General features: G+C 41.9%; 126 protein-coding genes, 1 pseudogene and 2 riboswitches (2 of these 129 running past the window's edge). Of the genes and pseudogenes, 111 read left to right on the forward strand and 16 right to left on the reverse strand.

The genetic code is table 11. The features are described from left to right. From NQ508_RS05510 to tsf, 21 genes are all read left to right on the forward strand, one after another. Positions 1-353, forward strand: partial view of a GNAT family N-acetyltransferase gene (locus NQ508_RS05510; protein ID WP_006426044.1) — the 3' portion only. Its footprint begins 265 nt before the window's first position; 353 of the gene's 618 nt are visible here — the last part of the coding sequence; its start codon lies off the left edge, out of view; its stop codon occupies positions 351-353. Between the two features lie 21 nt (positions 354-374). Beyond that, a riboswitch (molybdenum cofactor riboswitch) is annotated at positions 375-530 on the forward strand. 107 nt (positions 531-637) lie between these two features. After that, complete coding sequence (gene mobB, locus NQ508_RS05515; protein ID WP_006426043.1) at positions 638-1,759, forward strand: molybdopterin-guanine dinucleotide biosynthesis protein B; 1,122 nt, start codon at positions 638-640, stop codon at positions 1,757-1,759. 101 nt (positions 1,760-1,860) lie between these two features. Continuing rightward, positions 1,861-2,886, forward strand: coding sequence for a molybdopterin-binding protein (locus NQ508_RS05520; protein ID WP_006426042.1), 1,026 nt, complete (start codon positions 1,861-1,863; stop codon positions 2,884-2,886). A gap of 2 nt (positions 2,887-2,888) precedes the next feature. Beyond that, entirely contained in the window at positions 2,889-4,115 is a 1,227-nt protein-coding gene (locus tag NQ508_RS05525; protein WP_049940491.1) for a molybdopterin molybdotransferase MoeA, read from the forward strand. 16 nt (positions 4,116-4,131) lie between these two features. Beyond that, a complete protein-coding gene (gene moaC / locus NQ508_RS05530) occupies positions 4,132-4,623 on the forward strand; it encodes a cyclic pyranopterin monophosphate synthase MoaC (protein WP_006426040.1) in 492 nt (163 codons plus the stop codon). After that, the gene (moaA, locus tag NQ508_RS05535) at positions 4,620-5,585 is read left to right on the forward strand and encodes a GTP 3',8-cyclase MoaA (RefSeq protein ID WP_006426039.1); all 966 of its coding nucleotides are present in this window, start codon (positions 4,620-4,622) and stop codon (positions 5,583-5,585) included. The genes moaC and moaA overlap by 4 nt, the downstream gene beginning before the upstream one ends. Positions 5,586-5,593: 8 nt before the next feature. Then, a complete protein-coding gene (locus tag NQ508_RS05540) occupies positions 5,594-6,562 on the forward strand; it encodes an MOSC domain-containing protein (RefSeq protein WP_006426038.1) in 969 nt (322 codons plus the stop codon). 60 nt (positions 6,563-6,622) lie between these two features. Then, on the forward strand, positions 6,623-7,513 hold the full coding sequence (gene modA, locus NQ508_RS05545; RefSeq protein ID WP_006426037.1) for a molybdate ABC transporter substrate-binding protein: 891 nt from the start codon (positions 6,623-6,625) through the stop codon (positions 7,511-7,513). Between the two features lie 95 nt (positions 7,514-7,608). Next, positions 7,609-8,313, forward strand: coding sequence for a molybdate ABC transporter permease subunit (modB, locus tag NQ508_RS05550; RefSeq protein ID WP_006426036.1), 705 nt, complete (start codon positions 7,609-7,611; stop codon positions 8,311-8,313). A gap of 12 nt (positions 8,314-8,325) precedes the next feature. Next, positions 8,326-9,375, forward strand: a complete 1,050-nt coding sequence (locus tag NQ508_RS05555; protein WP_006426035.1) for a sulfate/molybdate ABC transporter ATP-binding protein — start codon at positions 8,326-8,328, stop codon at positions 9,373-9,375. 73 nt (positions 9,376-9,448) lie between these two features. Further along, on the forward strand, positions 9,449-10,285 hold the full coding sequence (locus tag NQ508_RS05560) for a deoxyribonuclease IV (protein ID WP_044919254.1): 837 nt from the start codon (positions 9,449-9,451) through the stop codon (positions 10,283-10,285). Between the two features lie 12 nt (positions 10,286-10,297). Next, entirely contained in the window at positions 10,298-10,996 is a 699-nt protein-coding gene (tsaA, locus tag NQ508_RS05565) for a tRNA (N6-threonylcarbamoyladenosine(37)-N6)-methyltransferase TrmO (RefSeq protein WP_044919252.1), read from the forward strand. 22 nt (positions 10,997-11,018) lie between these two features. Continuing rightward, on the forward strand, positions 11,019-11,963 hold the full coding sequence (locus tag NQ508_RS05570) for a tRNA dihydrouridine synthase (RefSeq protein ID WP_044919249.1): 945 nt from the start codon (positions 11,019-11,021) through the stop codon (positions 11,961-11,963). A gap of 135 nt (positions 11,964-12,098) precedes the next feature. Then, a complete protein-coding gene (locus tag NQ508_RS05575; protein ID WP_022415423.1) occupies positions 12,099-12,653 on the forward strand; it encodes an XRE family transcriptional regulator in 555 nt (184 codons plus the stop codon). A 14-nt stretch (positions 12,654-12,667) separates the two neighbouring features. Next, complete coding sequence (locus NQ508_RS05580) at positions 12,668-13,159, forward strand: prolyl-tRNA synthetase associated domain-containing protein (protein WP_006426025.1); 492 nt, start codon at positions 12,668-12,670, stop codon at positions 13,157-13,159. 93 nt (positions 13,160-13,252) lie between these two features. Next, positions 13,253-14,230 (forward strand): CPBP family intramembrane glutamic endopeptidase, encoded by a 978-nt coding sequence (locus NQ508_RS05585; RefSeq protein ID WP_022415424.1) that lies wholly within the window; start codon positions 13,253-13,255, stop codon positions 14,228-14,230. A 126-nt stretch (positions 14,231-14,356) separates the two neighbouring features. Further along, the gene (gene gltB / locus NQ508_RS05590; RefSeq protein WP_006426022.1) at positions 14,357-18,892 is read left to right on the forward strand and encodes a glutamate synthase large subunit; all 4,536 of its coding nucleotides are present in this window, start codon (positions 14,357-14,359) and stop codon (positions 18,890-18,892) included. Between the two features lie 12 nt (positions 18,893-18,904). Further along, on the forward strand, positions 18,905-20,431 hold the full coding sequence (locus NQ508_RS05595; RefSeq protein ID WP_044919245.1) for a glutamate synthase subunit beta: 1,527 nt from the start codon (positions 18,905-18,907) through the stop codon (positions 20,429-20,431). Between the two features lie 246 nt (positions 20,432-20,677). Continuing rightward, positions 20,678-21,850, forward strand: coding sequence for a coiled-coil domain-containing protein (locus NQ508_RS05600; RefSeq protein ID WP_044919243.1), 1,173 nt, complete (start codon positions 20,678-20,680; stop codon positions 21,848-21,850). 244 nt (positions 21,851-22,094) lie between these two features. After that, complete coding sequence (gene rpsB, locus NQ508_RS05605; protein WP_022415428.1) at positions 22,095-22,832, forward strand: 30S ribosomal protein S2; 738 nt, start codon at positions 22,095-22,097, stop codon at positions 22,830-22,832. Positions 22,833-22,865: 33 nt separating this feature from the next. Beyond that, the gene (gene tsf / locus NQ508_RS05610; protein WP_006426018.1) at positions 22,866-23,786 is read left to right on the forward strand and encodes a translation elongation factor Ts; all 921 of its coding nucleotides are present in this window, start codon (positions 22,866-22,868) and stop codon (positions 23,784-23,786) included. Between the two features lie 74 nt (positions 23,787-23,860). On the opposite strand, the gene NQ508_RS14380 is transcribed toward tsf, so the two are convergent. Beyond that, positions 23,861-24,025, reverse strand: coding sequence for a group II intron maturase-specific domain-containing protein (locus NQ508_RS14380; protein WP_154253351.1), 165 nt, complete (start codon positions 24,023-24,025; stop codon positions 23,861-23,863). A 92-nt stretch (positions 24,026-24,117) separates the two neighbouring features. Between NQ508_RS14380 and NQ508_RS05615 the strand changes: the two genes are divergently transcribed. Then, the gene (locus tag NQ508_RS05615; protein WP_015554185.1) at positions 24,118-24,588 is read left to right on the forward strand and encodes a GNAT family N-acetyltransferase; all 471 of its coding nucleotides are present in this window, start codon (positions 24,118-24,120) and stop codon (positions 24,586-24,588) included. A 49-nt stretch (positions 24,589-24,637) separates the two neighbouring features. After that, positions 24,638-24,889 carry a hypothetical protein gene (locus tag NQ508_RS05620; protein ID WP_005335687.1) on the forward strand — a complete coding sequence of 84 codons (252 nt, stop codon included), beginning with the start codon at positions 24,638-24,640 and terminating at the stop codon, positions 24,887-24,889. Between the two features lie 50 nt (positions 24,890-24,939). Here the strand turns inward: NQ508_RS05620 and NQ508_RS05625 are convergent, their stop codons facing one another. After that, positions 24,940-25,248 (reverse strand): hypothetical protein, encoded by a 309-nt coding sequence (locus NQ508_RS05625; RefSeq protein ID WP_006426016.1) that lies wholly within the window; start codon positions 25,246-25,248, stop codon positions 24,940-24,942. Positions 25,249-25,361: 113 nt separating this feature from the next. Between NQ508_RS05625 and NQ508_RS05630 the strand changes: the two genes are divergently transcribed. Further along, positions 25,362-25,577: a helix-turn-helix domain-containing protein gene (locus NQ508_RS05630; protein WP_005335690.1), complete on the forward strand. Its 216-nt coding sequence runs from the start codon at positions 25,362-25,364 to the stop codon at positions 25,575-25,577. A 192-nt stretch (positions 25,578-25,769) separates the two neighbouring features. On the opposite strand, the gene NQ508_RS05635 is transcribed toward NQ508_RS05630, so the two are convergent. After that, the gene (locus NQ508_RS05635) at positions 25,770-26,453 is read right to left on the reverse strand and encodes a helix-turn-helix domain-containing protein (protein WP_015554186.1); all 684 of its coding nucleotides are present in this window, start codon (positions 26,451-26,453) and stop codon (positions 25,770-25,772) included. Positions 26,454-26,702: 249 nt separating this feature from the next. Here NQ508_RS05635 and NQ508_RS05640 point away from each other — a divergent pair, with 249 nt between their 5' ends. The 5 genes from NQ508_RS05640 to NQ508_RS05660 all read left to right on the forward strand — a co-directional run bounded on the left by NQ508_RS05640 (position 26,703) and on the right by NQ508_RS05660 (position 32,082). Beyond that, a complete protein-coding gene (locus NQ508_RS05640; protein WP_004614003.1) occupies positions 26,703-27,032 on the forward strand; it encodes a hypothetical protein in 330 nt (109 codons plus the stop codon). Between the two features lie 86 nt (positions 27,033-27,118). After that, the gene (locus NQ508_RS05645; RefSeq protein ID WP_044919239.1) at positions 27,119-28,201 is read left to right on the forward strand and encodes a replication initiation factor domain-containing protein; all 1,083 of its coding nucleotides are present in this window, start codon (positions 27,119-27,121) and stop codon (positions 28,199-28,201) included. A gap of 4 nt (positions 28,202-28,205) precedes the next feature. Continuing rightward, the gene (locus tag NQ508_RS14245; protein ID WP_080543107.1) at positions 28,206-28,385 is read left to right on the forward strand and encodes a helix-turn-helix domain-containing protein; all 180 of its coding nucleotides are present in this window, start codon (positions 28,206-28,208) and stop codon (positions 28,383-28,385) included. A 105-nt stretch (positions 28,386-28,490) separates the two neighbouring features. Continuing rightward, on the forward strand, positions 28,491-29,729 hold the full coding sequence (locus tag NQ508_RS05655) for a tyrosine-type recombinase/integrase (RefSeq protein ID WP_005330087.1): 1,239 nt from the start codon (positions 28,491-28,493) through the stop codon (positions 29,727-29,729). Between the two features lie 841 nt (positions 29,730-30,570). Then, complete coding sequence (locus NQ508_RS05660) at positions 30,571-32,082, forward strand: CoA-transferase (protein ID WP_006426013.1); 1,512 nt, start codon at positions 30,571-30,573, stop codon at positions 32,080-32,082. Between the two features lie 323 nt (positions 32,083-32,405). On the opposite strand, the gene NQ508_RS05665 is transcribed toward NQ508_RS05660, so the two are convergent. The 3 genes from NQ508_RS05665 to thiW form a co-directional block, all read right to left on the reverse strand. After that, entirely contained in the window at positions 32,406-33,647 is a 1,242-nt protein-coding gene (locus NQ508_RS05665; RefSeq protein ID WP_006426866.1) for an IS256 family transposase, read from the reverse strand. A 314-nt stretch (positions 33,648-33,961) separates the two neighbouring features. Next, positions 33,962-35,272: a phosphomethylpyrimidine synthase ThiC gene (gene thiC, locus NQ508_RS05670; protein ID WP_022415567.1), complete on the reverse strand. Its 1,311-nt coding sequence runs from the start codon at positions 35,270-35,272 to the stop codon at positions 33,962-33,964. Between the two features lie 209 nt (positions 35,273-35,481). Then, positions 35,482-36,009, reverse strand: coding sequence for an energy coupling factor transporter S component ThiW (gene thiW, locus NQ508_RS05675; protein WP_022415568.1), 528 nt, complete (start codon positions 36,007-36,009; stop codon positions 35,482-35,484). Between the two features lie 99 nt (positions 36,010-36,108). Beyond that, positions 36,109-36,218, reverse strand: a riboswitch (TPP riboswitch). A 336-nt stretch (positions 36,219-36,554) separates the two neighbouring features. Between thiW and NQ508_RS05680 the strand changes: the two genes are divergently transcribed. The 15 genes from NQ508_RS05680 to rseP all read left to right on the forward strand — a co-directional run bounded on the left by NQ508_RS05680 (position 36,555) and on the right by rseP (position 51,503). Then, positions 36,555-37,187: a DUF1810 domain-containing protein gene (locus NQ508_RS05680; protein WP_006426861.1), complete on the forward strand. Its 633-nt coding sequence runs from the start codon at positions 36,555-36,557 to the stop codon at positions 37,185-37,187. Positions 37,188-37,282: 95 nt separating this feature from the next. Further along, complete coding sequence (gene lepB / locus NQ508_RS05685) at positions 37,283-37,861, forward strand: signal peptidase I (protein WP_006426860.1); 579 nt, start codon at positions 37,283-37,285, stop codon at positions 37,859-37,861. Positions 37,862-38,010: 149 nt separating this feature from the next. Then, a complete protein-coding gene (locus NQ508_RS05690; protein ID WP_044919647.1) occupies positions 38,011-39,357 on the forward strand; it encodes an MATE family efflux transporter in 1,347 nt (448 codons plus the stop codon). A gap of 69 nt (positions 39,358-39,426) precedes the next feature. Beyond that, positions 39,427-41,505 (forward strand): molybdopterin-containing oxidoreductase family protein, encoded by a 2,079-nt coding sequence (locus NQ508_RS05695; RefSeq protein WP_006426858.1) that lies wholly within the window; start codon positions 39,427-39,429, stop codon positions 41,503-41,505. Continuing rightward, entirely contained in the window at positions 41,502-41,924 is a 423-nt protein-coding gene (locus NQ508_RS05700; RefSeq protein WP_006426857.1) for a 4Fe-4S dicluster domain-containing protein, read from the forward strand. The genes NQ508_RS05695 and NQ508_RS05700 overlap by 4 nt, the downstream gene beginning before the upstream one ends. 89 nt (positions 41,925-42,013) lie before the next feature. Then, positions 42,014-42,826 carry an FAD binding domain-containing protein gene (locus NQ508_RS05705; RefSeq protein WP_006426856.1) on the forward strand — a complete coding sequence of 271 codons (813 nt, stop codon included), beginning with the start codon at positions 42,014-42,016 and terminating at the stop codon, positions 42,824-42,826. A gap of 3 nt (positions 42,827-42,829) precedes the next feature. Continuing rightward, positions 42,830-43,297, forward strand: a complete 468-nt coding sequence (locus tag NQ508_RS05710) for a (2Fe-2S)-binding protein (RefSeq protein WP_006426855.1) — start codon at positions 42,830-42,832, stop codon at positions 43,295-43,297. Next, positions 43,294-45,582, forward strand: a complete 2,289-nt coding sequence (locus tag NQ508_RS05715; protein ID WP_006426854.1) for a xanthine dehydrogenase family protein molybdopterin-binding subunit — start codon at positions 43,294-43,296, stop codon at positions 45,580-45,582. The genes NQ508_RS05710 and NQ508_RS05715 overlap by 4 nt, the downstream gene beginning before the upstream one ends. Positions 45,583-45,681: 99 nt before the next feature. Next, positions 45,682-46,260, forward strand: coding sequence for a xanthine phosphoribosyltransferase (locus NQ508_RS05720; protein ID WP_006426853.1), 579 nt, complete (start codon positions 45,682-45,684; stop codon positions 46,258-46,260). 129 nt (positions 46,261-46,389) lie between these two features. After that, on the forward strand, positions 46,390-47,085 hold the full coding sequence (pyrH, locus tag NQ508_RS05725) for a UMP kinase (RefSeq protein ID WP_006426852.1): 696 nt from the start codon (positions 46,390-46,392) through the stop codon (positions 47,083-47,085). 34 nt (positions 47,086-47,119) lie between these two features. Continuing rightward, the gene (gene frr, locus NQ508_RS05730; protein WP_006426851.1) at positions 47,120-47,671 is read left to right on the forward strand and encodes a ribosome recycling factor; all 552 of its coding nucleotides are present in this window, start codon (positions 47,120-47,122) and stop codon (positions 47,669-47,671) included. Between the two features lie 112 nt (positions 47,672-47,783). Then, the gene (locus tag NQ508_RS05735) at positions 47,784-48,506 is read left to right on the forward strand and encodes an isoprenyl transferase (RefSeq protein ID WP_006426850.1); all 723 of its coding nucleotides are present in this window, start codon (positions 47,784-47,786) and stop codon (positions 48,504-48,506) included. Beyond that, positions 48,499-49,305, forward strand: coding sequence for a phosphatidate cytidylyltransferase (locus NQ508_RS05740; RefSeq protein ID WP_006426849.1), 807 nt, complete (start codon positions 48,499-48,501; stop codon positions 49,303-49,305). The genes NQ508_RS05735 and NQ508_RS05740 overlap by 8 nt, the downstream gene beginning before the upstream one ends. 9 nt (positions 49,306-49,314) lie before the next feature. Then, positions 49,315-50,457 carry a 1-deoxy-D-xylulose-5-phosphate reductoisomerase gene (locus tag NQ508_RS05745; protein ID WP_006426848.1) on the forward strand — a complete coding sequence of 381 codons (1,143 nt, stop codon included), beginning with the start codon at positions 49,315-49,317 and terminating at the stop codon, positions 50,455-50,457. A gap of 8 nt (positions 50,458-50,465) precedes the next feature. Next, positions 50,466-51,503, forward strand: a complete 1,038-nt coding sequence (gene rseP, locus NQ508_RS05750) for an RIP metalloprotease RseP (protein WP_044919644.1) — start codon at positions 50,466-50,468, stop codon at positions 51,501-51,503. Between the two features lie 101 nt (positions 51,504-51,604). Here the strand turns inward: rseP and NQ508_RS05755 are convergent, their stop codons facing one another. The 7 genes and pseudogenes from NQ508_RS05755 to NQ508_RS05785 all read right to left on the reverse strand — a co-directional run bounded on the left by NQ508_RS05755 (position 51,605) and on the right by NQ508_RS05785 (position 56,312). Further along, complete coding sequence (locus NQ508_RS05755) at positions 51,605-51,817, reverse strand: holin (RefSeq protein WP_006426846.1); 213 nt, start codon at positions 51,815-51,817, stop codon at positions 51,605-51,607. Between the two features lie 59 nt (positions 51,818-51,876). Next, positions 51,877-52,269, reverse strand: a pseudogene (locus NQ508_RS05760) (peptidoglycan-binding domain-containing protein); the annotation flags it as partial. 59 nt (positions 52,270-52,328) lie between these two features. Continuing rightward, on the reverse strand, positions 52,329-53,810 hold the full coding sequence (locus NQ508_RS05765) for a recombinase family protein (RefSeq protein ID WP_006426844.1): 1,482 nt from the start codon (positions 53,808-53,810) through the stop codon (positions 52,329-52,331). 189 nt (positions 53,811-53,999) lie between these two features. Beyond that, entirely contained in the window at positions 54,000-54,410 is a 411-nt protein-coding gene (locus NQ508_RS05770; RefSeq protein ID WP_330370982.1) for a hypothetical protein, read from the reverse strand. 73 nt (positions 54,411-54,483) lie between these two features. Next, positions 54,484-55,533 (reverse strand): type I restriction endonuclease, encoded by a 1,050-nt coding sequence (locus tag NQ508_RS05775; RefSeq protein ID WP_006426842.1) that lies wholly within the window; start codon positions 55,531-55,533, stop codon positions 54,484-54,486. A gap of 22 nt (positions 55,534-55,555) precedes the next feature. Further along, a complete protein-coding gene (locus tag NQ508_RS05780) occupies positions 55,556-55,954 on the reverse strand; it encodes a hypothetical protein (protein WP_207635648.1) in 399 nt (132 codons plus the stop codon). Next, positions 55,935-56,312, reverse strand: a complete 378-nt coding sequence (locus NQ508_RS05785) for a helix-turn-helix domain-containing protein (RefSeq protein WP_006426840.1) — start codon at positions 56,310-56,312, stop codon at positions 55,935-55,937. The genes NQ508_RS05780 and NQ508_RS05785 overlap by 20 nt, the downstream gene beginning before the upstream one ends. A 221-nt stretch (positions 56,313-56,533) precedes the next feature. On the opposite strand from NQ508_RS05785, the gene NQ508_RS05790 reads away from it, so the two are divergent. Continuing rightward, the gene (locus tag NQ508_RS05790; RefSeq protein ID WP_044919642.1) at positions 56,534-56,755 is read left to right on the forward strand and encodes a helix-turn-helix domain-containing protein; all 222 of its coding nucleotides are present in this window, start codon (positions 56,534-56,536) and stop codon (positions 56,753-56,755) included. Positions 56,756-56,870: 115 nt separating this feature from the next. Here NQ508_RS05790 and NQ508_RS05795 read toward each other — a convergent pair whose 3' ends face one another. After that, positions 56,871-57,479, reverse strand: a complete 609-nt coding sequence (locus NQ508_RS05795; protein WP_259829043.1) for a hypothetical protein — start codon at positions 57,477-57,479, stop codon at positions 56,871-56,873. Between the two features lie 95 nt (positions 57,480-57,574). On the opposite strand from NQ508_RS05795, the gene NQ508_RS05800 reads away from it, so the two are divergent. The 51 genes from NQ508_RS05800 (at position 57,575) to NQ508_RS06050 (ending at position 93,335) form a co-directional block, all read left to right on the forward strand. Continuing rightward, a complete protein-coding gene (locus NQ508_RS05800; RefSeq protein ID WP_155115957.1) occupies positions 57,575-57,718 on the forward strand; it encodes a hypothetical protein in 144 nt (47 codons plus the stop codon). A gap of 21 nt (positions 57,719-57,739) precedes the next feature. Continuing rightward, on the forward strand, positions 57,740-57,868 hold the full coding sequence (locus tag NQ508_RS05805) for a hypothetical protein (RefSeq protein ID WP_006426836.1): 129 nt from the start codon (positions 57,740-57,742) through the stop codon (positions 57,866-57,868). A 117-nt stretch (positions 57,869-57,985) separates the two neighbouring features. Beyond that, entirely contained in the window at positions 57,986-58,198 is a 213-nt protein-coding gene (locus NQ508_RS05810) for a hypothetical protein (protein ID WP_242654659.1), read from the forward strand. Then, positions 58,195-58,566, forward strand: coding sequence for a DUF3846 domain-containing protein (locus tag NQ508_RS05815; protein WP_006426834.1), 372 nt, complete (start codon positions 58,195-58,197; stop codon positions 58,564-58,566). The genes NQ508_RS05810 and NQ508_RS05815 overlap by 4 nt, the downstream gene beginning before the upstream one ends. Positions 58,567-58,568: 2 nt before the next feature. After that, positions 58,569-59,876, forward strand: a complete 1,308-nt coding sequence (locus tag NQ508_RS05820; RefSeq protein ID WP_006426832.1) for an AAA family ATPase — start codon at positions 58,569-58,571, stop codon at positions 59,874-59,876. Next, positions 59,876-61,015, forward strand: coding sequence for an ATP-binding protein (locus tag NQ508_RS05825; RefSeq protein ID WP_006426831.1), 1,140 nt, complete (start codon positions 59,876-59,878; stop codon positions 61,013-61,015). Before NQ508_RS05820 ends, NQ508_RS05825 begins: the two co-directional genes overlap by 1 nt. A 17-nt stretch (positions 61,016-61,032) precedes the next feature. Then, the gene (locus NQ508_RS05830) at positions 61,033-61,476 is read left to right on the forward strand and encodes a hypothetical protein (RefSeq protein WP_006426830.1); all 444 of its coding nucleotides are present in this window, start codon (positions 61,033-61,035) and stop codon (positions 61,474-61,476) included. Further along, positions 61,477-63,063, forward strand: coding sequence for a DEAD/DEAH box helicase (locus NQ508_RS05835; protein WP_006426829.1), 1,587 nt, complete (start codon positions 61,477-61,479; stop codon positions 63,061-63,063). Between the two features lie 2 nt (positions 63,064-63,065). Then, a complete protein-coding gene (locus NQ508_RS05840; RefSeq protein ID WP_006426828.1) occupies positions 63,066-65,318 on the forward strand; it encodes an AAA family ATPase in 2,253 nt (750 codons plus the stop codon). 275 nt (positions 65,319-65,593) lie between these two features. Then, entirely contained in the window at positions 65,594-65,806 is a 213-nt protein-coding gene (locus tag NQ508_RS05845; RefSeq protein WP_006426827.1) for a hypothetical protein, read from the forward strand. Further along, positions 65,772-66,197 (forward strand): RusA family crossover junction endodeoxyribonuclease, encoded by a 426-nt coding sequence (locus tag NQ508_RS05850; RefSeq protein WP_006426826.1) that lies wholly within the window; start codon positions 65,772-65,774, stop codon positions 66,195-66,197. Before NQ508_RS05845 ends, NQ508_RS05850 begins: the two co-directional genes overlap by 35 nt. Beyond that, positions 66,197-66,427, forward strand: a complete 231-nt coding sequence (locus tag NQ508_RS05855; RefSeq protein ID WP_006426825.1) for a hypothetical protein — start codon at positions 66,197-66,199, stop codon at positions 66,425-66,427. The genes NQ508_RS05850 and NQ508_RS05855 overlap by 1 nt, the downstream gene beginning before the upstream one ends. Before the next feature lie 3 nt (positions 66,428-66,430). Next, positions 66,431-66,757 (forward strand): hypothetical protein, encoded by a 327-nt coding sequence (locus NQ508_RS05860; RefSeq protein WP_006426824.1) that lies wholly within the window; start codon positions 66,431-66,433, stop codon positions 66,755-66,757. Continuing rightward, positions 66,754-67,110, forward strand: a complete 357-nt coding sequence (locus NQ508_RS05865) for a hypothetical protein (RefSeq protein WP_006426823.1) — start codon at positions 66,754-66,756, stop codon at positions 67,108-67,110. The genes NQ508_RS05860 and NQ508_RS05865 overlap by 4 nt, the downstream gene beginning before the upstream one ends. Continuing rightward, complete coding sequence (locus NQ508_RS05870; RefSeq protein ID WP_006426822.1) at positions 67,111-67,296, forward strand: hypothetical protein; 186 nt, start codon at positions 67,111-67,113, stop codon at positions 67,294-67,296. After that, positions 67,289-67,543, forward strand: coding sequence for a hypothetical protein (locus NQ508_RS05875; protein WP_006426821.1), 255 nt, complete (start codon positions 67,289-67,291; stop codon positions 67,541-67,543). The genes NQ508_RS05870 and NQ508_RS05875 overlap by 8 nt, the downstream gene beginning before the upstream one ends. Continuing rightward, positions 67,521-67,937 carry a sigma factor-like helix-turn-helix DNA-binding protein gene (locus NQ508_RS05880; RefSeq protein ID WP_006426820.1) on the forward strand — a complete coding sequence of 139 codons (417 nt, stop codon included), beginning with the start codon at positions 67,521-67,523 and terminating at the stop codon, positions 67,935-67,937. The genes NQ508_RS05875 and NQ508_RS05880 overlap by 23 nt, the downstream gene beginning before the upstream one ends. A gap of 195 nt (positions 67,938-68,132) precedes the next feature. Beyond that, positions 68,133-68,690 carry a hypothetical protein gene (locus NQ508_RS05885; RefSeq protein ID WP_006426819.1) on the forward strand — a complete coding sequence of 186 codons (558 nt, stop codon included), beginning with the start codon at positions 68,133-68,135 and terminating at the stop codon, positions 68,688-68,690. A gap of 14 nt (positions 68,691-68,704) precedes the next feature. Next, on the forward strand, positions 68,705-69,133 hold the full coding sequence (locus NQ508_RS05890; RefSeq protein WP_006426818.1) for a hypothetical protein: 429 nt from the start codon (positions 68,705-68,707) through the stop codon (positions 69,131-69,133). Between the two features lie 93 nt (positions 69,134-69,226). After that, positions 69,227-69,997, forward strand: a complete 771-nt coding sequence (gene terS / locus NQ508_RS05895) for a phage terminase small subunit (RefSeq protein ID WP_044919639.1) — start codon at positions 69,227-69,229, stop codon at positions 69,995-69,997. Further along, positions 69,915-71,318 (forward strand): PBSX family phage terminase large subunit, encoded by a 1,404-nt coding sequence (locus tag NQ508_RS05900; RefSeq protein WP_242654657.1) that lies wholly within the window; start codon positions 69,915-69,917, stop codon positions 71,316-71,318. The genes terS and NQ508_RS05900 overlap by 83 nt, the downstream gene beginning before the upstream one ends. Then, entirely contained in the window at positions 71,305-72,714 is a 1,410-nt protein-coding gene (locus NQ508_RS05905; protein ID WP_006426815.1) for a phage portal protein, read from the forward strand. Before NQ508_RS05900 ends, NQ508_RS05905 begins: the two co-directional genes overlap by 14 nt. A gap of 1 nt (position 72,715) precedes the next feature. Beyond that, a complete protein-coding gene (locus tag NQ508_RS05910) occupies positions 72,716-73,480 on the forward strand; it encodes a phage minor capsid protein (protein WP_006426814.1) in 765 nt (254 codons plus the stop codon). 61 nt (positions 73,481-73,541) lie between these two features. Further along, a complete protein-coding gene (locus NQ508_RS05915; RefSeq protein ID WP_006426813.1) occupies positions 73,542-73,727 on the forward strand; it encodes a hypothetical protein in 186 nt (61 codons plus the stop codon). Between the two features lie 118 nt (positions 73,728-73,845). Next, positions 73,846-74,043, forward strand: a complete 198-nt coding sequence (locus tag NQ508_RS05920; RefSeq protein ID WP_044919634.1) for a hypothetical protein — start codon at positions 73,846-73,848, stop codon at positions 74,041-74,043. A gap of 3 nt (positions 74,044-74,046) precedes the next feature. Beyond that, positions 74,047-74,715 carry an AP2 domain-containing protein gene (locus NQ508_RS05925; protein ID WP_006426811.1) on the forward strand — a complete coding sequence of 223 codons (669 nt, stop codon included), beginning with the start codon at positions 74,047-74,049 and terminating at the stop codon, positions 74,713-74,715. Positions 74,716-74,874: 159 nt separating this feature from the next. Next, positions 74,875-75,693: a structural protein gene (locus tag NQ508_RS05930; RefSeq protein WP_049940506.1), complete on the forward strand. Its 819-nt coding sequence runs from the start codon at positions 74,875-74,877 to the stop codon at positions 75,691-75,693. Positions 75,694-75,700: 7 nt separating this feature from the next. After that, positions 75,701-75,961, forward strand: coding sequence for a hypothetical protein (locus NQ508_RS05935; protein WP_006426809.1), 261 nt, complete (start codon positions 75,701-75,703; stop codon positions 75,959-75,961). Positions 75,962-76,017: 56 nt separating this feature from the next. Beyond that, a complete protein-coding gene (locus NQ508_RS05940; protein ID WP_006426808.1) occupies positions 76,018-76,308 on the forward strand; it encodes a ribosomal-processing cysteine protease Prp in 291 nt (96 codons plus the stop codon). Between the two features lie 88 nt (positions 76,309-76,396). After that, on the forward strand, positions 76,397-77,005 hold the full coding sequence (locus NQ508_RS05945; RefSeq protein WP_155115956.1) for a hypothetical protein: 609 nt from the start codon (positions 76,397-76,399) through the stop codon (positions 77,003-77,005). Between the two features lie 12 nt (positions 77,006-77,017). Then, a complete protein-coding gene (locus tag NQ508_RS05950; protein WP_006426806.1) occupies positions 77,018-77,998 on the forward strand; it encodes a phage major capsid protein in 981 nt (326 codons plus the stop codon). A 13-nt stretch (positions 77,999-78,011) separates the two neighbouring features. Continuing rightward, positions 78,012-78,416, forward strand: coding sequence for a head-tail connector protein (locus tag NQ508_RS05955; RefSeq protein ID WP_006426805.1), 405 nt, complete (start codon positions 78,012-78,014; stop codon positions 78,414-78,416). Further along, positions 78,385-78,789: a DUF6751 family protein gene (locus tag NQ508_RS05960; protein WP_006426804.1), complete on the forward strand. Its 405-nt coding sequence runs from the start codon at positions 78,385-78,387 to the stop codon at positions 78,787-78,789. Before NQ508_RS05955 ends, NQ508_RS05960 begins: the two co-directional genes overlap by 32 nt. Next, positions 78,790-79,173 carry a hypothetical protein gene (locus NQ508_RS05965; RefSeq protein WP_006426803.1) on the forward strand — a complete coding sequence of 128 codons (384 nt, stop codon included), beginning with the start codon at positions 78,790-78,792 and terminating at the stop codon, positions 79,171-79,173. Beyond that, a complete protein-coding gene (locus tag NQ508_RS05970) occupies positions 79,160-79,579 on the forward strand; it encodes a hypothetical protein (RefSeq protein WP_044919631.1) in 420 nt (139 codons plus the stop codon). Before NQ508_RS05965 ends, NQ508_RS05970 begins: the two co-directional genes overlap by 14 nt. Before the next feature lie 12 nt (positions 79,580-79,591). Then, positions 79,592-80,101, forward strand: coding sequence for a hypothetical protein (locus tag NQ508_RS05975; RefSeq protein WP_006426801.1), 510 nt, complete (start codon positions 79,592-79,594; stop codon positions 80,099-80,101). A gap of 18 nt (positions 80,102-80,119) precedes the next feature. Beyond that, the gene (locus NQ508_RS05980; RefSeq protein WP_006426800.1) at positions 80,120-80,545 is read left to right on the forward strand and encodes a DUF6673 family protein; all 426 of its coding nucleotides are present in this window, start codon (positions 80,120-80,122) and stop codon (positions 80,543-80,545) included. Between the two features lie 6 nt (positions 80,546-80,551). Beyond that, entirely contained in the window at positions 80,552-81,121 is a 570-nt protein-coding gene (locus NQ508_RS05985) for a bacteriophage Gp15 family protein (protein ID WP_006426798.1), read from the forward strand. 198 nt (positions 81,122-81,319) lie between these two features. Beyond that, positions 81,320-84,151: a phage tail tape measure protein gene (locus NQ508_RS05990; RefSeq protein WP_044919629.1), complete on the forward strand. Its 2,832-nt coding sequence runs from the start codon at positions 81,320-81,322 to the stop codon at positions 84,149-84,151. Next, entirely contained in the window at positions 84,148-84,933 is a 786-nt protein-coding gene (locus NQ508_RS05995; RefSeq protein ID WP_006426796.1) for a hypothetical protein, read from the forward strand. Before NQ508_RS05990 ends, NQ508_RS05995 begins: the two co-directional genes overlap by 4 nt. Continuing rightward, the gene (locus NQ508_RS06000) at positions 84,927-85,928 is read left to right on the forward strand and encodes a Gp37-like protein (RefSeq protein ID WP_006426795.1); all 1,002 of its coding nucleotides are present in this window, start codon (positions 84,927-84,929) and stop codon (positions 85,926-85,928) included. Before NQ508_RS05995 ends, NQ508_RS06000 begins: the two co-directional genes overlap by 7 nt. After that, complete coding sequence (locus tag NQ508_RS06005) at positions 85,915-86,877, forward strand: hypothetical protein (RefSeq protein WP_207635647.1); 963 nt, start codon at positions 85,915-85,917, stop codon at positions 86,875-86,877. Before NQ508_RS06000 ends, NQ508_RS06005 begins: the two co-directional genes overlap by 14 nt. A gap of 65 nt (positions 86,878-86,942) precedes the next feature. Next, complete coding sequence (locus tag NQ508_RS06010) at positions 86,943-87,317, forward strand: hypothetical protein (protein WP_006426793.1); 375 nt, start codon at positions 86,943-86,945, stop codon at positions 87,315-87,317. Further along, positions 87,292-87,594 (forward strand): hypothetical protein, encoded by a 303-nt coding sequence (locus tag NQ508_RS06015; RefSeq protein ID WP_006426792.1) that lies wholly within the window; start codon positions 87,292-87,294, stop codon positions 87,592-87,594. Before NQ508_RS06010 ends, NQ508_RS06015 begins: the two co-directional genes overlap by 26 nt. After that, positions 87,591-89,237: a hypothetical protein gene (locus NQ508_RS06020; protein WP_006426791.1), complete on the forward strand. Its 1,647-nt coding sequence runs from the start codon at positions 87,591-87,593 to the stop codon at positions 89,235-89,237. The genes NQ508_RS06015 and NQ508_RS06020 overlap by 4 nt, the downstream gene beginning before the upstream one ends. Then, the gene (locus NQ508_RS06025) at positions 89,238-90,101 is read left to right on the forward strand and encodes an SGNH/GDSL hydrolase family protein (protein WP_006426790.1); all 864 of its coding nucleotides are present in this window, start codon (positions 89,238-89,240) and stop codon (positions 90,099-90,101) included. Positions 90,102-90,157: 56 nt separating this feature from the next. Continuing rightward, the gene (locus tag NQ508_RS06030; protein WP_006426789.1) at positions 90,158-90,313 is read left to right on the forward strand and encodes a DUF433 domain-containing protein; all 156 of its coding nucleotides are present in this window, start codon (positions 90,158-90,160) and stop codon (positions 90,311-90,313) included. Positions 90,314-90,497: 184 nt separating this feature from the next. Then, the gene (locus tag NQ508_RS06035; protein WP_006426787.1) at positions 90,498-90,998 is read left to right on the forward strand and encodes a hypothetical protein; all 501 of its coding nucleotides are present in this window, start codon (positions 90,498-90,500) and stop codon (positions 90,996-90,998) included. Between the two features lie 126 nt (positions 90,999-91,124). Further along, positions 91,125-91,604, forward strand: coding sequence for a phage holin family protein (locus NQ508_RS06040; protein ID WP_330370980.1), 480 nt, complete (start codon positions 91,125-91,127; stop codon positions 91,602-91,604). Between the two features lie 32 nt (positions 91,605-91,636). After that, positions 91,637-92,278, forward strand: a complete 642-nt coding sequence (locus tag NQ508_RS06045) for a Thoeris anti-defense Tad2 family protein (RefSeq protein WP_006426785.1) — start codon at positions 91,637-91,639, stop codon at positions 92,276-92,278. A 34-nt stretch (positions 92,279-92,312) separates the two neighbouring features. Beyond that, complete coding sequence (locus NQ508_RS06050; protein WP_006426784.1) at positions 92,313-93,335, forward strand: N-acetylmuramoyl-L-alanine amidase; 1,023 nt, start codon at positions 92,313-92,315, stop codon at positions 93,333-93,335. A 136-nt stretch (positions 93,336-93,471) separates the two neighbouring features. On the opposite strand, the gene NQ508_RS06055 is transcribed toward NQ508_RS06050, so the two are convergent. Continuing rightward, positions 93,472-94,368, reverse strand: a complete 897-nt coding sequence (locus tag NQ508_RS06055) for a carboxypeptidase-like regulatory domain-containing protein (RefSeq protein ID WP_006426783.1) — start codon at positions 94,366-94,368, stop codon at positions 93,472-93,474. A 146-nt stretch (positions 94,369-94,514) separates the two neighbouring features. Here NQ508_RS06055 and NQ508_RS06060 point away from each other — a divergent pair, with 146 nt between their 5' ends. The 9 genes from NQ508_RS06060 to NQ508_RS06100 all read left to right on the forward strand — a co-directional run bounded on the left by NQ508_RS06060 (position 94,515) and on the right by NQ508_RS06100 (position 106,713). Further along, positions 94,515-95,774: a transglutaminase domain-containing protein gene (locus tag NQ508_RS06060; protein WP_044919740.1), complete on the forward strand. Its 1,260-nt coding sequence runs from the start codon at positions 94,515-94,517 to the stop codon at positions 95,772-95,774. A 261-nt stretch (positions 95,775-96,035) separates the two neighbouring features. Beyond that, positions 96,036-97,106: a carbamoyl phosphate synthase small subunit gene (locus tag NQ508_RS06065; RefSeq protein WP_044919737.1), complete on the forward strand. Its 1,071-nt coding sequence runs from the start codon at positions 96,036-96,038 to the stop codon at positions 97,104-97,106. Next, positions 97,106-100,306 carry a carbamoyl-phosphate synthase large subunit gene (gene carB, locus NQ508_RS06070; protein WP_006426780.1) on the forward strand — a complete coding sequence of 1,067 codons (3,201 nt, stop codon included), beginning with the start codon at positions 97,106-97,108 and terminating at the stop codon, positions 100,304-100,306. Before NQ508_RS06065 ends, carB begins: the two co-directional genes overlap by 1 nt. A 572-nt stretch (positions 100,307-100,878) precedes the next feature. After that, positions 100,879-101,535, forward strand: a complete 657-nt coding sequence (locus NQ508_RS06075; protein WP_006426778.1) for a cell wall hydrolase — start codon at positions 100,879-100,881, stop codon at positions 101,533-101,535. 230 nt (positions 101,536-101,765) lie between these two features. Then, positions 101,766-102,440: a response regulator transcription factor gene (locus NQ508_RS06080; protein WP_044919626.1), complete on the forward strand. Its 675-nt coding sequence runs from the start codon at positions 101,766-101,768 to the stop codon at positions 102,438-102,440. Further along, positions 102,437-103,453 (forward strand): sensor histidine kinase, encoded by a 1,017-nt coding sequence (locus tag NQ508_RS06085; protein WP_006426776.1) that lies wholly within the window; start codon positions 102,437-102,439, stop codon positions 103,451-103,453. Before NQ508_RS06080 ends, NQ508_RS06085 begins: the two co-directional genes overlap by 4 nt. 142 nt (positions 103,454-103,595) lie before the next feature. After that, positions 103,596-104,363 (forward strand): ABC transporter ATP-binding protein, encoded by a 768-nt coding sequence (locus NQ508_RS06090; protein ID WP_028086259.1) that lies wholly within the window; start codon positions 103,596-103,598, stop codon positions 104,361-104,363. Further along, on the forward strand, positions 104,356-106,284 hold the full coding sequence (locus tag NQ508_RS06095) for an ABC transporter permease (RefSeq protein WP_006426774.1): 1,929 nt from the start codon (positions 104,356-104,358) through the stop codon (positions 106,282-106,284). Before NQ508_RS06090 ends, NQ508_RS06095 begins: the two co-directional genes overlap by 8 nt. 84 nt (positions 106,285-106,368) lie before the next feature. Beyond that, positions 106,369-106,713, forward strand: a complete 345-nt coding sequence (locus NQ508_RS06100) for a cupin domain-containing protein (protein WP_022416046.1) — start codon at positions 106,369-106,371, stop codon at positions 106,711-106,713. Positions 106,714-106,840: 127 nt separating this feature from the next. Here the strand turns inward: NQ508_RS06100 and NQ508_RS06105 are convergent, their stop codons facing one another. After that, positions 106,841-107,929 carry a pyridoxal phosphate-dependent aminotransferase gene (locus NQ508_RS06105; protein WP_022416047.1) on the reverse strand — a complete coding sequence of 363 codons (1,089 nt, stop codon included), beginning with the start codon at positions 107,927-107,929 and terminating at the stop codon, positions 106,841-106,843. 128 nt (positions 107,930-108,057) lie between these two features. On the opposite strand from NQ508_RS06105, the gene NQ508_RS06110 reads away from it, so the two are divergent. The 6 genes from NQ508_RS06110 to NQ508_RS06135 form a co-directional block, all read left to right on the forward strand. Continuing rightward, positions 108,058-111,354 (forward strand): DUF5717 family protein, encoded by a 3,297-nt coding sequence (locus tag NQ508_RS06110; protein ID WP_044919623.1) that lies wholly within the window; start codon positions 108,058-108,060, stop codon positions 111,352-111,354. A 21-nt stretch (positions 111,355-111,375) separates the two neighbouring features. Continuing rightward, the gene (locus tag NQ508_RS06115) at positions 111,376-112,659 is read left to right on the forward strand and encodes a DUF5716 family protein (protein WP_022416049.1); all 1,284 of its coding nucleotides are present in this window, start codon (positions 111,376-111,378) and stop codon (positions 112,657-112,659) included. Continuing rightward, positions 112,634-113,413, forward strand: coding sequence for a hypothetical protein (locus NQ508_RS06120; protein ID WP_006426769.1), 780 nt, complete (start codon positions 112,634-112,636; stop codon positions 113,411-113,413). The genes NQ508_RS06115 and NQ508_RS06120 overlap by 26 nt, the downstream gene beginning before the upstream one ends. A gap of 107 nt (positions 113,414-113,520) precedes the next feature. Beyond that, positions 113,521-114,378, forward strand: coding sequence for an amino acid ABC transporter substrate-binding protein (locus tag NQ508_RS06125; RefSeq protein WP_006426768.1), 858 nt, complete (start codon positions 113,521-113,523; stop codon positions 114,376-114,378). A 70-nt stretch (positions 114,379-114,448) separates the two neighbouring features. Further along, positions 114,449-115,099, forward strand: a complete 651-nt coding sequence (locus NQ508_RS06130; protein ID WP_006426767.1) for an amino acid ABC transporter permease — start codon at positions 114,449-114,451, stop codon at positions 115,097-115,099. A 12-nt stretch (positions 115,100-115,111) separates the two neighbouring features. Further along, positions 115,112-115,343 carry the 5' end (the start) of an amino acid ABC transporter ATP-binding protein gene (locus NQ508_RS06135; RefSeq protein ID WP_006426766.1) on the forward strand. Its footprint extends 452 nt past the window's final position, so only the first 232 of its 684 coding nucleotides appear in the window; its start codon is at positions 115,112-115,114; the stop codon falls past the right edge of the window.

Consider the following 115,343-nt stretch of genomic DNA (forward strand, 5'->3'; position numbering starts at 1 on the left):
AGACGTCTATCTACGTGGATCAGAATAAAAAAGGAATGGGTATCGGGACAAAATTATACGACATGCTGGAGAAGATATTAAAGCGGCAGAATGTGTTAAATATGAATGCGTGTATTGCATGTACCGAGCATGAAGATGAATACCTGACGAATGCAAGTATCCATTACCATGAACATTTGGGATATCGTATGGTCGGCTGGTTCACAAATTGTGGATATAAATTCCACAGATGGTACAATCTGGCATGGATGGAAAAAGAGATTGGAGAACACGTGGCAGATCAGCCGCCGGTGATCGCGTTCACGGATATAGTAGAAGATATTTCTTTACAGAACGGAGAACTCCGTTTATAATATGCATGTTAAAATAATTGAAAATACAAGGTTCTCCGAAGCCTTCATGCCTAAGATCCATAAAAATTGTGATGATGGGATGTTGGCCAGGAATGACAGGTCTGTCAGTTCCTCAGGGTAGATAGGGAAACGTATCTGCCTCCCGCGTATTTGGAAAGGAGAGCAGCACCTTTGCTTACCAAAGCACATAGGAGAAGCTGTCAAAGCATTCGTAAAAAATGTCACAGACAGATTCTCTTATATTTCGCCTGCTCTTTTTTCGGAAGGAGCAGGTTTTTTAATATATGAAAACAGAATCAGATAAGAAAAAATCCGGAATCAGTGCCATAATCCTTTGTGGCGGGAAAAGTACCCGGATGGGGAAGGATAAAGCAGGACTTCTGATTGGAAAGAAGACATTTTTACAACAGATCGAAGAACATGTAAGTGGTGCGGATGAGGTGCTGCTTTCGGTAAAAGACCGGCGGGATTATCCGAAGATAGAGGCAAGACATATCGAAGATCTGGAACAGGACAAAGGACCGTTGATGGGTCTGTGCTCGGCGCTGAAAGAATGCAGCCATGAACGGGTCTGGGTGATATCCTGTGATATGCCGCTGGTTGACTGGGATGTGGCGCAGGAACTGGAAGACTATCTGATAGATGGGATTGATGCAGTGATCCCGGTAGACAAGACCGGGAAAAAATATGTGCTCTGTGCATGGTACAGGAAATCTGTATGGAAGATATTGGAAGAACAGTTAAAGACCGGGGATTATAAAGTGCAGCATGTACTGGAAAATCTGAGGGTATGTTATGTGGCAGTTCAGGGAATTACAGACGGAGCGGGAAAATTTTATAATATAAATACACCAGAAGAATATCGGAAAATAATACCAGAGAAAATAAAAGAAAAAGCACAGCAGACCCCGGTTGTATCGTTTGTGGCCTATTCCGGCACCGGTAAGACGACATTTCTGGAAAAACTGATTCCGAAGCTGAAAGCATATGGGCTTAAGATTGCGATCGTAAAGCATGACGGACACCGGTTTGATATCGATCACGAAGGAAAAGACAGTGACCGCTTTACCAAAGCCGGAGCAGACGTGACCGGTCTGATCTCCTCGGAGAAAGCGGTGCTGATGGACAACAGAACAGTTGATCCGGAAGAATTCCTGAAAAAGATAGATGGTGTGGATCTGATTCTGACAGAGGGATTCAAGCACGGACCGTGGCCGAAGATCATGCTGCACCGGAAAGAAAACGGGAAACCGATGCCGTTACGACCGGAAGAATGTCTGGCAGTGATCAGTGATGTGGATGTGGAGGACTGTGAAAATGTGTTCCCGTTGGACGATGTTGGGAAAACGGCGGTTTTTTTACTTCAGTATATACAGCAGAATATGCAACATATAGAAAATCTATAGTAGAGTATGAAACGGAATGTGCCTGGATGACAGGTACAAGATGATAGATACATTGATAAGAATTGAAACGAGAAACGATAAAGAAACGAGGCGGAAAAAGTATGAAACTGATCAGAACAGAAGATGCAGTGGGACATGTGTTATGTCATGATATGACGCAGATCATTCCGGGAGTGATCAAAGATGCGAGATTCCGGAAGGGACATATTGTCACAGAAGAAGATATTCCGGTGCTTCTTTCCATAGGGAAAGAACATCTGTATGTCTGGGAGAAGACAGAAGGCATGCTTCATGAGGATGAAGGTGCGGAACGTCTGCGCAGGATCACGCAGAATGAAAATATGTATCCGTCAGTTGTAAAAGAAGGCAAAATTGAACTGCTTGCGGATGTCGACGGATTATTCCAGGTGGATGTCGAACGATTATATGATGTGAACAGTGTGGATGAGATCATGATCGCAACCAGACACACGAACACAGCGGTAAAAAAAGGCGACAAGCTCGCAGGAATGCGGGTGATTCCGCTGATCATAGATGAAAAGAGACTGGAAGAAGCAGAAAAAAAGGCGGGTCCGGAACCGTTATTGAAGGTAACACCGTGGAAATTAAAGACGGCAGGTGTGATCACAACCGGAAGTGAAGTCTATAAAGGACTAATCAAAGACCAGTTTACTCCTATAGTGGAAAAGAAGCTGGAGACATTTGGAATCCAGATGACAAAGCATGTATTATGCAGTGATGATACGAAAATGATCACGGACGCAATTGCAGAAATGAAGGAAGCGGGAGTGGATCTGATTATCTGTACGGGCGGGATGAGTGTAGATCCGGATGATAAGACACCGGGTGCAATCAAGGCTTCCGGAGCGGAAATCGTCACATATGGGGCAACGACACTGCCGGGTGCGATGTTGTGTCTGGCTTACTTTGAAGACGATACACCAATCGTGGGACTGCCGGGCTGTGTGATGTATGCAAAAGCAACCGTATTCGATCTGATCCTGCCGAGAATGGCAGCAGGGATTAAGATTGAGCGGAGAGATATTATCCGGATGGGACACGGAGGACTCTGTCTTGGTTGTAAAGAGTGCCATTATCCGGTCTGTCCATTCGGAAAGGAGGCGTAAAGGTGGAACCATCCCGAGTGACACTTGAAGAGGCACAGGAATTATTTCAAATCTGTATGCCGGGAATAAAAAAAGAAGAAAAACCGGCAGCAGACTGTCTGGGACAGATTCTGGCAGAGCCGGTATATGCGGCAGTAACCCAGCCGCCGTTTCCAAGGTCAGCGATGGATGGATTTGCACTGAGAAGCCGGGACGTCTGCGGGGCAGATCTTGAGCATCCGGTTACCTTGGAAGTTGCCGGGTGTGTGTATGCGGGACAAAAGACAGAGCTTATACTGGAACCACATCAGGCAGTCCGGATCATGACCGGAGCAATGATACCGGAAGGAGCAGACTGTGTAGTAAAACAGGAAGATACGGATTATGTAAGAATAGCAGATCCGGATCCGGACAGGAAAACAATCAAAATTTATAATAATGTGGGACCGGGAGAAAATTACTGCCCGAAAGGAGAAGATTTTTCTGCCGGGGAATTGCTGGCAGAAGCCGGACTTTTGGTGAATTCTTATCTGCTGGCTGCAGTTACGTCTGCGGGAGTACGGGACATTACTGTATATAGAAGACTTAGGGCTGCAGTGATTACAACCGGTGATGAGCTGCAGAATGCAGATACATCATTAGAACCCGGGAAAATCTATGATGCAAATGGAATCTGGCTGTGTGCGAGATTAAGAGAGATGGGCTGTGAGATACTACAGTATGAAACCGCGGGAGATGACAGGGACAAGATCACAGACAAGATCAGTGAGGTATTAAAAGAAGCAGATCTGATCCTGACAACCGGAGGGGTATCAGTAGGAGACAAGGATCTCGTTCCGGATGTCATAGAAAGCCTGAACGGCAGGGTACTATTTCACGGGATACGGGTAAAACCCGGAATGCCGACAATGCTTTCGGTAGTAGAGGACATCCCTGTTCTGTCGCTTTCCGGTAATCCATTTGCAGTGGCGGCATTATTTGAATTATTAGCCGGCGGATATCTGGCGGACAGGGCAGAAGAGGTATATACACAGAAGAAAGAGACAAAAGTGCTGAGACAGACATTTGTAAAGACCGGGAAGCCAAAACGGATCGTAAAAGGAAAATGTGATGAGGAAGGCGTGTTCCTTCCGCAGATTCAGAGAAACGGACAGCTTAAGAATGGGATTGGCAGCAATTGTCTGGTGGTATTCCCGGAGGGAGAACGGACCTATCCGGAAGGAGAAAAAGTTCAGGTGATCTGGATATGATAAGGAAGGAGTAATCATGGGAGAATTTACGCATTTCAATGAACAGGGGCATGCAGTGATGGTCGATGTCAGTGAAAAAGCAGACACGATGCGTGAGGCAACGGCAATGGGAAGAATCCGCATGTCGAAGGAATGTTTTGAAAAAGTAAAGACGGGTGGAATGAAAAAGGGAGATGTCCTGGGAACTGCAAGGATTGCAGGAATCATGGGGGCGAAGAGAACATCAGAGCTGATCCCGTTGTGCCATATCCTGAACCTGAGCAAGGTTACAGTGGAATTTGAATATATAGAGGAAACCTGTGAGATTGAAGCACGGTGTACGACGAAGACGGTCGGGAAGACCGGTGTAGAGATGGAAGCACTTACCGGAGTTCAGGTGGCACTGCTTACGATTTATGATATGTGTAAGGCGGTCGACAAAGGCATGTGCATGACCGGTATCCGTTTATTGAAAAAAACAGGTGGAAAAAGCGGCATATGGGAAGCTGACCGGGAGACGGAGCTATGATTGATGCGGCAGGAAGAGTGATTGATTATATGCGGATCTCCATTACGGACCGCTGTAATTTAAGATGCAGATATTGTATGCCGGACGGAATCACGCAGGTGTCCATGGCGGAGATCCTGACGTATGAAGAGATCCGGAAAGTGTGCATACTTGCAGCAGAGCTTGGCATTCAGAAGATCAAGATCACAGGCGGGGAACCGCTGGTGCGGAAAGGATGCGCCGATCTGATTGGAATGATAAAAAATATTTTGGGAATCACACAGGTCACGATGACGACGAATGGCGTTCTGTTACAAGACAATCTGGAAGCGTTAAAGAAGGCCGGACTGGACGGGATCAATATCAGTCTGGATACGCTTGATCGTGAAAAATATCAAGAGATTACCGGAACCGACGCCTGTGAAACGGTACGGCAGGCAGTAGCGGCCGCCGCAGAAAGTGGGATACGGACAAAGGTGAATACGGTGTTGCAGTCTGACGGTGACAAAACGGAATGGAAGGCATTGATCACACTGGCTGAAAGCCTGCCGGTTGATGTAAGATTTATAGAACTCATGCCGATCGGTTATGGAAAGGAGAATACAGGTGTGTCGAATCTGGAACTTCTGGATGAGATACGGAAGGTATATCCAGATATCCGAAAGGACAGTAAGATACACGGCAATGGACCTGCGGTATATTATCAGATTCCAGGATTCACTGGCGGTATCGGATTTATCAGTGCGATGCACGGTAAGTTCTGTAAGAACTGCAACCGCATCCGGCTGACTTCGACCGGAGACCTGAAGCCGTGTTTGTGTTATGGGGATACCTATCCATTGAAAGATTTACTGCGGAATGGAACAGAGGAAGAGATAAGAAAACAGATAAAACGAGCCATTGAACAGAAACCGGCAGCGCACTGCTTTGAAGAGCCGGGAGCGATTACGGAAGCACATCAGATGGCACAGATTGGAGGATAAAAGACAGGATGAATCAGAAGAAAGGCGTGATCAGAGGAATCTGTATCAGTCCCAGAAGAGGAACTGCCAAGTATCCGGTAGAAACGGCAAAGATCGTGCCGGACTGGGGCATTGAAGAAGATGCACATGGCGGAAAATGGCACAGACAGATCAGTCTTCTTGCACTGGAGAAGATTGAAGCATTCCGGGAAAAGGGAGCGGATGTAGATTTTGGGGCATTTGGAGAAAATCTGATCGTAGAGGGATTTGATTTAAGAAATGTTCCGGTTGATTCCGAAATACGGATCGGAGATGCAGTCAGGCTGAAAGTCACACAGATTGGAAAGGAATGCCACAGCCACTGTGCGATCTATCAGCGGATGGGAGACTGTATTATGCCAAGAGAAGGCATTTTCGCAGAAGTACTGACAGGTGGAATGATCCGTGTGGGTGACTGTGTGGAAGTCGTAATGCCGCAGGAAGACCGCCCATACAGTGTAGCCGTGATCACGCTGAGTGACAAAGCATTTGCCGGAGAACGAGATGACCTAAGCGGTCCGGCAATAGAAAAGATATTAAAAGACAGTGAAGAAAAAGATCATATCAGATTTGACATAAAAGAGACCATTCTTCTGCCGGATGGTGAAGAAGGATTAAAGAAACAGCTGATCCGTCTGGCGGATCAGAGACAGGTTGACCTGATCCTGACAACAGGCGGGACAGGATTTGCCCAAAGAGACATGACGCCGGAGGCCACGATCGCTGTCTGCGACCGGATGGCAAACGGAATTGCAGATGCGATCCGTAATTATTCGATGACGATCACAGACCGTGCAATGTTCAGCCGGGCAGTGTCGGGACTGCGGAAGAAGACACTCATTATCAATCTTCCGGGGAGCCCGAAAGCAGTGACGGAAGCACTGGAGTATATTCTTCCGAAACTTCCTCATGGACTGGATGTCCTGAGAGGAAATGTACAGGAATGTGGCAGAAAATAATCCTATTACAGATACAGTAACTGGTAAATTTATCAGACAAGAGAAAAGGAGAAACGTATTATGAAGAACCAGATGGCAAAAAGGATTGCATCTGTCCTCCTGGCAGGAGTGATGCTAGTTTCACTGGCAGCATGCGGAGAAAATAAAAAGACAGAAGAAAAGAAGACAGATGACAGCAAAAAGAGCAGCAAGAAAGAGACAGAGATCCAGGTATTCATCGCAGCAAGCCTGAACACGGTTATGACAGAGCTTGCAAAAGAGTACAACGAAGATCATCCGGAAGTGAAGATCACATTTAATGCAGACAGCTCCGGAACATTGCTGACACAGATCGAAGAGGGATATGAGTGTGACCTGTTCTTCTCTGCAGCACAGAAGCAGATGGATCAGCTTGAAGCAGACGGATTGGTAGTAGACGGCACAAGAGCAAATGTCCTGAATAACCAGGTGGTAGTTATCTCCTTAAAAGACAGCGGCACAAAGGTAACAGGTCTTGAGAACTTAAAAGATGCCAAGAGTATCGCACTTGCAGGCGGAAGTGTTCCGGTTGGAAAATATACAAGACAGGCACTGGTAAATCTTGGAACATTAAAGGCTGACGGTGAAGTAGATGCCATTACAACAGATCAAGTATCACAGGCACTTGGTGGAGTGGAGATTAGTGAGGAAGATAACGTAAGTAAAGTACTTACAGCAGTAGCAGAAGGATCCTGTGAAGTTGGAACAACATACTATTCAGATACTTATGGATACGAAGACAAACTGAATATCCTTCAGGTTGTAAGCTATGATCTGACAGGCGATGTTATCTACCCAATCTGTCAGGTACAGAATGACGAAGCAGATAAGACACAGACTGCAGCCGCAAAAGACTTCTACAAATTCGTATTATCTGACAAGACTAAGAAAGTCTTCGATGCATACTATTTCGACACAGACGTAGAAAGATAAGAAGCTTCATAGTATGAAAGAAAATATGCAGGCAGTTGTGGCTGCATGTTTTCTGTTTTTCGAAGTATGTAATAGATGAAACAGGAGGAAGTTACATGGATGCAGTGGTAGAAATATTGAAAGGACTGGATTACAGTCCACTATATGTGTCGTTAAAGACGGGAATTGTTGCAACGATATTCTCATTCTTTCTTGGCCTGTTTGCCGCAAGAAGAGTAATCAAGGCAGGACCGAAAGTGAAAGCAATTGCAGATGGGATCCTGACACTGCCGATGGTACTGCCGCCGACGGCAGCAGGATTCTTCCTGCTTCTTCTGTTCAGCAGAAGACGTCCGTTTGGTATCCTGCTGTACGAACAATTTGGCATCAAAGTTGTACAGACCTGGGCTGGCTGTATCATAGCAGCGACCGTGATCGCATTTCCGCTGATGTACAGAAATGCAAGAGCGGCATTCGAACAGATCGATGTGAATCTGATCCATGCGGCAAGAACACTTGGTATGCCGGAATATAAGATCTTCTGGAAGGTTGCAGTCCCATCCGCAGGACCGGGACTGGTAGCGGGTACGATCCTGACATTTGCAAGAGCGCTTGGAGAATATGGTGCAACATCCATGCTTGCGGGCAATATTCCGGGAAAGACGGGAACCATTTCCCAGAGGATCGCAATGGTTATCCAGGACGGCAATTATCTGACGGCGGGCATCTGGGTTGTGATCATTATGCTGGTTGCATTCGTGCTGATCGTCCTTATGAATCTGGTGACCGGTCAGAATACGAAGAATATCCGGAGATGGTAGGAGGAACGACAGATGGCGATGGAAGTAAAGATACATAAAAAACTTGGAGAGTACGAGCTGGATGTACACTGGAAATCCACGAAGAAAAGAATCGGAATCCTCGGTGCTTCCGGAAGCGGAAAGAGTCTGACTCTGAAAAGCATTGCAGGAATTGAGCACCCGGACCAGGGGCATATCCAGATCGGCGATCATGTCCTGTATGATTCTGATTCCAGAATCTGCTTAAAACCACAGAAGAGAAATGTCGGATATATGTTCCAGAACTATGCATTGTTCCCAACGATGACCGTGGAGCAGAATGTCGGAGCCGGACTTGCCGGTAACAAAAAGAAGAAGCAGGAACAGGTACAGAAGATGATCCGTCATTTCCGTCTGGAGGGACTGGAAAAAAGACTTCCGAGAGAGCTTTCCGGCGGGCAGCAGCAGAGAGTTGCGCTGGCGAGGATCATGGCATACGAACCATCCGTTATTCTTCTCGATGAACCATTTTCGGCACTGGATGTCTTCTTAAAAGACCGTCTGCAGCAGGAGATGATGGAACTCTTAAGCGATTATGACGGAACGGTGATCCTGGTGTCCCACAGCAGGGATGAGATCTACCGGTTCAGCGAGGAACTTCTGGTCATTGATGACGGGAAACAGATCTGTTACGGTGACACAAAGGCAATCTTTGACTGCCCAGAACAGGTGGAAGCAGCAAGGCTTACCGGATGTAAGAACATTGTTCAGGTAAAAAGGTTGGATGAACACAGTATCGAGATCCCGGACTGGGGCACAAGGCTTCATCTGGAACAGGAGATCGATGCAGAGATTACACATATCGGGCTTCGTGCACACGAATTCATCCCGGTGTGGGGCGAAAGAGAAGATAACTGCATTCCGGTTAAAGAAAAAGGAAAGGCAGAATTTCCATTTGAATGGAAATATTTCTTAAAAGGTGAGACAGAAGAAAGTGATGATATCTGCTGGTATGTACAGAAAAATCTATGGGACGAACTTACAGAAAAGGGCATTCCGGATTATCTGAAACTGCCGGAAAAAGAGATTCTTTTGCTGAAATAAAAATCATGATATAATGAGCGTTAGCGGACTGGCGTATGCTGGTTCTCTGACGCCTATTTGGGGGAGGAAAATAATGTATACAATCGGGACACATATGTCCATTGCGGGAGGAATTGCGAAGACTGCGGAAAATGTAGTAAAGATGAATGCCAATACGATGCAGATATTCAGCAGAAACCCGCGTGGATCCAGTTATAAAACTTATGCACAAGAAGAAGTAGAGAAATTCCAGCAGATCCGTAAAAGCCATGCATTCGGTCCGGTTCTTGCACATGCGCCGTATACGATGAATCTGGCGAGTGCGACGGAAAAGACATATGAATTTGCCTGTACGGTGATCCGGGAAGATATCAGACGTATGGACGAACTGAAGATTGAAAACCTGGTATTCCATCCGGGCAGTCATACCGGGATCGGAGAAGAAGCCGGGATTACCAATATTATCCGTGGACTTGATCAGGCGATTACAGGAACGGAGAATATTAAGGTTCTGTTGGAAACAATGAGTGGAAAAGGGACAGAGATCGGATACCGTTTTGAACAGTTAAAGCAGATCCGAGACGGCGTACAGCACCCGGAGCGGATTGGAATCTGCCTGGATACTTGTCACGTGTTCGCGGCGGGATATGATATTGTCCATGATCTGGACGGGGTACTGGATGAATTTGACCGGATATTGGGACTTGAATTATTAAGAACGATTCATCTGAATGATAGTCTGATGCCTTTCGGTTCCAGGAAAGACCGGCATGCAGTGATCGGAGAAGGTGAGATTGGGCTGGAGGCACTTCTGAATGTGCTGCGCCATCCGAAGCTTAAAGATCTGCCATTCTATCTGGAGACGCCGCTTGATGATGCCGGGCACAAAGAAGAGATTGCCAGATTGAAAGAATATCTGGGTGAGGAATAAGGAGCGGAGCAGTTGAAAAAGTTAGAATATATAGCAAGAATCCATACCGACTTTCCAACGAAATTTGGAATTCCAAGGCAGTCGGGACTTGTAAGTACAAAAGGAACAATTGTATTCGAGCCAGAATACCGCAAAGAAGAGGCACTAAAAGGACTGGAAGAATATTCGCATCTGTGGCTGATCTGGGAATTTTCAGAGGTGGTCAGGGAGAACTGGAGTCCGACGGTACGTCCGCCGAGACTTGGCGGGAATAAGCGGTGCGGTGTATTCGCAACCAGGTCGCCGTTCCGGCCGAATCCGATCGGATTGTCCTGTGTCAGGCTGCTTGGGATCGAGAAACGTCCGGAAAAAGGTATGGTTGTTGAAGTCGAAGGAGCAGATTTGATGGATGGAACGCCGATACTGGATATCAAGCCATATCTGCCGTATGTGGACTGTATGCCGGATGCCAGAGGCGGATTCGCCGACCGGGTGAAGGGTTATGCACTGGAGGTAGAGATACCGGAGAAACTTCTGTTAAAACTTCCAAATGAACAGCAGGGATGCGTGCGGGAGATCCTCGCAGAAGATCCGAGACCGTCTTATCAGAATGATCCGGACAGAGTATATGGAATGGAGTATGCCGGGTATGAGATTAAGTTCCGGGTAAAAGACTACAGGCTGACGGTCTGTGAAATTGAGCGGGCCGCCGCGGACAGAACAATAAAATGATAATGATCAGGAGGATACAAAGGTGAAGTATTATCTTGCGCCATTAGAAGGAATTACAACTTATATATACAGGAGAGCATATCATACACATTACCGTCCGATGGAGAAATATTTCACTCCTTTTCTGGTTCCGCATACCAAAAAGGATTTTAATACGAGAGAGAAGAATGATATTCTGCCGGCACACAATCCGGGGATGAACCTGGTTCCGCAGATCCTGACAAATGACGCAAAGGGATTTCTGGATACGGTAGAAAAGTTAAAAGGGTATGGATATGATGAGGTGAACCTGAATCTTGGCTGTCCGTCCAAGACGGTAGTATCGAAAGGACGCGGCTCGGGATTTCTGATCCACACAGAAGAACTGAACTGGTTTCTGGATGAGATTTATGCAAAAGCAGATGTGAAGATATCCATAAAGACAAGAATCGGAAAATTTGATGCAGATGAGTGGGGAGAACTTTTGAGGATTTATAACCAGTATCCGTTGGAAGAGCTGATCGTACATCCGAGAGTACAGCAGCAGTTTTATAAAGGACATCCGGATCTGGATGCATTTGCGGATGCAGTGAAGGAATGTAAGCACACGTTGTGTTATAACGGTGATATTTTTACAACAGAGGATATGGAAAAATTAAAGAAGCGGTTTCCAGAGGCCTCCTGTATCATGCTGGGGCGCGGAATTTTGAGAAATCCGGAACTGATTGAAATCATGGAATCCGGAGAAAAAAAGATCGATGCGAAGAAATTAAGAGCGTTCCATGATCAGATCTATCAGGATTACCAGGAGGTAAGCTGTGGGGATAAGAATGTGCTGTTCAAGATGAAAGAACTCTGGTGTTATCTTGGGACATTGTTCCCGGATAAGGAAAAACAGCTGAAAAAGATCCGGAAAGCAGAGAAACTGGATCGCTATGAAGCAGTTGTAGAAGAACTTTTAAGTCACAATTATATTGACTTAAAGTAAATAGATGCTGAAATAAAAGAGATTGCAGACAAAATCAGGAATAAAGTTCTGCAGTCTCTTTACTTTAAAAAAAATATGCAATATAATAGATAAAAATTCTATATACAGGAATTTTGCAAAAGGGAGGGACATGAATTGGATCGTTTGAATGAATTGATCGCAGAGAATCTGAAAGATATCCGAAAAGGAAAAGGACTGAGTCTGGAACAGGTGTCATCCCTTACCACAATCAGCAAAAGTATGTTAAGTCAGCTGGAAAGAGGAGAAGTGAATCCTACGATATCGACGGTGTATAAGCTGGCACTGGGATTGAAAGTACCGGTAACGGCATTTACCGCAGATAAACCGCAGCCGTTTTTCGGAACTGGCAAGAAAGAAGTAGATCCTTTGGCGGGTGATGATGGAAGATATCGTCTTTATCCGATTTTCAGCTTCCGGGAAGGACAGGATTTTGAGATATTTGACCTGGAATTTGACGAGGGAGGCATGATGCAGGCGAACCGCCAGATGAATGGTACGAGAGAATTCATTACCGTGTATTCCGGAGAATTGACACTGATCTTTAAAGATCATGAATATGTGCTGAAAGCCGGAGATGCGGCTTCGTATAATGCTTTTGATGATTATGTGTATAAAAATACTGGAAAGGGAATGGTGACTGCCAATATTGTAGTACACTATTCGAATTAGAAAGGAGTAACAGCATGGAAGACCAGAAACAGCGAGTATATGATGCGTTAAACAAGATGGGAATTAAGTACGAGGTGGTAGAACACGAGCCCGTGCATACAATGGAGGATATGGACCGGCTGGGACTCCCGGAAAAAGGAACATTGTGTAAGAACTTATTCTTAAGAGATTCAAAGGGAAAGAGACATTTCCTGATCACAGCTGATGAGAAGACAAAGGTAGATCTGAAGGCACTGGGAAGACAGCTTGGGGCAGGAACATTAAGCTTTGCTTCCGAAGAACGTCTGGAAAAATATCTTGGTGTAAAACAGGGAAGCGTTACACCTTTTGCCCTGATGAACGATACGGAACATGCGGTGGAATTCTTTATCGATAAAAACTTAAGCAGATGTAAAAGTATGGGAATTCATCCACTGGAAAATACAGCAACAGTATTCATATCCTTTAAGGATCTGGATAAATTCTTATGGAATCTGGATGTTGATGTAGTTAAGATTAAATTGTAAAAAGTTTATAGTTTTTTTATTGCATGTTTCCTCACGCAGAAGTAGAATAGAACAGTATATGATACGAAGCAACAGATGAAAGTGAGGATAATTATGGAAGAATGGCAGAACGGACACGACCAGCCAGGATACCATTATCACCAGGAGCAGGATAAAAAGCGAAAGCCAATTGAGACACCGGGAAAGCGTTTCTGGAAGATGTGGGGTCCACTCCTGATCAAATGGGGAATTGGAATCGGTGTAGGCATGGTAGTCATGGCGGCCATGATGGTGGCATATATGAAGACGCATTATCAGACGCAGGCGGCATTAGAAGCATTGATGTCTGATCAGAATAAGCTGATGGGCTTTTATGAGAAGATGTTGAATAAATATATTGATTATACAACATGGGTGGAAGGTCTGTCAGCGCTTGTTACGATTCCTGTGATGGCAATTTTGTATCACGGTGACAGAAAGAAAGAGAAAAAAGCAGGTATCATACCGGATAAAAAAGCACCTTTGTGGAAATATCCGGCGGCGCTTATTATGGCACTTGCCATGAGCCTGGGACTGAATAACCTGATCATCATCGGGAATCTGTCTGCGGTAGATGCAAGCTACAAGACAACGATGAATGCCATGTATTCGGCGCCGCTTGCTATACAGATCTTATGTCTGGCAGTACTGGTTCCGATTTGTGAAGAATACGTATTCAGAGGACTGTTCTTCAGAAGAATGGAAAAGGAAAGTTCGTTTGTATATGCGATGGTTTATTCATCAGTTGTATTTGGTGTATTACATGTGAATCTGGTACAGATGCTTTATGGATTTTTACTGGGACTGATGTTGGCATATGTATATGAAAAATACGGTTCGCTGAAGGCACCGGCAGCAGCACATATGGCGATGAACCTGTTGTCTGTACTGGCTACCAGATACGGACTCTATAATTGGATGTTGAAAGATAACATGCGGATCGGTGTGATTACGGTTGTATGTGCAATGATCGCATCAACAATGTTTGTTCTGATCCAGCGGATTGAAGAAAAACCGGAGTTAAAGACTGAAAATGAAAATCTGACAATGTAAATTGTCAGATTTTTTTGTACGAAACATAAAGAAGACTAATAATCTGACAATTTGGGGAAATTTTCCTCTTTACAATAGTAAAGCCTTGTGATATAGTAGGAAAAAACAAAAGAAAGGAACAGGTGTATGAAAGAAGGAAATGTAGTCCAGCATCATGGACTGTATCGTTCCGAATTCGAACATGATAATTGTGGAATCGGTGCGATCGTTAATATCAAAGGACAGAAAAGTCACGATACAGTGGCAAACGCATTGAAAATCGTTGAAAATCTTGAACATAGAGCTGGCAAGGATGCCGAAGGTAAGACAGGTGATGGAGTTGGAATCTTATTACAAGTTTCTCACAGATTCTTCTCTAAAGTCTGTAAACCTCTCGGCATCTTTTTAGGTTCTGAAAGAGATTACGGAGTGGGAATGTTCTTCTTCCCGCAGGACGAATTAAAAAAGAATCAGGCAAAGAAGATTTTTGAAGTCATCGTCAAAAACGAAGGAATGAATTTCCTTGGATGGAGAGAAGTTCCGGTAAAGGCAGATGTACTTGGAAGCAGAGCAGTTGAATGTATGCCGTGCATTATGCAGGGATTTATTGAAAGGCCAAAGAAAGTAGAACAGGGTATTGATTTTGACCGTAAGCTTTACATTGTAAGACGTGTATTTGAGCAGAGTGCAGATGATACATATGTGGCATCCCTTTCCAGCCGTACTATCGCTTATAAAGGAATGTTCCTGGTAGATCAGCTTCGTCTGTTCTTCCCGGATCTGCAGGATCCTGATTATGACTCTGCGATCGCACTGGTTCATTCCAGATTCAGTACGAACACGAATCCAAGCTGGGAGAGAGCACATCCGAACCGTTTCATTGTACATAACGGTGAGATCAATACCATCCGTGGCAACACGGACAAGATGCGTGCCAGAGAAGAGAATATGGAATCTGAGTGTATGAAAGGAAAACTTCACGAAGTACTTCCGGCAGTTAATACCAGCGGTTCCGATTCAGCAATGCTTGACAATGCAATTGAGTTCATGGTTATGAGTGGCATGGATCTTCCGCTTGCAGTAATGATCGCAATTCCGGAACCATGGGCGAACAACAGAAACCTTTCCCAGAAAAAGAAAGATTTCTATCAGTATTATGCAACCATGATGGAACCATGGGACGGACCTGCGTCCATTCTGTTCAGTGACGGTGACTGCATGGGAGCCGTACTTGACAGAAACGGGTTGCGCCCATCCAGATATTATATTACGGATGACGATACACTGATCCTTTCCTCAGAGGTTGGTGTTTTAGATATTCCACCGGAGAAAATTGTAGTAAAAGAAAGATTGCATCCTGGCAAGATGCTTCTGGTTGATATCAAAAAAGGAAAAGTCATTGATGACGAAGAACTGAAAGAGACTTACGCAAGCAGACAGCCATATGGTGAATGGCTGGACAACAATCTGATCGAGTTAAAAGATCTGAAGATCCCGAATCAGAAAGTTCCTTCTTATACGGCAGAAGAATGCAGAAGACTTCAGAAAGCATTTGGATATTCTTATGAAGAAGTAAAGACATCCATCCTGAATATGGCGAAGAATGGTGCGGAAGGAACGGCTGCTATGGGTATCGATGCACCGCTTGCGGTATTATCAGATATGCATCAGAATCTGTTCGGATATTTCAAACAGCGTTTTGCACAGGTAACCAACCCTCCGATCGATGCCATCCGTGAGAAGGTCGTTACATCCACAACGGTTTATATTGGCGAAGATGGTAACCTTTTGGAAGAAAAAGCAGAGAACTGTAAGATGTTGAAGGTCAACAACCCGATCCTTACAGAGACAGACCTTCTGAAGATTAAAAATATGAAAGAAGACGGATTCAAGGTTGCAGAGATCCCGACAATCTATTATAAGAATTCAAGCCTTGAAAAAGCAATTGATTATCTGTTCATCGAAGTTGACAGAGCTATCCGCGAAGGGGCTAACATCCTGATCCTTTCAGATAGAGGAGTGGATGAATATCATGTGGCAATGCCGTCACTTCTGGTACTTTCCGGATTGCAGCAGCATCTGGTACGTACGAAGAAACGTACGTCTGTGGGAATTGTTCTGGAGACGGGAGAACCAAGAGAAGTACATCATTTTGCGACACTGATCGGTTATGGTGCATGTGCGATCAACCCGTATCTTGCACATGAATCCATCAAACAGCTTATTGATACCGATATGCTTCAGAAAGACTATTATGCGGCAGTTGATGATTATAACAATGCAGTGCTGGGAGGAATTATAAAGATTGCATCCAAGATGGGTATTTCTACAATCCAGTCTTATCAGGGAGCTAAGATTTTTGAGGCAATCGGACTGAAACAGGAATTCATTGACAAGTATTTTACGGACACGGTCAGTCGTATCGGCGGCATCGGAATCGAAGAAATTGCGGCGGATTATATCGCACGCCATTCTCAGGCATTTGACCCGCTTGGACTGGAAGTTGATATGACACTGAACAGCGTCGGACAGCATAAGTTAAAGAGTGGTGGAGAGAGACATCTCTATAATCCACAGACGATCCATATGCTTCAGGAATCTACAAGACGTGGTGATTATGATATGTTCAAACAGTATACGGATATGGTTAATGCAGAGGGAGAACATATTAATATACGTGGACAGCTGGAATTTAATTATCCGAAGAAAGGCATTCCGATTGAAGAAGTAGAAAGTGTAGATGAGATCGTAAAACGCTTCAAGACAGGGGCCATGTCTTACGGTTCTATTTCCAAAGAAGCACATGAGACACTGGCAATCGCGATGAACCAGTTACATGGTAAATCCAACAGTGGTGAAGGGGGAGAAGAAATTGAACGACTGGATACCAACCGCTGTTCCGCAATCAAGCAGGTCGCTTCCGGACGATTCGGTGTAACTTCCAGATATCTGGTAAGTGCACAGGAAATCCAGATCAAGATGGCACAGGGAGCGAAACCAGGAGAAGGCGGACATCTGCCGGGAGGAAAGGTATATCCATGGATTGCCAAGACCCGTCATTCTACACCGGGAGTCAGTCTGATTTCGCCACCGCCACATCATGATATCTATTCCATCGAGGACCTTGCACAGCTCATTTATGACTGCAAGAATGCGAATAAAGATGCAAGGATTACGGTGAAACTGGTATCAGAAGCCGGCGTTGGTACTGTAGCAGCCGGTGTTGCCAAAGCAGGAGCCGGACTGATACTGATCTCCGGATATGACGGAGGAACCGGTGCGGCACCAAGAAGTTCGATTCACAATGCCGGACTTCCATGGGAGCTTGGACTTGCCGAGACACATCAGACGCTGATCCAGAATGGTTTGAGAGAAAGAGTCCGCATCGAGACAGACGGTAAGCTGATGAGCGGCCGTGACGTGGCGATCGCAGCCATCCTTGGAGCAGAAGAATTCGGATTTGCTACCGCACCGCTGGTAACAATGGGATGTGTAATGATGCGTGTATGTAATCTGGATACCTGCCCGGTCGGAGTTGCAACACAGAATCCGGAACTTAGAAAGCGTTTCCGCGGAAAACCGGAATATGTTGTGAACTTCATGCGCTTTATCGCACAGGAACTTCGTGAATATATGGCAAAATTCGGTGTCCGTACACTGGATGAACTGGTAGGAAGAACAGATCTTCTGAAGGTGAAGGATGTGCCAACATCAGAACGTGCATCCACACTGAATCTGGAGCAGATTCTGGATAATCCTTATGAAGGCACAAAGACACCGATGACCTTCAATCCGAAGAAAGTCTTTGACTTTGAACTTGAAAAGACACTGGATGAAAAAGTTCTGGTAAAAGAACTTCTTCCTGCTGTAGAAAAGAAACAGAAGAGAAGCATTGAAATAGATGTAACAAATACAAACCGTACATTCGGAACGATCTTTGGTTCAGAGATTACAAGAAGATATCCGGAAGGTCTGGATGAAGACAGTTATGTAGTACATTGTAAAGGTGCCGGCGGACAGTCATTTGGTGCATTCATTCCAAAGGGACTGACACTGGAACTTACAGGTGACAGTAATGACTACTTCGGTAAAGGATTGTCAGGTGGTAAACTTGTCGTATATCCGCCGAAAGGAATCCGTTATAAAGCCGAAGAGAATATCATCATCGGTAACGTTGCACTCTACGGTGCGACAAGTGGTAAGGTATTCATCAACGGTGTGGCAGGAGAACGATTTGCAGTGCGTAACTCCGGCGCAACAGCTGTTGTGGAAGGTGTCGGAGATCACGGATGTGAATATATGACAGGCGGGCGTGTAGCTGTTCTTGGTGGAACAGGTAAAAACTTCGCAGCCGGCATGAGCGGCGGTGTCGCTTATGTACTGGATATGGAAAATGATCTCTATACAAGAGTCAATAAAGAGATGGTCCATATCGAACATGTGACAACCAAGATGGATGTCGGAGAATTAAAGAGCATGATCGAAGAACATGTTGCCAATACCAATTCCGAACTTGGTAAGAAGATCCTGGATAACTTTACAGAATACCTTCCAAAATTCAAGAAGATCATTCCAATCGATTATGAGCGGATGCTGACAACGATTCTTCAGATGGAAGAACAGGGCATGAGCAGTGAACAGGCAAAGACAGAAGCATTTTATGCGATCAAAGAAGGAAGATAGGGGGGAAGAACAGTGGGAAAAGCAACAGGATTTATGGATTATGACAGACAGGATAAGCCGGCTGAAGATCCAAAAGAACGAATTAAGCATTTTAAAGAGTTTCATACACCTCTGTCAAAAGAAGAACAGGAACTGCAGGGAGCCAGATGTATGGCGTGCGGCGTACCGTTCTGCCAGTCCGGTCAGATGCTGATGGGAATGGCAAGTGGCTGCCCGCTTCATAACCTTGTACCGGAGTGGAATGATCTGATCTTTCACGAGAACTGGGAAGAGGCATATTACAGACTGAAAAAGACGAATAACTTTCCGGAATTTACATCCAGAGTCTGCCCGGCACTTTGTGAGGCGGCATGTACATGTGGACTGAACGGAGAGGCAGTTTCAAGTAAGGCGAATGAATACAGCATTATTGAAAATGCATATAAAAAAGGTTACGCAACGGCAAAACCGGTGAAAGTAAGAACCGGAAAGAAGGTAGCGATTGTAGGATCGGGGCCATCCGGACTTGCGGCGGCCGATATGCTGAACAGAAGAGGTCACAGTGTGACGGTCTTTGAAAGAGAGGATAAGATCGGTGGACTTCTCCGTTACGGCATCCCGAATATGAAACTGGAAAAGCAGTTCATTGACCGGAAGATTGCGATTATGGAAGAAGAAGGAATCCGGTTCGTGATCGGATGTAATATCGGAAAAGATAAGAAAGCGGCTACATTATTAAAAGAATTTGATCGTGTGGTTCTTTGCTGCGGTGCATCCAACCCAAGAGATATAAAAGTTCCGGGAAGAGAAGCCGAAGGAATCTATTTTGCAGTGGATTTCCTGAAATCAACCACAAAAGCACTCTGGAAAAATGCAAAACAGAATGCAGACGGAACCTATGATCTAAACCTGAAAGACGGTACATACATTTCCGCAAAAGGGAAAAATGTTATGGTCATCGGTGGCGGAGACACCGGAAATGACTGCGTGGGAACATCCATGAGACACGGAGCCAAGAGTGTGCTGCAGCTTGAGATGATGCCGAAAGCTCCGGATGAACGTACCGAGATGAACCCTTGGCCGGAATGGCCGAGAGTCTGCAAGACGGACTACGGACAGCAGGAAGCTGCCGCTGTCTTCGGACATGACCCGAGAGTCTACCAGACAACAGTAAAAGAATTCAAAAAAGACAAAAATGGAAAAGTCTGCAAGGCAGTTCTGGTAAAATTAGAGCCTAAGAAAAATGAAAAGACAGGACGTATGATGATGACGGAAGTAGCCGGAAGTGAATATACAGTAGATGTAGATCTTGTATTAATCGCAGCCGGATTCCTTGGAAGTCAGGACTATGTCACGAAAGCATTTGGTGTGGAAGTAAATGAACGTACGAATGTGAAAACCGCGCCGGGAAAATATGACACGAATGTGAAAAATGTATTTACGGCAGGAGATATGCACAGAGGACAATCGCTGGTTGTATGGGCAATCCGTGAGGGCCGTGAAGCGGCAAGAGAAGTGGATATCAGTCTGATGGGATATACGAATATGTATGTGCAGTAAACGATTATGTGTCTGAACAGAACTGGAAAATAAGATAAAGATGAAAAATTCTTGAATAATCTGCGAGTACAATTTATAATAAGAAGAAACAGGCCGGAATCATATGTTCCGGCCTGCTAAATGTTACAAAAATATTAAAAAATGTTGCAATTTGTATTTGTGTGCGCTATAATAGGGAACAGATGTGAGAGATTGTTCTCATGACGAGGGGAAAATAATTAAAACAAATAAGAAAGAAGAGTGAGTATGAATAAACACGGAATCAGATTGATCACAGCAGTGGTGACAAGTTCAATGATTGTAACACCGGTTCTGGCAGCACCGTCTGTCGATGATTTGAAGAAGGAAAAAGCATCAAAACAGAATGAAGTCAGTTCGTTACAGTCACAGCTTACAACATTGATGGGAAAGGTTAATACACTGGAAAGTGAATTGATCCAGACAGGTGAGGATATTACAAAAGCACAGAGTGATCTGGTAGTTGCGCAGAAGAAAGAAAAAGAACAGTATGCAGCAATGAAGAAGCGTATTAAATATATGTACGAAGCCGGTAATGATTCAGCGTTTGAAACATTGGTCACATCGGATGATTTTACAGATCTCTTGAGCAAAGCAGAGTATGTTCAGAATGTACATAGTTATGACAGAAAACAGTTACAGGAATATGTAGAGACAAAGCAGCAGATTTCAGATTTGAAGGACAGTCTTGAAAAAGATCAGAAAGAACTGGAAAGCAAGCAGGCTGAATATGAGAAGCAGGGTGATAACCTGAATAACCTCATTACTTCCAAATCAGCAGAAGTTGCAAATCTTGATTCAGAGATTCAGGCAGCAGCAGAAGCGGCAGCAAAGGAAGCAGCGGAGAGAGCGGCAAAAGAAGCAGCAGAAAAGGCTGCAAAAGAGGCTGCAAAGAAGCAGCAGGCATCTGCAGCTAATAACAGTACTTCATCTAACAGACATAATTCTACAACAAGCAACAATACAACGAGCAACAAAAATAACACAAGTAATACAACGAGACCATCAGGTAATAATACAAGCAGTAGTACAACAAAGCCGTCAGGTAATAATACAAGCAGCAATACAACAAGCGGATCGAATGCAAATGGTGGCACGATCGTAAGCAGAGCATACAGCCAGCTTGGAAAACCTTATGTATGGAGTGCATGCGGACCGAGCAGTTTTGACTGTTCAGGATTCGTAAGCTACTGTCTGACAGGAAGCTATACACGTCTTGGTACAACTCTTACATTTATGGGATGGACAAGGGTAAGCAACCCACAGCCTGGTGATGTTGTAACAACAGCAACACATTGTGGTATTTATATCGGAAATGGTCAGATGATTCATGCTCCGCACACAGGAGATGTTGTAAAAGTCGGACCGGTACAGTCTGGTATGATCTATGTGCGTAGATAATGAAAAGTAAATAAAATAAAAACCGGAATCAGGTAACTGGTTTCGGTTTTTTATTTTTTATGCTAAAGTTTGCAGAAAAATAAAAGGAAAATCCTTGCAAACAGACAACCTTTATGGTAATATTAAAAAGTCGCAAAAAATCACGCATAGGCTTGTCCCGATGGTGCCAAAGCCTGGTAACAGGACGGTTTCGGGGACGTATAACAACATATGCGGAAGTAAAAAACCAATGGAGGAAAGAAACATGAGCGTTATTTCAATGAAGCAACTTTTAGAAGCAGGTGTTCACTTTGGACATCAGACAAGAAGATGGAACCCTAAGATGGCTCCTTATATCTACACAGAGAGAAATGGTATCTACATCATTGACCTTCAGAAATCTGTAGGTAAAGTAGATGAAGCTTACCAGGCAGTAGCTGATATCGCTGCAGAAGGCGGATCAATCCTTTTTGTAGGTACTAAGAAACAGGCTCAGGATGCTATCAAAGTAGAAGCTGAACGTTGCGGAATGTACTATGTAAATGAAAGATGGCTTGGAGGAATGCTTACAAACTTCAAGACAATCAAGAGCAGAATCGCTCGTCTGAAAAACATCGAGAGAATGTCAGAAGACGGAACATTTGATGTACTGCCTAAGAAAGAAGTTATCCAGTTAAAGAAAGAATGGGATAAACTTGAGAAGAACCTTGGCGGAATCAAAGACATGAAGACACTTCCAGACGCTATTTTCGTAGTAGATCCTAAAAAGGAAAGAATCTGTGTTCAGGAAGCACACACACTTGGAATTCCACTTATCGGTATCGCTGATACTAACTGTGATCCAGAAGAACTTGATTATGTAATTCCTGGAAACGACGATGCTATCCGTGCTGTAAAACTGATCGTTTCTAAGATGGCTGACGCTGTAGTAGAAGCTAACCAGGGTGTTGCAGGCGAAGAAGAGTATGTTGAAGAAGCTGAAGAAGCAGCAGTAGAAGAATAAGATTCTTAAAAAACATAATTGGAGGATAAGATCATGGCAGTTACAGCTAAGATGGTAAAAGAATTAAGAGAGATGACTGGTGCAGGAATGATGGACTGCAAGAAAGCTCTTAATGAAACAGATGGTGATATGGATGCAGCTATCGAGTTCTTAAGAAAGAACGGAGAAGCTAAGGCTGTTAAAAAAGCCGGACGTATCGCAGCAGAAGGTATTGTTATGGCTGATGTTAAAGAAGACAAGACAGCAGCTATCGTAGAAGTTAACTCAGAGACAGACTTCGTTGCTAAGAATGCTGAATTCCAGGGATTCGTTAAAGCTGTTGTTAATCAGGCAATCGCTTCTGAATCAACAGATATGGAAGGATTCATGGCTGAGGCTTGGAACGAAGATGCTTCTAAGACAGTTCAGGATGCATTAAATGAAAAAATCTCTGTAATTGGAGAAAAACTGAGCATCAGAAGATTTGAGAAAATCGTTACAGACGGCTGTGTAGTAGATTACATCCATGGAGGCGGACGTATCGGTGTTCTCGTAGAGGCTGATACAGATGTTGTTAACGACGAGATCAAAGCTTGTCTGAAGAACGTAGCTATGCAGGTTGCAGCTATGTCTCCAAAATATACTTCACGTGATGAAGTTGATGCTTCTTTCTTAGAGCATGAAAAAGAGATTCTTCTTGCTCAGGCTAAACAGGAGAATCCTAACAAACCAGATAACATCATCGAGAAGATGATTATCGGACGTCTCAACAAAGAGATGAAAGAGATCTGTCTGTTAGACCAGGTATACGTTCAGGACAGCGACCTTACAGTAGCTAAATACGTAGAGAAGGTAGCAAAAGAGAACGGAGCTAACATGACAGTTAAGAGATTCGTTCGTTTCGAGACAGGTGAAGGTCTTGAGAAGAAGAACGAAGACTTCGCAGCTGAAGTTGCAGCTCAGATGGGAAACTAATTTATCAATCGCAAGACTGGTAAAAAGCAAATTAAATAGCGTATTTAAGCGGTTTCTGCCTATTTTGACAAGTGTTATGAACTACTGTAAAATCTCACAAAATATCGTGCTATTTTGGGTACAGATTGGGTAGGGTATTGGGTAAAGAAATTTACCCAACCTCTTAACGAGGAATTTACTTGTTGTTTAAAAATAGAAAGGGAACGCTGTGAGTGTTGAGGGTGTATTGCATTTTGCAATATGCCCTCAAATTTTTTAAAAAAATAATGTTAAAGATTGGGGAATATGCTAGAATAAGAGAAATAAACAAATTAGAATTTGAGGTGGAGATATGTATGAAATACGAAAAATACATAGCAATGAAGTAATGGAAGCCCTTGCTTTAGCATTAGAAGTGTTTTTACAATTTGAAGCACCGGACTATAAACCGGAGGGAATTGAAACATTCAAGCGAGATATAGTTGAAAATGATGAATTTATTTCAAAATGTCAACAAGGTATCTGCCCTATATATGCGGCGTTTGACAAGGGTAAAATGATTGGAATTATCGGTATGTATTCAAACAGGAAGCATATCAACTTAGCATTCACAAAGAAAGAATATCATCGTCAAGGTGTAGCTACTTCAATTTTTCAGTATCTTTTAGCAGATATTTTGAAAGATGCTCCAAAGTTGCACGAGATTACTTTAAATTCGTCACCATACGGTAAGCCATTTTATCTTCATATCGGATTTAAGCCACAATCAGACGAGCAAGAAATAGACGGGATTAGGTTTACCCCTATGAAGTACACAATCTGATAAACTTCAGTTTGTAAAATTGAAAAATGTGAATTTGGAGGATAATAGGATGTTAGAATTTAGATATGATACTCAACTTTTGATTGAAGGCGAAAATCTTGATGAAGATAAAATAAATGAATATTTCACAAATAATTTTAAAGGAGATTGCTTATTGGCGGTTGGAGATGAAGAATTGATTAAAATTCATTTTCATACAAATGAGCCATGGAAAGTGTTAGAATATTGTTCTCAAATCGGAGAAATCTATGATATTGTTATTGAAGATATGGATAGACAGGCGAGAGGGTTAAAGGGGTAAATTCCATATTATTGCAGACAGTTTTTTTATTGACTGTCTGCTTTTTCTTTTTAATTATAATTGATAGTGGTACTATAAAATGGTTCATATCCATTGCGAAAAGACCATTTAGAGTGATACAGATTGATTGTAAGAATAGTAGGAGTTCCGTTGATTTGATTATGTTCTGCTTCGATTTCCGCTATTACTTCATCTGTATTCCAGTATTGATATACAATAACTTGTAGTTCGGTATCACGATTAGCCCCATTGCTGAATGACATACTGTTAAATACAAGATAATCGGGCAAGCTAATGTAATAGAGAATGCCTGCAAGCAAGACTAGAATAATAGTGGCAAATAACAATTTCTTTTTCATTTTGATATACCTCTGTTTCTGTATAGTTATAGGGATAAGTATATAGTACCTCACTATATAGTGAATTACTACATAAAGATTTATTGAATATACTTTTATGTAGAGGTGAGGCAATGAAGTATGGACATTTGGAACTTCACATAGAGGAACTGCTGAAAGAAAAAGGAATTAGTAAGAATACCATTTGTAAGGAATTGGATATACCGAGGTCTAATTTTAATCGTTATTGCAGAAATGAATTTCAGAGATTAGACGCACAACTAATCTGTAAACTGTGCAGTTACTTGGAGTGTGGAATAGAAGAACTGATAGAGTATGTGAAAGAATGAGAGCCTGTCGGATTGAAGAAAATTCGTGCAGGCTTTTGTTGTGTCAAGAAAAAGAGAAAATGTAGTGAGGTCAAGGAACAAGGCGTAGCCGATACGCCGTAGGGCAGTCCTTGACGGAACGGACACAGCCAACAGCACCATGATACAGCAGAGGACTTGAAAGGTCGGAAACCTTGCAAGTCCTCTTGTCTGTTACTGGGCGTTATGCTTTAAGTAAAGTGCTTCTTTCTCCAGTTCCTTTTCAAATGCTTTTATGTGACCGTCTTGTATTCCGTTGTCGATATGAAAGCAGTCGTCAGTCTGTGAGTAGGAGAGCATGGTAACTTTCGGTTCATAGGTTGCTGTATCAATTCCATAATAGTAAATCGTGGCGGTTGTTAATACCATGTGAATGCTTTCAAAATCTCTTGTAAAAATTGTATGCCTGTCGGAATAAAAGAAATCAGACGGGCATTCATAGAATTGGGAACTATCCTCTTTCAAAAATAGTGGCAGTATGTGCATTGCATTTCCAGCACGATTGACAAGGACATAAAAGCGTGGAATGAGGGCGGCATATTGTGTCATCATGGCGATATATATATCATCTAAATCATCAAGAAGATACTCAGAGCAGGAGTTGTTATAAAAGACATATTGCAGGGCGTTATCGTTTTGACTTGTATGTTCCATAGGCACATTTTGTCCGTAAAGCCAACGCAAATCTACATCTAAGGAGTCGGCGATCAGTTCCATTTTATCGGCTTTGGGGTTGTATTGTCCCGAAAGATAGGAACTAAACGCCCCTTTGCTGATACCTGTATCTTTGACTATATCTACTTGTTTTTTATTTTTTGCTTTCATGGCAAATTTAATCCGTTCTGCGATTGTATTCATCTGAAAACCCTCTCTTTCCATATCTCGTTATAACTTTTCATATCTTATCGTCTAAGGACACTATACCACAAGTTCAGAAAAAAGAAAATAAAAAGTTTATAAAAAACTAAACTTCCTATTGCAAAACAAATATGTCTGTGCTAATATACAATTAAGTTCAGAAATAACTGAACCACAAACGACGTCGTAATAAGAAATTGAAAATATGAGAAACTGACCTATCGGTTCAACGGGGAGAAAGGAACGTGTATGCAGATTACATTGACAAAAGAACAGGTAAAAGAAGCATTTGGAGAACTTCGTTTCATGGGTGCGGATAACTGTTACCGCTATGATAAAGACAGTAAGAAGAAAACAGAGGAAGTGGAAGCCTTAAAACTTCATCTTGGAAGTATGAAGCTTGGGAACAGCGTGGATATTCGCTTGGAAGCAACGGAACTTCCGAAGATTGAGCCTTATGCTGTGGTGGAACTGGGAGAACCAGTTTATGCCCCTTATGTGCAGAGAGGAAACTTTCCTGTATTAGTGGAGAAGATTACCTGTAAGGGTATCCGCCCTGTTCCAAATAAAAATATGTAGGCGGTCAAAGTTCCTGTCCTCGTTCTGACGTACCAAACGGCAGGTTGAGGGCAGGGCAATGGCAACGCCATTGCAGATAAGGAGGTTTGATAAATTTGGAAGAAAGAAGCGGAAGTTTTCTTCCAGAACTCCCCTACACTAACAGGGGAGTAATACGGCAGAAAGAAGAATTAAGTGCCTTGATAGATTGGTGTCAGATAACCATTAAGGAAGTTCCGTTAGAAGCAGTCATAGAAGATGTGTTGAGAATACCTTTGGAACTTATGACGGTAACAGGCTATGAAAAAGGGATTGCAGGACATGAGGTTGTGGCAATCTTCGATAATATCAAGGTGCTAAAGCCGACAGGAAATGCACAGTATCAAGGCTTTCAGATCTTAATGAGTGGGAAAGGCTGTCGTAACTATGAGAATTTTTTACAACTCAATGAGGAAACATGGTTTGATTTCTTAAACAGAGTTTGTCAGTATCACATCAATTTTCCTCGGATTGATTTAGCGATAGATGATAGAAAACCGTATTTGAGTATTCCCGATTTGATTATACGGACAAAAGAGGGATTGCTTTCCACAAAACTAAGGGATATAGATTTTCACGATTCGGGAGAACTGAAAGAGGAAGTGTTTCAGAGTAAAGGTGGCAGTCTTTATCTCGGCAGTTCAGCCAGTAATTTGAGATTGGTATTTTATGAAAAGGGATATGAACAGAATAAAAAGTATGGAACAGAATTAGATGAAAATTGGAATAGATATGAGTTGAGATTTCGGCAGGAAATGGCAGTTAGCGTAGTACAGGAATTATTGAGATATAGAGATGTGGCAGGACTGGCAATGGAAGTATTGAACAGCAAAATACGATTTTTAGAAAAGCCGACAGACAGCATGACAACACGAAAAAGGCTTTACCCAACCTATCAAGCGTGGGCGGAACTGATGAAAGATATAGGTAAGGTTAAACTTACCATGCAACCACAGAAGAAAAGTTTACAAAAGGTGTGGGAATGGTTAGAAAAGTATGTTGCTCCGTCTTTGAAACTGTTTGCAGAGGTTGGAAAGATAGAGAAAAGGGATTATATCGGTAATCTTGTAGCAAATGGAGAAATGAATATCACACAGAAACAGTTGTATGATGATTACATAAAAGCAAGAAGATTAGAGGAAAGGGGATAATCGTATAGAAAAAGCATTATTAAATTTAAAGGAAGTAAGTGAGTATCTTGGACTTGGAGAAACAAAGACAAGAGAACTCTTGAAAAGTAGAAACTGTCCGTTTTCCATGAAGATTGGGTATCGGTGGTATGCGAACAGAAGATTATTAGACACATGGCTAGAGCAACAAGCAAAAAGTTATTGAAGTTCTGATTGAAAAGGAGGCGAACTTATAGTAGTATATGGTTAAAATCACAGAAGTTCCCTTTTTATTTATCAAAATATTTGATTGATAGAAAGGGTAGAGATTATGGGTAAAGATTTAAAAGGAAAAGAATTAGGAACAGGTTTACGTCAAAGAAAGGACGGTAGATACGAAGCAAGAGCAAAGATAAACGGAATAGACATTAACTTGTATGATGTTGATTTGAAGAAATTAAAAATATTGTTTGAAAAGGCAAAAGAAGAAGCAAGAAATAATATTGATATGAAACGTCAGAAAATAACGCTGAATGAATGGTTTGAGGAATGGTTTGCAAATTATAAAATTCCTAATATCAAGGAAACAAGCGTGTTTCCTATGCGTAGCAAATATTATAATACATTTGGAAAAGCAATAGGGAATATGAAAGTGACAGATATACGGAACTTGGATATTCAACGTGTCATTAACGATATGAATAAGCAGGGGAGAGCGTCTTCCAGTATGCGAGATGCTTTAGGCAGAGTTCGGGAGTGTTTGGAGTCTGCAAAGAATAATCGTATTATAGACATCAATCCATGTTTTGAAATCAATGTACCTTGGGAAAATAAAACAGCAGAAAGACGTTTCTTATCAATGGCAGAGCAAACAAGGTTTTTGCAGGAAGTAGAGCATAACTGGTATAAAGAGATGTTTTACATTATGTTTCTGACGGGTATGCGAATTGGGGAAGTCGGTGGTCTGAAATGGGAAGATATAGACTGGAATAAGAAATGTATTAACATTCAAAGGTCTTTATCCTGTCAATATGAAAATGGAGTAAAGACTATGCGACTAACAAAGCCTAAAACACATAATTCATACAGAAGTATTCCGTTTATGGCAGAAACAGAAGAAATTCTGTTATCTCAAAAAGAAAAACAGAACAGGCAGAAAAAAGCCTATGGAAATCGTTGGCGTTCAAGTGGAGAATTTGATAACTTGGTGTTTACCACTTCTTTAGGAAGTCCAGTTATTCGGAATGTAGCAGAAAAAGAAATTAAGAAAGTAGTAAAAGCAATCAATTTTCAAGAAGCAATAGAAGCGGTAAAGGAAAACAGAGAGCCGATAGAATTTAAAGACCTTTATCCTCATGCAATCCGACATACATTTTGTAGCAGGTGCTTTGAAAAAGGAATGGACGCTAAAGTAGTGCAAATGCTAATGGGACATCAGCATTACAGTACAACGATTGACATATATACTCATGTGACAGAAACAAAATTTGAAGAAGAAATAGCAAAGTTTGGTAGCGTGAGTGAAAAACAGAAAGTTCAGAAAAATAAAAACTCTACCCAGTGTGCATAAAAGAGTACCCAACATAGCAAAATAAGAGAAATTTGCTTTCAACGGGAATGAAAAGTTTCTACCCAAAGGGAAATTGGGTAAAATGGAAGAGCAGAATTGAGGAAAGCGTAGAAAGCCTTATAAAATGGGCATTTGAGAAAACAGTAAATAAAAGTTGGCAAAACAGATGAACGCATAATCTTACAGTTCGCATAAGAATTTGAACCGTAATTTTATCATGTAAATCAATGAAAAACCTTGAATTTCCTATGAAAATGGGATGATTCAAGGTTTTTTTGCGTGTTGGGAAATATAAATTTAAAAATTATTTTTTGATAATTATGGAAATATTTACCGATTGAAAGCAAGTAAGAAGAAATATATAATAATAAATATTATATTCATAATAGATTAGAATTTGAAAATGATTAGTAAATTAATTTGAATGCTATGTAAAGAAGAGTGATATGAAAGCAATAAATACATATTCTAGAATACAAGAAAATATGGCTACTGAGTTTGAAAATATTTTGTCACAAAGGTCAAAAAAGTTAAATGTGAAGGTACAAGAGTTTATTGCGATAAAAACTCTTGTCGATTTATTGCGGAATATGGAGACAGAGATAAAATATTTTGAAAATTTTTTTACTTCTTTTCATTATAAATGATGAATTAATGGGAGCGGAATTAAAGAAGAAAGTTGTGAGAAATGGTCTAAAATTATTGCAACTAATATGTGGTAAAGCCTGTGCTGGTAGCAGCATCGGTTAAAAATATAGAAATGCTAGACTTTAGCAGAGTAATAAGATAAAATAGAATTAATTATTTTTTGTCAGTACAAAGGTTAAAGGAGTTAGAAAAAATGTATGAAATCATGAGTGCAGATGAAGCCATCCGTCTGATCAGGGATGGAGACTGTATCTGTGTCAATTCATTTGTAGGAATAGAGAACCCGACAGAACTTCATGAAGCAATCTACCGGAGATATCAGAAGATGCAGTCTCCTACACATCTGACGATTGTATCCAGTGCGGGATTCGGTGTCTGGGATGAAGAACATAATGCAGAAGGATATATTAGAGAAGGTGCAGTAGACAAACTGATCTGTGGACATTTCGGAGCCATGATGAGCACAAAGAAACTGGTGCTGGAGGACCGTTTTGAAGCGTATAATCTTCCCCTTGGATGTATTTCTCATGCAATCCGTGCACAGGCCGGAGGTCTGCCGGGAGCCCTTTCGAAAGTCGGACTGGATATATTCGTAGATCCAAGAAGAGAAGGACCTGGTATTAACCGCATATCCATCGATGATTCACTGGTAAAACATGTAGAAGTAGACGGGGACGAATTCCTGTATTACAAGCTTCCGAAGATTACGATCGCACTGATTAAAGGAACAGCAGCAGACAGAAAGGGAAATATCACATTCGATGATATGTTTATGTCCGGCGATGCTCTTTCCATCTGTCAGGCGGTAAAAGCAAACAGGGGAAAAGTTATCGTACAGGTAGACCGTCTGGTTGATACACCGTCGCGTCCACGTAACGCCATTATTCCGGGATGTCTTGTAGATGCAATCGTTGTGGCAGAGCCGGAAAAGAGAAACGAAGCGTATACGGCGCTTACGGGAAGCTTTGAGATTCCTTACAAGGACTGGTATACATGGAGTGAAAAGATCGAGAATGTATCGACCAAACCAAAAAAGAACAGTGTGACGGGAAATATCATTGGTAAGAGAGCTGCACAGGAACTTCGGGTGGATGATATCGTGAATATCGGAATCGGTATCCCAGAGATGGTATCCCGGTATGCGAGAAAGAGCGGCATGCTGGATATGGTAACCCTTACGGTAGAGTCAGGTGGTATTGGCGGATTTCCGGTATCGGGAGAAGCATTTGGAGCTATGATTGGTGCAGCGTCAGTCTATGATATGGCAAACCAGTTCGACTTATATGATAACGGAGGACTGGACATCTGCTTTATGGGAGCTCTGGAAGTTGACAAATATGGCAACATCAATGCACACAGAGGACCTGGTGCATTTGCCGGAATCGGCGGATTTGCAAATATTACGGCAAAGACACCGACGGTTGTGTTCTGTATGACATTTGATGCCAAAGGTCTGGAGGTTACGCAGAAAAAAGGAGTGGTGACGATTCAGAAAGAAGGAGAAATTGCTAAGTTCGTAGAGAAGGTCAACAGTGTAAGCTTCTCTGCAAAGCGAGCGATAGAAAATGGACAAAAGGTGTTATATGTGACAGAACGCTGCGTGTTCAGACTGACACCGAAGGGATTGAAACTGATCGAGGTGTATCCGGGAGTAGATATGCAGAAAGATATTCTGGACAGGCTGACGTTTGAGGTGGAGATTTAAATTGGGATTTATTTAATTCAGGAAGGCACGACGACCCGGACCTGCATAAAAAGTAGGAAGCCGTTCCTGTTCAGGTTCCGTCGGCGGGAAATACTGAAGCGTCAAAATTATGCTAAAAAGAGAGTGTAAAATATTTTGTGTAAATCTCTTAGATTAATGAAAAAATCATAATGATTTACATTAAGTTAAAAAAAATGAATTAGGCTTGAATGGCATGATTGCTGTTTAAGCCTTATTTACTATTTAGCATGAATAAGCAGACATGTCAAGAACGCCCGCTGAAAACGGGCGTTTTTGACCCTTACTCATAGTTGCTTTTTATTCTATTCGAGATCTTCTGGTTGGATTCTGTCTCCAAAATATATGCAGAGCTGATCCAAGGTCTGTCCCCAATCCCATGTTTTTCCAGTCCATTTCTTTGTGATGTCGGTCATGGCAAGATACAGAATCTTAAAAAGCGAATCATCTGTCGGAAAGATGGTTTTTGATTTCGTCACTTTTCTTAATTGACGATTGAAATTCTCTATGGAATTCGTGGTATAAATTAGTTTCCTAATCTCTCCAGGGTATTTGAAATATGTAGAAAGTTGCGGCCAATTATTACGCCAGGACGCTATTGAAGATGGATATTTTCCACCCCAATTTTCTTCCAGCATATCTAACGCTTCTAATGCAAGCTGCTCTGTATCTGCCTTATAAACCAGTTTCAGGTCTTTCATGAAGGCTCTGATATCTTTGTAGGAAATAAACTTAGTGGAATAACGAATCTGATGTACAATACATCTTTGGATTTCCGCTAATGGGAAAACTGCATGAATTGCATCCACAAAACCAGTCAGTCCATCAACAGATACAATCATGATGTCTTCCACACCTCTATTTTTGATTTCATTCAGTACACCAAGCCAGTATTTTGCACTTTCATTACCGCCAATCCACATACCTAAAACTTCTTTTTGACCAGAAAGTCTGATACCTATAGCTACATATACAGCTTTCTTTACCGTTCTATTATCTTCTCGTACATAAAAATGAATGGCATCCATGAAAACGATGGCATATTTCTTCTCCAAAGGGCGATTCTGCCATTCTTTGGCAATTGGAAGAATGCGATCTGTCATGTGAGAAATCATCTCTGCAGATGCATCCACCCCATAGACATTAGAAAGGTGTGTTGATATGTCTCTGGTAGTCATTCCCTTTGCATACATGGACAGAACTTGATCTTCAATGTTAGAAATATCTGTTTGATGTTTTTTTACAATCTGTGGTTCAAATTCACCTCTGCGATCACGGGGAATATCAAGATCAATATCGCCCATCGAAGATGTAACCGTTTTATGGCTGTAACCGTTCCGGCTATCATCTGTCTCCTTATTTTGATAATCATACTTCGAATAGCCAAGTTTCTGATCCATTTCTGCTTCTAGCATTCCTTGCAGGGTATCTCCCAAAAGATCCTTCAACATTTCTTGAACATCTTGAGCATCGGTTGGTTGATAGTGTTCCAATAAGCCGTTAATAAACTCTCTTCTTTCTGGTGTCATTTTTCTTCTTCTTGCCATAAAAATATCCTCCTGAATTAATATTTATTTTAACATCAATCCAAGAGGATACATATCACGTATTTAGTTTACACAGAATTATTTACACACTCGCTAAAAACGGGCTTCCGAAATTTGCAACTCTCCATTCGGCTCAAACAGGCAAATTTCGAAAACCCAACGCATAATTTTGACGCTTAACTATTTTCAACACCTTCTTCACATTTATTAACATTCACAGCCAGTCACGACTTGAAGGAAACAATAGATAAGGATTATTGTTTCCTTCAAGGACTGAGAGGCCGCTTCCCCGTTAATAAATTAAATCCCAAGAATTACAGAATATCAATATATTCTCCGGCCAAAGCTTTATTCATACTTCTGACTGCACAGAATTTTCCGCACATACTGCAGGTATCACTATGATCATCTTCCGGGCTTCGGCTGTCACGGATGGCTTTGGCTGTTTCAGGGTCTAATGCACAGGCATACTGTGCGTCCCAGTCAAGTTTCTGACGTGCTTCAGCCATTTTATCATCAATATCACGTGCTCCGGGAACACCTTTGGCGATGTCGGCAGCATGGGCAGCAATCTTGGAAGCAATGATCCCCTGTTTTACGTCATCTACATTAGGAAGCGCCAGATGTTCTGCAGGTGTTACATAACATAAGAATGCAGCACCATTCATAGCAGCAACTGCACCACCGATAGCGGATGTGATGTGATCGTAACCTGGAGCAATATCCGTAACAAGAGGGCCAAGTACATAGAACGGAGCACCCATGCAGATACTCTGCTGTACTTTCATGTTGGCAGCAACCTGATCAAGCGGTACATGTCCCGGTCCTTCTACCATTACCTGTACATTGTGGTCCCATGCACGTTTTGTAAGTTCTCCAAGACGCACCAGTTCTTCAATCTGGCATACATCGGTAGCATCGGCCAGACATCCGGGGCGGCATGCATCACCAAGGGAGATAGTAACATCATATTCTTCGCAGATATCGAGAATCTCATCATAGTGTTCGTAGAAAGGATTTTCTTCTCCGGTCATACACATCCATGCAAATACAAGACTTCCGCCACGGCTTACAATATTCATTTTACGTTTGTGTTTTTTTATCTGTTCAATCGTTTTACGTGTAATTCCGCAGTGAAGTGTGACAAAGTCCACGCCATCTTCTGCGTGAAGACGGACAACGTCGATGAAGTCCTGCGCAGTCAGAGTTGCAAGATCTCTCTGATAGTGGATGACACTGTCGTATACAGGAACAGTACCGATCATAGCAGGACATTCATGTGTCAGTTTCTGGCGGAATGGCTGTGTGTTACCGTGGCTCGATAAATCCATGATGGCTTCAGCACCAAGATTTACAGCGCTCATAACTTTTTCCATTTCAATATTGTAATCCTTACAGTCGCGGGATACACCAAGGTTTACATTGATCTTGGTACGGAGCATGCTTCCGACACCCTCCGGATCAAGGCTGGTGTGATTCTTGTTGGCACAGATTGCAACCTTACCTTCTGCAACAAGTTTCATAAGTGCTTCTGTTGTCATGTTTTCTTTTTTTGCTACAATCTCAATTTCAGGAGTGACAATTCCTTTTCTTGCAGCATCCATCTGTGTTGTGTAATTTCTCATGTGTTTGCCTCCGTTAAAAAAATTAAATATAAGGTTATAATGCGTCAGCAAAAACACACAGATTTCGATGCAGGGAAACATTTCTCTACACAGATCTGAGGTTCATAAAAGAACTATGAAATTACTGACGCCTATATCAGATGGGAAAATCTGATACTTGTGTATGCGGTACAAGGTGGTGTCCCCAATGTACCGTTTCTAAACAACTCTTAACGAGTCGTTTTTATCATAGCCATTACGCCGCTTTTATTCAGCGCTGTAATCAGCAGAAATGCAAGAATGCTTCCTGCAATAGTAGAAATCAGAAATGGAACTACATAGACGAAGATCCCGGCAGGAGTGATTCCCATAATATATACTGCAACAGGATAAGCAGCCAGGCCGCCAAGAATTCCTGTGCCGAGTGCCTCTGCAAGACAAGTCAGGCTGAGCTTGTGGCAAATGGAGTATACAAGTCCACAGCAAAGTGCTCCAACCATACTTCCGGGAAAAGCCATCATGCTGCCAAGACCAAGCAGATTTCGTAACAGGCTGGCACAAAATGCAATTCCTACACTGTACCAGGGCCCTAACGTGACTGCTGCCAGGATATTAATAATATGCTGTACAGGTGCACATTTACTGCCTGCAACCGGAAAGCTTAAGAAACTTCCGACGATGGCAAGAGCCGTAAATACACCGGCAAGAGCCAGTCGTCTTGTCCGTGAAGAGTCTGATGATAAAGTTGTGTGTGTCATAAATAAACATTCCTTTCATAAAAAAATACCCTTCATTCATAAAGCGGATGGAGGGTACAAAAAGTAAAAAAGAAGAGATGCGGGGGCATCTCTGTCAAATCAATACATGGTATGAATCCCTCCGTTGGCATTATCCAAATCAGGTAAAGGGTCGAAACGGAATTACGCTTCCTCTCAGCCGGTTTTCTCCAGCTCCCCCCTGTTTATAAAAAACTTTGTTCAATCGTTATTATAGTCTGGCATATCGGAAAATGCAAGAAAATTTTTCTGCCGGTAAGAAGAAGGGGGGATTTCATATGCTGTTTAAAAAGTCTGGAAAAATATAAGGAATCTTCACATCCTACAGATTAAGTAATAAAAGCGGAAGCTGGTGTAAAAAATAGTTTCTGCTTTTTGTGTTCCGGTTATTCTATAGATGTCGGATGATTTGATGTATACATGACATAGAAAGATATGCTAAAATAGAAAAAGATGTTGTTATAAAAACTGTACTGGAAAAGAAGCAGCGTACAGACAGATGTATAGACTGGAGGTTCAAAAAAAGAATGAGAGAGAATAATCTAGAGAGGTTTATCAAAGCGCAGGAGTCAGAATTTAAGACAGCTCTTGCAGAGATTAAGAGTGGACATAAGAGAAGTTGCTGGATGTGGTACATTTTTCCGCAGATTCAGGGGCTGGGGAGTAGCGGTACTGCAATGTACTACGCTATTGAAGACTATGAAGAAGCTAAAGCATATATAGAAAACGCAGTGATAAATGCACATTTAAGAGAGAGTTCAGAGGCACTTTTGCAACTGGAATCAGATGATGCAACCAGAGTCATGGGATGGCCTGATGATCTGAAACTGCGTTCGTCAATGACGTTGTTTGCGCTGGCGGCAAAAGAGAATGAAGTCTTTCGGAGAGTACTGGATAAGTTCTTTGATGGAAAATTAGATGCGCAGACAGTAGATATCCTGGATATGAGATATCTGGTGATGAGAATTGATGAACCGGATTTTGGATGTGAAGGAAGACCGGACGGGGTAGAACCAATGGCTAAAGTAACCCTTCTGAAGCTGAAAAGTGAAGAAGAGATTCAGTTAGAGATTCCGGATGCGGAACTTTATCAGAAAGAGATTAATGAGGGCAATGAAGTGGCATTCAGTCCGGATGGGGTTATATTAAAACTTTCATAAACTATATGAAGCTATATGTGTGAAGCGTGGGGAGAACGTAAAAATGTGTGAAAAAGATCGCGTATGTGCTACATGAAAGGGGAGAGTGTAAAAATATGAAAAATAAAAAGGAAAAGAAGCAGGAAGAGGAAGAGCTGACCGGTATGGCGGCTGTATGGGATTATCTGAAAACATTTCTGATCATATTCTGTGTTGTATTTGCGATGAACAAACTGGTGTATATCAATGCCGTGATTCCGTCGGAATCCATGCAGGATACGATCATGAAAGGAGACCGGGTGCTGGGAAACCGTCTGGCATATATCAAAGATGATCCAGAGAGATATGACATTGTAATCTTCAAATATCCAGATGATCCGTCCAAGATTTTTATCAAGCGCGTGATCGGACTGCCAGGAGAGACGGTTACCGTGAAAGACGGGAAGATTTACATTGATGGAAAAGAGCAGACACAGGCGGTAAGCTTCTGCCCGGAAGAGATGGCAGGAAGCTTCGGACCTTATGAAGTTCCGGAAGATAGTTATTTTGTAATGGGGGATAACCGGAACAATAGTCTGGATTCCAGATACTGGGATAACACGTATGTAAAGAAAGAGGCAATTCTGGCCAAAGCAGGATTCCGGTACTGGCCGCTTAATAAAGTTGGATTTGTAAATAAATCTGCAGAAAAATAGTTGCAATTGTTTTCTGTGTTTTATATAATGAATAAAGTTTTGCGAGAAAAGGCTCTGAAGCGATATCAGGGTCTTTTCTTAACGTAAACACATAGAATGAAGATGAAAGATAGCGATATACACAGATGACGGAAAAGGAGGAAAACAGGATGGAAAAAGATATGACGGCCGGCACTCCCGGAAAGATCATTTTCAATTTTACAATGCCGATCTTTATCGGTAATATTTTTCAGCAGTTTTATAATATGGCAGATACGGTGATCGTCGGGAAATTTGTCGGTAATGCGGCACTGGCGGCGGTAGGAGCATGTGGAACACTGGTATTTCTGATCATTGGCTTCCTGCAGGGAGTTACGGCGGGATTTACGGTTGTTACAGCACAGCACTTCGGAGCCGGAAACATGAAGGTGATGAAGAAGTCTGTGGCATCCGGTGCGGTACTTACAGGAATCGTAACCGTTATTCTTACATTGCTGAGCATGATCAGTATGGCGAAGGTGCTGCATCTGATGAATACACCGTCAGACATGTATGGAGAAGCTTACGGATATATTATGGTCATTTGCGGCGGGATTGTGGCACAGGCACTTTACAATTATCTTGCAAGTGTATTAAGGGCACTGGGCGATAGTAAGCGTCCGCTTTATTTTCTTGTGATTGCAGCACTTTTGAATATTGTGCTGGATCTGGTGTTTATCATTGTCTTTAGAATGGGAGCGGCAGGGGCAGCCTATGCGACAGTGATCGCACAGGGAATTTCGGGAATCCTGTGTCTGCTATATATTGCAAAGAAGGTTCCCGCACTGTATCTTCATAGAGAAGACTGGGAAATAGATAAGAATCTGGCCGGATGGCAGCTGAAGATCGGACTTCCGATGGCATTCCAATATTCCATCACGGCGATAGGAACGATTGTTGTACAGTCTTGCCTGAATATCCTCGGTTCTACAGCTGCAGCCGGATTTGCGGCAGCAAGCAAGATCGAGCAGGTGTTTACGCAGGCCTACGTTGCGCTTGGTACAACGATGGCGACTTACTGTGCACAGAATATGGGGGCAGGGAAATATACGAGAATCCGTAAAGGATTTAAGAGTGCAACATTGATTGGATTTATTTATGCGGTTGTGACAGGTGTGATTATTTTCTTTGTCGGAAAATATATGACGATATTCTTTGTATCAGAGAATGTAAATCAGATCATGGAATATGTGGATATTTATTTGAGGTGTGTAAGCGTGTCATTCCTGCCTCTTGTTATTGTTAATTTGTATAGAAACGGAATTCAGGGAATGGGATATGGACTGCTTCCGATGACAGCGGGGATTGCAGAACTTGTCGGACGGAGCGGTGCATCGCTGATTGCATCACATTTTGGCAGCTATATGGGAATCTGTCTGGCATCTCCGGCGGCATGGGTGCTGGCGGGAACACTTCTTCTTATTATGTACTTTGAGATCATGAAAGGAAAGAAAGACAGAAATTTGAAAAATAGATAGAAAACTGAAAAGCAACTTGTTATAATAAAATGTACGAATGAACATAGAAACATTGATGGGTGAAACAGCATGAATCAAAGAGTAATAAAAAAAGTCCGCTGTAATATCTGTTCAGCGGGATGTCCGATCGATGCTTATGTAGAAGAAGGAACGCTTGTGTCGGTAGAAGGCAGCCGGGATCTTCCGGGGCAGAGTGGAGGATTATGTTCTAAAGGAGCTGCTTCCAGGCAGTATGTTTATAACAAAGACAGGATTCTGTATCCGATGAAACGGATCGGAAAAAAAGGAAGCGGGGAATTTGAACGCATATCCTGGGATGAAGCGTATCGGATGATTGCAGAGAATCTTCTCAGGATCAAAAAAGAATATGGTCCGCAGGCGGCAGCATTTTATGCGGGATATCCGAAATGGTACAGACCGGCACTTCTGCGGCTTGCCAATGCTTACGGGTCTCCGAATTACTGTACGGAATCCAGTACCTGTTTTCAGTCGGCGGCAATGGCATGGAAATCTATTTATGGAAATGACATCTGCTTTCCGGATCTGATGCATGCACAGACGGTTCTCGTATGGAGTAACAATCTGTATCATTCCAATGTGGGAATGGCAAGACCTTATCAGTCGTTAAAAGCACGTGGGGCGAAGATCATAGCCGTAGATCCAAGAGAGACCGTAACGACACAGGCAGCGGATATCCACTTGAAACTTCTGCCGGGAACGGACGGAGCACTTGCGCTGTCTATGGCACAGGTGATCATAGAAGAAGGGCTGTATGATAAAGAATTTGTAGAAAAATATGTATATGGTTTTGAAGAATACAAAGCGTATGTGAATCAATTTCCACCGGAAAAAGCAGAGAAGATCACCGGTGTAGATAAGAAACTGATCCGTGAAGCTGCCAGAATGTATGCATCTAACGGGCCTGCCGGGGTGATGTTTTCAGCGTCTCCAGTTGTACATAATATTAATGGAATGCAGAATTACCGGGCAGTGATGTGTCTGATCGCACTTACCGGCAACTATGATATTCCAGGTGGCAATCCGTCAAGACCGGGTCCGGTGTCTCCTTGCAATGAATATGGAAAAGTAAAACGGCTGGATACGATAGAAGCCATCGGTGAGAAAGATTTTCCGGCATGGTTTGATCTACCGTGTGAGGAAGCGCAGTGTACAAGAATTGCAGATTATATTCTGAAGGAAGAACCATATCCGTTGAAAGCTGTGGTGGGATTCGGCCTGAACCACAGAATGTGGCCGGAGCCGGAGCATTTTCAGAAAGCATTAAAAGCGCTGGACTTTTATGTGAATGTAGATCTGTTTTTCTCAGATTCAAGCAAGATGGCAGACCTGGTTCTTCCGGCAGCGTCTTCCTTTGAACGAGATGTTGTGCTGAATGGACGGGGAGGAATGTTCTTCCTGTCAGAAAAAGCAATCGAACCGGTCGGAGAGGCGAAGAATGATATTGAGATCATGATCGGCATGCTTCGTGCCATGCAGTTACATGATGAAGCATTGGAACATGGCTATGAGAAATATATGGAATATATTCTGGAGCCATCCGGTGTCACACTGGAGGAATTGCGGGCGCATCCGGAAGGGGTAAAAGGACGTGTGATCACTCCGCCTGCATTTAAGAGATATGAAAAAGAAGGCTTTCATACACCATCCGGTAAGGTGGAATTTGTATCACAGATACTCGAACGTTACAAAGACAGCCACGGATATTCCGGACTTCCGGAATACAGAGATTTCCGTGAGGTGTCAGGCATGGACAGGGAAGCATATCCACTGATTCTGAATACCGGTTCCAGAAAACCACAGCTTTTCCATGCAAGAACATACCGGGTACCGTGGCTTGCAGGACTTGAAGAGGCAACACTGGTAGAAATCCATCCGAAAGATGCGAAAAAGTATGGTATTGCAGATGGTGACATGGTGAGGGTATCTTCCCCGGTGGGAAGTATCTGCGGAATTGCGGCGGTTTACCTGAACAGCCAGCCGGGAATTGTACACGTCTATCATGGCAATGCAAAGGGTGAGGCAAATGATCTGATAGACAGAAATTATCTGGATCCAATTTCAGGATTCCCGGGATATAAAAGTTATTTCTGTAAAATCGAGAAAGAAAAAGGCGAGGTGAAGGCATGAGTTACCGATTAAAATTTGATCCGGATAAATGTGTCGGCTGTTATGCCTGTCATATAGCCTGTCTGGATGCACACCATGATGTGGAAGATGTAGATGCAAAGAGCCATCGGACGGTCAAAAAGGTAGTGAAAAATCAGTTTGAAAAGAATATCTGTCCGGGCTGTGCTCACTGCGGTATCTGTATCAAAGCCTGTCCGGTGCAGGCAATTTACAAAGATCCGAAGACTGGATTTGTACTGACAGACAAAGAAAAATGTATTGGATGTCATGCCTGCGAAAAGGTCTGCCCGAAAGACGTGATCCATTTTGACAAGGATGGAAAAATGGAAAAGTGTGACGGGTGTATTGAAAGAATCAGGGAAGGGCGGGAACCTGCCTGCGTCAGAGTCTGTTTTCCCGGTGCGATTACACTGGAATAAAGACGAATAGATAAAAAGGTGAGACTGATAAAAGTAAGAATAGATGAAACTGGATAAAGCTAAGTAAAGAGAGATAAGGATAAAGGCGTATGTTAAAAATCAAGGAATATGTGAAGGCAGAAAGTCTGGAACAGGCATATGAACTGAACCAGAAGAGGACGAACTGCATTCTGGGCGGTATGTTGTGGCTTAAGATGTCGAACCGGAATGTACAGAAAGCGATTGATCTGTCCGGACTCGGTCTGAATCAGATCGAAGAGACAGAAGAAGAATTCCGGATCGGATGTATGACGACACTCCGTGAACTGGAATGTCATGAAAGATTGAACCAATGGTGTGAAGGCGCAGTAAAAGATGCGGTCAGTGATATTGTCGGCGTACAGTTCCGGAACCTTGCAACGATTGGTGGAAGTATATTCGGACGCTATGGATTTTCGGATGTACTGACGGTGTTTCTTGCAATGGACAGTTACGTAGAACTGTATAAAGGAGGGATTGTTCCATTACAGGAATTTGCGCAGATGAAAAGAGACAATGACATTTTAGTCAGAGTCATTGTAAAAAAGGATCAGAGAAATATGATCTATCTGGCACATAGAAATTCCAAGACAGATTTTCCGGTATTGACATGTGCGGTTTCAGTAAATGCTGAAAATGGATGCGTATGTATCGGTGCAAGACCGCAGAAGGCGGTCCGACTGGAACTGACAGAAGCAGTCAGAGAAAAAGTATGGAGTGGTGTCTGTACTGAAGAAGAGATGAAGAAAGAGGCAGAATGCATTGCTTCACAGGTAAAGACGGACAGTAATATGCGCGCCGGCAAAGAATACAGAAACCGTCTGGCATATGTTCTGATCCGCAGGACATTGGAAGCACTGAATACAAAAGGAGGAGATCAGTAGGATATGAAAGTAAAGATTCTTTTAAATGGGACAATGAGAGAAGCGGAAATATCCAGCGATCAGCTTCTGATCGATTTTGTCAGAGATCATGGATGCTATAGTGTAAAACGTGGATGTGAGACGTCGAACTGCGGTCTGTGTACAGTGTTTGTAGATGATAAACCAGTATTATCCTGTTCGATGCTGACAGCCAGAGTCGACGGATGCAAGGTAGATACGTTAGAAGGACTTCAGGAAGAAGCAAAAGAATTCGGTGCATTTGTTGCAGATCAGGGTGCAGAACAGTGCGGTTTCTGCAATCCGGGAATGATCATGAATGCAATTGCCATGTTCCGCGAGAATCCGGAGCCGACAAGAGAAGAGATCAAGGCATATCTTGCGGGAAATCTTTGCAGATGTTCCGGATATGAAGGACAGCTTCGTGCAATGGAAGCATTTATCGAATATAGAAAGAAAGGAGAAAGATCATGAAAGCAGTCGGACAACCGATAAGAAAAAAAGACGCAATGGCACTGGTGACAGGAAAACCGGTATTCATGGATGATCTTGCTCCAAAGGACTGCCTGATCGTAAAGGTACTCCGAAGCCCGCATGCCAATGCGATCGTAAAATCAGTAAAGACAGATGTGGCAAAAAGAGTGCCGGGGATCGAAGATATCTACACGTGGGAAGATGTACCACATGAAAGATTCACCACAGCGGGACAGACATATCCCGAACTCAGTCCGTATGACCGTCTGATCCTTGACCAGCATGTCAGATATGTGGGAGATCCTGTGGCAATCGTGGCAGGAGAGAATGAAGCGTGCGTGGATAAGGCACTTAAGATGTTGAAAGTAGAGTATGAAGTACTTCCGGCAGTACTGGATTTCCATACGGCAAAAGATAACGAAGTACTGGTACATCCGGAAGACAACTGGAAGGCACTTTGCCAGGTCGGCGCAGATAATAAGCGGAACTTATGTGCATGTGACAGCACTGAAGACGGGAATGTAGAGGCAGTGCTGGCTGACTGTGATGAAGTTGTGGAAGGCACCTATCATGTAAGAGCAGCGCAGCAGGCCATGATGGAGACATTCCGTACGACATGCTTTATGGATGCTTATGGAAGACTGAATATCTTAAGCTCTACACAGATTGTATATCATGTAAGACGTATCATTTCCAATGCACTTGGAATTCCGAAATCCAGGATCCGTGTCAGCAAACCGAGAATCGGAGGCGGATTTGGTGCAAAGCAGTCGGTCGTGGCGGAATTATTCCCGGCATTTGTCACATGGAAGACGGGAAAAGCTTCGAAGATGATCTTTACAAGAGAGGAATCGCAGATCGCATCGTCTCCGAGACATGAGATGGAAGTACATGTCCGTCTGGGTGCATCGAAGGAAGGAAAGATCCGTGCGATCGATGTATATACACTGTCGAATACAGGCGCTTACGGAGATCACGGACCGACGACTGTTGGATTGTCCGGTCATAAATCGATCCCGTTGTATAGTTCGGCAGAAGCACACCGTTTTACATACGATGTTGTGTATACCAATCATATGGCTGCCGGAGCATACAGAGGATATGGCGCGACACAGGGAATCTTTGCAGTGGAATCTGCAGTAAATGAAATGGCAGAACGATTACATATCGATCCGGTAGAATTCCGTCTAAAAAATATGGTAAGAGAAGGCGATGTGATGCCTGCATATTACGGTGAGACGGCACAGAGCTGTGCACTTGACCGCTGCCTGGAGCGGACTGCGGAACTAATCGGCTGGAAGGACAAGTATCCGTGTAAAGACATGGGAAATGGTAAAGTTCGAAGCGTCGGTATTGCAATGGCAATGCAGGGATCCGGAATCTCGGGCGTAGACGTCGGCTCCGCGACAATCAAGATGAATGATGACGGATTCTATACACTGATGATCGCGGCAGCAGATATGGGAACCGGATGCGATACGATCCTGGCACAGATGGCAGCAGAGTGTCTGGACTGTCCGATGGAAAGAATTGAAGTACTCGGTGCCGATACAGATGCGTCGCCATATGATTCCGGATCTTATGCGTCAAGTACTACGTATATAACAGGTAAGGCAGTAGAAAAAGCATGCCAGAAGCTGATTGCCAGAATCCTTGAGATTGCATCAGGAATGCTGGAGGCACCTGTGGAAGAACTGGTATTTGCAAGCGATCATGTAGAATGGCCGAAAGAACAGAAGAGTGTATCATTGGAAGATATCGGTACGAAATCCATGTGCGGTAATGGCTGTGCGCTTGAGGTGACAGAAAGTAATACGTCTCCGACATCACCGCCGCCATTCATGGCAGGGGCAGTAGAGATCGAACTCGACAAAGAGACCGGTCATGTGGAAATCCTGGATTATAAGGCTGTCGTAGACTGTGGAACCGTTGTCAACCCGAATCTTGCAAGAGTGCAGGCAGAAGGCGGGATTGTACAGGGGATCGGAATGACGCTTTATGAGAATATCCAGTATAATGAAAAGGGAAGAATGCTGAATAACTCATTCATGCAGTATAAAGTACCATCCAGAAGAGATATGGGAAATCTGCAGGTCGAATTTGAAAGCAGTTATGAACCGACCGGTCCATTCGGTGCCAAATCCATCGGAGAGATCGTAATTAACACTCCGGCACCGGCGCTTGCACAGGCGATTGCGAATGCAACCGGCATCTGGTTCAAAGATCTTCCAATCACCAGCGAACAGATTGCAATGGGCGTTCTGGAGAAAGAACTGGAAAAATAAAATATATTAGAAAAATATATAGTGAAACTACTTGCAATCAGACGCAAAAGTTATTACAATATTGGGTAACGTTTAGAAAAATATGTGGAGGCCGCTAAGATGCAGTTATTAAAAGACAGAATCCGCAAGGATGGCAAGATAAAAGAAGGGAATGTCTTAAAAGTGGACAGCTTTCTGAATCATCAGATGGATGTAAAGTTATTTCAGGAGATTGGAAAAGAATTTAAGAGAAGATTTGCAGATGAAGAGATCACAAAGATTCTTACCATAGAAGCTTCCGGTATCGGCATCGCATGTGTTGCAGCAGAAGTATTTGATGTTCCTGTTGTATTTGCTAAGAAGACACAGACCAAGAATATTGCCGGAGATGTGTACACTACAAAAGTAGAATCATTTACACACGGAAGAGTGTATGACATTATTGTTTCTAAAGAATTCCTCGGAAAAGGTGACAAGGTACTTCTGATCGATGATTTCCTTGCGAATGGAAAAGCTCTGGAAGGACTTGCAGAACTGGTTACAAAGTCAGGAGCCGAGCTTGTCGGAGCCGGAGTTGTGATCGAGAAGGGATTCCAGGTCGGAGGAGATATCATCCGTTCCAAAGGTATTCATCTGGAGTCATTGGCGATCGTAGAAAGCATGGATGAAAAGACAGGAGAAGTGGTTTTCCGCGATTAATAGATAAAAATTCAAAGGATTTTTAAGGGAATGTGAGGCTTTCATATTCCCTTTTTTTTATTCCTATGCTATACTTTATGATAAGTATGTGAATGCATAAAGAGAACTGATGGTAAGGAGTAAGAACTTATGAAAAGAGTATTGTTAAAACTCAGCGGGGAGGCTCTCGCAGGCGATAAAAAGACAGGATTTGACGAAGCTACCTGTATGGGTGTAGCCAAGCAGGTAAAGCAGCTTGTAGATGATGGGGTACAGGTTGCAATCGTAACAGGTGGAGGTAACTTCTGGAGAGGAAGAACCAGTGAGACGATCGACCGTGTGAAGGCTGACCAGATCGGAATGCTTGCAACAGTTATGAACTGTATCTATGTATCTGATATTTTCCGTTATGCAGGCATGAAGACAGAAGTATTTACACCGTTCGTATGCGGTGCATTTACCACACTGTTTTCCAAGGATGCAGCAGTAGAAGCATTGAATGAAGGAAAAGTTGTATTCTTTGCAGGCGGAACAGGACATCCATATTTTTCAACAGATACAGGTGCAGTTTTAAGAGCCATTGAGATCGAAGCAGATGCAATGTTACTGGCAAAAGCAATTGACGGTATCTATGACAGTGATCCGAAGGTAAATCCGGAAGCGAAGAAGTACGATGAGATATCTATTCAGGAGATTATCGATAAGAAGCTGATGGCAGTAGATCTTACCGCTTCTATCATGTGTCTGGAGAATAAGATGCCGATGCTGGTATTCGGATTAAATGAGGAGAACAGCATTGTTGAGACAATGAAGGGTACATTTACAGGAACAAAAGTAACTGTATAAAAATGCAGATAAGCAGATAAAAGGAGATAACACTATGAATGAAAGATTAAAACCATTTGAAGAAAAAATGAAGAAAACAATCGGAAATCTGGACGGAGAACTTTCTGCAATCCGTGCAGGCCGTGCAAATCCGAACGTTCTGAATAAGATCATGGTAGACTATTATGGAACACCGACACCAATCCAGCAGGTAGCAAACGTATCCGTACCGGAAGCACGTATGATTCAGATCCAGCCATGGGAAAAGAAAATGGTAAGAGAGATTGAAAAAGCAATCATGACTTCAGATCTGGGGATTAATCCGACGAATGACGGAACAACTGTACGTCTTCTTTTCCCTGAATTAACAGAAGATCGAAGAAAAGAACTGGTAAAGGATGTTAAGAAAAAGGGCGAAGCAGCCAAAGTTGCGATTCGTAATATCCGTCGTGATGGAATCGATTCTGTTAAGAAACTGAAAGGTTCCGATGTGTCAGAAGATGAAATGAAAGATATGGAAGATGATCTTCAGAAACTGACAGACAAATATGTAAAAGAAGTTGATAAAGCTGTAGAAGCAAAATCAAAAGAGGTTATGACAGTATAAGACCTGTAAGAGATAAAAGCAGTATACAACAGGAGGGGGATAAGGTCCAGATGCTCTGGAAACTGTCCCCTCTGTTCTTGTATACCTATTGTTATTAGGAGGAAATAATCATATGAATGTGCCACAACATGTTGCGATCATATTGGATGGAAACGGACGCTGGGCAAAAGCAAAAGGAATGCCGCGCAATTACGGTCATGCACAGGGCAGTAAGAATGTAGAGCGTATCTGCGAAGAAGCGTGGAGAATGGGCATTAAATATCTGACGGTCTACGCATTTTCCACAGAGAACTGGAATCGTCCGGACGATGAAGTCAATGCTCTGATGAAGCTGCTTCGTAATTACATGAAGACCTGTCTGAAAACGGCTGCAAAGAATGATATGAAAGTCCGCGTGATCGGGGATATCACAAGACTGGATGAAGACATTCAGAAGAGAATTCTGGAACTGGAAGAAGCAACAAAGAATAATGGCGGTCTGAATTTCCAGATCGCGATTAATTATGGAAGCCGTGATGAGATGATCCGTGCGATCCGTAAGATTGCAAAAGACTGCGTGGATGGAAAAGTGGATCCGGCTGAGATCAAAGAAGAAACATTTGAGCAATATCTGGATACAAAAGGAATCCCGGATCCGGATTTGATGATCCGTACCAGCGGGGAGCTTAGGCTTTCCAATTATCTGTTATGGCAGCTTGCCTATACAGAATTTTATTTTACAGATGTTCCGTGGCCGGATTTCAGTAAAGAAGAGCTGGAAAAGGCGATTGAAACATACAATCACCGTGACAGACGTTATGGTGGTGTGAAGGAGGAAGAAGAACAGAATGTTTAAGACGAGATTATTAAGTGGGATTGTTCTGGTTATCATCTTAATTGCAACGGTTGGAACCGGCGGTGGTTTACTGTTTGGATTTCTGGCACTGATCAGTCTGATCGGACTGTCAGAGCTTTATAAAGTTGTGGATGTGCAGAACAAGATATTAGGACTTACCGGTTATCTGGGAGCTGTTGTATATTATGGAATTTTATATACCGGACAGATGCAGTATATGACACTTCTTACGATTGCATTTCTGGTAGTACTGATGGCGGTGTATGTGTTTTCATTCCCGACATTTAAGGCAGAGCAGGTAATGACGGTGTTCTTTGGCGTATTCTATGTTGCAGTGATGTTGTCTTATGTGTACCAGACCAGAATGCTGGAAGACGGAGCCGTTGCAGTATGGCTGATCTTTTTAAGCTCCTGGGGGTGTGATACCTGTGCGTACTGTGCAGGCATGCTTCTTGGAAAACACAAGATGGCACCGAAGTTAAGCCCAAAGAAATCCGTAGAAGGCGGAATCGGCGGAATTGTCGGAGCTGCATTACTGGGTGCAATCTTTGCAGTTGCAGCAAATAAGATTACAGGAGCTGGTGTGAATCCGGCACAGTATGCGGTTATTTGCGGAGTTGGCGGTATGATCTCGCAGATCGGAGATCTGGCAGCTTCAGCGATCAAACGTAATCATGATATCAAAGATTACGGGAAACTGATCCCGGGACATGGCGGAATCCTTGACAGATTTGACAGTGTTATCTTTACAGCACCGATCATTTATTATCTTGCAACATTCCTTGCAGGAAGATTGTAGGAGGTAAGTATGAAAAAGATAGCAATTTTAGGTTCTACAGGTTCCATTGGAACACAGACCCTGGAAGTGGTAAGAGAGAATGGAGATATCGAAGTACTCGGACTGGCTGCAGGCAGCAATATCAAGATGCTGGAAGAACAGATCAGGGAATTCCACCCACAGATCGTGGCTGTATGGTCGGAAGAAAAAGCAGACGAATTACGTGTTAATGTAGCAGATACAGATACAAAGATTGTTGCAGGCATGGATGGACTTCTGGAAGTTGCAACGATGAAGGGAACAGAGATCCTTGTAACGGCTGTTGTCGGTATGATCGGTATCCGTCCGACAATTGAGGCAATCAAAGCAGGAAAAGACATTGCACTTGCCAATAAAGAGACGCTGGTAACGGCAGGACATATCATTATGCCGCTGGCAAAAAAGATGGGAGTATCCATTCTTCCGGTGGACAGCGAGCACAGTGCAATCTTCCAGTCTTTACAGGGAAATGATCACGGAGCACTTCATAAGATCCTTCTGACAGCATCCGGCGGACCGTTCCGTGGAAAGAAATCGGAAGAACTGATGGAGATCAAGGTGGAAGATGCATTGAAGCATCCTAACTGGTCAATGGGACGTAAGATCACGATCGATTCATCTACAATGGTAAACAAAGGTCTTGAAGTTATTGAAGCCAAGTGGTTATTTAATGTAGATGTGGATCAGGTACAGGTTGTGGTACAGCCGCAGAGTATCATTCATTCGATGGTAGAATATGTAGACGGCGCAATTATTGCAGAACTTGGAACACCGGATATGAAGCTCCCAATCCAGTATGCACTGTATTATCCGGAAAGAAGATTCCTTCCGGGGGACAGAGTAGATTTCTGGACACTGGGCAAACTGGAATTTGAGAAGCCGGATACAGACACATTCTACGGACTGGAACTTGCATATGAAGCAGGAAGAAAAGGCGGAAGTCTTCCGACTGTATTCAATGCGGCAAATGAACTTGCAGTCAGCCAGTTCCTCAACAGAGAGATCAAGTATCTGGAAATCACGGAGATCATTGAGGACTGTATGAAAGCGCATAAGAATATTAAAAATCCAACGCTGGAACAGATTCTGGAGACAGAAGCAGCGACCTATGAGAGAATCAACAGCAGGAGGTAACAGTAAATTTGGGAATTATATTAGCAATCTTATTATTCAGCTTCATCATATTTTTTCATGAGCTGGGTCATTTCTTACTGGCGAAGAAAAATGGAATTGATGTAGATGAGTTTGCTATAGGAATGGGACCGGCAATCTATTCAAAAGAATATAAAGGGACCAAATACGCCGTGCGTATCCTTCCGATCGGAGGGTTCTGTGCGATGGGGGAAGACGAAGAAGCGAATGATTCGCCGAACAATTTTAATAACAAATCTGTCTGGGCGAGAATCTCTGTCATAGCGGCAGGGCCTGTGTTCAACTTTATCCTGGCTTTTATATTTGCCATGATCATTACAGCGATGGTCGGCTATGATAAGCCGGTGATCGGAGCAGTAGAATCAGGCTATCCTGCTGCAGAAGCAGGCCTGAAAAAAGGTGATGAGATCGTACAGATGGGAAACAAAAAGATCCATATCTTCCGTGAAGTCAGCTTTTACAATCAGTTTCATTCTAATGAGGATGTGGCTGTTACCGTGTTAAGAAACGGAAAAGAAAAGACGGTCACACTGACACCAAAGATGGATAAAGAACTGGGCTATAAGAGATTAGGAATAGGAAGTTCCGGTTATAGCAAGGCAAATCTGTTGACGGCTTTTCAATATGGCGGATATGAAGTGAAATTCTGGATATGTACAACTGTCGATAGCTTGAAGATGCTTGTGACAGGCCAGATTGGAGTAAATGAACTTTCGGGCCCTGTGGGAATTGTAAGTACTGTAGATACAACCTATAAAGAAAGCCGTTCTTATGGAGTATTTGCAGTTGTGGTACAGATGTTAAATATGGCAATATTGTTGTCTGCGAATCTTGGTGTTATGAATTTGCTGCCACTCCCGGCATTAGATGGGGGACGTCTGGTATTTCTTTTTGTGGAGGCAATCAGAGGAAAACGTGTGCCACCAGAGAAAGAGGGATATGTACATCTGGCAGGAATCATACTATTGATGTTGTTGATGGTATTTGTAATGTTTAATGATATTAATAGAATATTTTTGGGCAGGTAGAAGTGCTGGCAGATCTATCAAAAAATCATCCCCCTTAGGTAGAAAATAGATAAAGTCTACTTAAGGGGGACTTTTGATACAAAAGTATACAAAAGAGAGCATTATTTGTTTTCGGAATTACATTCCGGCAAACCGGTAATACTGGTTAGCAGTGATAATATTCCGGCCAGCATGGATGTGGAAATTACTAATTTCGTGTCTATCTGCCCAAGTACAGTTACGGTTCCAATTGTTGCTATGGCGGTCTGCGCGACAGTCTTTATTGCCCTAATACCGGCACATTTAGCCCATTTTTTCCAATCTTTTGCTTTCATGTTACCATCCTTTCTTTTCAGGGGTGATTAAGCCGTTTATCATTAGAGCGATTCGATTATTATCCATACAGTTCAGCAATTCGTGATACGCCTACGTAAATTTCGGAAATTTTATACCATGTAGTATAATCGACTGTTCCGGTCTGTGGCAGTCCGAATACTTTCTGGAATGTACGGACTGATTCTGCAGTTGCAGGTCCGTAAATCCCGTCAGCAGTAATTTTCGGAATAGCAGGATAAGCACCTGCTATGACATTTAATTGTTCCTGCATCTGCAAAACTTTATTGCCGGAAGAACCAATTTCCAGAGTATAGCCAGGCCAGGAGGATGGGATGCCGGAGATGGCTTCGGCGGTGTTAATGTACATGTCGTCACCGTAGTAGTAACGGAGAATTTCGATAGGGGAATAGCCCTGGTCGCCTAAGGATTTGGATCCCCATTGGGTCAACCAAATTGTCACCACCTATAAAGCACCCGCAAACCCTTGATTTTACTGGGCTTGCGGGCATTTTACCTGTATAGGAAAAAGTAGATTTTAAGAGAATCGTTCTTGCGATCGTAGATAATCTTGTCGATGATCTGCTTCAGGGCTTCGTTCTTTTGCACATATGTATAATTGTTGGAGATGAGAATATCGTACACACTCCGGACCTTCTGCAGCATGGCATCCGCTGGATCCTGATCAGATTTACGTGCTGCCTTTTTCAATTCCTTTAATTGTTGTTCTAAGGATTCCCGTTCTTTCTGAATGATAGCTTTATTCGCTTTATATTCTTCCAGTGTATCAATCCCTTCCCGGTAGGAGGCTTTTATTCGTTCCTCTTTGCCGGTTAAACTTTCCAATTGTTCTGTTATAGCCTTGCGCTCATCAAACTGCTCTGTGGGTTGATATTCACGCAATTCATAGACAATATCTTTGGTATCCAATACTTCTTTGATACTGTCCAGAACTTCCTTTTCAAGGACCAGTGAGCTGATGCCGTTCGGTTTTTTGCATTTTCCTTTGCTATATCCGTAGCAGGAGAAGTAAGAATATTTTTCCCCATTGACTCGTTTCATAGTGGTTGAGGTTAAGGTGCGTCCGCAATCCGGGCATTTCAGCAGTCCGGAGAGCCAGTGCTTATAAGTGGAAGAGGGGCGCTTGCCGACCGGCTTGTAGGTGGCTTTAAATCGTTCCTGTGCCGATTCAAACAATTCCTTTGATATAATAGCCGGCTGTTGCCCTTCTGTAACAATCCATTCGTCCTTATCTTTGATACGATTGGTGCTGTTCTCTGTCCGGTTCCACCGGATCATGCCACAATAGGAAGGATTCTGGATGATGTATTCGACAGATCTTCGCTCAAATGGCTTTCCGTGCGAAGTCTTGAGCCCTAAAGAATTTAGGTATCTGGCGATATCAAAGAAGCTCATGCCTTCATTTGTGTATTTTTCGAATATAGTCCGAACAATCTTTGCTTCTTCCGGAATAATCACCGGCGGCTTGCTATGCTCCACAACCTTGTAGCCAAGCGGCGGACGTGCCTGGTATGCTCCGCGGAGTGCATTTTCTTTCATACCTCGATACACTTCGCCAGATAACCGGATAGAGTAGTATTCGTCCATCCATTCGATGATACGCTCGATCAGGCTGCCGAAAGGATCATCGGAGAGTGGTTCGGATACACTCACGACATCTACATTATGTTGCTTTTTTAATAGAGATTTATAAACGATAGATTCTTCCTGATTCCGGGCAAACCTGGAAAACTTCCATACCAGGATCTGATCAACCGGATGATCATCACCTTTGGCCAGTCCGATCATCTCCTGGAAGCCGGGACGCTTATTGGCTTTTCTTCCGGAGATACCTAGATCCGTGAAGATCTTCAGGATTACAATATTGTTCTTGGCTGCATAGTCCCGGAGGAGATGCTCCTGGGAGTCCGGAGAGATCTCTTCCTGATCATGAGTGGATACCCGGATGTAGCCGTATGCATATTTTACGCTCATTGTATCACCTTCCTGTAATTATATGTGCGATGTCGCACAAAAATGGGTACAAAAATAACACCTATACGGTGCCGGATTTTTGTGATACAATATTCTTGTTGAGGGAGTACTGTATCGAGCGAATCCTTCGCCGTATATATTACTCGGGATTTCCCCGGTGTTTGATAGGCACCGGGGAATTTTTATTCGTTATTTTTCTTGATTGTCTTTTCGCTTTTTGACAAGTGCTACTATTGCTAAAATTACGCAAATCAAACACCAACCAGCCCATACGTTTAAATCTGCATAGCTTCCGGCAAGGGCAAATCCAAGTAAAGCACCTATTCCGTATAATACAATAATAGCGATGTTTCCACCTTTACCTCCATTGCGTGTTGCAATAGAAACGATTCCTCCGGCAAGGAGTAGGATTGCTACGACAATTCCAGCGGATCCACCAGCTTCTCCATTTGCTTCAAGTGTGTTACTGATTCCAGCAGCACATGACTGGAAACTGACAAAAACAAATAAAATAATTGACAGTATTCCTGATACGAGTTTCCATGTTTTCATAAGTTTTCCTTCTTTCTTATATGATTTTTTCAGAATGTATTTATTCAATCAGATATCTCCGCCATATAAATACTTTCGTATCAAGAGGGCAGTGTATTTATGGTTAGAGATACTGGATGAATTACATATATCTCTTTACAACTTCTATTAAACGGTTTTTGTATTTGTACAAATCGTTTAAAGAGTCGATATAAATACGCTCGAATTTTTTATTAGCATCCGGGATGAGAAGCTGTTTATTTCTTGCATCAAGATTGAGGCGACAAATCGGTTTTCTATTATTGTCTTTATACAGAATTCCAAAATAACTTTCGGTATCACGGTGAACTATATCTTCAACGGGTACGATACCAGCAAGAAGTCCGCGAATAATGTAGAAACTTTCAATTTCATCTTCCGTTGTAACAATTTTGGATGCAGGTTCTTTGATCGCGGGTTCTGATTCTTCATCTTTATCATAATCGTCAGCTAATGCAGAAGAAATTTTACTATTTACTATTTCATTTACAAAAGAAGAGAAAGCTCGTTTTACCACAGGCGTAAATTTTTCAATTATTCTCTGAGTCTTTTGACCATCGTATATATCCGCTAAAATAAATCGAACAAAGTCTTCTGTCGGAGATTCAAACTGTTTTGTTAAGATGTTTTTTATTTGACTGCTATATTTAAGCTCTTCGGCAGTACTAAATATTTTGTCCTTATCAAAATTATCTTTACAAAATTTTTTTAATTCATTGATGGAAGAATCTTTTAAATTTGCCATGTCTATTTCTAGAAATGGCACAAGATCCATTTTGTTTGATTCTTCTAAATCTGTATAAAAACGATATATTATGCCATTTGTAAGAATGCCAAATTTAGCAGGAGATGTCCCGAAATATCTAAAAAGTTGAGACGAATGTTTGTCGAGTTGCTCTGAGCAACTTTTGCATTCGACTAAAATATTCGGCTGTCCATTTTCAAGGATTGCATAATCAACCTTTTCGCCTTTTTTAATTCCTACATCAGCAATATACTCTGGGCAAAATTCATTTGGATTGAAAACATCATACCCAAGAAGTTGAAATAAAGGCACTACAAGAGACATTTTTGTGGATTCTTCTGTAGTGATGGTGTCTTTTAAAGACAGTATCCTTTCTGAAAATTGTTTAATTACATCATTGAACTCCATACATTTTCCTCTCTTTCATATTTTATAAATCATCACCATATAGATAGTGGTGTTCAGCTCGGTGGAACATATCACAATGTTCCTGAATAAATTCAACACGTTTCTGATCACGAGCAATCCGCTTCTTTAATCGTCTTCGTTCCACTTGCAGTTGTTTGATGCGATCAAGATAGATTTGAGCCGGTTCTGGATCTTTGTGTGGATGATGAGCATAGTATTCAATTTCTTGTACATTACCTTTTAAAAAGTCATCTTTTGTTATATGACTCATGGCATGCTCATATGCCTTAAGCTGAGATTCATAATTCAATCCGGCATTGATCAGTATTGTGTAGCTTCCGTCTTCGTTCGGAACAACCATTTCATTTCCTTTTTTACTAGGAAAGTCCATAAGAACGACATTAACATCCGGTGTCGTCAATATCACCACGTTCCTTTCGTTTAAGCGCGAGAGCCATGCTATGCAGAGCTTTTAAGTCGTCCGGATCCATATCTTTCTGGACATCGAACAGCGCTTTCAGTTCTTTGTTTTCAAATATCTCTTGTGCTACCTGCGCAGTTTCATCATTTAAATAATACTTTTCTGTATCTGATTCATTTCCTGTCATTAAATAGTCGACAGATACATTGAAGTAATCAGCAATTTTCTTTATTTTCGTAGCATTAGGTGTACTGTTTCCTAATTTACTGATATACCCCTTTCCGAATCCAAGAGTTTCTTCGAGCTTGTTCATTGATATTCCATAGTCTTTGCACAAGCTTTTAATACGTTCTTTCATATTTTTGGGCCCTTTCTGAAAAAATCGCAAAAACTTCTTGACATTCTGAATATATCGCGTATAATAAAATTACAAGTTCTGAAAAAATCGCAAAAATAATCAGAATGGCAAATATGCTATTTATTTGTTTGTGGTAATTCAAATTATAGGATATTTTCAGAAGTTAGTCAATAATATTTAGTGATTTTTTCAGAACTTATATTGAAAAAGGAGGTGTAAATTTGATTTACGAAAATATTTGTAAACTTGCAAAAGAACGTGGGATTTCGATTAACAAGTTAGAGGAAAAAGCAAATGTATCGACGGGCAGTATTTGCAAATGGGGAAATAGTGTGAGTCCAACAGTTAAAAACATTAAGAAAGTAGCCGATATTCTGAAATGTACTGTGGATGAATTAATTTCAGCAACAGATGAAACAGGTTCAGAAGAAGGGAGGAAATAAATTGGAAATCGCGGTTGGCCTGTATATTGTTGGAATTACTTTAATAATGGGATATCTGATAAACAAATATCCCAGAGAAACGATAGCTATTATATTCCTTTACATAATGGTGCTATTACAAGTTGTCCAAAAATATTTTCAACAGAAATAGTAAGAACAACATATACGCAACAATCAAAAGACGTGTGGACAAGAAACCTAGTATTAGACTGAAAAAGGCAATTGCTGGTAATTCAATCCATATACAAGCGAATATCATGCGGATTTTTGAATGATATTGTTCGTAGTTGATCCGATAAGAAATGCTGCGGACAGGAATATGTGCTTGCTTACATAAATTGTCATATGTTTTTGAAATTTGATCACAAATTCGAAACCATTGATTATAGCCATATTTATTCTCCTGCAGAGCAGATGGTTTTTCAAGCCAACGAATCTCTTGACGTAAAACGGGGTCAATAAGAAGAGAGTGTGAATTTTCTAATTCATAGTATTTAGAAAGAAAGGGGGATATATCATCGAGAGATACTTCTTTGTAAAGAAAAGGTTCAATTTCTAAAAAGAGTGGGTGATAGACCTTATCGAGTCTTTCACGAGCTACAGTAGAGAGATTAGAGTTTCGACTAATTAGTAAAGTAAAGATGCCAAGCGTGAGCGTGACAGATGGTTCTAATAAAATATTTATAATTTTTCCTAAATTAATGTTTGATACAAACGAAAGCATGTCAATTTTCCTTTCATCATTTGATAGGAAAATTATAACAGAGAACCGCAACAAGTACAAACAGTGATACATAACCTATAAAGAGGTGATGCAGTTTGAAACATATAAACATCGTGATCATCGATGGAGTAGAAAGAGACATGGCTACATTATCTGCAGAGGAGCGAGCAAAGATTGTGAATGAGTTGAATCGTGTAGCTGTTGGATATCTGGGATACCAGAAAGAGAAAACCGCTTAGGCGGTAGAAGGGAGGACAAGCATGAAAAGAAGAGGACCAAGAACAAAATGGCAGAGAATCATCAGAGAAACGGTGTTAGAGATTCTGATCGGTGCCGCAATCGGACTTGCATTTGATGCAATGTTATTTATCTGGTTGCTTGTAAGGTGAAGGAGGTGAGGACGTTGCAAGGAGAAATCAAAAAAGAGCACCCGTATAAGCCGGCAAGCTTTGGGCGCTCAGAAAATTAGTCAACTATATTATATGAGAAGAAAGGGAATTAGTCAAATGATTAAAGCAATATCACAGTCCGTTTGTAGCGGAATAACGGGATGCCAGGTAGAATTACTTGGATCAGGAGCAGAACTGATAAAGGAATATAAAGAAGTTACAGCGGCAATGTATAGATCACTTCGCGGACATATGCCAGAAGAACTGGCAAAGGAAGTTCTGGTAAGTATTACAAAGGAAGCCATTAAACAGGCGGAGGAGAAAAGATGAAGACGCTGAAAATTACAACGGATAGTAAGATATCGATCATCGATCTGAATTTTGATCATGAAAGCTTGAGAGAAGAAGTTGGCGGATATGTAGAGTTGGTGAGAACTCAGAAATTACGGGATTATTTCAAAACCAAAGTAGTCATGATCGTTGATGAAGAAGGTCTTGTGAAGAATCTTCCGGTGAATCCGATGGGATGCTATTTTTACGACACGGACAAACATGGGAATCCTATTGTAGGAGATGTGATCTTAGGCCTGCTGGTTGGATTCGATATGCATGTTACCGGGTTAGGTGATCGGGATGCAGAGCAGTGGATGGAGAAGATGTTAAAAGATTTTCCTATATTGAAAAGAGGAGATGAATAGAGATGGCAGATAGTATCAAGATTAATAAGTTGGAAATTGAAAATGTAAAGAGAATCAAAGCCGTAAAGATTGAACCGACAAAGAACGGATTAACGATCGTCGGTGGGAATAACAATCAGGGAAAGACTTCTGTATTGGATTCTATTGCCTGGGCACTCGGAGGGGATAGATATAAGCCTTCCAATGCAACCAGAGACGGATCAACGATACCGCCAAATTTACATATTGTTATGAGCAATGGTTTGGTTGTAGAGCGCAAAGGAAAGAACAGCAGCTTAAAGGTAACAGATCCGAACGGAAACAAAGGCGGACAGCAGCTGCTCAATGATTTTGTAGAACAGTTGGCGCTGGATCTTCCGAAGTTTATGGAATCCTCCGGAAAAGAAAAAGCGCAGACATTATTAAAAATTATTGGTGTGGGTGATCAGCTGACAGCTTTAGAGCAACAGGAAAAAGAACTTTACAATGAAAGATTGTATGTAGGACGTACAGCTGATCAGAAAGTAAAGTTTGCAAAAGAACAGCCGTATTATCCGGATGCTCCGAAAGATCTGGTGTCTCCATCAGATCTGATTAAACAGCAGCAGGAGATTCTTGCAAGAAACGGTAAGAATGAGGAATACCGCCGGAATGCAGTGAATATGAAAGCGGAATACGATTCCCTGAATATGGAGATTGAGAATCTCAGAAAGATGCTTCAGAAGAAGATGGAACGGCATGAGGCATTATCAGAAGCTTTGGAAGCAGCCAATAAAACGGTAAGTGAGCTCCATGATGAATCAACAGCAGAGCTGGAAGCAAGCATCGCCAATATCGAAGAAATCAATCGTAAAGTCAGAGCGAATCTGGATAAGGATAAGGCAGAGGAAGATGCCAGGGCTTATCAGGACCAGTACAATGAACTGACAAAGAAGATTGAAGGTGTGAGAGATCAGAAGACAGAACTTTTGAATGCTGCAGATCTTCCATTACCGGAATTGTCTGTAAAAGAAGGTGAGCTTATATATAAAGGCCAGCAGTGGGATAACATGTCTGGATCTGACAGACTTAAGGTCTCCACTGCAATTGTTCGAAAGTTGAATCCGAAATGTGGATTCGTGTTATTGGACAAGCTGGAACAGATGGATTTAGTAACATTGAATGAATTTGGACAGTGGCTGGAACAGGAAGGCTTACAGGCGATTGCCACAAGAGTCAGCACCGGAGATGAATGCAGTATCATCATTGAAGATGGTTATGTAGTCAAAGACCTGGAAGCCGGTAAAGCAGAAGCTCCGGCAGCTCCAACATGGAAAGCAGGTGTATTTTAATGGAAATTACGAGAGGAAAAATCCAGAAAGCAAAAAAAGTTGTGATCTATGGTCCTGAAGGTATTGGTAAATCAACATTCGCAGCAAGATTTCCGGGAGCAGTGTTTATTGATACAGAAGGAAGTACTAACGATATGGATGTGGCAAGACTGCCACGTCCTACCAGTTGGAACATGCTTTTTGATGAAATCGAATATATCAAGACGCATACAGATGAGTGCAGAACGTTGGTAATCGATACCGTTGACTGGGCAGAATTGCTTTGCGTGGAACATATTTGTGCTGTTCATAACAAGAAAGGAATTGAAGATTTCGGCTATGGAAATGGATATGTCTACACAAAAGAAGAGTTCGGACGGTTCTTAAATAAGCTGTCGGATCTGATTGAGGTTGGCATTAATGTGGTCCTGACAGCTCATGCACAGCTTCGGAAATTCGAACAGCCGGATGAACTTGGAGCTTATGACCGTTGGGAATTAAAGCTTGGAAAAAAGACACAGTCCCAGACTTCTCCACTGGTTAAGGAATGGGCGGATATGCTGCTTTTTGCAAATTACAAGACATTTTCTGTAGCGGTAGGGAAAGACGGTAAGAAACATAAAGGACAGGGTGGCAAGCGTACCATGTACACCCAGCATCATCCGTGCTGGGATGCAAAGAACCGTTTCGGATTACCAGAAGAATGTGAATTTGATTATTCTGTGATTGCAGAGATTATCGAAGGAACAAAGAAATCTGTGCCGGCTCCTAAAGAAGAAAAGCCGATTGAAATTCAGAAACCATCAGTAAAAGATAATGATTTTATGAATATTCCAAAGGATACAGATGAAAAAGTTGATTTCGATACGGGCGCCAAGGTTGAAGAACCGGTTAAATCAACGGGCACGAAAGTGGAAGATTCTGTATTCCATATTGCAGAGTATATTCCAAAAGCATTAAGAGATCTGATGTATCCAAATTTAGTTTCAGAAGAAGAACTTATGGAAGCAGTATATCAGAGAGGCTTCTTCCCGAAAGGAACGCCCTTTCAGAATCTGCCACAGGAATTTATTGACGGCTGCCTGATCGGAGCATGGCCGCAGGTATTAGATGTAATCAAAACAATGCGGAGTCATTATGATATTCCGTTTGATAAATAAACAGGAGGTATAGATATATGAGTGAAGAATTAAAAGGAAGAGAGTTAGGCTGGGATGATGAAATTGAGAAAGGAGCCGATTATGTGCTCCTTCCGGAAGGTGAATATGATTTCACAATCGAAAGCTTTGAACGTGGACGTTTTGAAGGAAGTGATAAGGCACCGGCATGCCCAAGAGCAGAATTAAAAGTGAAAGTGGAAACTTCGGAAGGTGTGTGCATAATGAATGAGAGTCTTTTATTGTACGACCGTATGCAGTGGAAACTTGCAGAATTCTTCTTGTCTATTGGTGCAGAAGAAGTAAATGGTAAAGTAAAAATGAACTGGAATATTGTCCCAAGAGCAACAGGTCGTGCAATCATCGAACAGCGTGCGGATCGTAAAGATTCAAGTAAAAAATATAATCATGTGAAGAAATTCCTCCCAAAAGCAAAAAAAGAATATAAGGCAGGATCATTTTAAATGGAGCTCCGACCATATCAGCAGCAGGCGAAGGATGCTATTTTCTCTGAATGGGAGAACGGTATCAAGAAAACGCTGCTGGTGTTGCCAACGGGATGCGGAAAAACAATTGTCTTTGCAAAGGTTGCAGAAGAATGTGTTAAGGGAGGAAGCCGCGTCCTGATACTGGCGCATAGAGGTGAACTGCTGGATCAGGCTGCAGATAAAATCGGTAAGTCCACAGGACTCGGCTGTGCAACCGAAAAGGCAGAACAGACATGTTTAGGAAGCTGGTTCCGGATTGTAGTAGGATCCGTACAGAGTATGATGCGAGAGAAAAGATTGAACCAGTTTCCAAATGATTATTTCAATACGATCATCATTGATGAAGCACATCATTGTATTTCAGATAGTTACCAGAAAGTATTGAGACATTTTCCGGATGCGGAAGTCCTTGGTGTAACTGCTACACCGGATCGAGGAGATATGCAAAATCTTGGTACAGTATTTGAAAGCCTGGCTTATGAGTATACTTTGCCAAAAGCAATCAAAGAAGGTTATCTGTCTCCCATAAAAGCAGTAACGATACCACTTAAGATTGATATGTCTGCAGTGGGAGTACAGGCCGGTGACTTCAAGAGCGGTGATATTGCAACAGCATTGGATCCATATCTGGAGAGCATTGCTGAAGAAATGGAAAAGTACTGTAGCAATAAGAAGACGGTTGTGTTTCTTCCACTTGTGAAGACCAGTCAGAAATTCCGGGATATATTAAACAATCATGGGTTTAAAGCTGCGGAAGTAAATGGAGATAGTAAGGACCGTGCAGAGATCTTAGAGGCATTTGATAAGGATCAGTACAATGTACTCTGCAATTCGATGCTGCTTACAGAAGGGTGGGATTGTCCTAGCGTGGATTGCATTGTGGTATTAAGACCGACAAAAGTCAGAAGTTTGTATTGTCAGATGGTAGGTCGTGGAACCAGATTGTCACCAGAAACCAATAAAGATCATCTTTTATTATTGGATTTTCTGTGGCACACAGAACGGCATGAGTTATGCCATCCGGCATCATTGATCTGCGAGAGTGCAGAAGTAGCACAGAAAATGACAGAGAACATGGAAAAGGATGCAGGATGCGTGATTGATATCGAAGAGGCGGAAAAGACAGCATCTGAGGATGTAGTAGCACAGAGAGAAGAGGCATTGGCTAAGCAGCTTTCTGAGATGAAGAGACGCAAGAAAAGGCTGGTAGATCCGCTGCAGTTTGAAATGAGTATTCAGGCAGAAGATCTTTCCGGATACGTGCCTGCATTTGGATGGGAGATGGCTCCACCGTCAGAAGGTCAGAAAAAGACACTTGAAAAGTTAGGGATTCTTCCGGATGCAATTGAAAATGCCGGGAAAGCATCCAAGATTCTGGATCGTTTAGATAAACGTAGAAGAGAGGGGTTAACCACCCCGAAACAGATACGTTTTTTGGAAAGCAGAGGATTTCAGCATGTGGGAACCTGGCAATTTGAAACAGCAAAAAATATGATTGACCGAATCGCTGGCAATGGTTGGAGGGTGCCAAGTGGTATCATTCCGGCAGAATATAGAGGATAAATATGGAACAGCATACAGACTTACAGGAAATAATTGAATATTTGAATCCGGCTGAGCTTGATTACCAGGATTGGGTGAATGTGGGAATGGCATTAAAACATGAAGGCTATTCTGTAGATGTATGGGATACATGGAGTAAAAATGACCGGCGGTATCACTCAGGAGAATGTGAGAAAAAGTGGAATACTTTCCATGGCTCTAATTCTCCGGTTACTGCCGGTACAATTGTTCAGTTAGCCATGGAGAATGGCTGGAAGCCTTCATATACAGCATATGAACTTGGCTGGGATGATGAGATTAGTGCAGAATGTCTTGTGGTAGATCGGTCATGGGTAGAAGGTAAAGAAATACATGAACCTAGAAACTGGGACCCAGTAAATGAGATTACCCGGTATCTGGAAACACTGTTTGATCCAGGAGAAAATGTCGGATATGTAACGGGAAGCTGGGAGAAGACAGATGATAAAGGAACACGCTGGTTACCACAGAAGGGCTGTTGGGACCGTACTGCCGGACAACTGATAGAAGCTTTAAACCATTGCAATGGCGACATAGGCGCTGTTCTTGGTGACTATAATCAAGAGGCGGGAGCGTGGATCCGCTTTAATCCATTAGATGGAAATGGATGTAAAAATGAAAATGTGACAGAATTCCGTTATGCATTGGTCGAGTCTGATGCCATGGATTTGGAACAACAGCATGCGATTATCCGGGAACTAGAACTTCCGGTCGCATGTCTGGTATTTTCCGGAAAGAAAAGCTTGCATGCTATCGTTCATGTGGAAGCTGCAGACTATAATGAATATCGAAAACGTGTGGAGTACTTATATAACATTTGTAAGAAAAATGGATTGATTATAGATACTCAGAATAAGAATCCATCACGTCTTTCGAGACTTCCAGGAGTAATGCGAGCCGGTAAGAAACAGTATATTATCGACACCAATATTGGAAAATCCAGTTGGCAGGAATGGTATGAATGGATTGAATCCATGAATGATGACTTGCCGGATACAGAATCGCTGGAAAGTGTTTGGGATGATCTTCCAGCACTTGCTCCACCACTCATTGAGAATGTGCTGAGACAGGGACATAAGATGCTGATTGCCGGACCGTCCAAAGCTGGTAAATCATTTGCGCTGATAGAGCTGTGTATTGCCATTGCAGAGGGGCGAAAATGGTTCGGCTGGAACTGTAGTCAGGGACGTGTATTATACGTGAATCTGGAGCTGGATAGAGCGTCGTGCTTACATAGATTTAAAGATGTATACGAGGCATTAGGCTGGTCTGCAAAGAACCTTTCTAATATAGATATTTGGAACCTGAGAGGTAAATCAATACCAATGGATAAACTCGCACCGAAGCTGATCAGACGCGCGGCAAAGAAGAATTATATGGCCATTATCATAGATCCTATTTACAAGGTCATTACCGGTGATGAGAACAGTGCTGATCAGATGGCGAACTTCTGCAATCAGTTTGATAAAGTATGCAATGAGTTGGGATGTGCAGTTATTTATTGTCATCACCATAGCAAAGGAAGTCAGGGAGGCAAGAGGTCCATGGACCGTGCATCAGGATCTGGAGTATTCGCCAGAGATCCGGATGCAATGCTTGATTTGATTGAACTGGATGTTACAGACGATCTTCGCAAACAGGAACAGAATAAAACAGTATGTGCGACCTGTCAGACGTATTTAGATAGCCATTTTGGATGGGAAGATGATTTATCTCAGGACGATTTATGTAGCCAGGTACAGATGATGAATTACTGCAGGGAACACTTATCGCCTATGCAGATGCGGGAACTGCAGAAGCAGATAGATACAAACTTGATCACAACGAACACGAAGACAGCGTGGCGTATTGATGGAACTTTAAGAGAGTTTCCGAAGTTCAAACCGGTCAATCTGTGGTTCGATTATCCGATACATCACGCAGATCAGTCCGGAGCATTGGACGATGTGCAGCCGGAAGATGAGAAGCCTAACTGGAAAAAGGGACAGGAAGCTCGCAAGAAGCAAGGCGAGGTCCAGAGGAAGAATAAACAGGCAAAAGTAGACATGGCGATTGAAAGTTTCCGGTTTGAACATCATGATACATACCCAACTGTGAAGGAGTTATACGAGCAGATCAAGAGCAGTTCGGAAGCAGTTGGAGAGAAATATCCGGCAGAAAAAACATTATGGAACTCATTAAAAAAGTATGGATATACGACAGACAAAGAGACGAAAAGGATTATCCCGTTACCATAAATTTTAGGTGGTGGGAACATTCCCAGTTTCTAAAAAATCAAGGTAGTGGGAATCTTCCCGATTTTCTTCCCATTTTCTAGTTTTTAGGTGGTGGGAACATTCCCTCCCGGCACCTATATATAAATATATCCCTATCGGGAACGGGAATGTGCGGGCACCCCCTTTAAAGTGTGGGGCGATTGATGTACGCCCCCACACACAGGCGGGAGCCCACCCAGCACAAGACAGGGTTCAGGGATAAAGAAAAAATTTAATACTTTAAAGAGATGAAGTAAATGAAAAAACTGGATTATAAATTTTTGGAATGTGTAAGAAAGATGCCTCCGCTACAGCATGTGAAGTCAAAACCATTTGATATAACTCAAAGTGAAGTTGCGAAGTGGTTGGCATCTCAGCCAGACATAATGCAAAAGATTTTTGATATGGCTGCTAATCATCATGTGATAGCCTATGATGTCAAAACTCAAACTTGGAGAGGAGCTGATTAATTTGACAGAGTTTTTTATGGCAATGGAACCGCCAACAGTAACACACCAGGAGCACAAGGTCACGATCGTGAATGGCAGACCTGTGTTCTATGATCCACCGGAACTGAAAGCAGCAAAAGAGAAATTGATTGGCAACTTGTATAAATATCGTATCATGGAACCGTACAGAACAGGGGTAAGGCTGATTACCAAGTGGTGCTTCCCGAAGAAGGAACATAAGGACGGAGAGTACCGGATCACAAAGCCAGACACAGACAATCTGCAGAAGATGTTAAAAGACTGCATGACGTTGGTAGGCTTTTGGAAGGACGATGCACTGGTAGCATCTGAGATTACTGAGAAGTTCTGGGCGAAGACACCTGGTATCTATATCCGGATAGAGGAGCTGTGATGAAAGTAAAAGTAATGGCATTTCGTGAAGTATACAATCTGTTTGTGGATGTCTGGGAGCTGTATCGAAAATATGGTGCAAGAAGATTGGATGATGCGGAGTGCGAAGCAGTGACACGAGAAGCGGATGCGATAAACGAAAAATATCAATCAGACCTTGCGAAAGATATGTTGGTAAGTGTGATCAGGGAAGTGTCAAAAGATGCAAGGATGAAGGATGTGGAGGAATAGATCATGGAAAGATTAACACATAAAAGAGAGAACGGTATAAAGCGAGGATACTGGTCCCCGAATAAGAAACAGGAGCTGGTGGATAGACTGGCGATGTATGAAGATCGGGAAGAGAACGATGAGTTCGGCAAGTGGATTCCATATAATGATAGATTGCCGGAGTTAAATATACCAGTTCTTACTCAATGGGGAGTGTATTATTCAGGTGAAATCCGTATTGAAATCTTATATTTGAATGAATTAGGAAGATGGTATGGAGATTCGGGCGAACCAAATGGGAAAGTAATCGCCTGGACACCATTGCCGGATCCATACAGGGAGGAACAATGAAGATAATAATATTTATCATTATCGCCTGCACGCTCTTTGTTGCCTGGAGCTTATGCATTGTAGGAGCAAGTGCAGATGAACAATTGGAAATGATATATGCCAAGGATTTGGAGAGAAAGGAGCAGAGGGAAAAGTTGAGTAGAGTAATACAGTGTGATAGATGTGGGAAGACGTATGAGAAGAATGAGAGATATCAAACAAGAGGTAATGTTGAAGGCAGCGTGCTTTCTGGAATTACTACAATCACAGGTATGGGCCTAAGAGATGAAAGCTATGATCTTTGTGACGAATGTATAGGAGAATTACTTGATTGGCTGCGTAATGAACAAAACGACGAAGGAGCTGAGAAATGATTGAACAGAGGAAGAGACAGAAGACAGGTAAAGCTGGATGATCAGCAACACTATAAGGAGTTGGAAGAAAGTCATGATGCGAAGGCAAGTGAGAGATTCCATACACCAGCTTATCAGAGTTATTCGGTGGAGGATTACTTGCGGAAGATGGGAGTAGACATAAAAGAGGTGACCGGCGATGAGTGAATATGTCGAGTGCTATGAAAACTTAAAAGCAGCAGTTGTAAAGCTGGCAGCGGATGATTACCGGCGGGCATTGATCAGGTTAAGGCGACATCCAAAGGACACGAATGCGCTTCATACAAAAATTGAATGTGAATTATTTTTTCGTAAAGGCATTGAGATGTACAGTGACATGGATGGAGAAGTGCTGATTAAAGAAATTCAGGAAAGAGTAAGGCGTGAGCATAATGAACAGAGAACTGTTAAATAAATACAAGAAAAATAAGCGGGATATTGAGAATCTGGACGGGATCATTGCCAAGCTTCAGGAAAGACTGGACGCAGTACCGGTTGTATCGGGGAAGGTTACAAAGAGTTCGGATGATTTCCCTTACATCGAGGAGCATGTGCAGGTGAGAGTGGAAGAGCCAAAGGCAGCAACTGCATTGAAGATGCGGATCCATGAGAAGGAGAAGAGAAAAGATCAGCTGATCCGGGAGAACGAGAAAGTAGAGAAGTACATAGCCGCAATGCCTGATGGAACGACCAAGGATATATTTGAAATGGTATTCTTGGATGGGATGACGCAGAAAGATGCAGGAATATGCTTGAATTGCACTCAGGGGCGAATAGCACAAATAATTAAAGAAAATTTGCAAGACTAATGACGTTAATAATTTTACTATGTTATTATTATACTGGACATGATGAAAAGACAAAAGACATATGATTAGTTCCCCCACAACCTAATAAAACCGAGAGAGGACACCTGGTGATGCCGGGTGTCTTTTTCGTTGCGTAATGTCGAGAAATGAGATATTATGAGAGTAGGTTTATTAGGTTATTAGGAGGAAATTAGAATGGCATTTGAAAACGGTTATAATATGTTTAATTATTGTGAAGAGCTTTTTGCAAAATATAAAGAAGATAAACTTATATTTTACAAAGCACTTCAGATATTGTCTGTATTTGAAAGGAGAAATGACTATCCATATTGTACAGATGAACTATCAGAAGTATGTGAAAAAATGTTAGGGTATGATTTGAATTGTGTAACAGATTTTTTGTGGAAATACACTTTATCAAATCAAATAGAATGGAATGCGAGAAAAGTTCTGTCGTGCAAAGAAGATAAGGAAGTTAATTTGATTGAAGAATTTACAGAAGAGGAAGGAAATAAGATAGTAACAAATTTTAAAAATGAAATGGAGGCATTCTTTATTACTTTAACACCGTTATTTGAAAATTTATTTATGGGGGAATCCTCTGCTCCTAGAATTGATAGAATTGCACAAAAGCAAACATATGGAGAGGATAAAACAATAAGATTCATTAGAAAAGACGGAGAAACGTTTGATTTTACGGCAACACCAAATGATATAAAGAAAATCATGGATGTATTTTCACATATGGAATAGTGGAGGTGCATAAAATGGATAGTGTAATTCCTATTTCGGATAGAATAAATTCGAGTTTGGGAAAGAGAAAAATCACTCGTATGGAAGAAGGAAAAAACATGGATGATCTGTTGAAATCTTATATTGAAAAAGTGGATAGGGATCAGAGTGAGTTAAGAGAAGATGTTCGTGAAAGCGAAAGGAGAACAGAAAAAAAGATATCCGAATTTGAATATAAAATAGATAATCGTTTAAATAAAATAGAACAGATATTAAATTCTCAAAACGACAAAATAGATGATTTAAAGCAGACGGTTAATGACAAGATGGAAGAAGAGAAGAAGTATAGGCATTCAAACAATATCGCAATAGTAATAGGAGTTGTATCTACTGTTGTAGCTATGATTGGAATATATTATGCAACTATATCGACGATTACAAGCATATTGGGAATAGCTAAGTAAATATTATTGAACTTATGGAAGATTACTAAATATAAATGGCACCCTCTGGGGTGCTTTTCTAATGCAAAAAACAGGAAAGAGAGAGGTGGTGACGTGCCGGATGTAAAAGAACAGATTAAAAATGATTACCTGTCAGGTGTCCCTCCGAAGAAACTATCGGAGGAATATGACACCAGTTTGAATACAATAAAGAGCTGGATCAAACGGTATGGCTGGTCCAAGTTGAAGAAAGAACAGGGTGCACCTTCTAAAGCAGAGGGTGCACCCTCTGTCGTACCCGGAAAAAGGAAACGGGGCGGACAACCAGGTAACAAGAATGCAACCGGTCCGCCGGGGAATAAGCATGCTGAGAAGTTCGGGTTCTTTTCCAAACATCTTCCGGAAGAGACGTTATCCATCATTCAGGAAATGCCGGAAGATCCGCTTGATGTTCTGTGGGACCAGATTCAGATTGCATATGCTGCCATTATCCGGGCACAGAAAATTATGTATGTTCGTGATCAGGAGGATGCGACAACGACAAAGATCGCAGATAGCTCCGGAAATATTTGTTCTGAAAAATGGGAAGTGCAGCAGGCGTGGGACAAGCAGGCAAACTTCTTATCGGCTCAAGCCAGAGCACAGAAGACGCTGGAAGGCATGATTAACCGGTATGAAGATCTGCTGCATAAGAACTGGGACCTTGCTACAGAAGAGCAGAAAGTAAGAATCCTGCAGATCAAAGCTAATACGGAACGAATGAAATCCAGTGGCAACGATGATGGAGAGGATGGTGTGGTGATTGTCAACGACGCGCCAACAGGTGAAGATATCGGACATTGTGATACCGAAGTATCTGGCAATATTCAACAACAGAAAAGTTAAGCACATTATCCTGACTTCCGGACGTGCCGGAACAAAGTCCAGTTATGCTGCTATTCGAACCGATTACCAGATTGTATCAGATCCACATGGTTCTGCAGTAGTTCTTCGCAAGCATCATAACAAGCTCCGAAAGACGGTGTACAAAGAAATGATCAGAGGGATTAACCGGTTGGGAATTTCGAAGAACAAGTTCACAATCACGAAATCCCCGATGGAAATTACTTATAAAAAATACGGCACGACCATTTACTTCTCCGGATCAGACGGCATCGACGATACGAAAGGTATTATTGATGAGGATAAGCCGATCAAGCTGGTAGTATTGGATGAGCTGACGGAGTTCTTCGATGATGGGGAAGGCGAAGATGAATTGAGCAATATCGAAGCAACATTCGTTCGAGGAAATGACAGTGATTTCCAGATGATCTATCTGTATAACCCGCCCAAGAATCCAAATGCACCGATCAACCAATGGTGCAAGAAGATGGAAAAGCGTGATGACTGCATTCACATTCATACGGATTACAGAGATGTTCCGGTCAGCTGGTTGGGGCATGCGTTAATCGCATCTGCAGAAGCTATGAAACGGGCAGATGAGAAGATGTATCGGTGGGTATGGCTCGGACAGGCTGTTGGTGTGGATGAGCTGATCTATTACATGTTTGGAGATCGACACAGGAAGAAACCAGATCCGGATAGGCGATATGACCGTATTTATATCGGCGGCGACTACGGACAACAGAACGCAACGACATTTGAAGCATTTGGATTTGACGCATACCGGAAGAAATTTCCGGGACTTGGAGAATATTACCACAGTGGCCGTGAAACCGGAAAACAGAAGAGTCCATCAGAATATGCGAAAGACTTGGTTGAGTTCATGAATGATTTGCATGAACAGTATGACAACAGGGTCTTTTATATTTTCCTTGACCCATCCGCAAAAGGTCTGGCCGAGGAAGTAAGGCGGGCAACCAGGGCAGAAAATCTTGATTATCAGGTATTCTTAAGAGATGCCGAGAATGATGTTGCTTTAGGCATCAGCCGTGTGCAAAAGGTTTTGAGCTTTGACATTATGACCACATCTCCAAAACAGGAATATGCAGTAAGTGAATTTGGAACTTATGAGTATGACAAGAAATCCATTGAAAAAGGCAAGGAAGTACCTGTAAAAGAATATGACCATTGTATGGACGCAATCCGATATTGTGTTATGGGAGCCTGGAAGAGGTTAAAATACTGGCTGCCGAAAGACGAAACGGAAGAAATAGATGTATGTGATATTAGCAGGAAGGAGGTAGAGGACGATGAATATCTTTAATTATTTCAAAAAGAAGGAGATTGATACTGTGGATCCATCCTTTTACCGAAAGATAGCGGAATGGATATCCTGGTATGAGGGAAATGTCCGAAACTTCTCTTTCTACAAGGTATACAGTGGACGTGGAACATACAAACGCTGCAGGCGAAAGAGTATGGGAATGGCGAAGAAGCTGAGTGAAGATATTGCGGATCTCCTTTTGAATGAACGGGTGACAATTACTCTTGATGATGATCAAACGGATGAATATGTGCAGCAGGTTTTGGATGACAACCGTTTCCTTGTGATGGGAAATGATTACCAGGAGCGGAAAGCCTTTACTGGTACAGTGGCGTACATCCCATATTTGGAAGATGTGGAGATTACAGAGGATGGAGAAGTTCTCTCTGGAAGAATTTGCATCAATTACGTGGATGCACCAAATATATACCCGGTAACATGGAATAATGGAAGGGTAACGGAATGCATTTTTGCATTTCCACATACGATTTCAAGAAAAAAATATGTCCAGTTGCAATCTCATCTTTTGGAAAATGGGGAGTACGTGATCAGTAATACTGTATTGCGGTGCGAATCTGGAAGTCAGGAAGGAACGGAACTGACAGAAGAGGAATGGAAATTATTAAAACCATTCAAAACACTTGCAAAAGAAGCAAAAACTGGTTCGGCAGAGCCACAATTCGTTATTGATCGTTTGAATATCACGAATAATGCGGACCAGAATAATCCAATGGGTGTTGCTATATTCGCAAATGCGATTGATACGCTCAAGAAGCTGGATACAGAATATGATTCGTATTGTAATGAATTTGAACTTGGCAGGAAGCGGATATTTGTGAGACCGGAAATGCTGACGAATGAAGACGGCTCTCCGGCGTTTGATCCGGATGATAGTGTGTTCTATGCGCTTCCGGAAGATGATGCCAATGGAGAGGGGCTGTTGAAAGAAATCGACATGTCGCTTCGTGCTGATCAACACAGCAAAGCAATCAATGACGATCTAAATTACCTTTCACTTAAATGCGGATTCGGCACAGATCGATATCAATTCGGAGCAATAGGAGCAAAGACAGCAACAGAGATTATTTCGGAAAATTCGGATATGTATCGTATGATTAAGAAACATGAGATATTGCTTGAGGATGCATTAAAGCAACTGATTCGAATTATCATTCGTTTGGGAATGGTATTGAATGAGCCACTGAATCCAGATGCAGAAATTGTAATTGATTTCGATGATTCGATTATTGAAGATAAGGAAACAGAACGCAATCGCGATCGACAGGATGTGAGCATGGGTGTTATGAGTCATGCGGAATATCGTTCCAAATGGTACGGAGAAACATTGGAAGATGCAGCTGCTAAACTTCCGGAACAGAATCAGGTGATGGAGTAAGATGCGGGATGATTACAAGAATAAGATGGCCAGTAAGATCGCTGCCAGATATCAAGACCTGGAAGAACGGATCATGCAAGATATTGTTCGGAGGATCGTTAAAACTGGTGAGATTACCAGTACTGCAGATTGGCAGATTAATCGGTTACGGATCCTGGGACATTCTTCAGAGGATATCGAACGGGAGATAAAGAAGACGCTCAATGCTTCCTATCCGGAAATGTTTGAGCTGTACGATAAGGTAATCGAAAAGGAATATGTTCGAGATAAGGATGTATATGAGCAGATCAATGCGGAATATATACCGTATGATCAGAACGAGCAGCTTAAGCGGATCACAGAAGCAATTATTGATCAGAGTTGTGAAGATTTGGAGAATGTAACCAATTCGCTTGGATTCTATTTGGATTATGGAAATGGTAGGAAGGTACTGACACCACTTGCACAGGTGTATTCTGGATACCTGGATGCAGCATGTTATGATATCGTAACCGGCGCGTTTGATTATAACAGTGTCCTGAGACGAGTAGTTACACAGCTTACGAATAGCGGACTCAGGAAGATAGATTACTCATCCGGACGAGCTGATCGGGTGGATGTGGCTGCAAGGAGAGCGGTCATGACCGGCGTTGTAAAGCTTACGCATAAGATAACCGAATATCATATGGAACAGCTCGGTTGTGAATATGTGGAAGTGAGTTGGCACGCTGGAGCGAGACCTTCACATTCTGTGTGGCAGGGAAAAGTTTACAAATGGAATAAATAACACTTGACTTCTGTACGTACATAAGTTAATATATTTGTACGGACAAAAGTGAGGTGATAAAATGAGCCCGAGAACAGGAAGACCGACAGATGAACCAAAGACAAAACGAATGGAAGTGAGATTGTCTGTACTAGACGATATAAAGTTAGAATATTGTCGTGAAACACTAGGATTAAATAAGACAGAGGTGGTGAAAAAAGGTATAGACATGGTTTATCAGCAGGCAGTAAATTTAACAAAAAAATAAAACAGTCGTAGCACCGACCAAAGCACAAACGACTGTTTAGGTTAGAAGTTTCCTTCTGTAAATATTATAATGCAGAATGGAACTTCTTTCAACACGAATTTTGAAAGGAGTTTTTATTATGGCGAGAGTCAAGAATACAATGAATGTGATACAAAACACAGAAATTAATACGTATTATGATGCTTCTGTTTTAAATTTCCAAGAGATAAAGAGAAACAGCAAAGGAATTTTTGATTTAATTCATAATAGTTTTACTTTTGGATACGCACAAGGAATGAAAGCTGCCAAAGCTGAAATTCAGCGGGGGGGGGTATAACACATGGGAAAAGCAATAGATTTAACTGGGCAGAAATTTGGAAGATTAACAGTTCTGAAACGTGCGGAAAACTATATTTCGCCTAATGGAGGAAAAAGCGCTCAGTGGTTGTGTAAATGTGAATGTGGAAAAGAAGTAGTTGTTTTGGGGAAGAATCTTAGAAAAGGATTAACCCAATCTTGTGGTTGTCTCCATAAGGAAAGAACATCTAAAATAAATGTAGTACATAAAGCAACAGGCACTCGATTACATAATGAATGGCGCGCAATGAAGGCCAGATGTAACATACCTTCTTGCAGTAATTATGAATATTATGGCGGAAGAGGAATAAAAGTGTGCGATGAATGGATAAATGATTTTGAGGCGTTTAAACAGTGGGCGATAAAAAATGGTTATGCAGATAAATTAACAATAGACCGCATAGATGTAAACGGAGATTATTGTCCTGAAAATTGCAGGTGGATTTCTTTTCAAGAGAATTGTTGGAATCGAGATAAAAAGCCGAGAAAGACAAATACATCAGGTTATCCAGGAGTTATGTGGAGAAAAGATTCGGAAAAATGGAGAGCTTATATTACTGTAGATAAAAAACGTATTAATTTAGGGACATACGATAGAATAGAAGAAGCACTTGAAGCAAGAAAAACAGCGGAAGAAAAATATTGGAAATAAAGCAGAGGGAGCCAAAAGGCTCCTTTTGTTGTGGAGGGGGGTGATGCGAGCATGGCAGATTATCCAGACTTTGTCAGTAGTACAGGTTATGGGACCGGTGAAGGATTAGGAGGTTGGAACTGCTACCATTGACACGAGTACTATCCTTTCTTTCCCGGATTGTCCGAACGTAACTGGTCGGATGAATGGCTGGATGCCAAGAATCTGGAAGAGAGTGAACCGAAGAAGTTTGGGGATAAGGAATATACCTTGTATGAAGCCAAACAAAAGCAACGTCAGATAGAATTGGCGATGCGGGCGCAAAGAGAAAAGGTTCGACTGCTCCAGAAAGGTAAGGCTGATCCGGATGAGATTCTGTTGAATAAAGCAAAGTACCAAGGACAGTTAAATGAATATTCCAGATTTTGCCGGAAAATGAGGCTTACGGAAGAACGTGAGCGTATTTACCTGGACATGAAAGGACGAGTGGCAACAAATAGCAAACGACAGAATACATTGTTCCCGCGGGAAATGATTGAGAATGCATCCAAGGATGTGGCTCAGTATAAGCGGTATAAAGAAGTTCTGGGAGATTATATTGGTTCGCTTGTTAATTTTGGCCAAATGAAATATAATGATAGTGAGAAATGGAAAATTATCAGTGAAGCATATATAGATGTAAAATGGCAGAGTCAAGCACTGAAGAAGAAACAAATAGGAGAAATACATTCTATCCCGTATAAAGGTGCTCCGAATAGTGTGTTTGATAATTTCAAAGACGGTGTCTTGCAGAGACGTAGATATTATGGAAATGATGGAAGACCAAGATTAGATATAGATATGACGGATCACGGAAATTCAAAAGAACATCCGATTGTACCGCATTATCATAACTGGTATCTTGATGAAAAAGGCAATTTGAAACGTGAAGCAAAGCATGATAATCCACTTAAATTAGGGCATGAAATTGCCAATAAGGATATTCTTGAGAAGAGGTGATCAGAATATGATTGAGTACAAAAAATATGCAAAATTTGAGAATCTATCTGAGTTGACAGAAGCTATAGAGGCAGGATTGGATATTGAGCTCGCTCTTTCTGAGAAAAGATATAATATTTCATGGAGAGATGATAAACCATTTATATGTGAGTGCCCTGAAGGAGAAGCTGAGTTTTATTCTGATGCTCAGGAGATGCTCGATAAGCACAAAATAAACAACATACCATTAAATAAATTATGGGAGGATATAGAAATATTATCCATGTAGCTACCACCAGTCGAAAATGACCGGTGGTATTTTTGTACGTAATTTTAGGAGAAAGTATGATAAATGTAGAAATAACAGAGCGTAGTATTCGTTTATCTGGCCATGCTTGCAGAAAAGCTTCAGATGGTATTGACCGGGCATGCGCTGCAGTATCGGCACTTACTTGCAGCTTGATCAATTCGTTACAAGATCTTACACACGACAGAGTTCAAGCAATGGCGGAAAGCGGAATGACAGTAATCAGATGGGAGAATTTATCAGATGGCGGGAAACTTCTGGTAGATTCATGGTTCCTGGGACTTACAGATGTCAACCGGGAATACAACTGCATAGAATTTCAAAAATAAACATCCGAGAGGGTGTTTTTATTATGTCCAAAACGTGAAGACGATATAAAAGCTCGGGAGCCTGTCGAGGCGAAACGGAGGTAGAAACATGAGATACAGAATGAATTTACAGCTCTTTGAAGACGGCGGCGGAGCTGGCTCTGGTAATCAGGGTGGAAACGCTGGGACTGGAAACGGCGGTCAGGGATCCGCTGGGAGCGCATCCGGAGCACATGGAACCGGAACATATACCTATGAACAGTTGGAAGAGATTGCAGGTGCACGAGTAGAGAGGTCTGAGCGGACAGCTCTTGCCAATTTTTTCAGAAATCAGGGCATGACAGAATCTGAGGTAACACAGGCAATCAATAATTTCAAAGCAGAGCGTGCGGCTAATCAGCCAAATACTGCAAAATTGCAGAAAGATCTTGATGATGCGCTGGCGAAAGTACAGCAGATGGAGAATGAGAAGACTTTATCTGGTAAAGGTGTTAGATCAGAAGATTTGGATTATGTCATGTTCAAGGTATCGAAACTTGTAGATGATAAAACAACATTTGAAAAAGCTGCAGACAAATTTTTGAAGGAGAATCCGAAATTTACAGGAAATGCCGGTTCTTATCGCATTTCCACATCTTCTGGAAATTCTTCAGAAGGTTCTGGTGGAAACATGAACGCTTCCATCAATGATCGTATCCGTGCTGCAGCGAGAAGATAACGGAGGTAGAAGATGAATAAAAACAGAATGAATTTAAGGCTTTTTGAGAATGATGTCAACATTATTGATCGAAGCGGTGCAGAATCTTTGATTCCAGTACAGGAATCAAATGAGATCATTCAGGGTGTTATTGCTCAGTCAGCTGTTCTTTCAAGAGGACGTAAGCTGCCAAATATGACAAGTAAGCAGTACAAGATGCCAGTACTGGATATGTTGCCAATTGCTTATTTTGTGAACGGTGATTCAGGACAGAAGAAAACGACCAAGCAGGCATGGGATAAGAAGTTTATTATTGCGGAAGAAATTGCGGTAATTGTACCGATTCCAGAGTCCGTATTAGATGATTCAGACTATGATATTTGGGGCGAGGTGAAACCGAGGGTAACAGAAGCATTCGGAACAAAGATTGATGGAGCTGCATTATTCGGAGTAGATAAACCGTCTACTTGGAGAGATGATATAGTAACTACTGCAACAAAAGCTGGAAGTGTAGTAACGCTTGGTTCTGCTGATCCACTGTACGATAAGATTATGGCGGAAGAAGGCGTTCTTGACAAAGTTGAAAAATGCGGATACTTAGTGAATGGTCATATGGCCGATGTTTCTATGAGGGCAAAGCTCCGAGGATTAAAGAATGCTAACGGCGATCCACTGTTTAAATCAGATATGCAGGGATCTACGCAGTATGCATTGGATGGTTCTCCGATGAATTTCCCGATCAATGGAGCATGGGATAAATCTAAGGCCCTGATGGTCTCCGGAGATTTCTCGCAGCTTGTATTTTCTATCAGACAGGATATTACATTCAAGCTGTTTACAGAAGGTGTTGTACAGAATACAGACGGAACTATCGCATACAACCTGATGCAGAACGATATGGTTGCACTTCGTGCAGTTATGCGTATGGGTTGGGAAGTTCCAAATCCTATCAATGCACTTGCAAAAGAAAAGACAAAGAGATGCCCGTTCTCGATTCTGAAAGCGGGAGAGTAGGGAGGAATAACTTATGTATGTAGATTATGGATATTATGCAGATCAGTACGGAGGCGGGATTACTGAAAAGGAATTTCCGTCTGCAGAACGCAAAGCCGAAGCCTATATTAGAAAGCTGACGTATATTCGTGGAAATATATTTGCAACTGAGAACATGGCAGTAAAAGATGCTGTGTGTGCAGTTGCGGATGTGTATGCATCTTGTGAAAAGAAAAGAGAAACAGGTACTGTAAAATCTGAAAACAATGATGGATACAGTGTTTCATATGCTGTCGAACAAATGGATGGGCAGACGATTGAGGAACTGATCGGAAAGAAAGCGTATAAAGCAGCGTCTACATACTTACTTCCAACTGGATGGTTGTCAAGAAAGGTGGGATGCTGTTGTGTTAACGAATGCAACGATAACTATCTATAACCATAGGTACGATTCACTCACCCGTTTCGATACCTGGCATAGAACCATTATTGAGAATGTGCATGTATATGTTGATCACAAAGCATCTGCTGGCGATTCCGGACTAAACAGTGCAGAAGTATATAAGATCCGTATTCCTACGGATGTGGAGAATGCGAATCAGTATCTTCCGCCGGAAGAATATGCGAAGCTGGAAGATCCGGAAGAACACTGGACCATTCAGACAGATGATCAGATTGTACTCGGCGAGTATAATCAGGAAATTGAGAAGCCGGCTGATCTGAAAGATGTACGATTGAGGCACTGCAAAGTGTTGTCCTGGTCAGATAATCGCTTTGGCGGATTGCCACATTGGAAGATTGAAGGTGAGTAAATGGCACAGAAAAAGGAATTTCGAATTACAACCCCTCGTGGAAGTGTGTTTACTTCAGCTGATGCGAATGGAAGCGTAACGGCAAAAATAGAGTGGGCACCAGGATTTGCGCAGCGAAAGGCTGAGAGCTTTTCAAAAGCGCAACAGTTTGTTGATTCAGAATGCCTGAGGTATATGAATCCACTTACACCAAGACGAACAGGATTTCTGATTAAATCAGGAACACTTGGAACAGTGATCGGATCCGGAAGTATCGAATATTTAGCGCCTTATGCCCGCCGGCAGTATTATGAAAATAAAAGTAAGCCAAGATGGTTTGAAACTATGAAAGCAAGCCATAAAGAACCAATCTTGAAAGGAGCAGAGAGGATTGCAAGAGAGTAAAAAACCGATTATTCAGAGTATCCGGGATTATGTAATGCTGAATCCGGATATTGATGATCGGAAGATAAATATTGATTATTTGGGTAATGGAATGGAGTATTCCATTGATCCGATCGGAGCGGATCCTGTCTACAAGAGATACACAGATGGGACCTGCTTGAAACAGTTTCAATTCGCATTCACGAGCAAGGAAGCGTATGACGGTGATGCCAGAACAGGTATCGCTAACAGTGGCTTTTATCAGAATTTTGAAGAGTGGGTTGAAAGTAACAATATGAACGATATCCTCCCAGAGCTGGACGGGCACGACGCTACCAGAGTAGACGTGCTGCAGTCCGGCTATTTGTTTAGTACAGAAGCAGATTTGGGACGGTATCAGATGATTTGCAGAGTGATATACAGATAGGAGGTTGTATCGATGGCAGAAGATACAAATAAAAAGAAATTAGTAGGCAGACATAAGCGTGTTGCGTTTATGGATGTTACAGGTGATGGAAAGACATATACCAGAATGACGGGCTTTACATCGCTGTCAGATGGAAAGAATTCTACAGAATACAGTAGGCAGTATGTAGACGAAGCGAGTGAAAGATCTGACGTGGTAGGATATGCGCCATCTATGGATTATGAGTTTGACTTATACACGAATGATGCAGTACAGAAAAAACTTGCAACGATTACAGATGATGAACTGCTTGGATCGGATGCACAGGTAACGGTAGTGGTAGTGGATCTGTTTGAAACAAAAGCAGATGATGGAAATACTTGTACTGCAAGAAAGCGTGACTGGAGCGTGATCCCGGATACGGAAGGTGACGGAACAGATGCACTGATCTACAAGGGAAGCTTGAAAGCAGCCGGGGAAATCATTAAAGGAACTGCCACAACAACAGATAGCTGGCAGACATGTACATTTACAGCAGAGTAAAGATAGGAGAGTGAGCCGATGAGCCTTTTTAAATTTGGAAATCTTGAAGCAGAGATTGATTTTACAGACGTACTATTTTTGGAAAATCTTGAAGATGCGAAACAAGCAATGAAAGAAGAAGCTGCACGTGTACCCAAAACTGGAAAGACTGCAGATATTATTCGTGCACAATGCCAGTGTTACTTTAATTTTTTTGACAGAGTTATCGGAGAAGGTGCACATGAAGAAATGTTTCAGGGGAAAATCAGCTTGAATGCATGTCTTGATGCTGCGGATGAGTTGCTGAAATTCGAAAATGACGAAGCGACAAAGCTGAATGGACGATACAGTGAATATACCATACAGCAGCATGGTAACAGACAGCAGAGACGTAATTATAATAAGCAGCATGGAAAGAAGCAGAATAAGGGAAATGTTACTTATTACCGTAATGGCAACAGGTAGTATGCTATGAATATTTTGTTCGATAAATTTCCGGATACAGTTTGCGTGAATGATGAAGCTTACCAAATTGAAACAGATTTTCGTGAATGGATACGATTTGCTAAACTGGTGGAAGACGAGGATATCCCCTGGCAGATAAAGTGCCGACTGTTGTTGCGGTGGTACATAGATGGGATTCCGGATGATCTGGAAACAGCAGTTTATGCATTGGGTGATTTTCTGGCAATGAAAACAGAAAACGCAGAAGAGGATGAGAGTATTACCGGATCTGCACCGAAGCAATTGTATTCTTTTGAACAAGATGCAGAATGTATTTACAGTGCATTCCGTGAGGTGTATGGAATTAATCTGCAGACAATTTCTTATATGCACTGGTGGGAGTTCCAGACATTATTTGCCGGTCTTCCGGAAAAGACGGAGATTAAGCAGAGAATCATGTACCGGAGCATAGATCTCCGGACAATTAAAGATAAGGACGAGCGCAAAAGAATTAAAAAGATACAGGAGATAGTTGCGCTGAAAAAGAAGAATCGGAGAATAATGACAGATTATGAGATTGGAGATATGTTTGCGTGATGAAACATGTAATTAAAATCCCGACAGAAAGAAAATGGTTCCGGTGTCCTTATTGCGGCAAGAAATTATTGATATATGATGATACCGCCAAATGTGATGGTGTGTATATTAACTGTCGGGAGTGTAAGAGAGAAATAAAAATAAAGATATAAAGCACATGTGAGCCGTTGAGCCGTGCTATCAGAAAGGATGATAGTATTGGCAGACGGCTATTTAAATTTTGATACCAAGATAAATGAAAAAGGATTTAATGACGGTATAAGCAAGCTTGGAAAGCTTGGAAAATCCGGCTTAAAGGTTGCGACACGTGCAGTTACCGCACTGGGAGCAGCTGCAGGAACTGGTATTGCGGCAGCGGTAAAAGTTGGAGCTGCATTTGAGGCAGAGATGTCTAAAGTCTCTGCAATATCAGGAGCCACTGGAGAAGATTTCCAGAAATTAACGGATAAAGCCAAGGAAATGGGAGCCAAGACAAAGTTCTCTGCTACAGAATCAGCACAGGCTATGGAATACATGGCAATGGCTGGCTGGAAGACCAGTGATATGCTCAATGGTATTGAGGGTATCATGAATCTGGCAGCAGCATCCGGAGAAGATCTGGCAACGACATCTGATATTGTAACGGATGCGTTGACTGCGATGGGATTGCAAGCGTCTGACTCTGGACATTTTGCTGATGTATTGGCAGCGGCATCTTCCAATGCCAATACAAATGTCTCCATGATGGGTGAGACATTCAAATACGCAGCGCCTTTGGCTGGAGCATTGGGATACAACATCGAAGATCTTTCTATGGCGATTGGATTGATGGCTAATTCAGGAATTAAAGGCGGGCAAGCTGGAACGACACTCAGAAGTATCCTGACGAGACTGGCAAAGCCTCCGAAAGAAGCTGCTGAGGCAATGGATCAGTATGGAATTTCACTGAAAAATTCCGATGGATCCATGAAGTCACTGATGGAAGTGATGGAGAATATGCGTGATTCTTTACAAGAACTTCCAGAAGACGAACAGTCGGCAGCAGCTGCAGCTATTGGCGGTCAGGAAGCCATGTCCGGATTGTTAGCTATTGTTAATGCCTCTGAGAGCGATTTCGATAAGTTATCATCTGCAATTGATAATGCAGATGGCGCGGCGGCTGAAATGGCGGCGACCATGCAGGATAACCTTGCAGGTCAGCTTACAATCTTAAAATCTGGATTGGAAGGACTTGGAATATCCATCTACGAATCTTTGGAAAAGCCATTGAAAGAAGTTGCGGCAGTTGCAGTGTCTGTAATCTCTGATTTGAATGATGCATATAATTCAGGCGGTTTTGTCGGATTTGTGGATGAGATCGGCCAGAAGATTCCGATGATTCAGGGATTTACAGATGCGATCTCTGGATTGGCAGAAAAGACAAAAGGGATGTCATCTGCAGAACTGAAAGACTTTGGAAAGACAGCGCTTGTTCTGACTGGAATAGCTCCGGGACTGTTAGGGCTTGGAAAGGCTGTTGGCACTGTAAAAACTGCAGTTGGCGGATTCAATGGAATTATTGATGGGACTGTCGGAAAGATAGGGAAAATACCTGGAACGGTGAAGAGTGTATCTTCGTCATTAAACAATGCTGGAGGAATGTTCAAGGCCCTTGGCAATGCATTAGAAATTCCTTTTGAAGGCGTGGGAGATAGAATAAGTAGCGCTTTTGGGAAGGTATCGTACCGGGTAGGATATTATGGCGCAGGCATTAAAAATCAATTATCAAAATTAGCGTCACCTATATCCGGAGCGATTGGAAAATTTACAGCGCCGTTTAAGGACATCGGTTCTGCAGTGATGCAGGGACTTGGAAATGTCGGAACGAAAATTTCTGGATACGGCAGTATTATCGGAAATGCTTTCAAACCAATCCTGGCTAAAGCAGCTACATTTGCACCGACATTCTTTAAGCTGATTAACATCGGCGCAGGAGCAGCAATCATTGTTGCCGGTATGGGATTGATCTACAGTCAATTCGGTACACAGATTGATCAGTTGTTATTACTCGCACAGACCAAAGGACCGGAAGTAATCACGAACTTTGCTAATGGCATTACTGCAGCATTACCAGGATTGGTTGCTCAGGGCGCAACGCTGATCATGGGAATCCTAAATGCAATTACGGTGAATCTGCCGGCATTGATTACTGCCGGAGTAAGCATTATATCCACATTGACGAGCAGTCTGGCAGCACAATTACCTCAATTGATACCATGTGCAGTACAGATGATACTGACATTGGTCACATCATTGATAAGCAATCTTCCACAATTAATTACTTCGGGACTTAACTTAATGAAAGGCCTCGCAAGTGGAATTGCAAATTCAATCCCATTGGTGGCAGCAAAGGCACCAGTGATTATTGGAAAGCTTGCATCGACTATCATAACGAATCTTCCAAAGATTCTGACCGCAGGAGTGCAGATCATAAGTAAACTCGCTGTTGGACTAGTGCAGGGAATACCGGCATTGATCGGAAAGATTCCAAACATGGTAAGCCAGATTAAGAATGCGTTTACCAGTGTGAACTGGGGCAGTGTTGGAATGAATATTATAAAGGGCATTGCCAGTGGATTAACCGGTGCAGCCGGTGCAATCGTAGAAGCAGCGAAAAGTGCAGCAAACAAAGCATTAGATGCGGCAAAGAGTGCTCTTGGAATTCATTCACCATCTCGAGTATTCCGCGACCAGGTAGGTAAGATGATGGCTCTTGGTATGGGAATTGGATTCGAGAAGAATATTCCAATCAAGTCTATGAACGTGGGTGTGCAGAAAGCGGTATCCGGATTGCAGAAGTCCGTAGATCTTGCATTATCGGCGAGAACTGCAGACAAGACAATTGGAAGAGTAAAGAATTATCCGGGATTCGATGGAGGAAAAGATATCGATTATGACCGGTTAGAAAAAATCCAGATGAGAGCTGCAGAAAAAATGGCGAAGCGTCCAATCTATCTGGGAACAAAGAGAATTGATGAGCCATTACCGAAAGGAGCGGTGTCGGCATTATGATAAAGGCATATTATAAGAACAGTAAGGGAGAGGTGCTCTGGTTGACCAGGGCACCTTTTCGTACAATAGATGCGGACTGGTTTGACAGTACATGGGAAGAGACAGAGGATGGTTATGAAAAGGTAATTACCTTGGACGTATTTGGAAAGAGAGAAGAGTTCACGAAGAACATGGAAACGCTGTATAGAATCATCTCTGTGGATGCTGAAACAGGGAATTACGGGCGTTTATATGTGAATGATACGTTCTTGCCGTGTCAGATTTATAAGACCAAGAAAACGGGATGGAAAGGATATGTGTATACGGAGGTAGAGCTTACATTCCTTGCTCCGGAATTGTCTTGGATCACGGTCTTGGAAAAAAGATTTTTCCCGCAAAAAGAAATAACTGCAGATAGCGGCTTGGATTTTGCTTGTGATTTTCCATTTGATTTTATGAACGAGAAAAGAGGGACTGCAGAATTTGAAGTTGATCATATTATTCCGTCCGATTTCGAAATGATCATATACGGACCATGCGTAAATCCTAAAGTATTGATGAATGGTTATCCATATGAAGTCCTTACTACGTTAGAGAAGAATGAATATTTGATTATAAACAGCTCGGAGCAGACGATCATGAAATATCTTTCCAATGGAACAACGGCGAATTTGTTTGATGTCCGTGGATATGATTATTCTGTATTTAAGAAAATCCCATCCGGATTGATATCAGTAAATTGGAGCGGAGACTTCGGAATAGATTTATATGTGTTTCTGAAGCGGAAGGAGGCAGCATGGTAATTCTGGCGACAAGGAGCAGAGAAATAGGAACGAATCCACTGTTAGATGCGAATTGCACCTTTGATGCTAACAAAGATAGGGAATTTTCCATCAAGATTGCCAGATGTAACTGGACAGAAGAAATGATATTCGGAAATCTGGTGTATGTGCCAGATACGGAATTTGGCGGAATTATCGAAGATGTGTTGACAGATACAACTCTGGATTATGTAGAGCTGAAAGGCTATACATGGCGTGGACGCATGGCAATGAAAGTAATAGAGCCGCCGGTCGGAAGTGATTACAGGGTGGTGTCCGGGGAGTTAAATGCAATTCTTAAGAAACTGATAGAACCGGAATTTGGCGGATTGTATGTTGTGTCTGGCACAGATACGGGTGCTGCAGTGAGTAATTATCAGTTCGATCGTTATTGTACATTACTGGAAGGAATTACAAAGATGCTGAAATCTGTTGGATATAGATTGAGTATTCGGCATAAGCGTGAGAAAGGAATCCCGGGATATATTTTGATCGAAGCAGTACCGATTGCGGACTATTCTGATGAGATTGAGCTGTCTAAGGATTGTGGACTTAATTACACGATGGAAGATAAAAGAAATGGAGTAAATCACTTGATCGTGACCGGGAAAGGTGAACTGCAGGATCGAAACGTGTTTCATCTCTACGTCTGGCCGGATGGTTCTTTTAAGAAAACACAGTATTATACAGGTTTAGATGAAATTGTACAAGTGTATGAAAATACATCGACAGAGACAGATGAACTGGAAAGCCAGAGTACGAAGAAATTACAGGATTTGTGCAGTAAAAAAAAGTTTGGCATGGATATAGCAAAACTTGGAATCGATGTAGATATAGGTGATGTTGTAGGAGGGCGGGATTATCTTACTGGGATGTATTCGAGCAAACCAATAGAAAATATCATCTACAGTATTACTAATAGGATTGAATCCAAAGAATACGAATTGGAAGGAGAGAATGATAATGGAGATAGTTAGTGGAAGAGTCGGGAGACCCCATGTTACAAGCCAACAGTTTCGGCAGATCATTGAAGGAATCGTTGGTGATGGGAGTTGTATATTGCCATCTGGAGAAAACTTGGAGCCAGAGTTGGTGTCCAACAATTCGTTAAAAATCCGAAGCGGAATGATGTGCCATCATGGAAATGTGTCTTCTGTAAAAATCGGGACTTATGATGAAGTGGAACTTACAAATGGTTCACAGGGGATGAAGAGGATAGATCTGGTTGTTAACCGGTACACAAGAAATGAAGAGGATAATACAGAAAAGAATGAATGGATCGTGATTATGGGCACGCCGGCAGAATCTAATCCGACAGTTCCGGAATATACAAAAGGAAATTTACAGGAAGGTGATCTTGTGGACGATTGTCCGGCATTTGAAGTTCATTTTGACGGAATTAATATTACGGAAGTAACGAAGATGCTGGAGATTGCTCAGACAAATAAGGATTTGTCCAACAAGCTTACTGAATTAAATGACAAAATAAATAATCGCAAAAATAATGTATTGATCGGTAAGTGGGGAAAATCATGGAACTTGTCCACAACACCAAAAAATATCGGCTCTAGCAAACCAATTGTTGATGATGCTTGTTACAAAACCACAACTGGTGCAAATGCGACCGTAACTATAAAACAATCAGGTTTATACTGTGTGACTATGTATGCACAAGGTAGCGCAAACCAAGGTGCATCAGCGTGTATTCAAGCACAAGTCATTGCAAATAGAACGATCGTTGATGATAACTATGTGCTTTTCGGCGCTCAGTATTCGTATAATGGTTTTGCCGCGAACGTGAATATGAGTCGAATTATCTACCTTGAAAATGGCACTGTTCTTTCGCCGCAAATAAGAAAATCCGATGCGTCAGGTGCGGCGGCAACTACTGGAAGCTCGTACATGGAAATGGTGAAACTTGCTTAATTTACTTTAGCAACTTATCAACATGACACCTTTATCAGGTATCTTTTTTGAAAGGAGTGATATCCATGAAAATTACATTCAATGATGCAACAGAGTTGACTGTCCAGTCAGCGAGCACCCGGCCGGACGGGAGCCTGCTGATCAAAACAATATCAGAAACTGAAGAGAATCTGAAGACAATCTTTCAGGATGGCATGAAGACCAAGAAGATGATCATCAAGGAAAGAGAATCTACGATTGGCACTTATGAGAATTACACGGAACTTGAGGGAATCATGAAATACACAGCAGGAATCCTAGGAGTTGTATTACATAAAGTTGGAAAGTCGCAGCTAGAGCGAATCGACGCACTCGAGGTAACTACGGACGACATCGTACTAATGATGGCGGATCTGATTGCAGGAGGGGAGCAAAATGAGAATACTGCAGTTCCGGATTAACGGACAAAAGTTAAGTAAGGACGGAGACTTTTCCGGATTAATTGCTGGTACGAAAGGCTATCTGTATGCAGCATATAACTTCGACAGAGAGTGGGACGGTTGCAAGAAAGCGGCCGTCTTTTCGAGATACGACAAAGAATATCCTGTCCCGATCATAAACAGCAAATGTGCCGTACCAGATGAAATTACGGGATGTAAGCGATGGAAAATATATCTGGTAGGAGAAAGAAAAGGGTACAGAATCACAACAAACGAAGTGGAGGTGAGGCAGGAATGACATTAGAAGAAGCGTTAGCAGCTTCGGAAGCTGAACCGGTCAATGATATTTTTACGGTCAATCCGGAGTCACGTACAATCACGGTGCCAGAGACGGAAAAGATTTTTGGCGTTTTTAGCGACGGCAACACGGAGCGGAAACATTTCCGGTGCCCGAAAGTGGTAGGCGATGGTATCGATCTAACAACCTTGCACTTGTATATCAACTACCAAAACGCCAATGGAAAAAAATATCCGTACCTTGTCGAGGACGTGCAAGCAGATGGGGACTATATCACCTTTTCCTGGTTGATCAGTCCGGACGTGGTATCCTATAAAGGGACGGTCAAGTTTGTCCTGTGCGCCAAAAAAGGCACGGAACTGGAATGGAATACCACCCTTGCAGAAGGTACCGTACTGGAAGGTCTGGAAGCTACAGATGAGGTAGTGGCCAGAAATCCGGATATCATCGAACAGATCTTAACCAGATTGGATAATGTGACGGAAATCCCACAGGAGAAGGTAACAGAAGCAGTATCTACCTATATGGAAGCGAATCCAATTAACGTACCGAAAAAGCTGTCCGATCTGGAGGAGGACACCACGCACAGAACCGTTACAGACGAAGAGAAACAGTCGTGGAACAACACTAGTGGAACAGGATTGCCGGATACAGCAAAAAATTTATTAATTGCAATATTGAAGAACGCTGTCTATACAGTAAATCAAAAAGCAAACATAGAAGCATTGGAAAACGCATTAAGCACCCAAAATACGCCAACAGATGCGTGGTCGATTGTCCAAAATCTAACATACGTTACAAGCACAAATACTGCATTTAATGTAAAAAAAGGAGAATCATATACAACAACTATTGTACCGAACAAAAACTACAAGATTAACAGTGTAACAGTTGTTATGGGCGGCGTAGATATAACAAATACGGCATATAACAATGGCGTTATAACAATAAACAGTGTAACGGGAAATGTAACAATAACAGCTATTGCAAAGAAAAACAGTGGTGCACTACTACCTTCTGACGGATTGCTTGCAAATTTTGATTTCCGCAACAAAGAAATGACATCTTATAACCTTTCTGGTTGGGGAAATGTCTATAAATGTGATGATGAGACAGGTAATTATTTTACTTTTGGAGGGTCTGCTAAAACAGCAAGTCAAGGCGGTATTGGACAGTATTTGTTTAGAGATGTTCGCAAAAAAGATAATGAAAGCAAATTAGTTGACCTTGGTACAGATTTCACAATCGCAATGTATTCGACGGAAGTGCCCAATATACTTAATTCCACCAAAAAAAGCAACGTGTCGACTGGAAAAATCATACTTGCCCCAAGGTATATAAATACGTCTGCAACAGAAGTTACTGTAAAAGAGTTTACACCAGATATAACTAGAAACGAGTATATGTCATTGACGATTACTGTATCAGCAAATGTAATTAAAATGTATGTTGATGGTACATTGCTAAAAACGTATAATGGCAATGAAATTACCGATTTTAAAAAATGGAAGTCAACGCCAGTGCAACCAACAACTGTTTACAATATGGGAACAATAGCGGCAGCAGTAATGTACAACAAAGTGTTAAATGATGTAGAAGTAACCGATTTGCATGCCCATTTTAAATCTATGGAGGTAGAATAAATGGCAAAACTTTTTGATGGTCACGGAAATGAAATAGAAATCGGTGGTGGTGAATCTGGAAAACTAGAAGTGGCAGATTATAAAATTTACGAAGAGAGCGATGGCACACAATCACGGCAAGGAGTTTTAACGTATAATGGGCTCAATCTGTACCCAGTAAATAAGCCACTGCAACGAGAAAATGAAACAAAATTGTATTCTGGTGGACTTATGGTTACACTTGGCGATAGCTATACGGCATATCTTAATAGCTATTTCGACACATTTGCACAGAAACATGGGCTTATCCAAAAAAACGTTGGTTTAGCATCATCAAAGATTGCAAGACCAGAGGGAGAAGGTCAAGACACAATTAAATCGTTCGTAACAAGATTAGATGAATTAATAGCGTCATTTCCAATTACAATAAACGGGAAAGCCTATACTACTACTGATGTAAAGCTAATTACATTCATGGGTGGGGCGAATGATTGGACTACTATTGATACAGAAAAAGGCATTGACAGAATAGGTGATAGATACAGCACTGACAAAGGACAAATTTACGGAGCAACAAAGTATTGTTTAGAAACTTTACAAAAAACATTTCCGTCTGCGGATATTATTGTCATACTGCAACCAAATAATGGGAATAATACAGATTTTTGCGTTATGGAAATGAAAGAAAACATCGTAAAAGAATGTGCTGAAATGTACTCATTGCCTATATGTGATTGTTGCTTTAATTTCTACTCTCCATCAAACCCGACAGAATTTTCTAAGTATTGGGAAAATGACAAATTACATCTAAATGCTGACGGACATCAGAAACTGATTGATAAATTAGAGGTTACGCTAAACACATTGGATTATTACAAGAGCTAGTTAATTAAAGAGGACGATATTATACTGATGATGGCAGATATTATAGGAGGATAACTATGAAAACTTTAAACAATTTAAAAATGAAAATCATGGTAAGAGCGTTTCGTATCAGAATCAAGAATGGAGAAGCTTTTGAAGACATTGCAGCAGATTATCCAGCATTGACCACGGATGACTTGGAAGCAATCAAGGAAGCGCTGAACACTAATTAGCAGGAACAACCATCGTGGAGAACGATGCAGACTGCTACATGGAAGTCTCTGCCGGTGGTGGAGATGCGTTAAGAACCAAGAAGCTGGCGTTGATACTGGGAGATCAGAGATAAGACAAAGAGATTGAATCTTATATATAAAAGTGGTACACTGTCTTTTACAAAAATACGAAGGAGAAACATCGATGCCAAAAGAAGTAATTATCTCGCTTATTTCCACTGTTTTAGGGACGGTTGTTGGATGGATTTTAAATTGTTTTTCGCTTAATACGGGGAGAATAGTAGTAGAAATTAATGATTTTCATGCAGCTCCGCAAGAATTTGTACATACATATTCAAATGGTCAGTACACTGAAATAAGAGGGAAAAGGATTATTGCCTCGTTTGAACTATTAGTGACCAATAAAAAACAAACAACGTGTGGGGTTAATAATTGTAAAGTATATCTTGAAAATAAAAATGGGGAAAAACAGTATTTTACAGATTTAACAGAACAAATGGCAGTGTATTACGATGGTACAGATTTATTAAATATACCAGGGAGAACAACAAAAAGCAAAAAAATAGAGAAAGAACTTATGCTTTGGCGAAAACAGAGTCTAAAAGGGAGTGTGATATGCTTAGAATATAGGATTAATGGGAAAAAGAAAATACACAGATGTATACTAGGAGAAATGAAAGAGTAGAGTCGTGCTTATTAATACGGCTTCTACTCTTTTTATATGCAGAAAGGAAAGCATATGGAAATCAGAGCGAGACCGTAAGGTCTTATTTTTATACAAAAAAATTAAGAAAGAGTGAGGTATATGAAAATGGAACAGGCAAATTATATCAAAGCAATTTTCACGGCGGTATTCGCCTTTATATCGGCTCTCCTGGGTGTTCTGGCGGTGCCGGTAATATTATTGGTCACATGTAACCTGATAGACTACGCTACGGGTTTGATGGCGAGCAAATACAGGTCGCAGGATATTAATTCCTATAAGAGCATAAGAGGTATTTTTAAAAAAGTTTCTATGTGGCTTTTAGTGGTAGTAGGTGCAATAATTGACGAACTGTTGCTATATGCAGCCACAACGATCGGAAAGCCGGTGCCGGTTACATTCCTGATCGCATGCGTGGTGGCGATGTGGCTAATCTGTAATGAAATTATTTCAATTTTGGAAAATATACAGGACATGGGAGTAAATATTCCGGCTTTCCTGCAACCACTGGTTAAACATATTAGATCGCAGGTGGAAGAACAGATTAATATAGATAAGAAGGAAGATAAGAATTCGGAGGACGAGTGATCGTCCTCTTTTTAAAAGGAGGAAAAAAGCCTATGTATTTTAGCGAAGCCTTTAAATTAATGGAAAGTGGATTGAAAGTAAAACTGCCAAGCTGGGGCGGATATTGGTATTGGTCCAAAGAAAAGAAAACAATTATCATGCATACAAAAGATGGTATAGAAATGGATATCCGAGAGACACAGGTACCGGAGTATACGTTTAAGAATATTGCGAGTGACGATTGGATTGTTGCCGACGAAAAGAATTGTCCAGAACTCGGAGGCGAGAATACATTCTCGTTCGGAGAGGCAATCAAATATCTGAAGAGAGGTTTCAAGGTTGCTCGTAAAGGTTGGAATGGTAAAGGAATCTATCTGGAAATGTATTCGCCAGAAGTCAATCTTGAAACTATTGCAGAAGCAGTGCATAACGCATGGTGGGAAGAAAAGAAAAAACAGGGAGTTACAGATCACCCGGATATGATTCCGTATTCTGAACTAAGTGAAGAAGTGAAAGAATACGACAGAGTTACAGCAAGAACAACTATTGAAGCATTCAATTATATGACGCATTCGTTCATATATATCAACACTACTGGATTACAGACAGAAAATCCTTATGCGCCTAAAAATAAAGTGCCGTGGACACCGTCTCAGACAGATATGCTTGCGGAAGATTGGGTATTTGCAAATTAGAGATTTGTGCGACGTCGCACAGAAAGGAGTAATTATGGCACATTTATTTATTATAGCCGGACACGGAGCTGGAGACAGCGGAGCAGTAGGATATATCGGCAAAAAGATGTATACGGAGGCAGAGAGAGTCCGGGCGTTAGCTAAGAGACTGTCTGCACTTGGTGGTAGCAATGTAACAGTAGGAGACACAAGTCGAAATTGGTATGCTGACAAAGGGATTAGCACCTTGTCAATACCGAAAAGCTGGCAGATTATTGAACTTCATATGGATGGAGCCAGTGCTTCGGCAAGAGGTGGCCATGTAATTATCAAATCTGGATACAAACCAGATGCATATGATACAGCTCTTGCTCATTTTATTGGCGGGTTTACACCCGGAAGAGCAAATACAATTGTTGGAAGAAGCAATCTTGCCAATGTAAACAGGGCGGCAGTCAGGGGATATAGTTATAGACTGCTTGAATGTGGATTTATTACAAACCAGGCAGATCTTAATAAATTTAATAACAACCTGGATACACTTGCAAGAGGAATTCTTGGCGCATTCGAAATCGGAACAACAGCACAAGCCGGCTGGGTAGCCGATAAAATTGGATGGTGGTATCGCCATGCAGACGGAAGTTATACGAAAAATGGATGGGAACAGATCGGTGGAGACTGGTATTGGTTTGACAATGGAGGTTATGCCGTTCATGATACCTGGAAAGAAATCAAAGGACATTGGTATTACTTCAAATCTGACTGCCGTATGGTAAAAGGATGGAGAAAAGTAGATGGCAAATGGTATTTCCTGAATAAGCAGGTATATGCAGAACATCCGGAAGGATCTATGCAGGAAGGATGGCTGCTTGACGGTAGATTTTGGTATTATCTCAATCCAAAGACGGGCGGGCCTCGTGGAGCTATGTGTACTGGATTCGTTACAGTAAATGGTCAGACATATTACTGCAGACCAAAAGCAGAAGCTGGTTATCCGGAAGGCAGCATGGTTACGGGAAAGAAAATGATCGACGGAAAAGAATATTATTTTGAAGCGGATGGTCGGATGAAAAAATAAAGAATCTGAGTAGAGCATCCAGAACGATCGGTAATGACATTTGGATGCAGATTCCATCAGGCTGGATTGCTGCACGATATGGTGGTAAAATATACGTAGGATAGTATTATAAATAGGTAAAAATCCACTTTATAGGTTATAGCAAAAAGGTCATCCAATTCGGACATTGTACCTGCCGTCCGTCACAATACTGCGTCAGTATCGGCTGCTTGACATTCGGTCTGGAAAGATAATCGGCAAACAATTCATCCACTATCACAGAGATCGTATCATAGATATTCCGTTCCGGAATCCATTTGTGATCAAATGCGGTTGAAGAAGTGATCGTAAAATCATATCCGCGGTTCCGGTAAAATTCTGTATATACCCGGTTCAGAGTAAAAGACATGATTGCCAGTACGTTTGCCCGAATGGTATCCTCCGGCCAGGTCGCATAGATTTCACTGGAAGCTACATTTTTGATATAATCCTTATACTTCACATAATAGTTTTTGGCAGTGGAGTCGCGTGGACTTCCATCATGAACTACGATGTATTCCGGGACCACGACGCGGCTTAAGACAATCTCTCCGGATTCGAAGGTCGGCTGGATCTCGTCTTCGGGAATCTTAGGCGGATAGGTGGCATATAATGTATGAGCCGGAATGACGAATACGGTTTCCTCGTCTTCGGGAGTGTCGATTGGTTTCATGCTGACATTCTGAATGGCAGTGACATCGGCGAGAATTTCAGCACCGGCAATACTGACCGACTCGAAGCCTTCGGCGGTGATCTGCATGGTATATTCGGAATATGGCTGGACTTCATTTTCTGGATTCAGGCTGTATTCTAACGGTGGTGCCGCAAGATCAATCGTATCGGTCTGCCCGGAACTGTCGGTAGTAAGTTGTTCTAACTGAGCTTCTGGAATACCCGTGTAGAAGATGGAAATCTGAGCCCCCTGAATCGGATAGGCAGAGATGTCAGATACGAGATTAATCTGCAGACGGCCTTTGTCGGGAGTATCCTGAGTGGTTGGAGTCGTTCCGTTCATAAAATAGGACCTCTTTTAAGACTCTGTTACTGACAGAGTATGCAAAAATAAGAAAAATGTGAAGATACAGGGAATAAAAGAGACAGATTGTTACACAAAGTATGGAACATCTTAAAAATAACAGAAACAGGAGCGTAGAACAGAGCATGAAAAGAAGGTGTTTACGGATATATAGAAAAAGAAGAAAAAAGAAATTAATCATCCTGATTCTGACATGCATTCTCTTTCTTGGAACCGCAGCAGCAGAAAGGGGCGGATATCTGGAACTTGAACAATTTGGTTCAAATAAAAAACAAGATATTCCTTATCAGAAAGTATCCATAACGGAAGAAGAGAACACGGAGAAATATTATTATCAGCAGTTGCCGACTGAACAAAGGCAGGTCTATCAGGAAATTCTGGAAGGTGTCAGAAACCACACGGAGGAAATTTATGTACATAACGCGGATGTAGATGAGACAAATCAGATTTTTCAGAAGCTGATGAAGGATCAGCCGGACATCTTCTGGTGTGACGGGACAGCAACGGCTACGACTTATAAAGGAACAGAAAGTTATACCGTCCTGAAACCGAAATATTTTTACACAGCAGAAGAAAGCCAGAAGATGCAGACCGCGATTATGCAGGCGGCAGAGAAGTGGCTGGCAGATCTGGATGCCGATGCAGATGACTATCACAAAATTCTCTATGTATATGAAAAAATCGTAGATGAAGTAGAGTATGATGAGAGCGCGCCGGATAATCAGAACATCTACAGCGTATTTGTCAATCAGAAATCTGTATGTGCTGGATATTCGAAAGCAACGCAGTATTTGTTGGAACGGCTTGGCGTGTTCTGTACTTATGTGACGGGAAAGACGACGGAAGGCGGAAACCATGCGTGGAATCTGGTGAAATGTAACGGCGATTATTATTATGTCGACACAACCTGGGGAGATCCGGTGTTCCAACAGGAAGAAGGAGAAGATACATCCCGGGATACAGAGCAAAATTCAGGTCAAGATGCAGAGGCTTCTGGTAATAAGGCAAATATCAGCTATGATTATATGTGTTGTGATGATACGCAGTTATTTCAGACACATATTCTGGATAAGGATACACAGATGCCAGAGTGCAGCAAGATGGATTGCAATTATTACGTGGTAAACGGAATGTATTACACACAGTATGATGCCAAGAAGGTACTGGAAGCCATGAACCAGGCTATCTGGGCGAAGAAAAGTGCTACAATTTTTAAATTCGCAGATACATCCGTCTACAGTCAGGCGCACGATGACATTTTCCAGAAAGAACTTGCAAAAGCAGCGCAGAATCTGGCGGATTACTATGGATTATCGCAGGTGAAGTACCAGTACATCGATGACCCGAGATTACACAAGATTGTAATATTTTGGCAGTATTCATAAAAAAACAAAAATATCCGTTGAAAATCCTCGGATTATGTAGTATAATTTTTACAATTTGTGAAGACATAAATTGTCTGGTACCGATGTATGAAAAACGAGGCGGTTTTGTGCTTGCACAAACTGCCTTTTATTCTGTATTTTTAAGAAAAATTCTTTGTAACAACGAATTTTTTTTGCCCAAATATAGAAAATGTACCTGAAGTACAGCAGTATGGATTCATGAAAAAAGAAAAAGAAACACAGAAGGGAAAAGGTGAATATATGAAAGCATTTCTTATATTAGAAGACGGGACTGTCTTTACCGGAACCAGTATCGGTTCGACAAAAGACATGATTAGCGAGATAGTGTTTAATACTTCAATGACAGGTTATCTGGAGGTATTAACCGACCCTTCTTATGCGGGACAGGCCGTAGTAATGACCTATCCATTGATTGGAAATTATGGCATCACACCGGATATGGAGTCAAGGAAGGCATGGCCGGATGGATATATCGTAAGAGAACTTTCCAGAATGCCAAGCAACTTCCGTTGTGAAGGAACACTTCAGGATTTCCTGAAAGAACAGGATATTCCAGGAATTGCAGGAATTGATACACGTGCCCTTACGAAGATTCTTCGTGAAAAGGGAACCATGAACGGAATGATCACCACGAACGAGAATTACAACTTAGATGAGATTCTCCCAAAACTGAAAGCATATACAGTTGGTGATGTGGTATCAAAAGTAACATGTGATGAAAAATATGTCTTAGAAGGCAATGGACCGAAGGTTGCTCTTATGGACTTCGGTGCAAAGAAGAACATTGCCAAGTCTTTAAATGAACGCGGCTGTGAAGTTACAGTTTATCCGGCAGGAACAAAAGCAGAAGAGATTATTGCTGCTAATCCGGACGGCATTATGTTGTCTAACGGACCTGGAGATCCGGAAACATGCGTATCTATTATCGAAGAGATCAAGAAGTTATACAATACTGATATTCCTATTTTTGCAATTTGTCTCGGACATCAGCTTATGGCACTTGCAAATGGTGCAAAGACTTATAAGTTGAAATATGGACACCGCGGCGGTAACCATCCGGTGAAGGATCTGACAAACAACAGAGTATACATTTCTTCACAGAACCATGGTTATGCAGTTGATGGTACAACCATTGATCCGGCTATCGCAAAAGAAGCATTTATCAATGTAAATGACGGAACCAACGAAGGACTTGCATACGAAGGAAAGAATATTTTCACAGTTCAGTTCCACCCGGAGGCTTGTCCTGGACCACAGGATTCCGGATACCTGTTTGATAGATTTATGGATATGATGAAAGGAGCAAAATAATGCCTAGAATTAAAGATATTAAGAAAGTATTAGTAATTGGCTCTGGCCCTATTATCATTGGACAGGCAGCGGAGTTTGACTATGCAGGTACACAGGCCTGCCGTTCATTAAAAGAAGAAGGTCTGGAAGTAGTCCTTTTGAACTCTAACCCGGCTACGATCATGACAGATAAAGATATCGCAGACCGCGTATACATCGAGCCTCTGACAGTTGAGGTGGTAGAACAGCTGATCTTAAAGGAAAAACCAGACAGTGTCCTTCCTACACTGGGTGGACAGGCAGCACTGAACCTGGCTATGGAGCTGGATGAGAATGGATTCCTTGAAAGAAACAACGTACGTCTGATCGGTACTACTTCTGAGACGATCAAAAAGGCCGAAGACCGTCTGGAATTCAAGATGACAATGGAAAAAATCGGCGAGCCTTGTGCAGCTTCTAAAGTCGTAAAGGATGTACAGGCTGGTATCGAATTTGCTGAAAGTATCGGATATCCGGTTGTACTTCGTCCGGCTTACACACTTGGTGGAAGCGGCGGCGGAATTGCGGATAACAGAACAGAACTCGTAGAGATCCTGGAAAACGGACTTCGTCTTTCACGTGTTGGGGAAGTTCTGGTAGAACGTTGCATCGCAGGATGGAAAGAGATCGAGTACGAAGTAATGCGTGACAGCAATGGTAACTGCATTACCGTATGTAATATGGAAAACCTGGACCCTGTAGGTGTACATACCGGAGACAGTATCGTAGTAGCACCTTCTCAGACACTGAGCGATAAAGAGTACCAGATGCTCCGTACATCTGCTCTTAATATCATCAGTGAGTTAAATATCACTGGTGGATGTAACGTACAGTATGCGCTGAATCCAGATTCATTTGAGTACTGTGTAATCGAGGTTAACCCTCGTGTAAGCCGTTCTTCTGCACTTGCATCTAAGGCAACAGGATATCCGATTGCCAAGGTTGCAGCAAAGATCGCTCTTGGATATACACTGGACGAGATCAAGAACGCAGTAACAAAGAAGACATATGCAAGTTTCGAGCCTATGCTTGACTACTGTGTTGTAAAGATCCCGAGACTTCCATTTGATAAGTTCATCAGCGCAAAACGTACACTGACAACACAGATGAAAGCGACCGGAGAAGTTATGAGTATCTGTGATAACTTCGAGGGAGCACTTATGAAAGCCATCCGTTCTCTGGAACAGCATGTAGACAGCCTTATGTCTTATGACTTCTCTTATTTAAAAGGAGAAGAACTGTTAGAAGAACTGAAAGTTGTAGATGACCGTCGTATCTGGAAGATCGCAGAAGCAATCCGTCAGGGCATCAGCTACGAAGACATTCACAGAATTACAAAGATTGACAACTGGTTCATTGACAAGATCGCAATTCTCGTAGAGATGGAACAGAAATTAAAGACAGAAGAATTAACAGCAGAGACATTAAAAGAAGCAAAACGCTTAGAGTTCCCGGATAATGTGATCGCAGAACTGACAGGAAAGACAGAGCGTGAGATCCATGACCTTCGTCATGATAATGGCATCACAGCTTCTTATAAGATGGTTGATACCTGTGCGGCTGAGTTCGCAGCAGAGACACCATATTACTACTCTGTATTCGGAAGTGAGAATGAAGTAGTTGAAACTTCCGGCAAGAAGAAAGTACTGGTACTTGGTTCCGGACCGATCCGTATCGGACAGGGTATCGAGTTCGACTTCTGTTCTGTACATTGTACATGGGCATTTGCCAAAGAAGGATATGAGACGATTATTGTAAATAACAACCCTGAGACAGTAAGTACAGACTTCGATATCGCTGACAAGCTGTATTTCGAGCCTCTGACACCGGAAGATGTAGAAAGTATCGTAGATCTGGAAAAACCGGACGGAGCAGTTGTACAGTTCGGTGGACAGACAGCAATCAAGCTGACAGAATCTCTTATGAAGATGGGCGTTCCAATCCTTGGAACATCTGCTGAAAATGTAGATGCAGCCGAAGACCGTGAGCTGTTTGATGAGATTCTTGAGCAGTGCGAGATCCCAAGACCGACAGGTGGAACTGTATTTACAGCAGAAGAAGCGAAGAAAGTTGCAAACAGACTGGGTTATCCGGTACTGGTAAGACCTTCTTACGTACTTGGCGGACAGGGAATGCAGATTGCGATCAATGATCACGATATTGATGAGTTCATCGGAATCATCAACCGTATCGCACAGGATCATCCAATCCTGGTTGATAAATATTTACAGGGTAAAGAGATTGAGGTAGATGCCGTATGCGACGGTGAAGATATCCTGATTCCAGGTATCATGGAGCATATCGAGCGTGCCGGAATCCATTCCGGAGACAGTATCTCTGTATATCCTGCACAGAGCATCTCTCAGAAGACAAAAGAGACGATTGCCGAATATACAAGAAGACTTGCAAAATCCTTACATGTAATCGGACTGATTAACATCCAGTTCATCGTATGTGGAGAAGATGTATATGTAATCGAAGTTAACCCTCGTTCCAGCCGTACTGTTCCATACATCAGTAAGGTAACAGGTATTCCGATCGTACCACTTGCAACAAAAGTGATCATCGGACACAAGATCAAAGAACTTGGTTATACACCTGGATTACAGCCGGAAGCAGATTATTTTGCAATCAAGATGCCGGTATTCTCATTTGAGAAGATCCGCGGTGCTGATATCAGCCTTGGACCTGAGATGAAGTCTACCGGAGAGTGTCTGGGAATTGCCAAGACATTTGATGAGGCTCTTTATAAAGCATTCATCGGTGCCGGAGTCAAACTTCCAAAACACAAGAACATGATTATGACAGTTCGTGATGAAGATAAGGAAGAAGCAGTAGAGATCGGACGCAGATTCGAGAAGATCGGTTACAAGATCTTTGCTACAGAAGGAACTGCCAAGGTCCTGACAGATGCAGGCGTGAAAGCGATGACAGTCAATAAGATTGAGCAGGAATCTCCGAACCTTATGGATCTGATCCTCGGACATAAGATCGACCTGGTTATCGACACACCTCCGCAGGGAGCTGATCACTCAAGAGACGGATTCGTGATCCGTAGAAATGCGATCGAGACAGGTGTCAATGTACTGACAGCGATCGATACAGCAAAAGCTCTGATCACCAGTCTTGAGAATACAGATATCCAGAAACTGACACTGATCGACATTGCTAAGATCAAATAGAGTTTGGACAATCGGATTTTGCGTAAATGAATTTTATGTAACAGAATTTGAATAATTAATATTTGTAATGTTTGTAAAAACATAAATAAAAAGTGGCATACAGCATGATTATTTTGCAGTATGCTGCTTTTTTGTTGCCAAACATTAAAATATGTGATTATTTACATCATGTAATACGTTCTATATACAGGGGACGCCCTCAGGAGGAAGAATTTTGACGCGTGAAAATCGGCAGTGGATATTACTGGACACCGTATATTATCATGATTGCGGCAGTAATCTGTATCCCGGTATTTTTAATTGTAACAGTAGTAAGCTATTGTAAAAGAGAAGCTTAAGGAGCAGAGAAATAACGGAGAAAAATGAACGCTAAAAATAAGAAAAAAGAGTAGCATAATCTGCAGACTTTAAAAAAGTAAATAAAAAAGTTGACAAAACGAGACATACATGATATGATACCAATCGTTGCTTGTAACAAATTTGTAATATTTGTAATAAAGTTGAAAAAAATGAATATACTTTATTAAAAGAAATGTAAATCATTGCAACAAAATCAGGAGGGTATTTATATTATGTTAAAAGCGAAGAGACTGAAATCGATGTTCGTGCTGTATTCAGCATGCGCAGTAATGGCAACTGGTTTTACCAGTCAGGCAGCCTCTGAACAGCCGGAAGTAACAACAATCACAGAAACAAAAGGGGAAAATACGAATACACACACTGCTGTACAGGCGATATCACAGAATATCGTGGCATCTGCGCAGGAAATGACGGATGCAAGCCAGCAGGTAATTGCAGACAATATAGCGAAAAAAGAAGAGGAAGAACGCCTCGCAAGAGAAAAGGCAGAGCAGGAAGCAAAAGAAAAAGCAGAACGCGAAGCAAGAGAAGCATACGTAAGAGCCAATCAGGAACTGCTTGCATCCATCATCTACTGCGAAGCAGGAAACCAGCCGTATGAAGGCCAGGTTGCCGTCGGTGCGGTGATCATGAACCGTGTAAAGAGTGGAAGTTATCCGAATTCCATCGAAGAAGTCATCTATCAGTCCGGGCAGTTCGGACCGGCAGCGACCGGATGGCTGAACAGAGTGAGAAGTTCAAAGGGATATTCACAGACAGCTCTGCAGGCTGCTGGAGATGCGTTGAATGGCTCGAATCCGATTGGAAACTGTCTGTATTTTGATCAAGGCGGTGCCGGAATGAAGATCGGGGCACATTATTTCCACTAACATTTGTAGAAATAATATAGAAAGAAATGCATATGGAATGGAGCCGGAGTTCTTCAGAAATTCGAAAGAAATCTTAAGAAAGCCGGAATTGACAATTGCATGACAAATGTATTACGATAAGAGGGCAAAAGTGTTAAACTTTTGTCCTTTTTGTCACCGCGCATTAGAAAAGATGACGATGGTAACTTACGCAGATAAGGACAGAGTTTGAAGTATGGGGAGAAGAAAGATTGTATAAGATTTTAATCGTGGAAGATGATGAAACAATAGCAGGCGGACTGAAAAACCATTTGGAAAAATGGAATTATCAGGCAGAATGTATGACGGATTTTAAAGACGTAATGGGAAAATTCGTGGAATTTGAGCCGCAGCTTGTGTTATTGGACATTGTGCTTCCATTTTTTAATGGATTTCACTGGTGTCAGGAGATCCGGAAGATCTCGAAGGTGCCGATCATTTTCCTGTCATCGGCGAATGATAATATGAATATTGTGATGGCAATGAATATGGGCGGCGATGAATTCATCGAGAAACCGTTTGACCTGAATGTGGTGACGGCAAAGGTGCAGGCCGTGTTAAGAAGAACCTATGAATTTCGTGGAACGGCAGATGTCATGGAGTGGAACGGTGCGATCCTGAATCTGGCAGATGCGACAGTTCTGTATCAGGACCAGAAACTGGAACTGAGCAAGAACGAATTCAAGATTCTGCAGATACTTCTGGAAAATACAGGGAAGATCGTAAGCCGTGAAAGTATTATGACGAGACTCTGGGACAGCAATGAATTTATTGATGACAATACACTGACGGTCAATGTGGCAAGACTTCGTAAAAAAATGGAACAGATTGGCCTTGGCGGAAAGATCATCACAAAAAAAGGAATAGGATATATGGTGGAGGCATGAAACTGTTAATAGCATTTTTTAAAGATAAAACAAGAGAGATCAGCCTTTATGCCGGAACGGTCGGAATATTTATTGTTGTAGCATTTCTTTATAATATCAGGATGGATGCGTTGAAATATGCACTGCTGCTGGTGATATTGTGGCTGCTCCTTTATGTAATAACGGAATATCATCGCTTCCGGAAGAAGCATCTTCTGCTGGAACGGTTTAAGAAGAGCACGCAGGAGTGCACAAAAGAACTTCCAGAGTGCAGGAATCTTCTGGAACTGGATTATCAGGAATTACTGGGGATCTTTGACGAAAAGATTCTGGAGTTGAAATCAGAGGCAAGAATCAAAGGCCAGGACTTAAGTGATTATTATGGTATGTGGGTGCATCAGATCAAGACACCTATCGCTGCGATGCACATATTGCTGCAATCGGTGGAAGATGAAAACCCGGCACTGCCGGAATTAAAAGAGATGAAGATGGAACTTTTTAAAATGGAACAGTATGTGGAGATGGTGCTGACGTATCTCCGCATGGAAGATATGTCTGGGGATCTGCAGTTTGAGAAGGTGTCTTTAGATAAGATTCTGAAACAATCTGTCCGGAAATATTCTCAGATGTTTATTCTTCAGAAGATCCGTCTGGATTACCGGCCGGTGGAACGAATAGTTCTTACAGATGAAAAATGGCTGGAGTTTGTGACAGAACAGATTCTGTCTAATGCTTTGAAATACACAAAGAATGGCGGCGAGATTAGAATCTGTCTGGAAGAAAAAAGAGGACGGGAGTGTCTGGTGATCGAGGATAATGGAATCGGTATTCAGGCAGAAGATCTTCCTAGAGTATTTGAAAAAGGGTTTACCGGATATAATGGAAGAGCAGATAAGAAGTCTACCGGGATTGGACTGTATCTTTGCAAAAAGATCATGGATAAGATGGGACATAAGATATGGATTGATTCAGAGGTGGGAAAAGGAACCCGTGTATATCTGGAATTGACAAGGAAAGAATGGAATCCGGAATAACGATCAGATAAAAAGAGAAAACCTTACAGGAATGTAAGATTAAACAGGGGAAATGTCACATGCTTCGATGGCAGGATATTTCCTCTTTTTTTATAATAGATACCGTAAAGAAGAAATCTTAAAAAGAAAGGAAGAAAAACTTATGTCATTACTGGAAGTAAAAAATGTGAAGAAGATATATACGACTCGTTTTGGGAGCAATCAGGTAGAGGCTTTAAGAGATGTGAATTTTACGGTAGAACGCGGGGAATATGTTGCAATCATGGGAGAGTCTGGATCGGGAAAGACGACTTTGCTGAATATTCTGGCGGCACTTGATAAACCGACAGAAGGAAAGGTTTATTTAAAAGACAGGGATCTGGGAAAATTAAAAGAAAAAGAGATCGCAACGTTCAGACGTCAGAATCTCGGCTTTGTATTTCAGGATTTTAACCTGTTAGATACATTTTCATTAAAGGATAATATATTCCTGCCACTGGTATTATCCGGAAAGAAATATCCGGAGATGGAAAAGAGATTAAAACCGATTGCAGAAAAACTTGGAATTGAAAAACTACTGGAGAAATATCCATATGAGGTGTCCGGTGGGCAGAAACAAAGAGCTGCAATTGCAAGAGCGCTGATCACGAAACCACAGCTGATTCTTGCCGATGAACCTTCGGGAGCACTGGATTCGAAAGCGGCAGACAGTCTGATGAATCTTTTTACAACGATTAACCAGGAAGGTCAGACGATTGTTATGGTGACACATAGTGTGAAAGCGGCGAGTAGTGCGAAAAGGGTGCTTTTTATCAAGGACGGAAAAGTATTCCATCAGCTTTACAGGGGGAATCTTACGAACGAAGAAATGTATGAAAGAATTTCAGATACGCTGAAGATTCTTACCACAGGAGGTGAGGAGGATGAATAATTTCATCTATGAAAAACTTGCTGTGACCAATCTTAAGAATAACCGTAAGACCTATGTACCCTATATCTTTACAGGTGTTCTGACCGTCATGATGTTCTATATCATTGACGCACTGAGCAAGGGGGAAGGTATTACCCAGAATACATTGAAGATATGTCTTCAGTATGCAACGGGTGTGATCATTGTATTTGCAGTGATTTTTCTGTTCTATACGAATAGTTTCCTGATCAAACGACGAAAGAAAGAGATCGGAGTATACAATATTCTTGGAATGGGAAAGCGGCATATTGCACGAATGATGGCAGTTGAGACGATCCTGACGGCGGGAATCAGTATTCTTGGCGGTCTGGTGTTTGGAATAATATTTGGGAAACTGATGTATCTGCTGCTCCTTAAGATTCTGCACAATAGCGTAGATATGCAGTTTTCGGTTAATGGGACTGCAATTGTACAGACTGTCATATTATTTGCAGGAATTTTTCTTCTGACGTATTTATATAACATTTTACAGATACAGCTGGTGAATCCGGTGGAACTTCTGCACGGAGGCAATCAGGGGGAGAAAGAGCCGAAGAGCAGATGGCTGCTTGTGATCGTCGGTGTGGCGGCACTTGGCAATGGTTACTGGATTGCACTTACAACAGAGGCACCGTTAGAAGCACTTTTGAAATTCTTTGTTGCAGTGGTCTGTGTGATTATTGGAACTTATGCACTTTTTATTGCCGGAAGCATTGTGGTATTGAAAATACTCCGGAAAAATAAAGCTTATTATTATAATCCAAAGCATTTTACCAGTGTATCAGGCATGATCTATCGTATGAAACAAAACGGAGCGGGACTTGCGAACATCTGTGTGTTAAGTACGATGGTGCTGGTTATGGTATCCACAACGGTATCTTTGTATGCGGGAATGGAAGATATTCTGGACTCACGTTTTCCGAGAGATGTTTCAATTGTCTGCAATGAAGCCGATACAAATAATGAAGAGACTCTTCAGAGACTGATAAAAGAACAATGTGAGAAAGCAGGGGTAAAAATAACAGACAGAGTCCGGTACAGATATGGCAGTATGAATGCGGTTTTGAAAGGAAATAATCTGGAAAAGGTAGAGCAGTACTATCCGGACAATCATTTTTACTATGTAGAGATGATCACACAGGAAGAGTATAACCGGATAGAAAAACAGAATGTTTCGTTAAAGGAACAGGAGATACTGACCTATACCACGAACGGCAAATGTGGAAAAAAACAGATAAACATTGCAGGACAGAACTATCAGGTGAAAAAAGAACTGTCCGAGATGACGAGCCAGCCGAAGAGCACGGCAGAAATGTATAAGACATTATACATTGTATTTGCAAATGCAGAGCAGATTGAACGTATCGAGTCATTTTCTTATGCAGATAAATTCAACCTGAAGGGAGATGACGGAAAACAAAAAGAGACACTGGAACAGATACAGAACGAATTTTATGAAAAGTTTCCGGATGGAACGATGGAAAGCCGTATGTTAAGCCGTTCTTCTTTTTATGAATTGTACGGCGGACTGTTCTTTATTGGAATCTATCTGGGAAGTATGTTTATTATGGCAACGGTACTGATCATTTATTATAAGCAGATATCGGAAGGCTATGATGACAGGGAGCGTTACCAGATCATGCAGAAGGTTGGCATGAGTAAAAAAGAAGTGAAGCGTTCCATAAGAAGCCAGGTCTTAAGCGTATTCTTCCTGCCGTTGGTTGTAGCAGTGATCCATGTTGCAGTAGCCTTTAAAGTAATGACAAAAATTCTGGGAGTATTAAATCTTACGAATGTATCGTTGTTTGCGGTATGCACAATCATTACGATAGCGGTGTTTGCGGTATTCTATATCATCGTTTACAGTATAACCGCGAAAGAATATTACCGGATCGTGAATTAAGATTAAGGGTTTACCATTGACTTTGTATCTTTCAGGTTGTATTGTTGTTTTAGAATGTTTTACGAATCAAGGAGGAACTTAAAAATGACAAGAGAAGGCGAAAGAGAACTGGTAAAAGTGGAACATGTAAATGGCGGAGACGGTTATATTGTAAGAGAAGCAATGGTTACTTCGGAAGAAGTTGGAGAAGCCTGTAAGATGTATGCCAAGATTCATCTGGATCCGGGATGTGAAGTAGGATACCATTATCATCATGGTGAGACGGAGTCTTACTTCATTCTGACCGGACACGGAACTTATGACGATAACGGCGAAAAACAGCCGGCAAATCCTGGCGATCTGTTCCTGTGTAAAGACGGAGATGCACATGGAATTAAGAACACCGGTGATGAAGAACTTACCTTTATGGCATTGATCTTAAAAAAATAATATTGGAAAATATGAAAAACACCTGTCTGTAACTTGGATTATTTCAGGAATGATACCGGGCCGCAGACAGGTGTTTGTATTGCCATGCATTCGGAAGAAGCTGCCGGGGGCAGGTTCTCTGTATTGATTATAATGAACGGAATACATCCAGCAGCCGGTCATTATCCTCTGGATTCATAATGCAGAACCGTACATATTCTCCGTTCAGGCTTTCGAAAGAAGAACAGTCCCGGATCATGAGATTCTGGTGAATCGCTTTTTCAAAGACATCGAAAGAAGTGAGTCCTTCTTTTAAGATCTTTACAAGAACAAAGTTGGCATAAGCCGGGTAAATCTTTACGGTATCCAGTCCGGAAAGCTCTGTGCACATTCTGGTGCGCTCAGAATCAATGAGAGACCAGGTTTTCTGAATATAATCGGTATCTTTCAACATCCGTTCACCGGCGTAAGCCCCGATACTGTTCAGGCTCCACGGATTCTGGTGGGTAAGAAGTGTCTGAAGAAATGCCTGATTACTGGTGAGACCATAACCAAAGCGAAGTCCAGGTGCGGCGAAGAACTTGGATACACCGCGGATGACCATGAAGTTGTCGAATTCCGGTACAAGAGAAACTGCAGAGAGGGAAGTGCCTTCCGGTGCGAATTCGATATAAGTCTCATCGATCATAACGAAGATACCAAGTGACCGGCATACGGTTAACAGCTTTTTCATATCAGCGGTACTGATGGCTGAAGAGGTCGGGTTGTTCGGATTACAGATGATCAGAAGATCAATATCACTTTTCAGTGTATCGGTCAGATCGGAAATATCCAGTCTGAAATCCTGTTCTTCTTTCAGATTATAATATTCCAGTGTGCCGCCGACCAGATTCAGCTCTCTTGCATATTCGGAATAGGTCGGTCCCAGAAGCAGCGCCCTTTTTGGTGCGCGCTGGCTGATCAGGAGTGAGATAAGCTCCGTAGAACCATTTCCGACAACAATATGTTCCGGCGAGGTATTGGTATATGCAGCAATTGCTTTTTTCAGATCTGTATAATCTCTGTCTGGATAACTGCTGATGATATCCAGATGTTCTGCGAGATCTTTTTTTACCTGTCCGGATAATCCGAGCGGGTTTACATTGGCGCCGAACAAAACAATCTTTTCCTTATCAAGGTGATAATAATCTGCGATCTTTTCCAGATCGCTTCCGTGAAATTCTGGTTTTTTTTTCATAATTTTCCATCCTATCGACACAATTTTGATATTTTCTCTTTCCGGCATTGCCATTCGTTGACAAACAATGCTATAATTTATTATAGTATGTTTTAAGAAAAAAGCAACGAAAGAAGCAGGTGTAGGACTTGAAAAATAAAATCCAAAAATTTTCAAAAGGCGACTTTCAGTTGATACGACCTGATGTTATATTCGATGAGACGAATCTGGTGCTCATTATAGGTGAAGGGGAAGTATACAGGGGAAGTTTTACAATGAGGGCGAATAATGAAGGCAGAATACGAGGACTCGTTTACTCGTCTTCTTTTCGTGTTCATTTTAAGGACCAGGGATTCGAGGGAAATCCGTCGAGGGTTGAGTTTACATATGACGGACGTGGGCTTCGTCCGGGACATGTAGAAGAAGGTAAATTTACGATCGTATGCAGCGGTGGTGAATATGAACTGTCGTTTACAGCTATTATAGAAAAACCATATGTGATGACAACGTATGGAAAAGTACAAAGCACAGATGATTTCCGAAAACTTGCGATCAAAGATTTTTCGGAAGCAGGAAGATTATTCCGGTCTAAAGAATTCTATGAGATTTTAAAATATGAAAATGAACGTACTTTCTATCTTTATGACAATATGCGTAAATGGTCTCTCAGTGAGCAGGCGATGGAAGAATTCATGGTGGGAATCAAGCAGAAAGAATGCATTTTCCTGACATTGCAGGGAGAAGGAATGCTGTTTGAAGATCTGACTGAGTCAACGAAAGGAACTTTGACTCTGATGAAGAATACCTGGGGATATATGCCGATCAAGATTGAGACAGTAGGAGATTTTATCCGGGTATCAAGACCGGAAATCAGTACAGAAGATTTTGTGGGAAATGCACATGAGATAGAATATGTGGTAAGAGCAGAGAAGCTTCATGGAGGACGTAATTACGGAGCACTGAAATTTGTGACACCGTATGAGACACTGACATATGAAGTGGAAGTACTGCAGAATCAGGAATATGACGAAGATCACAGGATGCCGGAACTTCTGATGGCACAGATCGTAAAAGAATATGTAGGCTATATGGCAGGAAGAGTAAGCAGAGATCATTGGGTGGACAGTGCGATCGAGAAGATGGTTACACTTCGCAAATTAGAACCACTCAATGAGGTATACCAGCTCATGCTGGCTAATATTTATCTGCTTGGAGAGAAGATAGAAGAAGCCAAATGGATTCTGGAGAATTATAATTATAACCGGTTTGCAATCGGGAAAGATCCACTGACAAACTGTTATTATCTTTACCTGACTGCAAAAATCCGTGGAGACGTGAATTATGAAGAACGGGTACTGGATGAGGTTGGAAAGACATATATGCGTCATCAGGATTCCTGGTGGCTGCTTTATATGATCCTGAATCTGGATACACGCTATAAAAATCCGTACAAACGTCTGGAAGTTCTGGAACAACAGTTTGAATATGGAATTCATTCGGTTATGTTCTATCTGGAAGCATATCTGTGTTATCAGGAAAAGCCAACGCTTCTTAAAAAGCTCGGAACATTCGAGATACAGGTGTTGAATTTTGCTACAAAATACCGGATGATGACAAAAGAACTGGCCCTTTATATTTCAAATTTTGCCAGCCAGCAGAAGAAATACAGTGATAATCTTTTCAGAATCCTGGAAAGAATCTATAAGATGTACGATGAACCGATGATCCTTAATACAATCTGTACACTTCTGATCAAAGGAAATAAAACAGAGAAAAAGTATTTCTTCTGGTATCAGAAGGCAGTAGATTCGGATCTTAAGATCGCACAGCTTTATGAATACTATATGATGACAATTGATGAGGACAGTGCACACGGACCGCTTCCAAAATCACTGGTATTGTATTTTATGCATGGAAATGCACTGGATTATAAAAAAGCGGCATATCTCTATGCAAGTCTTGTGATTCATGAGGAACAGGCTGGAGATCTGTATCTGAATTACCGGGAACAGATGGTAGCATTTACATGGGAACAATTGATGAAGCGCCATATTACAGAATCACTGCGCACTTTATATAAACGCTTCTGCAAAGAAGATGAGATGTCTGCGGAGCGTATGGAGGCGATGCGTGACATTTGTTATTCCTATGAAGTAAGAACAAAAGTACGTGGTATGAAGTGCGTTCTGGTTATTGAAAAGGACGGCTCTGTCCGTCAGCGTATTCCTTATGACGAGAAGAATGGGGCAATTATATATCTGTATGACAAGGAATCAAGAATTGTCTGGGAGTCTGTGGAGGGAAGACACTATACGGATTCGATTCCGTATGAGACCAAGCGTCTGTTCTATGAACCACGTTTTGTAGATATGTGCCGAAAGTATGCGGCATCTACGGGATTCTGGAATCAGGAGCCGGAAAAAGAAAAACCAGATTATGATAAGATCCTGGCAAAAGGAATCGATGCATTTGATGATAAAGATGTATTTCTGGTATGCAGCCGGAGGATCAGAGAAGAAAATTATACAGAAGATGATTTTCTAAGTTATCTTGCGTTTGAGATGTTCAGACGCGGCCAGTATGATAAAGTGACACTGACATATCTGGCGGAGTATTATTGCGGTGCAATCGGTGATATGAAACGGCTGTGGAAAGTGCTGAAGCAGTATGGTGTGCCATCATATAAGGTCAGCGAAAGAATTATCACTCAGATGGTATTTGCAGAGACGTTATATAAAGAAGAGCATATATTTGAAGATTATTATCTGTCGGATAATGTATATTTCCGTCTGAAGCAGGCATATCTTGCATATGTATCCAGAGAATATATCGTATACGGACGTAATCTGGAAAAATGTGTATTTGAAATAATTGCAAACGAATGTGAAGAGAAAGAAGATCTGCCGGATGTATGTAAGATTGCACTCTTGAAGTATTATTCAGATAAAGAATATTCTGAGGAAATGGCGGCGGTCCTTCATCAGGTAATAAGAGAAATGTGTGAAAAACAGCTGGTATTCCCATATTACCTGAAATATCCGGAAGAATGGTTAAGAGAAGTACAGCTTTATAATAAGGTTATGGCAGCATATCGTTGTAAGCCGGGAGGAAAGGTAAGGCTGTACTATAAGATGAAGCAAAAAGAAAGAGAAGAACTTGGATACAGAGCAGAAGCCATGATGCCTGTATATGAGAATCTTTATGTAAAGCAGTTTGTGCTTTATGATGATGAGTCTGTAAGCTATTATTTCCAGGAGTCCGGAAATGGAGAAATGATCACTACAGATAAGAAGACACTGGAAACTGATAAAGAACGCATTTACGCGGGAAAATATCAGCAGTTGAATGAAATGACAGGTATGGACTCTGAGGCAGAACGCAAAAAAGCTATGCTGGAATTCGAGGAAGAAGAACAGATGGCGAATCAGATATTTAAGATATATTAATGAAGAAAGGAGGAGATGATAATGAAAAAAGGAAGTATTCTGGGAGTTGATCTGAATGAAAAAAGCTGTCAGATCAGCTACTATGATGAGAATAAAGAAGAGCCGGAAACGATGGAGGCAGCAGTAGACAATTATCAGATTCCTCTGATACTGGGATATTATAAAGACCGATGGGTTTACGGACAGGAAGCAAAACGGTTAAAAGAAGCAGGAGAAGGAGACATTGTCACACATCTGTTCCGGAAGGCCGTGAAAAGAAAAAAAGTACGTGTAGGAGAAAAGATACATGACGGAGTATGGCTCCTTGCCAAATTTGTCAGTCTGATGCTGAAAAAGTTTGAAAAGATTGATTATATTACATTTTCTGTTCCATATACGAATGTGGATATGTCAAAGATGTTAAAGGGGATCGGTAAACATATAGGTGTGCCCGGAGAGTGTGTGTTCGTACAGGATTATAAGGAAAGCTTTTGCCAGTATATGTTCTATCAGCCAAAAGAACTGTGGCAGTATGAATCGGCGTTATTCTACTGCGATGCACAGGAGATACGTGCATATATGCTCAGACGTCTGAATACAGTGAGCACAAAAAGCAGAGACATGTTCGTAACAGTAGAAGAAGTTGCCAATGCACATATGAGGGAACTTGAGGCTATTTATCCTGTGCTGAATGTGGACAAGGCGAAGGATGCCGATGAAAGCTTTAAATCATTTATTCAGAATGTGTTTGATAAAAAAGTAGTATCGTCGGTTTATCTGACAGGGGAGGGGTTTGAAAATAACTGGTATCCGAATTCTCTGAAGGTGTTATGTAACGGAAGAAGGGCCTTTCTCGGAAATAATCTTTACAGTAAAGGTGCCTGCTATTCGTCCATGCGTTATGCAGACCCTTATGACGATGGACCGATTTATCTTGATGGGACGAAGATGACAGAACAGATTTGTCTGCGCATGCGTATTGCGGGGCAGGAAGGCTGGTATCCGATCGTTGCATGGGGAACACATTGGTATGAAGCTGATGGACAGTGGGAAGTAATACTGGAAGATACATCTGATATTGAGATTCATATAGAGTCACTGGATGGAGAAGATCTTAAAGTGGAAACTGTTTCTTTGGAAGGACTTCCGGAACGTACGGATTATTCGTTGAGGCTTCAGATAGAAGTGATGTTTCTGGATGAGCGTACGTGCAGACTTCGTTTCAAAGATGTGGGATTTGGCGAGTTCTATCCGGCATCAGACTTCTTTGTAGAAAAGGAATTACATTTAGGAGGTATCAATGGGCAGTTTAATTCTTTGTCATAAAAAACGGGCCAAAAGACCTTTCGAAATATCCAGGGTGCACATGCGGATTTATACAATCGAAGAATTGTGCTATTACATCTGCAATAATCTGTATCTGATTGATTATACAATTGTGAACGAACGATTATGCAGATGGATCGGTGATGAACTGGAACTTCCGGAATTGTCATCCGAACTTCGAAGACTTCTCCGGGAAAATGGTTCCATGGAAGAATTTGTACTTACGATTCTGAAAGAATCTAATATATATGCGACAGCTGAGATCCACAAAATGCAAAGTGTTCTGGAGCAGCTGCAGTCACAGAGAGATGTAGAAAAAGAAAAATATAAGGCGGACAGCTTACAGAACAGTAAAGAATATGAATCGGCGATTCTTGTATATCAGTCTATTATTAACAGAGATTGGGATGAATCGGTAGATAAGAAGTTTTATGGGCGTGTATATGCGAGTATGGGGGCAGCATACGGGCATCAGTTTTTGTATAAAGAGGCTGCAAAAGCTTATCAGGAAGCGTATAAGATATGTGAACAGCCGGATATGTTAAAAGCATATCTCTATAGCTGCTACAGAGCGCTTCCTCATGAAGAATATATTAAGTTGTTGTCGGGAAATCCGGTGCTTCTAAGTCTCGATACTGTGATACAGAATGAAATAGACCAGACTAAAAAAGAAATTGGTCTGGATATTCCGGAAGAAAAGCTGGAAGAATGGAAAAAGGAATACCGCAGGATTGACAAACACCGCAGAATATGATAATATATCCAAAGATTTTAGTGTGATAAAGTAATCAACTGCTAAACTAGTAAAAGAGTGTAGTGGCTGTTTGGCACACGTAAAAGGAATACAGGAGGATATATGTAATGAAAAAGAGATTAGTACTGCTCCTTGTTACGGCAATGGCAGCTACAACGGTATTGGCAGGATGTGGGAGTAAAGATTCCGGTTCATCTGATAATGGGAAGAAATCGTCAAAAGAAGCAAAGATAGAGAATGATGATGATACATTGATCGTTGGATTTGATGCTTCTTTCCCGCCATATGGATATAAAGACGACAGCGGAGAATATGTTGGATTCGACCTCGATCTTGCACAGGAGGTATGTGACAGAAACAACTGGAAACTGGTAAAACAGCCAATTGACTGGGATTCCAAGGACGCGGAACTGAATTCTGGGACGATAGACTGTATCTGGAATGGATTTACTATGAACGGTCGTGAAGATGATTACACGTGGTCAGATCCATATATTGATAACAAGCAGGTTGTAGTAGTCAGAAGTGATTCCGGTATTGATGATTTTGCCGGGCTGAAGGGAAAGCATGTGGAAGTACAGACGGATTCTTCCGCACTTGCGGCACTGGAAGGGGATCAGAAAGATCTGGCGGCAACATTTGCAGATCTGAATCAGGTTGCTGAATATAATACAGCATTCATGGATCTGGAATCTGGTGCATGCGATGCAATTGCAATGGATATCGGAGTTGCGAACTATCAGGTGAATTCAAGAAAAAATCCGGATGATTATAAGATCCTGGATAAAGAAATTTCATCTGAACAGTATGCGGTTGGATTCAAAAAAGGAAATACAGAGCTGAAAGATAAAGTCCAGAAGACACTGGATGAAATGGCAGAAGACGGAACAGTGGATAAGATTGCAGAAAAATATGCAGATTACGGAGTTCCGGGAGCTCTTTGTATAGGAAAGAACGGTAAGTAAAATGAAGGGGCCAACCCCGGAGGGGATTGGCTCTTTTTTACTCGCTTGAAAGAACTGGAGGATGTAACAGATGGAGATAGGAACACTGATAAGAGAGCTTGGTGGAGGAATGTGGATCTCGGCAGAGATATTTATCCTGACATTACTCTTTTCTCTGCCTCTTGGACTAGTAGTTGCATTTGGCAGAATGTCGAAGATCGCACCGGTCAGATGGATTTCAAAATTATACATATCAATTATGAGAGGAACACCGCTGATGTTGCAGCTTATGGTGGTGTATTTCGGACCTTATTATCTGTTTGGAATGCGAATTTCCACAGGATATCGTATGACAGCAGTACTGATTGGTTTTGCAATTAATTATGCGGCATATTTTGCAGAAATTTACAGAGGCGGAATTGAAGCAATTCCGGTGGGACAGTATGAAGCGGCAAAGGTGCTTGGGTATTCGAAAGGTCAGACATTTTTCCGTATTGTATTTCCACAGGTGTGTAAACATATTCTGCCTGCCGTGACGAATGAGATCATTACATTGGTAAAAGATACTTCACTTGCATTTGTATTGGCGGTAACTGAGATGTTTACTATGGCAAAGCAAATCGCAGCGGCACAGACCTCTATGGTTCCATATATCGCGGCCGGTATCTTCTATTATGTGTTCAACCTGCTGGTTGCGATGATCATGGAGAAGATTGAAGAAAAATTGAATTATTACCATTAGGAGGAATAGACCATGAGTCTGCTTGAAATGAAAAATATTAAAAAAAGCTTTAATGGAGTAGAAGTTCTGAAAGACATTTCTCTAAAGGTAGAAAAGGGAGAAGTTCTGGGTATTATCGGCCCGTCGGGTTCCGGTAAATCGACACTTCTTCGGTGTGCGACAGGACTTGAGACTGCGGATGCGGGAGAGATTCATTACGAAGGAACATTCGGACTCGTATTTCAGAACTTTAATCTGTTCCCGC

It is taken from the genome of Dorea longicatena (assembly GCF_025150085.1).
Lineage (GTDB): Bacteria > Bacillota > Clostridia > Lachnospirales > Lachnospiraceae > Dorea_A > Dorea_A longicatena.

Coding starts and splice junctions, on each gene's coding strand:
- mobB (WP_006426043.1), top strand. CDS start 638: ATGAAAACAGAATCAGATAAGAAAAAATCCGGAATCAGTGCCATAATC.
- NQ508_RS05520 (WP_006426042.1), top strand. CDS start 1,861: ATGAAACTGATCAGAACAGAAGATGCAGTGGGACATGTGTTATGTCAT.
- moaC (WP_006426040.1), top strand. CDS start 4,132: ATGGGAGAATTTACGCATTTCAATGAACAGGGGCATGCAGTGATGGTC.
- moaA (WP_006426039.1), top strand. CDS start 4,620: ATGATTGATGCGGCAGGAAGAGTGATTGATTATATGCGGATCTCCATT.
- NQ508_RS05540 (WP_006426038.1), top strand. CDS start 5,594: ATGAATCAGAAGAAAGGCGTGATCAGAGGAATCTGTATCAGTCCCAGA.
- modA (WP_006426037.1), top strand. CDS start 6,623: ATGAAGAACCAGATGGCAAAAAGGATTGCATCTGTCCTCCTGGCAGGA.
- modB (WP_006426036.1), top strand. CDS start 7,609: ATGGATGCAGTGGTAGAAATATTGAAAGGACTGGATTACAGTCCACTA.
- NQ508_RS05555 (WP_006426035.1), top strand. CDS start 8,326: ATGGCGATGGAAGTAAAGATACATAAAAAACTTGGAGAGTACGAGCTG.
- NQ508_RS05560 (WP_044919254.1), top strand. CDS start 9,449: ATGTATACAATCGGGACACATATGTCCATTGCGGGAGGAATTGCGAAG.
- NQ508_RS05580 (WP_006426025.1), top strand. CDS start 12,668: ATGGAAGACCAGAAACAGCGAGTATATGATGCGTTAAACAAGATGGGA.
- NQ508_RS05585 (WP_022415424.1), top strand. CDS start 13,253: ATGGAAGAATGGCAGAACGGACACGACCAGCCAGGATACCATTATCAC.
- gltB (WP_006426022.1), top strand. CDS start 14,357: ATGAAAGAAGGAAATGTAGTCCAGCATCATGGACTGTATCGTTCCGAA.
- NQ508_RS05600 (WP_044919243.1), top strand. CDS start 20,678: ATGAATAAACACGGAATCAGATTGATCACAGCAGTGGTGACAAGTTCA.
- rpsB (WP_022415428.1), top strand. CDS start 22,095: ATGAGCGTTATTTCAATGAAGCAACTTTTAGAAGCAGGTGTTCACTTT.
- tsf (WP_006426018.1), top strand. CDS start 22,866: ATGGCAGTTACAGCTAAGATGGTAAAAGAATTAAGAGAGATGACTGGT.
- NQ508_RS05615 (WP_015554185.1), top strand. CDS start 24,118: ATGTATGAAATACGAAAAATACATAGCAATGAAGTAATGGAAGCCCTT.
- NQ508_RS05620 (WP_005335687.1), top strand. CDS start 24,638: ATGTTAGAATTTAGATATGATACTCAACTTTTGATTGAAGGCGAAAAT.
- NQ508_RS05625 (WP_006426016.1), bottom strand. CDS start 25,248: ATGAAAAAGAAATTGTTATTTGCCACTATTATTCTAGTCTTGCTTGCA.
- NQ508_RS05630 (WP_005335690.1), top strand. CDS start 25,362: ATGAAGTATGGACATTTGGAACTTCACATAGAGGAACTGCTGAAAGAA.
- NQ508_RS05635 (WP_015554186.1), bottom strand. CDS start 26,453: ATGAATACAATCGCAGAACGGATTAAATTTGCCATGAAAGCAAAAAAT.
- NQ508_RS05640 (WP_004614003.1), top strand. CDS start 26,703: ATGCAGATTACATTGACAAAAGAACAGGTAAAAGAAGCATTTGGAGAA.
- NQ508_RS05655 (WP_005330087.1), top strand. CDS start 28,491: ATGGGTAAAGATTTAAAAGGAAAAGAATTAGGAACAGGTTTACGTCAA.
- NQ508_RS05660 (WP_006426013.1), top strand. CDS start 30,571: ATGTATGAAATCATGAGTGCAGATGAAGCCATCCGTCTGATCAGGGAT.
- NQ508_RS05665 (WP_006426866.1), bottom strand. CDS start 33,647: ATGGCAAGAAGAAGAAAAATGACACCAGAAAGAAGAGAGTTTATTAAC.
- thiC (WP_022415567.1), bottom strand. CDS start 35,272: ATGAGAAATTACACAACACAGATGGATGCTGCAAGAAAAGGAATTGTC.
- thiW (WP_022415568.1), bottom strand. CDS start 36,009: ATGACACACACAACTTTATCATCAGACTCTTCACGGACAAGACGACTG.
- NQ508_RS05680 (WP_006426861.1), top strand. CDS start 36,555: ATGAGAGAGAATAATCTAGAGAGGTTTATCAAAGCGCAGGAGTCAGAA.
- lepB (WP_006426860.1), top strand. CDS start 37,283: ATGAAAAATAAAAAGGAAAAGAAGCAGGAAGAGGAAGAGCTGACCGGT.
- NQ508_RS05690 (WP_044919647.1), top strand. CDS start 38,011: ATGGAAAAAGATATGACGGCCGGCACTCCCGGAAAGATCATTTTCAAT.
- NQ508_RS05695 (WP_006426858.1), top strand. CDS start 39,427: ATGAATCAAAGAGTAATAAAAAAAGTCCGCTGTAATATCTGTTCAGCG.
- NQ508_RS05700 (WP_006426857.1), top strand. CDS start 41,502: ATGAGTTACCGATTAAAATTTGATCCGGATAAATGTGTCGGCTGTTAT.
- NQ508_RS05705 (WP_006426856.1), top strand. CDS start 42,014: ATGTTAAAAATCAAGGAATATGTGAAGGCAGAAAGTCTGGAACAGGCA.
- NQ508_RS05710 (WP_006426855.1), top strand. CDS start 42,830: ATGAAAGTAAAGATTCTTTTAAATGGGACAATGAGAGAAGCGGAAATA.
- NQ508_RS05715 (WP_006426854.1), top strand. CDS start 43,294: ATGAAAGCAGTCGGACAACCGATAAGAAAAAAAGACGCAATGGCACTG.
- NQ508_RS05720 (WP_006426853.1), top strand. CDS start 45,682: ATGCAGTTATTAAAAGACAGAATCCGCAAGGATGGCAAGATAAAAGAA.
- pyrH (WP_006426852.1), top strand. CDS start 46,390: ATGAAAAGAGTATTGTTAAAACTCAGCGGGGAGGCTCTCGCAGGCGAT.
- frr (WP_006426851.1), top strand. CDS start 47,120: ATGAATGAAAGATTAAAACCATTTGAAGAAAAAATGAAGAAAACAATC.
- NQ508_RS05735 (WP_006426850.1), top strand. CDS start 47,784: ATGAATGTGCCACAACATGTTGCGATCATATTGGATGGAAACGGACGC.
- NQ508_RS05740 (WP_006426849.1), top strand. CDS start 48,499: ATGTTTAAGACGAGATTATTAAGTGGGATTGTTCTGGTTATCATCTTA.
- NQ508_RS05745 (WP_006426848.1), top strand. CDS start 49,315: ATGAAAAAGATAGCAATTTTAGGTTCTACAGGTTCCATTGGAACACAG.
- NQ508_RS05755 (WP_006426846.1), bottom strand. CDS start 51,817: ATGAAAGCAAAAGATTGGAAAAAATGGGCTAAATGTGCCGGTATTAGG.
- NQ508_RS05765 (WP_006426844.1), bottom strand. CDS start 53,810: ATGAGCGTAAAATATGCATACGGCTACATCCGGGTATCCACTCATGAT.
- NQ508_RS05775 (WP_006426842.1), bottom strand. CDS start 55,533: ATGGAGTTCAATGATGTAATTAAACAATTTTCAGAAAGGATACTGTCT.
- NQ508_RS05785 (WP_006426840.1), bottom strand. CDS start 56,312: ATGAAAGAACGTATTAAAAGCTTGTGCAAAGACTATGGAATATCAATG.
- NQ508_RS05795 (WP_259829043.1), bottom strand. CDS start 57,479: ATGCTTTCGTTTGTATCAAACATTAATTTAGGAAAAATTATAAATATT.
- NQ508_RS05805 (WP_006426836.1), top strand. CDS start 57,740: ATGAAAAGAAGAGGACCAAGAACAAAATGGCAGAGAATCATCAGAGAA.
- NQ508_RS05810 (WP_242654659.1), top strand. CDS start 57,986: ATGATTAAAGCAATATCACAGTCCGTTTGTAGCGGAATAACGGGATGC.
- NQ508_RS05815 (WP_006426834.1), top strand. CDS start 58,195: ATGAAGACGCTGAAAATTACAACGGATAGTAAGATATCGATCATCGAT.
- NQ508_RS05820 (WP_006426832.1), top strand. CDS start 58,569: ATGGCAGATAGTATCAAGATTAATAAGTTGGAAATTGAAAATGTAAAG.
- NQ508_RS05825 (WP_006426831.1), top strand. CDS start 59,876: ATGGAAATTACGAGAGGAAAAATCCAGAAAGCAAAAAAAGTTGTGATC.
- NQ508_RS05830 (WP_006426830.1), top strand. CDS start 61,033: ATGAGTGAAGAATTAAAAGGAAGAGAGTTAGGCTGGGATGATGAAATT.
- NQ508_RS05835 (WP_006426829.1), top strand. CDS start 61,477: ATGGAGCTCCGACCATATCAGCAGCAGGCGAAGGATGCTATTTTCTCT.
- NQ508_RS05840 (WP_006426828.1), top strand. CDS start 63,066: ATGGAACAGCATACAGACTTACAGGAAATAATTGAATATTTGAATCCG.
- NQ508_RS05845 (WP_006426827.1), top strand. CDS start 65,594: ATGAAAAAACTGGATTATAAATTTTTGGAATGTGTAAGAAAGATGCCT.
- NQ508_RS05850 (WP_006426826.1), top strand. CDS start 65,772: ATGTCAAAACTCAAACTTGGAGAGGAGCTGATTAATTTGACAGAGTTT.
- NQ508_RS05855 (WP_006426825.1), top strand. CDS start 66,197: ATGAAAGTAAAAGTAATGGCATTTCGTGAAGTATACAATCTGTTTGTG.
- NQ508_RS05860 (WP_006426824.1), top strand. CDS start 66,431: ATGGAAAGATTAACACATAAAAGAGAGAACGGTATAAAGCGAGGATAC.
- NQ508_RS05865 (WP_006426823.1), top strand. CDS start 66,754: ATGAAGATAATAATATTTATCATTATCGCCTGCACGCTCTTTGTTGCC.
- NQ508_RS05875 (WP_006426821.1), top strand. CDS start 67,289: ATGAGTGAATATGTCGAGTGCTATGAAAACTTAAAAGCAGCAGTTGTA.
- NQ508_RS05880 (WP_006426820.1), top strand. CDS start 67,521: ATGAACAGAGAACTGTTAAATAAATACAAGAAAAATAAGCGGGATATT.
- NQ508_RS05885 (WP_006426819.1), top strand. CDS start 68,133: ATGGCATTTGAAAACGGTTATAATATGTTTAATTATTGTGAAGAGCTT.
- NQ508_RS05890 (WP_006426818.1), top strand. CDS start 68,705: ATGGATAGTGTAATTCCTATTTCGGATAGAATAAATTCGAGTTTGGGA.
- NQ508_RS05905 (WP_006426815.1), top strand. CDS start 71,305: ATGAATATCTTTAATTATTTCAAAAAGAAGGAGATTGATACTGTGGAT.
- NQ508_RS05910 (WP_006426814.1), top strand. CDS start 72,716: ATGCGGGATGATTACAAGAATAAGATGGCCAGTAAGATCGCTGCCAGA.
- NQ508_RS05915 (WP_006426813.1), top strand. CDS start 73,542: ATGAGCCCGAGAACAGGAAGACCGACAGATGAACCAAAGACAAAACGA.
- NQ508_RS05920 (WP_044919634.1), top strand. CDS start 73,846: ATGGCGAGAGTCAAGAATACAATGAATGTGATACAAAACACAGAAATT.
- NQ508_RS05925 (WP_006426811.1), top strand. CDS start 74,047: ATGGGAAAAGCAATAGATTTAACTGGGCAGAAATTTGGAAGATTAACA.
- NQ508_RS05935 (WP_006426809.1), top strand. CDS start 75,701: ATGATTGAGTACAAAAAATATGCAAAATTTGAGAATCTATCTGAGTTG.
- NQ508_RS05940 (WP_006426808.1), top strand. CDS start 76,018: ATGATAAATGTAGAAATAACAGAGCGTAGTATTCGTTTATCTGGCCAT.
- NQ508_RS05945 (WP_155115956.1), top strand. CDS start 76,397: ATGAGATACAGAATGAATTTACAGCTCTTTGAAGACGGCGGCGGAGCT.
- NQ508_RS05950 (WP_006426806.1), top strand. CDS start 77,018: ATGAATAAAAACAGAATGAATTTAAGGCTTTTTGAGAATGATGTCAAC.
- NQ508_RS05955 (WP_006426805.1), top strand. CDS start 78,012: ATGTATGTAGATTATGGATATTATGCAGATCAGTACGGAGGCGGGATT.
- NQ508_RS05965 (WP_006426803.1), top strand. CDS start 78,790: ATGGCACAGAAAAAGGAATTTCGAATTACAACCCCTCGTGGAAGTGTG.
- NQ508_RS05975 (WP_006426801.1), top strand. CDS start 79,592: ATGGCAGAAGATACAAATAAAAAGAAATTAGTAGGCAGACATAAGCGT.
- NQ508_RS05980 (WP_006426800.1), top strand. CDS start 80,120: ATGAGCCTTTTTAAATTTGGAAATCTTGAAGCAGAGATTGATTTTACA.
- NQ508_RS05985 (WP_006426798.1), top strand. CDS start 80,552: ATGAATATTTTGTTCGATAAATTTCCGGATACAGTTTGCGTGAATGAT.
- NQ508_RS05995 (WP_006426796.1), top strand. CDS start 84,148: ATGATAAAGGCATATTATAAGAACAGTAAGGGAGAGGTGCTCTGGTTG.
- NQ508_RS06000 (WP_006426795.1), top strand. CDS start 84,927: ATGGTAATTCTGGCGACAAGGAGCAGAGAAATAGGAACGAATCCACTG.
- NQ508_RS06005 (WP_207635647.1), top strand. CDS start 85,915: ATGGAGATAGTTAGTGGAAGAGTCGGGAGACCCCATGTTACAAGCCAA.
- NQ508_RS06010 (WP_006426793.1), top strand. CDS start 86,943: ATGAAAATTACATTCAATGATGCAACAGAGTTGACTGTCCAGTCAGCG.
- NQ508_RS06015 (WP_006426792.1), top strand. CDS start 87,292: ATGAGAATACTGCAGTTCCGGATTAACGGACAAAAGTTAAGTAAGGAC.
- NQ508_RS06020 (WP_006426791.1), top strand. CDS start 87,591: ATGACATTAGAAGAAGCGTTAGCAGCTTCGGAAGCTGAACCGGTCAAT.
- NQ508_RS06025 (WP_006426790.1), top strand. CDS start 89,238: ATGGCAAAACTTTTTGATGGTCACGGAAATGAAATAGAAATCGGTGGT.
- NQ508_RS06030 (WP_006426789.1), top strand. CDS start 90,158: ATGAAAACTTTAAACAATTTAAAAATGAAAATCATGGTAAGAGCGTTT.
- NQ508_RS06035 (WP_006426787.1), top strand. CDS start 90,498: ATGCCAAAAGAAGTAATTATCTCGCTTATTTCCACTGTTTTAGGGACG.
- NQ508_RS06040 (WP_330370980.1), top strand. CDS start 91,125: ATGGAACAGGCAAATTATATCAAAGCAATTTTCACGGCGGTATTCGCC.
- NQ508_RS06045 (WP_006426785.1), top strand. CDS start 91,637: ATGTATTTTAGCGAAGCCTTTAAATTAATGGAAAGTGGATTGAAAGTA.
- NQ508_RS06050 (WP_006426784.1), top strand. CDS start 92,313: ATGGCACATTTATTTATTATAGCCGGACACGGAGCTGGAGACAGCGGA.
- NQ508_RS06055 (WP_006426783.1), bottom strand. CDS start 94,368: ATGAACGGAACGACTCCAACCACTCAGGATACTCCCGACAAAGGCCGT.
- NQ508_RS06060 (WP_044919740.1), top strand. CDS start 94,515: ATGAAAAGAAGGTGTTTACGGATATATAGAAAAAGAAGAAAAAAGAAA.
- NQ508_RS06065 (WP_044919737.1), top strand. CDS start 96,036: ATGAAAGCATTTCTTATATTAGAAGACGGGACTGTCTTTACCGGAACC.
- carB (WP_006426780.1), top strand. CDS start 97,106: ATGCCTAGAATTAAAGATATTAAGAAAGTATTAGTAATTGGCTCTGGC.
- NQ508_RS06075 (WP_006426778.1), top strand. CDS start 100,879: ATGTTAAAAGCGAAGAGACTGAAATCGATGTTCGTGCTGTATTCAGCA.
- NQ508_RS06085 (WP_006426776.1), top strand. CDS start 102,437: ATGAAACTGTTAATAGCATTTTTTAAAGATAAAACAAGAGAGATCAGC.
- NQ508_RS06090 (WP_028086259.1), top strand. CDS start 103,596: ATGTCATTACTGGAAGTAAAAAATGTGAAGAAGATATATACGACTCGT.
- NQ508_RS06095 (WP_006426774.1), top strand. CDS start 104,356: ATGAATAATTTCATCTATGAAAAACTTGCTGTGACCAATCTTAAGAAT.
- NQ508_RS06100 (WP_022416046.1), top strand. CDS start 106,369: ATGACAAGAGAAGGCGAAAGAGAACTGGTAAAAGTGGAACATGTAAAT.
- NQ508_RS06105 (WP_022416047.1), bottom strand. CDS start 107,929: ATGAAAAAAAAACCAGAATTTCACGGAAGCGATCTGGAAAAGATCGCA.
- NQ508_RS06115 (WP_022416049.1), top strand. CDS start 111,376: ATGAAAAAAGGAAGTATTCTGGGAGTTGATCTGAATGAAAAAAGCTGT.
- NQ508_RS06120 (WP_006426769.1), top strand. CDS start 112,634: ATGGGCAGTTTAATTCTTTGTCATAAAAAACGGGCCAAAAGACCTTTC.
- NQ508_RS06125 (WP_006426768.1), top strand. CDS start 113,521: ATGAAAAAGAGATTAGTACTGCTCCTTGTTACGGCAATGGCAGCTACA.
- NQ508_RS06130 (WP_006426767.1), top strand. CDS start 114,449: ATGGAGATAGGAACACTGATAAGAGAGCTTGGTGGAGGAATGTGGATC.